Annotated in this window: 112 protein-coding genes, 1 tRNA gene and 1 pseudogene (2 of these 114 only partly in view); 61 read left to right on the forward strand and 53 right to left on the reverse strand. The window is 68.3% G+C overall.

What is annotated here, in order from left to right; translation table 11 throughout:
* Together QE410_RS15790 and QE410_RS15795 are read left to right on the forward strand one after the other, a co-directional pair.
* Positions 1 to 1372, forward strand: the 3' portion of a protein-coding gene (locus QE410_RS15790; RefSeq protein WP_307333751.1) for a glycoside hydrolase family 2 TIM barrel-domain containing protein. Its footprint begins 1586 nt before the window's first position; the window shows 1372 of its 2958 coding nt (coding positions 1587-2958); its start codon lies off the left edge, out of view; the stop codon is at positions 1370 to 1372.
* A gap of 318 nt (positions 1373 to 1690) precedes the next feature.
* Positions 1691 to 2728: a Fic family protein gene (locus QE410_RS15795; RefSeq protein ID WP_307333753.1), complete on the forward strand. Its 1038-nt coding sequence runs from the start codon at positions 1691 to 1693 to the stop codon at positions 2726 to 2728.
* A gap of 43 nt (positions 2729 to 2771) precedes the next feature.
* On the opposite strand, the gene QE410_RS15800 is transcribed toward QE410_RS15795, so the two are convergent.
* Positions 2772 to 3869, reverse strand: a complete 1098-nt coding sequence (locus tag QE410_RS15800; RefSeq protein ID WP_307333755.1) for a citrate synthase — start codon at positions 3867 to 3869, stop codon at positions 2772 to 2774.
* Positions 3870 to 3921: 52 nt separating this feature from the next.
* On the opposite strand from QE410_RS15800, the gene QE410_RS15805 reads away from it, so the two are divergent.
* From QE410_RS15805 to QE410_RS15815, 3 genes are read left to right on the forward strand one after another with little or no spacing between them, the layout of a single operon-like run.
* Positions 3922 to 5097 carry a citrate synthase gene (locus QE410_RS15805; protein ID WP_307333757.1) on the forward strand — a complete coding sequence of 392 codons (1176 nt, stop codon included), beginning with the start codon at positions 3922 to 3924 and terminating at the stop codon, positions 5095 to 5097.
* Between the two features lie 36 nt (positions 5098 to 5133).
* Positions 5134 to 5385, forward strand: coding sequence for a type II toxin-antitoxin system Phd/YefM family antitoxin (locus tag QE410_RS15810; protein WP_058230591.1), 252 nt, complete (start codon positions 5134 to 5136; stop codon positions 5383 to 5385).
* Positions 5382 to 5780, forward strand: coding sequence for a type II toxin-antitoxin system VapC family toxin (locus QE410_RS15815; protein ID WP_251538697.1), 399 nt, complete (start codon positions 5382 to 5384; stop codon positions 5778 to 5780). Before QE410_RS15810 ends, QE410_RS15815 begins: the two co-directional genes overlap by 4 nt.
* Before the next feature lie 42 nt (positions 5781 to 5822).
* Here the strand turns inward: QE410_RS15815 and QE410_RS15820 are convergent, their stop codons facing one another.
* From QE410_RS15820 to glp, 3 genes are read right to left on the reverse strand one after another with little or no spacing between them, the layout of a single operon-like run.
* Positions 5823 to 6236, reverse strand: a complete 414-nt coding sequence (locus QE410_RS15820) for a YkvA family protein (protein ID WP_307333760.1) — start codon at positions 6234 to 6236, stop codon at positions 5823 to 5825.
* A 6-nt stretch (positions 6237 to 6242) separates the two neighbouring features.
* Complete coding sequence (locus tag QE410_RS15825; RefSeq protein WP_307333762.1) at positions 6243 to 7073, reverse strand: NTP transferase domain-containing protein; 831 nt, start codon at positions 7071 to 7073, stop codon at positions 6243 to 6245.
* On the reverse strand, positions 7067 to 8254 hold the full coding sequence (gene glp / locus QE410_RS15830) for a gephyrin-like molybdotransferase Glp (protein WP_307333764.1): 1188 nt from the start codon (positions 8252 to 8254) through the stop codon (positions 7067 to 7069). The genes QE410_RS15825 and glp overlap by 7 nt, the downstream gene beginning before the upstream one ends.
* Before the next feature lie 287 nt (positions 8255 to 8541).
* Here glp and QE410_RS15835 point away from each other — a divergent pair, with 287 nt between their 5' ends.
* The 4 genes from QE410_RS15835 (at position 8542) to QE410_RS15850 (ending at position 12609) form a co-directional block, all read left to right on the forward strand.
* A complete protein-coding gene (locus QE410_RS15835; protein WP_307333766.1) occupies positions 8542 to 9027 on the forward strand; it encodes a DUF1990 family protein in 486 nt (161 codons plus the stop codon).
* Between the two features lie 381 nt (positions 9028 to 9408).
* On the forward strand, positions 9409 to 10281 hold the full coding sequence (locus QE410_RS15840; RefSeq protein WP_307334582.1) for a carbohydrate ABC transporter permease: 873 nt from the start codon (positions 9409 to 9411) through the stop codon (positions 10279 to 10281).
* Positions 10281 to 11216: a carbohydrate ABC transporter permease gene (locus QE410_RS15845; protein ID WP_307333768.1), complete on the forward strand. Its 936-nt coding sequence runs from the start codon at positions 10281 to 10283 to the stop codon at positions 11214 to 11216. The genes QE410_RS15840 and QE410_RS15845 overlap by 1 nt, the downstream gene beginning before the upstream one ends.
* Positions 11217 to 11244: 28 nt before the next feature.
* Positions 11245 to 12609, forward strand: coding sequence for an ABC transporter substrate-binding protein (locus tag QE410_RS15850; protein ID WP_307333769.1), 1365 nt, complete (start codon positions 11245 to 11247; stop codon positions 12607 to 12609).
* 356 nt (positions 12610 to 12965) lie between these two features.
* On the opposite strand, the gene QE410_RS15855 is transcribed toward QE410_RS15850, so the two are convergent.
* From QE410_RS15855 to QE410_RS15875, 5 genes are read right to left on the reverse strand one after another with little or no spacing between them, the layout of a single operon-like run.
* Entirely contained in the window at positions 12966 to 14030 is a 1065-nt protein-coding gene (locus QE410_RS15855) for an Asp23/Gls24 family envelope stress response protein (RefSeq protein WP_307333771.1), read from the reverse strand.
* Between the two features lie 20 nt (positions 14031 to 14050).
* Complete coding sequence (locus QE410_RS15860; protein ID WP_307333774.1) at positions 14051 to 14638, reverse strand: hypothetical protein; 588 nt, start codon at positions 14636 to 14638, stop codon at positions 14051 to 14053.
* The gene (locus QE410_RS15865) at positions 14638 to 15606 is read right to left on the reverse strand and encodes a DUF6286 domain-containing protein (RefSeq protein ID WP_307333776.1); all 969 of its coding nucleotides are present in this window, start codon (positions 15604 to 15606) and stop codon (positions 14638 to 14640) included. Before QE410_RS15865 ends, QE410_RS15860 begins: the two co-directional genes overlap by 1 nt.
* On the reverse strand, positions 15603 to 15791 hold the full coding sequence (locus QE410_RS15870; RefSeq protein ID WP_243502156.1) for a DUF2273 domain-containing protein: 189 nt from the start codon (positions 15789 to 15791) through the stop codon (positions 15603 to 15605). Before QE410_RS15870 ends, QE410_RS15865 begins: the two co-directional genes overlap by 4 nt.
* Positions 15788 to 16261: an Asp23/Gls24 family envelope stress response protein gene (locus QE410_RS15875; RefSeq protein WP_058233602.1), complete on the reverse strand. Its 474-nt coding sequence runs from the start codon at positions 16259 to 16261 to the stop codon at positions 15788 to 15790. The genes QE410_RS15870 and QE410_RS15875 overlap by 4 nt, the downstream gene beginning before the upstream one ends.
* A 427-nt stretch (positions 16262 to 16688) precedes the next feature.
* Between QE410_RS15875 and fdhD the strand changes: the two genes are divergently transcribed.
* Both fdhD and QE410_RS15885 read left to right on the forward strand, forming a co-directional pair.
* Positions 16689 to 17558, forward strand: a complete 870-nt coding sequence (gene fdhD, locus QE410_RS15880; RefSeq protein WP_307333780.1) for a formate dehydrogenase accessory sulfurtransferase FdhD — start codon at positions 16689 to 16691, stop codon at positions 17556 to 17558.
* 50 nt (positions 17559 to 17608) lie between these two features.
* A complete protein-coding gene (locus tag QE410_RS15885) occupies positions 17609 to 19930 on the forward strand; it encodes an FdhF/YdeP family oxidoreductase (RefSeq protein ID WP_307333782.1) in 2322 nt (773 codons plus the stop codon).
* A gap of 276 nt (positions 19931 to 20206) precedes the next feature.
* Here QE410_RS15885 and QE410_RS15890 read toward each other — a convergent pair whose 3' ends face one another.
* Positions 20207 to 21034, reverse strand: a complete 828-nt coding sequence (locus QE410_RS15890) for a hypothetical protein (RefSeq protein WP_307333784.1) — start codon at positions 21032 to 21034, stop codon at positions 20207 to 20209.
* Between the two features lie 365 nt (positions 21035 to 21399).
* On the opposite strand from QE410_RS15890, the gene QE410_RS15895 reads away from it, so the two are divergent.
* Positions 21400 to 22113 (forward strand): OBAP family protein, encoded by a 714-nt coding sequence (locus QE410_RS15895; RefSeq protein ID WP_307333785.1) that lies wholly within the window; start codon positions 21400 to 21402, stop codon positions 22111 to 22113.
* Here the strand turns inward: QE410_RS15895 and QE410_RS15900 are convergent.
* Both QE410_RS15900 and QE410_RS15905 read right to left on the reverse strand, forming a co-directional pair.
* Entirely contained in the window at positions 22056 to 23111 is a 1056-nt protein-coding gene (locus tag QE410_RS15900; protein ID WP_307333787.1) for a glycerate kinase, read from the reverse strand. The two genes, QE410_RS15895 and QE410_RS15900, sit on opposite strands and share 58 nt — an antisense overlap.
* A 108-nt stretch (positions 23112 to 23219) precedes the next feature.
* Positions 23220 to 23492 carry a hypothetical protein gene (locus tag QE410_RS15905; protein ID WP_307333789.1) on the reverse strand — a complete coding sequence of 91 codons (273 nt, stop codon included), beginning with the start codon at positions 23490 to 23492 and terminating at the stop codon, positions 23220 to 23222.
* A 347-nt stretch (positions 23493 to 23839) separates the two neighbouring features.
* Here QE410_RS15905 and purL point away from each other — a divergent pair, with 347 nt between their 5' ends.
* From purL to QE410_RS15925, 4 genes are all read left to right on the forward strand, one after another.
* Positions 23840 to 26218, forward strand: coding sequence for a phosphoribosylformylglycinamidine synthase subunit PurL (purL, locus tag QE410_RS15910; protein ID WP_307333790.1), 2379 nt, complete (start codon positions 23840 to 23842; stop codon positions 26216 to 26218).
* A gap of 189 nt (positions 26219 to 26407) precedes the next feature.
* Positions 26408 to 26545: a hypothetical protein gene (locus QE410_RS15915; RefSeq protein ID WP_307333792.1), complete on the forward strand. Its 138-nt coding sequence runs from the start codon at positions 26408 to 26410 to the stop codon at positions 26543 to 26545.
* 348 nt (positions 26546 to 26893) lie between these two features.
* Positions 26894 to 27919: a hypothetical protein gene (locus QE410_RS15920; RefSeq protein ID WP_307333794.1), complete on the forward strand. Its 1026-nt coding sequence runs from the start codon at positions 26894 to 26896 to the stop codon at positions 27917 to 27919.
* A 23-nt stretch (positions 27920 to 27942) separates the two neighbouring features.
* A complete protein-coding gene (locus QE410_RS15925; protein ID WP_307333796.1) occupies positions 27943 to 28692 on the forward strand; it encodes a hypothetical protein in 750 nt (249 codons plus the stop codon).
* A 108-nt stretch (positions 28693 to 28800) separates the two neighbouring features.
* Here the strand turns inward: QE410_RS15925 and QE410_RS15930 are convergent, their stop codons facing one another.
* Positions 28801 to 29061, reverse strand: a complete 261-nt coding sequence (locus tag QE410_RS15930; RefSeq protein WP_307333798.1) for a DUF3253 domain-containing protein — start codon at positions 29059 to 29061, stop codon at positions 28801 to 28803.
* A gap of 47 nt (positions 29062 to 29108) precedes the next feature.
* Here QE410_RS15930 and QE410_RS15935 point away from each other — a divergent pair, with 47 nt between their 5' ends.
* Positions 29109 to 29840, forward strand: coding sequence for a YqjF family protein (locus tag QE410_RS15935; RefSeq protein WP_307333799.1), 732 nt, complete (start codon positions 29109 to 29111; stop codon positions 29838 to 29840).
* A 215-nt stretch (positions 29841 to 30055) separates the two neighbouring features.
* On the opposite strand, the gene QE410_RS15940 is transcribed toward QE410_RS15935, so the two are convergent.
* The 4 genes from QE410_RS15940 to QE410_RS15955 all read right to left on the reverse strand — a co-directional run bounded on the left by QE410_RS15940 (position 30056) and on the right by QE410_RS15955 (position 34273).
* Entirely contained in the window at positions 30056 to 30958 is a 903-nt protein-coding gene (locus tag QE410_RS15940) for a glycine betaine ABC transporter substrate-binding protein (protein ID WP_307333802.1), read from the reverse strand.
* A 125-nt stretch (positions 30959 to 31083) separates the two neighbouring features.
* Entirely contained in the window at positions 31084 to 32079 is a 996-nt protein-coding gene (locus QE410_RS15945) for a proline/glycine betaine ABC transporter permease (RefSeq protein ID WP_307333804.1), read from the reverse strand.
* On the reverse strand, positions 32079 to 33398 hold the full coding sequence (locus QE410_RS15950) for a glycine betaine/L-proline ABC transporter ATP-binding protein (RefSeq protein ID WP_307333806.1): 1320 nt from the start codon (positions 33396 to 33398) through the stop codon (positions 32079 to 32081). Before QE410_RS15950 ends, QE410_RS15945 begins: the two co-directional genes overlap by 1 nt.
* Before the next feature lie 569 nt (positions 33399 to 33967).
* The gene (locus QE410_RS15955; protein ID WP_307333808.1) at positions 33968 to 34273 is read right to left on the reverse strand and encodes a chorismate mutase; all 306 of its coding nucleotides are present in this window, start codon (positions 34271 to 34273) and stop codon (positions 33968 to 33970) included.
* 80 nt (positions 34274 to 34353) lie between these two features.
* Here QE410_RS15955 and QE410_RS15960 point away from each other — a divergent pair, with 80 nt between their 5' ends.
* Entirely contained in the window at positions 34354 to 35478 is a 1125-nt protein-coding gene (locus QE410_RS15960; RefSeq protein WP_307333811.1) for an AI-2E family transporter, read from the forward strand.
* Positions 35479 to 36128: 650 nt separating this feature from the next.
* Here the strand turns inward: QE410_RS15960 and QE410_RS15965 are convergent.
* Together QE410_RS15965 and QE410_RS15970 are read right to left on the reverse strand one after the other, a co-directional pair.
* A complete protein-coding gene (locus QE410_RS15965; protein WP_307333813.1) occupies positions 36129 to 37328 on the reverse strand; it encodes a beta-propeller fold lactonase family protein in 1200 nt (399 codons plus the stop codon).
* On the reverse strand, positions 37328 to 38614 hold the full coding sequence (locus tag QE410_RS15970) for an adenylosuccinate synthase (protein WP_307333814.1): 1287 nt from the start codon (positions 38612 to 38614) through the stop codon (positions 37328 to 37330). The genes QE410_RS15965 and QE410_RS15970 overlap by 1 nt, the downstream gene beginning before the upstream one ends.
* Before the next feature lie 513 nt (positions 38615 to 39127).
* Here QE410_RS15970 and QE410_RS15975 point away from each other — a divergent pair.
* The 7 genes from QE410_RS15975 to QE410_RS16005 all read left to right on the forward strand — a co-directional run bounded on the left by QE410_RS15975 (position 39128) and on the right by QE410_RS16005 (position 46667).
* On the forward strand, positions 39128 to 39841 hold the full coding sequence (locus QE410_RS15975) for a Pr6Pr family membrane protein (protein ID WP_307333815.1): 714 nt from the start codon (positions 39128 to 39130) through the stop codon (positions 39839 to 39841).
* Positions 39842 to 39914: 73 nt separating this feature from the next.
* Positions 39915 to 40913 (forward strand): glycoside hydrolase family 6 protein, encoded by a 999-nt coding sequence (locus QE410_RS15980; protein WP_307333817.1) that lies wholly within the window; start codon positions 39915 to 39917, stop codon positions 40911 to 40913.
* Positions 40914 to 40932: 19 nt separating this feature from the next.
* On the forward strand, positions 40933 to 41616 hold the full coding sequence (locus QE410_RS15985; protein ID WP_307333819.1) for a peptidylprolyl isomerase: 684 nt from the start codon (positions 40933 to 40935) through the stop codon (positions 41614 to 41616).
* 80 nt (positions 41617 to 41696) lie between these two features.
* Positions 41697 to 43139 (forward strand): argininosuccinate synthase, encoded by a 1443-nt coding sequence (gene argG / locus QE410_RS15990; RefSeq protein ID WP_307333821.1) that lies wholly within the window; start codon positions 41697 to 41699, stop codon positions 43137 to 43139.
* A 395-nt stretch (positions 43140 to 43534) separates the two neighbouring features.
* Positions 43535 to 44140: a TetR/AcrR family transcriptional regulator gene (locus tag QE410_RS15995; protein ID WP_307333823.1), complete on the forward strand. Its 606-nt coding sequence runs from the start codon at positions 43535 to 43537 to the stop codon at positions 44138 to 44140.
* Complete coding sequence (locus tag QE410_RS16000) at positions 44137 to 44733, forward strand: hypothetical protein (RefSeq protein ID WP_307333825.1); 597 nt, start codon at positions 44137 to 44139, stop codon at positions 44731 to 44733. The genes QE410_RS15995 and QE410_RS16000 overlap by 4 nt, the downstream gene beginning before the upstream one ends.
* Positions 44730 to 46667: a YhgE/Pip domain-containing protein gene (locus QE410_RS16005; RefSeq protein ID WP_307333827.1), complete on the forward strand. Its 1938-nt coding sequence runs from the start codon at positions 44730 to 44732 to the stop codon at positions 46665 to 46667. Before QE410_RS16000 ends, QE410_RS16005 begins: the two co-directional genes overlap by 4 nt.
* A gap of 107 nt (positions 46668 to 46774) precedes the next feature.
* Here QE410_RS16005 and QE410_RS16010 read toward each other — a convergent pair whose 3' ends face one another.
* From QE410_RS16010 to QE410_RS16025, 4 genes are all read right to left on the reverse strand, one after another.
* Positions 46775 to 48166, reverse strand: a complete 1392-nt coding sequence (locus QE410_RS16010) for a glycosyltransferase (RefSeq protein WP_307333828.1) — start codon at positions 48164 to 48166, stop codon at positions 46775 to 46777.
* 226 nt (positions 48167 to 48392) lie between these two features.
* Positions 48393 to 49658 carry a DUF3500 domain-containing protein gene (locus QE410_RS16015; RefSeq protein ID WP_307333830.1) on the reverse strand — a complete coding sequence of 422 codons (1266 nt, stop codon included), beginning with the start codon at positions 49656 to 49658 and terminating at the stop codon, positions 48393 to 48395.
* A 336-nt stretch (positions 49659 to 49994) separates the two neighbouring features.
* On the reverse strand, positions 49995 to 51434 hold the full coding sequence (locus QE410_RS16020) for a cell wall metabolism sensor histidine kinase WalK (protein WP_307333832.1): 1440 nt from the start codon (positions 51432 to 51434) through the stop codon (positions 49995 to 49997).
* A complete protein-coding gene (locus QE410_RS16025; protein WP_307333833.1) occupies positions 51431 to 52165 on the reverse strand; it encodes a response regulator transcription factor in 735 nt (244 codons plus the stop codon). The genes QE410_RS16020 and QE410_RS16025 overlap by 4 nt, the downstream gene beginning before the upstream one ends.
* Before the next feature lie 122 nt (positions 52166 to 52287).
* Here QE410_RS16025 and QE410_RS16030 point away from each other — a divergent pair, with 122 nt between their 5' ends.
* The 3 genes from QE410_RS16030 to QE410_RS16040 all read left to right on the forward strand — a co-directional run bounded on the left by QE410_RS16030 (position 52288) and on the right by QE410_RS16040 (position 55631).
* Positions 52288 to 53751 (forward strand): ABC transporter permease, encoded by a 1464-nt coding sequence (locus QE410_RS16030; RefSeq protein ID WP_307333835.1) that lies wholly within the window; start codon positions 52288 to 52290, stop codon positions 53749 to 53751.
* A 25-nt stretch (positions 53752 to 53776) separates the two neighbouring features.
* Entirely contained in the window at positions 53777 to 54484 is a 708-nt protein-coding gene (locus QE410_RS16035) for an ABC transporter ATP-binding protein (RefSeq protein ID WP_307333837.1), read from the forward strand.
* A gap of 604 nt (positions 54485 to 55088) precedes the next feature.
* Entirely contained in the window at positions 55089 to 55631 is a 543-nt protein-coding gene (locus tag QE410_RS16040; RefSeq protein WP_307333839.1) for an SRPBCC family protein, read from the forward strand.
* Between the two features lie 33 nt (positions 55632 to 55664).
* On the opposite strand, the gene mnhG is transcribed toward QE410_RS16040, so the two are convergent.
* The 7 genes from mnhG to QE410_RS16075 all read right to left on the reverse strand — a co-directional run bounded on the left by mnhG (position 55665) and on the right by QE410_RS16075 (position 63099).
* A complete protein-coding gene (gene mnhG / locus QE410_RS16045) occupies positions 55665 to 56045 on the reverse strand; it encodes a monovalent cation/H(+) antiporter subunit G (protein WP_307333841.1) in 381 nt (126 codons plus the stop codon).
* Complete coding sequence (locus tag QE410_RS16050) at positions 56042 to 56311, reverse strand: monovalent cation/H+ antiporter complex subunit F (RefSeq protein WP_154924201.1); 270 nt, start codon at positions 56309 to 56311, stop codon at positions 56042 to 56044. Before QE410_RS16050 ends, mnhG begins: the two co-directional genes overlap by 4 nt.
* On the reverse strand, positions 56308 to 56916 hold the full coding sequence (locus tag QE410_RS16055) for a Na+/H+ antiporter subunit E (RefSeq protein ID WP_307333844.1): 609 nt from the start codon (positions 56914 to 56916) through the stop codon (positions 56308 to 56310). Before QE410_RS16055 ends, QE410_RS16050 begins: the two co-directional genes overlap by 4 nt.
* A complete protein-coding gene (locus QE410_RS16060; protein ID WP_307333846.1) occupies positions 56913 to 58469 on the reverse strand; it encodes a Na+/H+ antiporter subunit D in 1557 nt (518 codons plus the stop codon). The genes QE410_RS16055 and QE410_RS16060 overlap by 4 nt, the downstream gene beginning before the upstream one ends.
* Positions 58466 to 59035 (reverse strand): Na(+)/H(+) antiporter subunit C, encoded by a 570-nt coding sequence (locus QE410_RS16065; RefSeq protein WP_307333848.1) that lies wholly within the window; start codon positions 59033 to 59035, stop codon positions 58466 to 58468. Before QE410_RS16065 ends, QE410_RS16060 begins: the two co-directional genes overlap by 4 nt.
* The gene (locus QE410_RS16070) at positions 59032 to 61959 is read right to left on the reverse strand and encodes a Na+/H+ antiporter subunit A (protein WP_307333850.1); all 2928 of its coding nucleotides are present in this window, start codon (positions 61957 to 61959) and stop codon (positions 59032 to 59034) included. The genes QE410_RS16065 and QE410_RS16070 overlap by 4 nt, the downstream gene beginning before the upstream one ends.
* A 96-nt stretch (positions 61960 to 62055) precedes the next feature.
* Positions 62056 to 63099, reverse strand: a complete 1044-nt coding sequence (locus QE410_RS16075; protein ID WP_307333852.1) for a LacI family DNA-binding transcriptional regulator — start codon at positions 63097 to 63099, stop codon at positions 62056 to 62058.
* 77 nt (positions 63100 to 63176) lie between these two features.
* On the opposite strand from QE410_RS16075, the gene QE410_RS16080 reads away from it, so the two are divergent.
* From QE410_RS16080 to QE410_RS16110, 7 genes are all read left to right on the forward strand, one after another.
* A complete protein-coding gene (locus QE410_RS16080; RefSeq protein WP_307333854.1) occupies positions 63177 to 64415 on the forward strand; it encodes a sugar MFS transporter in 1239 nt (412 codons plus the stop codon).
* Positions 64416 to 64556: 141 nt separating this feature from the next.
* Positions 64557 to 64919 carry a hypothetical protein gene (locus QE410_RS16085; protein ID WP_307333856.1) on the forward strand — a complete coding sequence of 121 codons (363 nt, stop codon included), beginning with the start codon at positions 64557 to 64559 and terminating at the stop codon, positions 64917 to 64919.
* Between the two features lie 5 nt (positions 64920 to 64924).
* Positions 64925 to 66715, forward strand: coding sequence for a hypothetical protein (locus QE410_RS16090; protein WP_307333858.1), 1791 nt, complete (start codon positions 64925 to 64927; stop codon positions 66713 to 66715).
* A 26-nt stretch (positions 66716 to 66741) separates the two neighbouring features.
* Complete coding sequence (locus tag QE410_RS16095) at positions 66742 to 67227, forward strand: hypothetical protein (protein ID WP_307333860.1); 486 nt, start codon at positions 66742 to 66744, stop codon at positions 67225 to 67227.
* Between the two features lie 104 nt (positions 67228 to 67331).
* Positions 67332 to 68030 carry an endonuclease NucS gene (nucS, locus tag QE410_RS16100; RefSeq protein WP_307333861.1) on the forward strand — a complete coding sequence of 233 codons (699 nt, stop codon included), beginning with the start codon at positions 67332 to 67334 and terminating at the stop codon, positions 68028 to 68030.
* Positions 68031 to 68266: 236 nt separating this feature from the next.
* On the forward strand, positions 68267 to 68968 hold the full coding sequence (locus QE410_RS16105; protein WP_307333863.1) for an HAD hydrolase-like protein: 702 nt from the start codon (positions 68267 to 68269) through the stop codon (positions 68966 to 68968).
* On the forward strand, positions 68961 to 70181 hold the full coding sequence (locus tag QE410_RS16110) for a hypothetical protein (RefSeq protein ID WP_307333865.1): 1221 nt from the start codon (positions 68961 to 68963) through the stop codon (positions 70179 to 70181). Before QE410_RS16105 ends, QE410_RS16110 begins: the two co-directional genes overlap by 8 nt.
* A gap of 212 nt (positions 70182 to 70393) precedes the next feature.
* Here the strand turns inward: QE410_RS16110 and QE410_RS16115 are convergent, their stop codons facing one another.
* Positions 70394 to 70600 carry a cold-shock protein gene (locus QE410_RS16115; RefSeq protein WP_144830844.1) on the reverse strand — a complete coding sequence of 69 codons (207 nt, stop codon included), beginning with the start codon at positions 70598 to 70600 and terminating at the stop codon, positions 70394 to 70396.
* A 318-nt stretch (positions 70601 to 70918) separates the two neighbouring features.
* On the opposite strand from QE410_RS16115, the gene QE410_RS16120 reads away from it, so the two are divergent.
* Both QE410_RS16120 and QE410_RS16125 read left to right on the forward strand, forming a co-directional pair.
* On the forward strand, positions 70919 to 71527 hold the full coding sequence (locus QE410_RS16120) for a GntR family transcriptional regulator (RefSeq protein WP_307333867.1): 609 nt from the start codon (positions 70919 to 70921) through the stop codon (positions 71525 to 71527).
* Positions 71528 to 71575: 48 nt separating this feature from the next.
* Entirely contained in the window at positions 71576 to 72004 is a 429-nt protein-coding gene (locus QE410_RS16125) for a GNAT family N-acetyltransferase (RefSeq protein ID WP_307333869.1), read from the forward strand.
* Between the two features lie 13 nt (positions 72005 to 72017).
* Here QE410_RS16125 and QE410_RS16130 read toward each other — a convergent pair whose 3' ends face one another.
* On the reverse strand, positions 72018 to 72893 hold the full coding sequence (locus tag QE410_RS16130; RefSeq protein ID WP_307333871.1) for a CHAD domain-containing protein: 876 nt from the start codon (positions 72891 to 72893) through the stop codon (positions 72018 to 72020).
* Positions 72894 to 73003: 110 nt separating this feature from the next.
* Entirely contained in the window at positions 73004 to 73273 is a 270-nt protein-coding gene (locus tag QE410_RS16135) for a GlsB/YeaQ/YmgE family stress response membrane protein (RefSeq protein WP_307333873.1), read from the reverse strand.
* Between the two features lie 303 nt (positions 73274 to 73576).
* Between QE410_RS16135 and QE410_RS16140 the strand changes: the two genes are divergently transcribed.
* The 3 genes from QE410_RS16140 to QE410_RS16145 all read left to right on the forward strand — a co-directional run bounded on the left by QE410_RS16140 (position 73577) and on the right by QE410_RS16145 (position 75782).
* The gene (locus QE410_RS16140) at positions 73577 to 73924 is read left to right on the forward strand and encodes an Lsr2 family protein (protein WP_307333875.1); all 348 of its coding nucleotides are present in this window, start codon (positions 73577 to 73579) and stop codon (positions 73922 to 73924) included.
* A gap of 327 nt (positions 73925 to 74251) precedes the next feature.
* Positions 74252 to 74659 (forward strand): helix-turn-helix domain-containing protein, encoded by a 408-nt coding sequence (locus tag QE410_RS17185; protein ID WP_373459354.1) that lies wholly within the window; start codon positions 74252 to 74254, stop codon positions 74657 to 74659.
* A gap of 73 nt (positions 74660 to 74732) precedes the next feature.
* Positions 74733 to 75782, forward strand: a complete 1050-nt coding sequence (locus QE410_RS16145; protein WP_307333877.1) for a DUF3800 domain-containing protein — start codon at positions 74733 to 74735, stop codon at positions 75780 to 75782.
* 98 nt (positions 75783 to 75880) lie between these two features.
* On the opposite strand, the gene QE410_RS16150 is transcribed toward QE410_RS16145, so the two are convergent.
* Positions 75881 to 76087 carry a hypothetical protein gene (locus tag QE410_RS16150; protein WP_307333879.1) on the reverse strand — a complete coding sequence of 69 codons (207 nt, stop codon included), beginning with the start codon at positions 76085 to 76087 and terminating at the stop codon, positions 75881 to 75883.
* A 322-nt stretch (positions 76088 to 76409) separates the two neighbouring features.
* Positions 76410 to 76658, reverse strand: a complete 249-nt coding sequence (locus QE410_RS16155) for a hypothetical protein (RefSeq protein WP_307333881.1) — start codon at positions 76656 to 76658, stop codon at positions 76410 to 76412.
* A gap of 156 nt (positions 76659 to 76814) precedes the next feature.
* Between QE410_RS16155 and QE410_RS16160 the strand changes: the two genes are divergently transcribed.
* Positions 76815 to 77798, forward strand: coding sequence for a hypothetical protein (locus QE410_RS16160; protein ID WP_307333883.1), 984 nt, complete (start codon positions 76815 to 76817; stop codon positions 77796 to 77798).
* On the opposite strand, the gene QE410_RS16165 is transcribed toward QE410_RS16160, so the two are convergent.
* The 4 genes from QE410_RS16165 to QE410_RS16180 are packed head-to-tail and all read right to left on the reverse strand — an operon-like array spanning position 77777 to position 82357.
* On the reverse strand, positions 77777 to 79525 hold the full coding sequence (locus tag QE410_RS16165; RefSeq protein ID WP_307333885.1) for a DUF2357 domain-containing protein: 1749 nt from the start codon (positions 79523 to 79525) through the stop codon (positions 77777 to 77779). The genes QE410_RS16160 and QE410_RS16165 overlap by 22 nt on opposite strands.
* Before the next feature lie 5 nt (positions 79526 to 79530).
* Positions 79531 to 80688 carry an McrB family protein gene (locus QE410_RS16170; RefSeq protein ID WP_307333887.1) on the reverse strand — a complete coding sequence of 386 codons (1158 nt, stop codon included), beginning with the start codon at positions 80686 to 80688 and terminating at the stop codon, positions 79531 to 79533.
* Between the two features lie 50 nt (positions 80689 to 80738).
* Positions 80739 to 81359 carry a hypothetical protein gene (locus QE410_RS16175; protein WP_307333889.1) on the reverse strand — a complete coding sequence of 207 codons (621 nt, stop codon included), beginning with the start codon at positions 81357 to 81359 and terminating at the stop codon, positions 80739 to 80741.
* On the reverse strand, positions 81359 to 82357 hold the full coding sequence (locus QE410_RS16180) for a site-specific DNA-methyltransferase (RefSeq protein ID WP_307333891.1): 999 nt from the start codon (positions 82355 to 82357) through the stop codon (positions 81359 to 81361). The genes QE410_RS16175 and QE410_RS16180 overlap by 1 nt, the downstream gene beginning before the upstream one ends.
* Positions 82358 to 82517: 160 nt before the next feature.
* On the opposite strand from QE410_RS16180, the gene QE410_RS16185 reads away from it, so the two are divergent.
* Positions 82518 to 83120, forward strand: a complete 603-nt coding sequence (locus tag QE410_RS16185) for a hypothetical protein (protein WP_307333893.1) — start codon at positions 82518 to 82520, stop codon at positions 83118 to 83120.
* Between the two features lie 852 nt (positions 83121 to 83972).
* Here QE410_RS16185 and QE410_RS16190 read toward each other — a convergent pair.
* The 5 genes from QE410_RS16190 to QE410_RS16205 all read right to left on the reverse strand — a co-directional run bounded on the left by QE410_RS16190 (position 83973) and on the right by QE410_RS16205 (position 87196).
* The gene (locus QE410_RS16190) at positions 83973 to 84188 is read right to left on the reverse strand and encodes a helix-turn-helix domain-containing protein (protein ID WP_307333895.1); all 216 of its coding nucleotides are present in this window, start codon (positions 84186 to 84188) and stop codon (positions 83973 to 83975) included.
* Positions 84189 to 84304: 116 nt separating this feature from the next.
* The gene (locus QE410_RS16195) at positions 84305 to 85471 is read right to left on the reverse strand and encodes a hypothetical protein (RefSeq protein ID WP_307333897.1); all 1167 of its coding nucleotides are present in this window, start codon (positions 85469 to 85471) and stop codon (positions 84305 to 84307) included.
* Positions 85472 to 85552: 81 nt separating this feature from the next.
* A complete protein-coding gene (locus QE410_RS17190; RefSeq protein ID WP_373459355.1) occupies positions 85553 to 85870 on the reverse strand; it encodes a hypothetical protein in 318 nt (105 codons plus the stop codon).
* A 168-nt stretch (positions 85871 to 86038) separates the two neighbouring features.
* On the reverse strand, positions 86039 to 86476 hold the full coding sequence (locus QE410_RS16200) for a hypothetical protein (RefSeq protein WP_307333898.1): 438 nt from the start codon (positions 86474 to 86476) through the stop codon (positions 86039 to 86041).
* A gap of 411 nt (positions 86477 to 86887) precedes the next feature.
* Positions 86888 to 87196 carry a hypothetical protein gene (locus QE410_RS16205; RefSeq protein ID WP_307333900.1) on the reverse strand — a complete coding sequence of 103 codons (309 nt, stop codon included), beginning with the start codon at positions 87194 to 87196 and terminating at the stop codon, positions 86888 to 86890.
* 329 nt (positions 87197 to 87525) lie between these two features.
* On the opposite strand from QE410_RS16205, the gene QE410_RS16210 reads away from it, so the two are divergent.
* Positions 87526 to 88236 carry a hypothetical protein gene (locus QE410_RS16210; RefSeq protein WP_307333902.1) on the forward strand — a complete coding sequence of 237 codons (711 nt, stop codon included), beginning with the start codon at positions 87526 to 87528 and terminating at the stop codon, positions 88234 to 88236.
* Positions 88237 to 88668: 432 nt separating this feature from the next.
* Here QE410_RS16210 and QE410_RS16215 read toward each other — a convergent pair whose 3' ends face one another.
* Genes QE410_RS16215 through QE410_RS16230 form a run of 4 tightly spaced genes read right to left on the reverse strand, consistent with a single transcriptional unit; the run spans position 88669 to position 91672 of the window.
* On the reverse strand, positions 88669 to 89790 hold the full coding sequence (locus QE410_RS16215; RefSeq protein WP_307333904.1) for a hypothetical protein: 1122 nt from the start codon (positions 89788 to 89790) through the stop codon (positions 88669 to 88671).
* A 20-nt stretch (positions 89791 to 89810) separates the two neighbouring features.
* Positions 89811 to 90302, reverse strand: a complete 492-nt coding sequence (locus QE410_RS16220; protein WP_307333907.1) for a hypothetical protein — start codon at positions 90300 to 90302, stop codon at positions 89811 to 89813.
* 11 nt (positions 90303 to 90313) lie between these two features.
* Complete coding sequence (locus tag QE410_RS16225; protein WP_307333909.1) at positions 90314 to 91108, reverse strand: hypothetical protein; 795 nt, start codon at positions 91106 to 91108, stop codon at positions 90314 to 90316.
* A gap of 15 nt (positions 91109 to 91123) precedes the next feature.
* The gene (locus QE410_RS16230) at positions 91124 to 91672 is read right to left on the reverse strand and encodes an OmpA family protein (RefSeq protein WP_307333911.1); all 549 of its coding nucleotides are present in this window, start codon (positions 91670 to 91672) and stop codon (positions 91124 to 91126) included.
* A 118-nt stretch (positions 91673 to 91790) separates the two neighbouring features.
* Here QE410_RS16230 and QE410_RS16235 point away from each other — a divergent pair, with 118 nt between their 5' ends.
* Entirely contained in the window at positions 91791 to 92594 is an 804-nt protein-coding gene (locus QE410_RS16235; RefSeq protein WP_307333913.1) for a hypothetical protein, read from the forward strand.
* Between the two features lie 31 nt (positions 92595 to 92625).
* Here QE410_RS16235 and QE410_RS16240 read toward each other — a convergent pair whose 3' ends face one another.
* From QE410_RS16240 to QE410_RS16255, 4 genes are all read right to left on the reverse strand, one after another.
* The gene (locus QE410_RS16240; protein WP_307333914.1) at positions 92626 to 93567 is read right to left on the reverse strand and encodes a ThiF family adenylyltransferase; all 942 of its coding nucleotides are present in this window, start codon (positions 93565 to 93567) and stop codon (positions 92626 to 92628) included.
* Positions 93564 to 94286, reverse strand: coding sequence for a hypothetical protein (locus QE410_RS16245; protein WP_307333916.1), 723 nt, complete (start codon positions 94284 to 94286; stop codon positions 93564 to 93566). The genes QE410_RS16240 and QE410_RS16245 overlap by 4 nt, the downstream gene beginning before the upstream one ends.
* A gap of 129 nt (positions 94287 to 94415) precedes the next feature.
* Positions 94416 to 95387, reverse strand: a complete 972-nt coding sequence (locus QE410_RS16250) for a hypothetical protein (RefSeq protein WP_307333918.1) — start codon at positions 95385 to 95387, stop codon at positions 94416 to 94418.
* Positions 95388 to 95776: 389 nt separating this feature from the next.
* Positions 95777 to 96559 (reverse strand): hypothetical protein, encoded by a 783-nt coding sequence (locus tag QE410_RS16255; protein ID WP_307333920.1) that lies wholly within the window; start codon positions 96557 to 96559, stop codon positions 95777 to 95779.
* A gap of 142 nt (positions 96560 to 96701) precedes the next feature.
* Here QE410_RS16255 and QE410_RS16260 point away from each other — a divergent pair, with 142 nt between their 5' ends.
* The 11 genes from QE410_RS16260 (at position 96702) to QE410_RS16310 (ending at position 105130) form a co-directional block, all read left to right on the forward strand.
* Positions 96702 to 97007, forward strand: coding sequence for a hypothetical protein (locus tag QE410_RS16260; RefSeq protein WP_307333922.1), 306 nt, complete (start codon positions 96702 to 96704; stop codon positions 97005 to 97007).
* Between the two features lies 1 nt (position 97008).
* Entirely contained in the window at positions 97009 to 97287 is a 279-nt protein-coding gene (locus tag QE410_RS16265; protein WP_307333924.1) for a hypothetical protein, read from the forward strand.
* Positions 97288 to 97450: 163 nt separating this feature from the next.
* Complete coding sequence (locus QE410_RS16270) at positions 97451 to 98071, forward strand: MT-A70 family methyltransferase (protein ID WP_307333926.1); 621 nt, start codon at positions 97451 to 97453, stop codon at positions 98069 to 98071.
* A complete protein-coding gene (locus QE410_RS16275; RefSeq protein WP_307333928.1) occupies positions 98071 to 98268 on the forward strand; it encodes a hypothetical protein in 198 nt (65 codons plus the stop codon). Before QE410_RS16270 ends, QE410_RS16275 begins: the two co-directional genes overlap by 1 nt.
* A gap of 112 nt (positions 98269 to 98380) precedes the next feature.
* A complete protein-coding gene (locus tag QE410_RS16280) occupies positions 98381 to 98560 on the forward strand; it encodes a hypothetical protein (RefSeq protein WP_307333930.1) in 180 nt (59 codons plus the stop codon).
* A complete protein-coding gene (locus QE410_RS16285; RefSeq protein ID WP_307333932.1) occupies positions 98553 to 100700 on the forward strand; it encodes a type IV secretory system conjugative DNA transfer family protein in 2148 nt (715 codons plus the stop codon). Before QE410_RS16280 ends, QE410_RS16285 begins: the two co-directional genes overlap by 8 nt.
* 184 nt (positions 100701 to 100884) lie before the next feature.
* Complete coding sequence (locus QE410_RS16290) at positions 100885 to 101706, forward strand: replication-relaxation family protein (protein ID WP_307333934.1); 822 nt, start codon at positions 100885 to 100887, stop codon at positions 101704 to 101706.
* 17 nt (positions 101707 to 101723) lie between these two features.
* A complete protein-coding gene (locus tag QE410_RS16295; protein ID WP_307333936.1) occupies positions 101724 to 102026 on the forward strand; it encodes a hypothetical protein in 303 nt (100 codons plus the stop codon).
* Between the two features lie 241 nt (positions 102027 to 102267).
* A complete protein-coding gene (locus QE410_RS16300) occupies positions 102268 to 103947 on the forward strand; it encodes a recombinase family protein (protein WP_307333938.1) in 1680 nt (559 codons plus the stop codon).
* A gap of 72 nt (positions 103948 to 104019) precedes the next feature.
* Complete coding sequence (locus QE410_RS16305) at positions 104020 to 104838, forward strand: transposase (RefSeq protein WP_307333940.1); 819 nt, start codon at positions 104020 to 104022, stop codon at positions 104836 to 104838.
* On the forward strand, positions 104816 to 105130 hold the full coding sequence (locus QE410_RS16310) for a hypothetical protein (RefSeq protein ID WP_307333942.1): 315 nt from the start codon (positions 104816 to 104818) through the stop codon (positions 105128 to 105130). Before QE410_RS16305 ends, QE410_RS16310 begins: the two co-directional genes overlap by 23 nt.
* A gap of 153 nt (positions 105131 to 105283) precedes the next feature.
* Here QE410_RS16310 and QE410_RS16315 read toward each other — a convergent pair.
* Positions 105284 to 105370, reverse strand: a tRNA-Leu gene (locus tag QE410_RS16315).
* 153 nt (positions 105371 to 105523) lie between these two features.
* Here QE410_RS16315 and QE410_RS16320 point away from each other — a divergent pair.
* From QE410_RS16320 to QE410_RS16345, 6 genes and pseudogenes are all read left to right on the forward strand, one after another.
* Positions 105524 to 106261 (forward strand): DUF3662 and FHA domain-containing protein, encoded by a 738-nt coding sequence (locus QE410_RS16320; protein WP_307333943.1) that lies wholly within the window; start codon positions 105524 to 105526, stop codon positions 106259 to 106261.
* Positions 106258 to 106797, forward strand: coding sequence for an FHA domain-containing protein (locus QE410_RS16325; protein ID WP_307333945.1), 540 nt, complete (start codon positions 106258 to 106260; stop codon positions 106795 to 106797). Before QE410_RS16320 ends, QE410_RS16325 begins: the two co-directional genes overlap by 4 nt.
* Positions 106798 to 106806: 9 nt before the next feature.
* The gene (locus tag QE410_RS16330) at positions 106807 to 108045 is read left to right on the forward strand and encodes a PP2C family serine/threonine-protein phosphatase (RefSeq protein ID WP_307333947.1); all 1239 of its coding nucleotides are present in this window, start codon (positions 106807 to 106809) and stop codon (positions 108043 to 108045) included.
* Positions 108042 to 109446: pseudogene (locus tag QE410_RS16335) on the forward strand (FtsW/RodA/SpoVE family cell cycle protein). Before QE410_RS16330 ends, QE410_RS16335 begins: the two are co-directional and overlap by 4 nt.
* A gap of 49 nt (positions 109447 to 109495) precedes the next feature.
* Complete coding sequence (locus QE410_RS16340; protein ID WP_307333949.1) at positions 109496 to 110950, forward strand: penicillin-binding protein 2; 1455 nt, start codon at positions 109496 to 109498, stop codon at positions 110948 to 110950.
* A protein-coding gene (locus QE410_RS16345) for a serine/threonine-protein kinase (RefSeq protein ID WP_307333951.1) crosses the window boundary here: on the forward strand, positions 110947 to 112633 show its 5' portion. The gene runs 86 nt beyond the window's last position; the window shows 1687 of its 1773 coding nt (coding positions 1-1687); it begins with the start codon at positions 110947 to 110949; its stop codon lies beyond the right edge, outside the window. Before QE410_RS16340 ends, QE410_RS16345 begins: the two co-directional genes overlap by 4 nt.

A 112633-nucleotide genomic window follows, 5' to 3' on the forward strand; every position in this document is an offset into this window, starting at 1 on the left:
GTGGCGCGACCACGGCATCCGCACCCGCACCGCCGACGGCACCGAGTTCTTCGCCTACGGCGGCGACTTCGGCGAGCCGGTGCACGACGGCGTCTACCTGATGGACGGCCTCGTGCTCTCGGACGGCACCCCCTCGCCCGGCCTCGGCGAACTCGCCGCGGTGTGGGCCCCGGTGACGCTCGAACGCGTCGGCGGGCGCGGCTGGCGCGTACGCAACCGGCAGCATTCCCTCTGCACCGATCACCTCGACCTGCGCTGGCGAGTCGAAGACGACGGCATCCGGGTCGCCGACGGCGTGCTCCCTGCGCCGATCCTGTCGCCCGGTGCCGAGACGGTGATCGAGCTGCCCGCGGCGGGGATCCCGGATGCCACCGGCGAGCGCTGGATCACGCTCGAGGCCGTGTGGCGCGACGCTCCGGCGTGGGGTGCAGCGGGGCACGTCGTCTCGCGCGCGCAAGCGCAGGTGAACGCCGTTCCCCCGCGCGCCGCGCGAGCGGCCGTGGGCGGTTGGCGCGGCGACGCGCTGGGCGATGCGGTGTTCGACCGCCGCGGCGGCCTCGTGCGCTGGCGCGACCTCGAGGTGTCGGGGCCGCTGCCGGAGCTGTGGCGCGCACCCACCGAGAACGACCAGCTCGACGGCCAGGGCTCGTACGAGACGGCCGACCCGGCACTGACGAACGGACGCGGCGACGAGAGCACCCCGGCGTCGTCGGTGCGGTGGCTCGAGCGCGGCCTCGACCGCCTGCAGCACCGCGTGCTGTCGGTGGAGCGCACCGAGCAGGGGCTCGTGAAGCGCGTGCGGTCGATGGCCGCGCACAGCGCCCAGGGCATCGAGACGACGTTCGCGTGGCGCCTCGACGGCGACGGCCTGCGGTTGCACACCGACATCCGCCCGTTCGGCCCGTGGGATTGCACGTGGCCGCGCGTCGGCGCACGGATCGGTCTGCCCGGTGCCCTCGCCGACGAGCGGGCGCGGTGGTTCGGCACGGGGCCGGCGGAGTCGTACAGCGACAGCGCCGAGGCCGCGTACGTCGGCCGCTTCGAGGCCGCCGTCGACGAGCTCGGCGTCGCCTACGGTCGCCCACAAGAGACCGGGCACCGCCCCGGTCTTCGCGCCCTCGACCTCGGCCCGCTGCACCTGCGCGCCGTCGCCTCGGGCTCGACCGGGCTCCCCGGCTTCCAGCTCGACCGTCACACCGCGCAAGAGCGCACCGGCGTCGCGCACGCGCATGAGCTGCCGCCGTCGCAGGGACTGTGGCTGTACCTCGACTCCTCCCAGCACGGCCTGGGCTCGCGCGCATGCGGCCCCGACGTGCTGCCCCGCCACGCCCTGTGGCCGCGCGCGGTGTCGTGGACGGTGGTGTTCGAGTAAGCGGGGCGCGGAGCGCATAATCGATGGCCCCGTTTTTATGAGATAGTGCCCTAAGTCAGAAAAACGGGGCGGCCTCTTATGAGTTCTGAACAGCAGCCGACACCTGTGGACGCCGCCGCTGAAAACGAGCGGACGGCGTCCCCCAACGTTGGCCCAGCAGGCCAGCAGCGGGACACTCCCTGGCCGCCCGTCGCCCATGAAACGCGAGGATGGGTGCCGGCCGCGGCCGTCGGCATCCGCGCTGCGCGCGCGGGTTATGCCCGTGTCGATTACGAAGCATCCGTGCCCCCGTCGATCGCCTCCCTGCATCCTGTACTCATGCCCCACATCGCCGCAGAGGCGGAGGAAGCCGCGGCTGAACTGACGCGGTTCGACGCCGAACTCGGCAGCCGGGTCGCCGGTTTCGCACCCGTTCTCTTGCGGTCGGAGGCCGCGTCCTCGTCGCAGATCGAGAATCTCACCGCATCCGCCCGTGCGATCTTCTCCGCCGAGCTCGGTGCGAAGGGATCACGGAACGCTGAGCTGGTCACCGCGAACACCCGCTCGCTGCAGGCGGCTCTCGAGCTCGCCGAGCAGATCACGCCCGACAGCATCGCGTCGATGCACCGCGTGTTGATGGAGTCGCAGCCACGGCACACCCCCGGCGAATATCGGACGGAACAGGTGTGGATCGGCGCCCGGAGCGACTCACCCGTCGACGCCGAGTTCGTCCCTCCACACCACGAACGCGTCGCGGATCTCGTCGAAGACGTCACTCGTTTCGCCGCCCGTTGGGATGTGCCGTCGCTCACCTCCGTCGCGATCGCCCACGCACAGTTCGAGACGATCCACCCGTACACCGATGGCAACGGCCGAACGGGGCGAGCCCTGGCGCAGTCGATGCTCCGATACCGGGGCGTCACGACGAACGTCGCGATCCCCGTGTCCGCGGGCCTCCTGGCCGACGTCGACGGGTACCACGCCGCGCTGACCGCCTACCGCCGGGGAGACCCGAACCCGATTGTGCGGGCCTTCGCATCCGCAGCCTTTCGCGCCGTCGCCAACAGTCGTGAACTCGTCTCCGCCATCGACGAGATCCGCGCCACGTGGGCCGATCGACTGACCGTCCGTCGCGACTCCAGTGCCTGGCGACTGCTCGACGTTTTCACGCACCAACCTGTGCTCGACTCCGCGACCGCCGCTGCGGAACTCGGAGTCTCGCAGCCGAACGTGTACCCGCCGCTGAGGGCGCTCGTCGACGCGGGAATCGTCCGCTCCAAGGCGGAGCACAAGCTCGGACCGTTCTGGCGCAGCGAGGAGATCCTGGACGCCATCGACGCGTTCGCGGCAAGGGCGGGGCGCCGTCAGCGCAACTGACTCGCCGTGACGACGCCCGCGTCGTGGGCTCGTTGCCCAGCGCTCAGACCTCGACGCCTTCCCCCGCGAACGCCGGCCCCACGTACCGCGCCGAGGGGCGGATGATTTTCGCGTCGCGCGCCTGTTCGAGCACGTGCGCCGTCCAGCCGATCGTGCGCGCCAGCGCGAAGGTCGGCGTGAACATCTCACGCGGGACGCCGCACTGCTCCATCACGACGGCGGCGTAAAACTCGACGTTCGCGTGCAGCGGCCGCTCCGGTCGACGCTCCGCGAGCTGGCGTTCGGCGTCGGCCTGGAACGCCAGCGCCTGCGTCACACGTGACCCGCCGAGACCGCGGGCGACCTCGCGCAGGAGCTCCGACCGCGGATCGGCCGTGCGATACACCGCGTGCCCGAACCCCATGAGTCGTCTCCCCGCCGCCAGTTGGCCGGCGATCCACGCCTCGGGGTCGTCGCCCGCCCGGTCGAGGCTGTCGAGGGCGCGCGCCGGGGCTCCGCCGTGCAACGGCCCTGACAGCGCTCCGAGCGCGCCGGTCAGGCAGGATGCCATGTCGGCCCCCGTCGACGCGATGACCCGCGCCGTGAACGTCGAGGCGTTGAAGCCGTGGTCCATCGCCGCGATGAGGTAGGCCGACAGCGCGTGCACGTGGGCGGCATCCGGGGTGCGGCCCGTCACCGCCTCGAGGTAGTCCGCGACGACGCCGCCGCCGGTCGCCGCCGCGCCGGCGAGGGCAATCGGTGTGACCGCCGCGAAACGGATCGCCTCCTCGAGCCTCTGCGCCTCATCGAGGTCGTAGAGCGCCGACGAGCCGCGCATGGATGCCGCGAGGGTCCACACCGCGCGCAGGGCCACGAGCGGTTGGTCGGTGCGCGCCCCGACCGCGGCGATGAGTTCCGGCATCCGCGGGTCGGACTGTGCGGCGGCGATGCGCTCCGCGAAGGCCGCGCTGCGCGCGGCATCGGGCAGGCCGCCGACCACGAGCAGGTGCCAGACGTCTTCGAACGAACGGGTGCGAGCCAGCTCGACCGCCGACCAGCCGCGGTACTGGTACCAGCCGGCCTCGCCGTTCACGTCGCTGATGGTCGTCTCGGCCGCGACGACGCCGTTGAGGCCGCGGGGCACATCGATGAGATCGTTCATGCGCTCAGTGTGGAAACATGACGACGACGGCGTCAACGTTGATCGGATCAAGATGACCGCGCCTCTTCCCCGCCTTTCGGCCGCACAGGTCGCCGCCCGCCTCGGCGTCAAACCCGAGACCGTGTACGCCTACGTCTCGCGCGGGTTGCTCACCCGCGAACGCCACGCGAACGGCTCGACGTTCGACGCGCTCGAAGTCGAGGCGTTCGCGGCGAGCCGCCGGCGCACGGCGACACGCGCTCCCGCCCACCCCACCACCGGGATGCCGCTGGCCGTCGTGCAGACCGACATCGCCGACATCGAAGACGACGAGCTGCTGTACCGCGGCCGCCGGGCGCGCGACATGATCGACCGTCCGTTCGCCGAGGTCGTCGCGTGGCTGTGGGATGCCGAGCGCACCGATGCGCCCGACCCGGCCATCGGCAGCGCGCGCGAGATGGTGGCCGCCCTGCCTCCGCACGCGGGGGCCATGGACCGCCTGCGTGCGGCCCTCACCGGGTTGGCCGCCGACGACCCCCTGCGGCAGGACCCGTCACCCGCCACTCTGCACCGCATCGGGTGGACGCTGCTCACGGGCCTTCCCGTCGCCCTGGGCGGCGACCCGCACCCCGACATCGCGCGGTCGCTGACCAGCGCCTGGGGCACGTCGGCATCGGCGGACGCCGCCGTCAACGCCGCCCTCGTCCTGCTCATCGATCACGATCTCGCCGTGTCGACGTTCGCCGCTCGTGTCGCCGCCTCCGCCCGCGCCGACGGCTACGCCGCTGTCAGCGCCGCCCTGGGCGCTGCCGACTCCCCCCTGCACATCTCCGCCGCGACGCGCACCGCCCGCCTGCTCATCCGCGTGCGCCGGGGTCTCGAACCCGAGCGGGCTCTGGCCGAAGCGCTGCAGGACGGAAACGGCATCCCGGGCTTCGGGCACCCGCTCTACGCGGGCGTCGACGATCGGGCCGACGCGCTCTTCCCGCTTCTCGCGGATCTCCCCGATGGGAAGGGGACGATGGATGCCGTGCACCGCCTCGCCGACGTGGTGGCGGGCCGCACCCGGCTACGGCCCAACGTCGACCTCGCGCTGGCGGCGTTGGCATCCGGAGCTCGTCTGCCGGATGACGCGGCGAGCACGATCTTCGGCGTGGGCCGCATCGCCGGGTGGATCGCGCACATCGCCGCGGAGTACGAGGAGCCGGCGATGCGACTTCGACCCCGGGGTGAATACGTGGGACGGTAGTCACCTCCTAGCCAGGTCGATGGCTAGGATGCCGCCATGATGTACAACGTCCTCGAGGCGAGGAACAACCTGTCGAAGCTGATCGCCGACGTCGAGTCGGGGATCGAGGTCACCATCGCCCGGCGCGGTGTGCCGGTGGCACGTATCGTTCCGATGGATTACGCACCGGAGCGACCGCGAAACGCGTTCGCAGCCTGGCTGCGTGAGCACCCGCTCACGCCCGAACGCGCGCGACCCGTCGAGGACATCGACGCGATCGTCGCCGAGAATCGAGCCGCCGGGGCGTGATCTATGTCGACAGTTGCCTCATCATCTACGCGGTCGAGCGTGACGACGCCCTCGGCGAGAGGGCGCGCGCGGTGCTCTCGTCGGCGGAGCTCCCGCTCGCTCTGAGCCCGCTCGTCATGCTCGAGTCGCTGGTGAGACCGATGAGAGACGGCGACGCGCAGGCGCAGCTGACCATGTGGAGTGCGTTCGATGCTTTCGAACTGCTGCCGGTCGAGCCCGACACGTTCCTCGACGCGGCGATGCTGCGTGCACGCTATCGAGGCCTGCAGACCGCGGACGCCCTGCATCTGGCCGTCGCCCGACGGACCGGGTGCACGGCGTTCTGGACGAACGACTCTCGCCTGGAGGCCGCGGCGCCCGGGCTCGCGATCGACGTGATCGGGGCACCGAGCTGACCGGCGCACGGGTGGGCAACCGCACACGGTGAGCGGACCGGGTCAAGAGACCCCGACCAGCGTCAGCACGCTCCGCAGTCCTTCCGGCGTCCCCGGCCAGTGTCGCTCGATCGCTGGCATCCCGGCATGCCGGATGGCGAAGCGCAGCGCGACGGCGACGACGATGGCGTCATCGGCGTATCCGATGACGGGCAGGAAGTCGGGGACGATGTCGATCGGCGAGAGCAGGTAGACGAGGAGGCCCGCGAGCCACCACCGGGTCCCCCTCGGCACTGTCGGGTCGACCACCAACCGCCGGATCAGGCGCACCACATCGGGTGCGAGCCGCAGCAGGTCCCGCCAGTTCACCGAGGCACCCGCTCGTCGCTGCTGCCACCACAGCACCGCGATCAGCGCGACCCACAGCGCGGCGACACCGGCCAATACGCAGGCGACGACGACGAGCCACTCAGGCACGGGTGATCAGCGGTTCTGCCACCCGCGGGCCATCTCGACCACCGCGGCGACCGCGGCCTCGGTGTCGGCGGGTGAACCGCCCGCCCGACCGGCGACGAGTCCCGCAACGAACGCGCTGAGCGGGGCCGCGGGGCGCGCCACACCGTTCGCGACGTCGCGTGCGAGGTCGAGCACCAGCGAGATGGGGATGTCGCCATCGGCCAAGCCGAAACGCTCGGCGAGCGCGGCGCTCCACTCGTTGAGCGCTTCGGGCGGCAGGGTGCGGGATTCGGTCATGGCTCCTCCTCGGGCTCTCCGCAGATCGTCCCACGTGTCGATGTCGTGCGTCAGCCCGGGGTCGACCGCCACGGGCAGCACGGTCAGCCGACCGAGCAGGGCCCGCATCGACGCGTCGCGCCCGCGGTCGGGAAGGGTGGATGCCGCTGCCCGCAGCGCCGCGGTGCGGTAGCGGCCGATGAGCCACTGCGGCCGGCCGTCGGCGAGGCACGCGCCGTCGGCATCGGCCGGGAGCGGGTCGGACAGCAGCGCCACCGCCGCGTCGACGGTCGGCAGGTCGCAGGCGACGAGGTAGACCTCGTCGGCATCCACGTCGTCGAGAGCGGCGACGATGGCGGCGACCGGCCCGCCGAAGGGCGGGTCTTCGCGAACCCACCGCACGTCGAGTCCCTCGGCGAGCACGGGCGCCGCGACGACGACGCGCTCCGCGCCGCCCGCCCGCACCGCGCCGACCGCGGACGCCAGCAGCGTCGACCCGTTCACCTCGAACAGCGGCTTGATCGCGCCGCCGACGCGCGTCCCGCGGCCCCCGGCCAGCAGGATCGCGTCGACGCTCACCACCGGGTCACCGTGACTTCATCGCCCTCGACGAGGTCGTGCTCGCCCGGCGGGATGACGGCGAGCCCGTCGGCCTCGCCCAACCCGCGCGTGCCGTGCGCGGTCGGCGTGGCGGTCCAGCGGGCGGGATCGCTGCGGTCGAGGTGCACCGGCACGTACTGCACCCTGTCGGGCCGCGCGCGACGACCGGCGGCGAGCGCGACGCGCATCGTCTCGCGGCCCAGGTCGGCGTCGCCCTCGAGGGCGCGCAGTGCCGGCCGCACGAAGAGCTCGAAAGACACGGCGGCGCTCACGGGGTTGCCGGGGAGGCCGAAGAGCAGGATGCCACCGGCCGTGCGGCCGAAACCCTGCGGCTTGCCCGGCTGCATGCACACGCGGTCGAAGCGCATGACGTCGCCGAGCGTGTTCTTGACGACCTCGTACGCCCCCGCGCTGACGCCGCCCGAGAACACGACGACGTCGGCGCCCGCCGCTTCGGCGGCGGCGATCGCCTGGCGCGGGCCGTCACCGTCGTCGCCGACGCTCGTGCGCAGCACGACCTCGGCCCCGGCCTCTTCGGCGAGTCCCGCCAGCAGCACGCTGTTCGACTCGGGGATCTGGCCGCGCCGCAGCCCGGAGCCCGGAGCGACGAGTTCGGAGCCGGTCGAGACGACGGTGATCCGGGGGGCGCGCGAGACCGAGACGGTGCCGATGCCGGATGCCGCGATCGCGCCGATCCTCATCGCGGTCAGCCGGCCGCCGGCGTCGACGACGAGCTTGCCCGCGCGCACGTCGGAGCCGCGACGGCGGATGTGCGCGCCGGGCCCGCGCGGCGCGGCGAGGACCGAGACCGGATCGAGACCGCCGGCGAGACCCCGTTCGGTGTCTTCGAAGGGCACGACCGCGGTGGCATCGGTCGGCACGGGCGCCCCGGTCATGATGCGTGCGGCATCACCGGCATCCATGCGCGGGTCGAGATCGGTGCCGGCGGGCAGGTCGGCGATCACGCGCAGGGTGGCGGGCGCGGTGAGGTCGCGCACCGCGAAGCCGTCCATGGCGGAACAGTCGAAGGCCGGCACATCGACTCCCGCGAACACCGGATGCCGCAGCACCCGCCCGCGTGCCGCGGCGACGTCGCGCTGCTCGGCGGCGAACGGCACGACGGCGTCGAGAACCGCGGCGAGGTGGTCGGCGACGCCGATCACGCGGTGCTCCGGGCGGGGGTGGCGTGCATGGCTCCAGCGTAGGCCGGGGCACCGACATCGCCCGCGGATGTTCCGAGTGGGTCAGGGGGGAGTGGCGGGGGCGCGGCAAGAGCGAGGGGCAGGGACCGGCATGAGCGCGGCTTCAGGCGTGATGGCGGGAGGATGTGGGACGAGCGGAGGATTCGTGAGCGCTCCCACGCCCTCCCTTCGCCACATCTCCTCCCCTCATCCCGCCCGACGCCGCCCCTCCGCACCCGCCCCCGCCGGGTCCCGGCTACCGTGGCCCCATGGACGAGCTGACCTACGACGAGGTCGGCGCGACCGCCGGCGAGATGCCGGCCGGTTACCACCACGTGCGGGCGCGCCGGGTGGTCGGACGCGGCCGCGACGACTTTGAGCGCGCCGCCGATCGGCTGCTCGCGGGCGAGGCGCAGCGCCGGGCGGGCGCGCGGGTCGAAGCATCCGAGACGCCGTTCCGCGTCGGCACCCGGGTGACGATGCGCCTGGGGCTCGGCGTCCTGAGCTTCCGCATCCCGTGCCTCGTGGTGTGGACGCAGCGCACGGCGACCTCGGCGGGTTTCGCCTACGGCACACTGCCGGGTCATCCCGAGCGCGGAGAGGAGCGGTTCACGCTGACCCTGCGCCCGTCGGGTGAGGTCGTGTTCGAGATCGCCGCGTTCTCGAGGCCCGGACGCTGGTTCACGCGTGTCGGCGCCCCGCTCGGCCGCCTCGTGCAGGCGTGGATGACGCGACGGTACCTGCGCGCGCTCTGACCCCGCCGCGCGCGCGGGCGTGCCGCGGCGACCCGTCGCAGCCCCGCGGGCTGCCGCCTCCCGGGCCACGGCACAGCGCGACATCTCGCCCACGCGGCGACCCGTTGCCCCCGACCCGGCGCGACCCGCTTATCCCACTCCCCGACCGCTTTGGCAATGCCCTGGACCTTCTCGGAGCACTTCTCGACCCTGGCGAAGCGCTTCTCGGTGTCGAGGGCGCTCGCGAGAGGAGACCGCCATGAACCACGACGACGCCGCCCCCGACCGGCCCCACCGGTGACCCTCTCGCCCCCCTCTGACGTCGACGCCGACACCGCCGCCTCTCCCCGGAAGCACCGCCGCCCTCCCCGCCAGAAGGTCAAGTACAACCGCCGCGAAGCGATCGCGGGCTACCTGTTCATCTCGCCGTGGATCCTCGGGTTCCTGATCTTCACGGCCGGGGCGATGATCTACAGCCTCGTCATCTCGTTCTCGAGCTACAACCTCGCCACCGGCGCCGCGCGCCCGGTCGGTGCGAGCAACTACGCGCAGCTGTTCGAAGACCCGCGCGTGGCGGTGTCGCTCGGCAACACCCTGTTCTACGCCGTGATGGCGGTGCCGCTCGAGATCGCCTTCGCGCTGTTCCTCGCGCTGCTGCTCAGCCGCGTCGGCCGGGGCGCGGGCGTCTTCCGGACGCTGTATTACCTGCCGAAGATGACCCCGGCCGTGGCGACAGCGGCGGTGTTCTTCCTGCTGCTCAACGGCAACTCGGGTGCGATCAATCAGGCGCTCGGGGCCATCGGCATCCAGGGTCCGCAATGGCTCGTCGACCCGGCCTGGGTCAAGCCGAGCATCGTGATCATGGCGCTGTGGACCGTCAGCGGCACGATGGTGATCTTCCTCGCGGCGATCAAGAACGTGCCGGTCGACCTGTACGAGGTCGCGCAGATCGACGGCGCGGGTCCCATCCGCCGGTTCTTCTCGATCACGCTGCCGATGATCTCGGGCGCCATGTTCTTCAACGTCATCGTGCTGACGATCGCGGCCTTCCAGGTGTTCGACCAGGCCTACCTGCTGTTCTGGCGCGACCAGAGCAACGCCTCGCCCGAGGCCTCTCTCTTCTACGCCATCTATCTGTTCCAGCAGGCGTTCCGGCAGTTCAACTTCGGCTTCGCCGCGGCGATGGCGTGGCTGCTGTTCGTGATCATCCTGCTCATCACGCTCGTGCAGGTGCGGCTCGGCAACCGCTTCGTCTACTACGAGGGGGACCGCTGATGGCCACCACCCTCCAGACCCCCGGGGTGGCGCAGGCGCGCCCCGAGCTGGTCGTCCCGCCGCGCAGACGCTGGCGCCGCGCGCTCAGCCAGCCGAAGACGCTCGCCGGCCGCGTCATCCTCGCTGCGGTGCTGGTGCTGTTCGCGCTGCTGTTCCTCTACCCCTTCGCGTGGCTGCTCGCGGCGAGCCTCAAGCCGCGCGGCGAGGTGTTCGACAACGCCCTCATCCCGAAGACGTTCACCCCCGGCAACTACGCCGAGGTGTGGAACCAGCTGCCGCTGCTGAACTGGATGTTCAACAGCGTCGCGATCGCCCTGCTCGCCGCGACCACCGTCGCCGTGATGAGCTCGATCGTCGCGTTCGGGTTCGCGTACTTCCGTTTCCCCGGCCGCGGATTCCTCTTCGGCCTGGTACTGGCGACGATGATGCTGCCGGGCGCGGTGACGATGATCCCGATCTACCTGATCTGGAAAGAGACGGGGCTCCTCGGCACGTGGGTGCCGCTGTGGGGCATGAACCTCTTCGGCAGCGCCTTCTACGTCTTCTTGCAGCGACAGTTCTTCCTCGGCGTCCCGCGCGAACTGTTCGAGGCGGCGCGTCTCGACGGCTGCAGCGCGTGGGGCCTGTTCTGGCGCATCGCGATGCCGTTGTCGATCCCGTCGTTCATCATCGTGTTCCTGTTCGAGTTCCAGGCCAGCTGGAACAACCTGCAGGCGGCGCTCATCTACCTGAACGCGGGCAGCGTCGACGAATTCACCGCCCCGCTCGGCATCGCCTACGCGATGACGAAGTACAGCCCCAGCGCGGGCGGGCAGGGCGACTACCAGTACGTCATGGTCGCCTCGCTGCTGGTCACCCTCCCGATGCTCATCATCTTCGCGTTCGGCCAGCGGTACTTCGTCGAAGGCGTCGCCACCCAAGGCCGCAAGGGCTGAAATCCCCCCGTTTCGAAAGGACCCCATCATGCGCAAACGCTCCCTCGCCGGTGTCGCCGCGGTCGCGGCATCCGCTCTCCTCCTCACCGCGTGCGGCGGCGGCGGCGCAGAAGAGCAGGCCGCCGACGTCGACTTCTCCGCCGCGCCGACCGGCACCCTCGCCGCGTGGGGCTTCGAGAACGCCGACGACGTCGGCCAGTCCCGTCTCGATCACGCGGCCGAGCAGCTCGCCGACGTCGAGGTGACCCTGGATGCCACGGCCTTCGACGCCCAGAAGTTCACCACCCGCATTGCGAGCGGCGACGTTCCCGACGTCGTGCAGATGGACCGCCGCTACGTCACGACGTATGCCGCACAGGGACTGCTCATGCCGCTCGACGCATGCTTCAAGGCGAAGAGCGTGAATCCGACCGAACGCTGGTACCAGAACGTCGTCGACGACGTCACCTACGAGGATGCCGTGTACGCGGTGTCGCAGTTCTACCAGCCGCCGGCGATCCTGCTGAACATGAACGTGCTGAACGAGGCGGGCGTCACGCCCGAGGAGTTCGACACGTCGGACATGGACGGCCTGCTCGCCGCGATCGGGAAGATCTACCAGGCCTCGGGGAGCAACCCCACCCGGCTCGGTTTCGACCCCGTCGCCACCGGACAGGGCGGACTCTGGGTGCTCGGCATGGGCGGACAGCTCACCGACGACACCGGTAAGCCGACGCTCGACGACCCGGCGAACGCCGCGGGCATCGAGGCGCTCAAGCAGATCACCGACGCGCAGGGCGGCTACGCCGCGGTGAAGAGCTTCACGGATTCGTTCGACACCTTCGGCGACGCCAACCAGTTCGTGCAGAACCAGGTCGGCGCGCAGGTCGCGAACCAGTGGTACCCCAACGTGCTCGGCGCCTACCGCGACCGGATCTCGCTGCAGGCGGTTCCGTTCCGGGATGCCGAGGGGCAGCCGTTCTCGCTCGCCTCGGGCACCGCGTTCGTGATCCCCGCGGGGGCGAAGAACCCCGCCGCGGCCTGCGCCTGGATGACGGAGCTGACCTCGACGGATGCCTGGATGGCCGCGGGCGCGGCACGCGCGTCGACCATCGAGAGCAAGGGCGGGCTCAACACGGGCCTGTTCACCGGCTCACCCGAGGCCGACGAGATGATCCGCGAACAGTTCGTCGTGCCGACCGGCGACGCGGGCTTCGACCAGGTGATCTCGACGTACTACGAGGTCGTCGAGAACGGGAAGTCGTTCGGCTCGTCGCCCGCCGGGCAGGACATCCAGAACGAACTGAACAACGCCATCACCGCGGCGCTGCTCGGCGACAAGACGACCGAGCAGGCGCTCGCTGACGCACAGGCCGCCGCGCAGCGCGCCTACGACAACGCGACGGCGGGCTGAGCGGGCGGGCGTCCCGGTCTCGGGCCGGGGCGCCGGCCGGGCCCGGGGCGCCGGCCCGCCGGGCGTCGGTGTAGCTGGGCTGCGCCGTGCATGACTCAGGAGGAACTCGGCGATCGACGCGCGATCCACGGCAGTTCGATCGTTCTGCAGGAGTTGGGCACGCGCAGCGGGCGCCGCTGCGACGGGGACCGGGGCCGAACGGCTGTGACGCCGGACACGGTCCCGCCGGACGGCAGACGCAGCAGCGACCTGCGACATGGCGACGCAAAACCGAAGGCCCCGCCGAAGCGGGGCCTTCTCACCGGTAGCCGGGACATCCAAGGTGTGGGGAGTCGAAGCCTCAGGTCAGTGCCGTATCAGGAGGGAGGACGCTCGTCCTCCACCACCGACTGCACGCTGTCGGTGGCCGGGGTCTTGTCGCCGGGGCGCACCTCGTCGGCGGCGATCGCGATGTCGATCGCGGCGTCCTCCAGCGCTTCGGCCACGACGTCGCTCACGTCGCCGCGATCGTCGGCGTCGGTCGTCGCGTCAGCGGCGATGGCGTCAGGGGTGGTCGCGCCGGCGGCCGTGTCACGGACGGTCACTTCATCGGCGGGACGCGAGGGTTCGAGGCCTTCGGTCACGCGGTCTGCGGCGGCGATGTCCGCCTCGGCGTCGGCGGCGGCCACGCGCTCCCGGGCGGCCTGCACGGTCTGTTCGACGGCGGCTGCAGCTCCCACGGCGACATCCTTCGTCTTCGACACGGCGACGTCCACGGTCTCCGACGCGCTGGCGGCGAGGTCCTTCGACCGGGCCACCGCGTCATCCACGGCGACCGACGCGCGGGCCTTCAGGTCGTCGACCGTCTCGGAGGCCCGAGCCACGGCGGCATCCGTCCGATCCTTCACGTCACCAGCCGCTTCGCGAGCGCGGAGCGCGGCGGCATCCGCCCGGTCCTTGACGTCGGCGGCAACCACCGAGGCGCGGTCGGCGGCGTCCTTCGCCCGGTCCTTGACGTCGTCGGCGACCTCCGCCGCGCGCGCCGCCACGGCATCCGCCCTCTGCTCGGCCTCGGCGACGACGTCGCGGTCGAACGGTCCGAAGACCCCGGTCACGACGACGTTGACGTCGATCGTCCCGCGCCCGAGCGGCTCGAGAGCCGACCGCACCGCGGCCCGTACGGCGTCGGACACCTCGTGCAGCTTGTGCGGGTAGTCCACGACGAGCGAGACGGTCGCGGTGACCGAGTCGGCGCGGTCGGTGTCGATCTTCACGCCGGGTGCGGTGCTCGCGAGTCCCACGCGCTCCCGGACGGCGTCCGAGGCGCGACCGAGCAGGCTGCCGAGCGCGTGCACGCCCGGAACCGACCCCGCCGCGGTCGCGGCGAGGGTCGCCGCGGCGTCGAGATCGGGCGGCTCGATGGTGGCATCGATGGTGGTCATGACGTCTCCTCGTGGGGGTGTCAGTGCACGCGGGTGTTCTCGCGCGCGAGTTTGGCACGCAAGCCGCTGTGGATGGAGATGTAGGCGCGCAGGTTCTGGCCGGTGATGGCGGCGAGGTTGGTGACGAGGGTGTCGACGTGCGCGGCGACCTCGCGGGGGGAGGTGTTCTGCCGTGGAGTGACGGCGACATGCAGCACCGACTCGCGGCCCACCTCGCCGGCGGTGATGCGGGAGGAGAGGATCTCGTCGCGCTCGGCGAGGGCGTTCTTCAACGCCTCGGAGGCGAAGCCATCGGTGACGGTGATGCGGCCTTCGGCGTTCGCGCTGCCGGTGGACTGCAGCGCCGCCTGGCGGCGACCGCGCACGGCGGAGGCGGCGATGACGATGAGGATGACCGCGATCACCACGATTGCGGCGACCGCACCCCAGCCGGCCGACTCCCGGCCCAGCGAGACGAGCCAACCCTGGAAGCCACCCATGACGGTGGTCCAGGTGTCGGTGCCGCCGGGGACGAGCCCGACCAGCAGTGCCAGCGCCGCAAGGCCCAGCAGCACGACGGCGACGAGGAAGAGGACGAAGCGGTTCAGACCGCGACGCGTCGCATTCATCAGGACTCCTTGGTGTCAGGGCGCTCGACGCGCACGTGCGTGCGGACGGCGGGCGTCAGCTTGTACTCGGCGATCTCCTCGTCGACGATGCGACGCAGCTGCGCCTCGTCGACGGGGATGCCGACCGGGGGACGCACGGTCACATCGACCGAGCGGTGGGCGACACCCACCACGATGTCGTCGCGGGCGATGCCGGATTCGTTGCTGAGGTGGGTGGCGAGAGCGGATGCCACCACACCGTTGTCGACGACGACGGCACGCTCGCCCCAGGCCATCTCGTGCTTCGACAGGCGCCCCGGCTTGAGGGCCAGGACCAGCACGATGAGGCCGAGGATCGCGAGGACCACACCGCCGACGATGAACGCCGCCGGCTGAAGGGCCGTGGGCGCGGCCACGACGGCCTGCAAGGCCTCGCCGGGGGCGACCAGCAGCGGCTGCGCACCGGTGAGGTTCAGGATGATCTCCACCGCGGCGTACGCCAGGGCGAGAAGCAGCAGCACGACCACGACGAGCATCGCCACGGTGCGCGGCGAATGGGTCTCGCGACGCACCACGGTGCGCAGCACGGCGTCAGTCATCACAGCACTCGCTTTCGCTGAGGGGCGCTCGCGCCCGAAATGGTCAGATCCACCCGCGAGATCTCTCGACCGAACAAGCGGGTCAACCGCGACTTCAGTTCCCCCCTGAGCCACCCGGGCGGCCTCCAGCACGGGCGTCGCGGCGCGCACGGCCTCGGTGTCGTCGAGGCGCGGTACGGGGAACGGCGTGGTCACGCGCACGGCGGCGGTGTCACGGGCCGAGACGATCTCGACGTGCACGCTCGTGGCATCCACCCCGATCACCTCGGCCGCAGCCCGCTCCGCCGTCTTCTGCAGCACACGGTCCGCGATGTTCACCCGACCGGCGGGGAGGCCGGGGCCGGCAACCGTACGGCTGCCGACCCCGGGCGAAGCGGTGACGGTGGTCACGATGTGCTCCGACCCTTGAAGGCGTTGACGATGTTGCCGAAGTCGAGCTCACCCGCCGTGATGCGGGCGACGACCACGCCGATCGCCATGAACAGGGCCACGAGCACGAAGCCCCAGAATCCGAAGATCAGGGCGCTGAGGGCCAGAACGAGACCGACCAGGGCGCCCTTCGTCGTGGCGCTCACTGGACGCGCTTTTCGTTGCTGTCGTCGTTGTTGTCGTCACCCGGGATGTGGACGTCGTTCACATCGACGTTGACCTCGACGACCTCGAGACCGACGAGACGGTTGATGGCACCGGCGACGCGGGCGCGCACCTGGTCGGCGACCTCCTGGATGGGGGCGCCGTACTCGACGACGACGGTGATGTCGGCCGCTGCCTGAGTCTCGCCGACCTCGACCTTGACACCCTGCGTCAGGTCGGTGGCGTTGATGGCGTCACGGATCGCACCGAGCGCGCGGGCTCCGCCGCCGCCGAGCGCGTACACACCGGCGACCTCGCGAGCCGCGATACCGGCGACCTTGGCGACGACGCCCTCGGCGATCGTGGTCTTGCCCTCGGTCTGGGCCTCCGCACCGCGGGCGCCCAGGGGACGGTTCACGCGCGATGCCGCCTGGGGGACGTTCTGGGCGGCGGGGGTGGTGTTCTCAGCCATGTCGATGCCTTTCAGAGTTCGTGACCCGGATGCTCCGGGGTAGGTGTTGCGACCTACATGACTAAGACGTACCGAACGAGGTGAACGTCACGCCGGACTTGAAAAAGTTCGCGAGATCTGTATTCGCACGAATGGGTCGTGCCGATTCCCGAGGAAGCCGACGCGTAGTCGCGCTCCCGCGCCGGAACGATTCGCCGCCGCGGGAGGAGACCCGGGAACGGAGGATGCCACGCGGCCGGGCCATCCTCCCGTCGCCGAATCCCCTCCCTCCGCCACGACCCCATCCCGCCGACCCCATGTCGGCGCACTGATGCCGCCGACCCGATCCCCCGACCCGATCCCCCGACCCGAGGTCGCCGACCCGATGTCGGCGGCCCGGCGTACGCTTCCCCCATGTCCCCCTTCCCCGCCGGAGCCGACGCCTGACATGGGCCGCCTCACCACGTCCCGCCGCGTCACGCGCATCACGCTCGAGGGCGCGAACCGTCAGCGACCGGATGCCATCGCGGTCGAAGAACCGCTGGAGATCCGCGTCGGCGGCTCCCCGCTGTCCGTCACCATGCGCACGCCCGGGCACGACGTCGAGCTGGCCGCCGGCTTCCTCGTCTCGGAGGGTGTGATCAGTCGCGGCGACCAGTTCGCCCGCGCGATCCACTGCGGCGGCCCGGGCACCGGTGGTGCCGACGGCAACACCTACAACGTGCTCGACCTGACCCTCGCACCGGGGGTGGCCCCACCCACCCCGCGATCCTTCTTCACGACGAGCTCGTGCGGGGTGTGCGGCACGGCATCCATCGACGCTGTCGAGAAGGTGTCGAGCTACGACGTGTCCTCCGACGACATCGAGGTCTCGGCGCACGACGTCGCCGCCTTCCCCGACCGCCTGCGCGAGCGGCAGAAGACGTTCGACAAGACCGGCGGCCTGCACGGCGCGGCGCTCTTCGACGTCGTGACGGGCGAGCTGCTGGTCGCCCGCGAAGACGTCGGCCGACACAACGCGGTCGACAAGGTCGTCGGTTGGGCCTTGCTGAACGACCGGCTCCCGCTGCGCGGAACCGTGCTGCAGGTGTCGGGCCGCGTGAGCTTCGAGCTGGTGCAGAAGGCCGTGATGGCCGGCATCCCGATCCTCTCCGCCGTGTCGGCGCCCTCGTCGCTCGCCATCGAGCTCGCCGAGCGCGCGGGGCTCACCCTCGCCGCGTTCGTGCGTGGCTCGAGCATGAACCTCTACACCCGCGCCGATCGCATTCGCGTTCCGTCCACAACCCCCGCAGCGACAGAGGTCGCGAGCGTACGCTGACCACGGCCGGATGCCACGAGCCCGGCGCCACGACCATCGGAGGGTCAAAGATGGGTGAGTCCTTCGGACTGATGACCGAGAAGCCGCGCCAGGGGGGCCTCGGCCCGCGGGTCGACGGCGACTGGTCGAGCACGGGCGCTTACGAGCACCCGGCGGCCGGCTGGGGCGCCGCGCTGACCGTCGGCAAGGTGCTGCTCGAGCAGCGTCAGCCGGTCGCGGGCACCAAGGCGATGTTCACGATGAACCACCCCAAGAGCGGCTTCGACTGCCCCGGCTGCGCGTGGCCCGACGACAAGGGCGTCGCCCTCGACATCTGCGAGAACGGCATCAAGCACGTCACGTGGGAGATGACGCACAAGCGCGTGGGCAAGGAATTCTTCGCCGAGCACTCGGTGAGTGAGCTGTCGCAGTGGAGCGACTTCGAGCTCGAAGACGCCGGGCGCCTCGTCGGCCCGATGGTCTACGACGCCGCGACCGACCATTACGTCCCCATCTCGTGGAACGACGCGTTCCGCCTCATCGCGCAGCACATCACGGCCCTCGATTCCCCCGATCAGGCGGCTTTCTACACGTCCGGTCGGTTGAGCAACGAAGCGTCGTTCCTCTACCAGCTGTTCGCGCGCGAGCTCGGGACGAACAACCTCCCCGACTGCTCGAACATGTGCCACGAGGGCTCCGGCCGCGGGCTCACGGCATCGCTCGCCACCGGCAAGGGCACCGCCGACCTCGAGGACTGGGAGAGCTGCGACGCCCTCTTCGTCCTCGGCGTGAATGCCGCTTCGAACGCCCCGCGCATGCTCACCAGCCTTGCCGAGGCAATTGACCGGGGCGCGCAGGTCGTGCACGTGAATCCGCTCCGCGAGGTCGCCGGCACCCGCACGATCGTCCCGCACGAGATCGTCGACATGGCGACCTTCCACTCCACCCCGACCAGCACGATGAACCTGCAGGTGCGGCCGGGCGGCGACCTCGCGCTCGTCCGCGGCATGGCGAAGGTCGTCTTCGAGGCGTCCGAGGCCGACCCGACCGCCCTCGACCAGGCGTTCCTCGACGAGTACACGACGGGGCTCGACGACTATCGCTCCCTCGTCGAGGCGACGACCTGGGACGAGCTGGTCGAGCAGGCCGGTCTGACCGCGGCCGAGATCCGCGCCGCCGCCGAGGTGTACCTCGCCTCGAAAGCCTGCGTCATCAGCTGGTGCCTCGGCGTCAGCCAGCACCAGCACGGCGTCGACACCGTGCGCGAGATCGTCAACCTGCTCCTGCTGCGCGGCAACGTCGGACGCAAGGGCACGGGCCCTTCACCCGTGCGCGGCCACAGCAATGTGCAGGGCAACCGCACCTGCGGCATCAACCACAAGCCCACCGAAGAGTGGCTGGCGAAGCTCGACGAGGTGTGCGGCATCACCTCGCCCCGCGAGCCCGGCCTCGACACCGTGCACACGGTGGCGGCACTGCACCGGGGCGACCTCAAGGTCTTCCTCGGCATGGGGGGCAACTTCGTGCGGGCCGCTCCCGACACCGCGCTCACCGCCGAGGGCATGAGTCGGTGCGAGCTGACCGCCCACGTGAGCACCAAGCTCAACCGCAGCCACCTCACCCATGGCAAGCAGGCGCTGATCCTCCCCTGCCTCGGCCGCACCGAGCGCGACGAGCAAGAGAGCGGGCCGCAGTCGATCTCGACCGAGGATGCCATGAGCTCGGTCATGCTCTCGCTCGGCTCCCGCAAGCCCGCGTCGCCGCACCTGCTCAGCGAGCCCGAGATCATCGCGAGGATCGCCCGGGCGACCATGCCCGATTCGGCGACGCCGTGGGAGTGGTACGTCGGCGACTACGACCGCATCCGCGACACGATGGCGAAGGTGCTGCCGGGTTTCGAGGGCTTCAATGAGCTCGTGCGACAGCACTACGGCTTCCGCATCCCGCAGCCCGCGCGCGAGCGCGACTTCCGCACGCCCTCGGGCAAGGCGGAGTTCTCGCAGGCTGCGTTGCCCAACGTCATTCCCGAAGAGGCCGATGTGCTGGTGCTGCAGACCATGCGGTCGCACGATCAGTGGAACACAACGATCTACTCGGCCGACGACCGCTACCGGGGCGTGCGCAACATCCGCGAACTGGTGTTCATGAACCGGCGGGACATGAAGGAGCGCGGTATCGCAGAGGGCGACCTCGTCGATATCGTGGCGACCTCGCGCGACGGCTCGGTACGCAGTGTCACCGCGTTCCGCGCGCTGGAGTACGACACCCCTCGCGGGAGCGCGGCCGGCTACTTCCCGGAGATGAACGTGCTGCTCGGGCCCGACGACTACAGCCGCCAGAGCGATCAGCCGCTGATGAAAGACATCCGGGTGCGCATCGCGAAGACCGCCTGACGCTGACGCCGGGGGGCGGCGGGGGCACCGGATCCGGACGGGTGCAACAGATTCGGAGCGTTCGCACCGCGGCATCCGAATCTGTTTCCTTACTCCGAATCCGTTCCACGGCCGCCATGGGCCCCGGGTCCCGCGCCGTGCACGGCGCCGCGGGCCGCCACGAACCCGGGCCGCCACAGGCCCCGCGCCGTAAACCCGGCCCGCCACGAGCCCCGGGCCGCCACAGGCCCCGGGCCCTGCACCGCGCCGCGCGGCGGGCGCGGCCACGAACACCGGTCAGCCGGCGATCCCGCCGAAGGTGCCCGTGATCGACTCCGTTCCCTGTTCGGTCAACGACGTCAGCACGAATTCCAGGGGCGCCCCCGCAATGCTCGCCGAAGCCATCTGCGGGGCGCTCAACCGCGCCTCGAGCTGCACCGCCTCGTCGGGTGTCAGGTGGGCGACGTAGAACGTCGGCTGATTGGGCCCCGCCGTGGGTGCTTCGAGGAGCACCTCGGCATCCGGATAATCCCGGGCGACCGAGACGACCTCGCGCACGCCGTCCAGCGTCGTGAACGCGGGCACGTAGACGAGTCGGAAACGCTCGCGCAACGACGGCACCGTGAACGTGCCCCCGTCGGCGAACAGCGTCGTCGAGGAGAGGGCGGTGATGAGCGGCTCGACGTCGTCGAGGGTCGCCGCCTCCGCGGACGGCCAGCCCAGACCCGCGAAGATCCCGCTGGCTCCCGGCACGGCCGCCGCCTCGAGAACGCCGGCGAGCGCGTCAACGGTTCCGCCGGGCTGCAGCGTGAACTGCCACTTGGGGGTCGCCGTGACCTCGGGGTCGAGCTGCACCGCGGACGGGTCGTCGGCACGCAGGGTGAGTTCGCGTTGCGTCTGCGTCGCGGCATCCTGCACCCGACCGGCGAAGTCCTGGACGGCGTCGTCCGCCGCCGCGGCATCGACCGTGATCGAAAGCGGCCCGTCGGCGGGCTCGCACGTCACGACGACCGGGTCTGCGCAGAGTGCGTCGAACGGGTTCTCCGTGGAGCCCGTACAGCCCACCGTGACGAGCACGAGCCCCGTGCAGACGATGCCGGAGACGAAGCGGGAGGAAAGGCGCATACCGGCCATCCCACCACGAGCCCCGACCGGGCCGGAATCAGGCGCCGCGACGCCGCGCCCACGTCGGCGCGCGCTCAGGCCTCGGCCCGACGCCGATCACAGGGCCGGGATCACGTTCAGCACCGGGACCGCGCAGGAGGATGCCGACGGCCCGGGGCAGCATGACGGCGGTGCGCCCCGCGAGCACCGGCGCGACGACGCGCGCGTGCACGATCCCCTACTGAGTCTGGATGACGACGGTCGGGAACATCCGAAGCGTCCGACCGTCGGGGTGGCGACGGGATGCCCCGCCGCCGCCCGTCAACCCGGCTGACGGCCGATGCCGACGGAGCCCACCGTGAGACCTTCCCGACGAAGGAGGACCCGTGACCAAGAACCGCCAGAGCCCCCTGAACGCCGCCGGAGAACGTAAGAGCGTGGGCCTCGCCGCTCTGGAGAAGGGCGCCGATCTCTTGCAGAGCACCGCACCGCTGAAGCACTTCGACGTCTACGTGTGCGGCTTCCACCCCGCGCTCGACGATCCGTCGATGCAGATGGAGGCCCACCACTACTGCCGCGTCGTCAACGACGACTTCATCCAAGCCACCCTGTTCGACGGGAACACCCCGGATGCCAACCTCATCGGCATCGAATACATCGTGTCCGAGCGGGTGTTCGAGACGTTGCCCGAGGAGGAGCAGGAGTACTGGCATCCCCACAACTACGAGATTCTGGGCGGCTCCCTCATCGCACCCGGACTCCCCGCCGCGGCGGAGAAAGCCCTGATGAAGCGGCTGATGAACAGCTACGGCAAGACGTGGCACACCTGGCACACGGGTCGTCACGACCTCGGCGGCGGGCACTCGTTGCCTCTCGGCGAACCGAAGCTGATGTGGTCGTTCAACCGCGACGGCGAGGCCGATCCTCGCTTGGAGGCGCACCGTGCCGAGGCGATGGATCTCGACCCCGCGAAGACCCGGGCTCGCCGCGCCGATCTCGCCGCCGACGCCCACCCGCAGCGCGGCGTGGACCGGCTCCGTCATCACTTCCCGGGATCGTCCCCGGTCGAGGGTGTGCGCGATCTCGCACACGACGACTGACGCCCGACATCTGTCGAGGCCAGAACGTGCGCCGTCGCCACGCGGACCGCGTCCGCCGCGTGCTGAAGAGAACGATCGATGCCGACGACGTCGGCGACGGCCGTGATGCCCGGACCGCGTGCATCGCGCGCGACGACGCCCGCGACGACCAGGGCCGGCACGCCATGGGCCGCGGCGAGCGCGAGCACGTGACCCGGCCCCTTCCCCGCCTGCGTCGTCGCGTCGAAGGCCCCCTCACCCGTCAGCACGAGGTCGGCTGCGGAGACCGCGGCGACGAGGCCGAGGGCGTCGGCGATGTACGCCGCCCCATCGACGAGGTCGGCGCCCGCGGCGAACAGTGCGCCCGAGAGCCCCCCTGCGGCGCCCGTGCGCGGTGTTGTCCGCACGTCGCGACCGAAACGGTGGGCCCAGTCCGTGGCATCCGTCTCCAAGCGGGCCGTGAGGCGCGCCACCATGGGACCGTCGGCCCCCTTCTGCGGTGCGAACACCCGCGCGGCCTCCGCGAACGTGACCGTCGTGTCGGTGAGCACCACGACCCGGCCCGCGGGGAACGGCACGCGGTCTCCCAGCGCCTTGATGGCTCCGCGCCCGCCGTCCGTCATCGCCGAGCCGCCCATGCCGACCAGCACCCGGGCCGCGCCGGCGTCGAGGGCGAGCGCGATGAGCTCGCCGACGCCGCGGCTCGTGGCGCTCCACGGATCGTTGCCCTCGGCACCCCCGGCGAGCACGAGCCCGGATGCCGCTGCCGACTCGATCACGGCCAGGTCGCCGTCGAAGCGCCAGCCGGCGTCGACCGGGCGCCCGAGCGGACCGATCACCGTGTCGCGGCGGTTCGACCCGCCGAGGGCGTCGAGCGTGCCGTCGCCGCCGTCCGCCATCGGAATCACGGTGATGACGGCGTCAGCCCACCGCTTGCGGACGGCCGCGGCCATGGCATCCGCCGCTGCTCGCGCGGTCAGGGTGCCCTTGAACTTGTCGGGGGCGATGACGATCTGCAAGGGCCGTCCTTCCCGTTCGGGATGAGCGCTGACCAGCCTACGTCGGCACCGGAGATACGGGAGGGCGCTCCGGCCGCCACCGCAGGGCGACGACCGGAGCGGTTCTTGCTACGACGCGGTCGTCTCGCGACGACGACGTGTCCGTACCCACTTGAGACAGCCGTACACGCTGATCAGCAGCCAGAACCCCTCGATCACGACGGACGCGAGGTTCCAGTGCGCGGCCAGCGAGACCAGCACCAGCACGGAGGCGACGGCGTTCAGCAGGGAGTAGCGCAACTGGTCGACGCGCACGCGGCCGATCTGCAGCAGCAGATAGGTGACGACGACGAGCGCGACGCCGACGAGGCCGATAATGTTCGCGAGCTCGGTTGAAGACATGGAGACGATCCTTTTCGGTCATCCCACCGCGCCGGAGTCGGCCGGCGGGAACGCTGAAGATGCGAGTGCCCGGGTGGCAGTCGCGCGAGGCCGTGCGGGCATCTCAGCGTCCGAAGTCGTCGTACACGCACGGAAGACTACCGCCGCCGATGCGCCTCGGCGGAGGGGCGCGATGATTCGAGAGAGCCGCAGCCCGTGCGGATGCTGCTCGTGTGCAGCCGCGACCGTCTGCACAGCCTTACCGCCGGGGCCGTGCTCTGCAGGTGGCCGGGGATCGAGGTCGCGTCGGTCGCCCTGCGGCTGTTCCGCCGACCACCCCGGCAATGTCGGCGGTCCCAACTAGACTGATGCCCGTCCGGCCCCTGCGATTCTTGGAGCTCAGCCGCGTGACCACCCCGAACCCCGCCGCCCGTACCGCCCTCGCCGATACGGTCGAGAACGCGATCGCCACGCCCGAGAAAGAGCAGCCGTACGGCGCGCTCGGTCTCAAGAGCGACGAGTACGCCAAGATCCGCGAGATCCTGGGCCGCCGCCCCACCAGTGGTGAGCTGGCCATGTACTCGGTCATGTGGAGCGAGCACTGCTCGTACAAGTCGAGCAAGATCTACCTGCGCCAGTTCGGCCAGAAGGTCAGCGACGAGATGAAGACCCGCCTCATGGTCGGCATGGGCCAGAACGCCGGCGTCGTCGACGTGGGCGACGGCTGGGCGGTCACCTTCAAGGTCGAGTCGCACAACCACCCCAGCTACATCGAGCCGTTCCAGGGGGCCGCGACCGGCGTCGGCGGCATCGTGCGCGACATCATCTCGATGGGCGCGCGTCCCGTCGCCGTCATGGACCAGCTGCGCTTCGGCGCCATCGACCACCCCGACACCCCCCGCGTCGTGCACGGTGTCACCAGCGGCATCTCGTTCTACGGCAACTGCCTCGGCCTGCCCAACATCGGCGGCGAGACGGTCTTCGACGCCGTCTACCAGGGCAACCCGCTCGTCAACGCGCTCGCGGTCGGCGTCATGCGCCACGAAGACATCAAGCTGGCCAACGCCACCGGCGTGGGCAACAAGGTCGTGCTGTTCGGCGCCCGCACGGGCGGCGACGGCATCGGCGGCGCCAGCATCCTGGCATCCGACACCTTCGCCGACGGCGGCCCCACCAAGCGTCCCGCGGTGCAGGTCGGCGACCCGTTCGCCGAGAAGGTGCTCATCGAGTGCTGCCTCGAGCTGTACCGCGACGACCTCGTCGAGGCTATCCAAGACCTCGGCGCGGCCGGAATCTCGTGCGCCACGAGCGAGCTCGCCGCCAACGGCGACAGCGGCATGAAGGTCGAGCTGTCGAAGGTGCTGCTGCGCGACCCCTCGCTCACGCCCGAAGAGATCCTCATGTCGGAGTCGCAGGAGCGCATGATGGCGATCGTCGCGCCCGAGAAGCTCGACGCCTTCCTCGCCGTCGTCGGCAAGTGGGACGTCGAGACGAGCGTCCTCGGCGAGGTCACCGGCGACGGCCGCCTCGTCATCGACTGGTACGGCGAGCGCATCGTCGACGTCGACCCCTCCACCGTGGCCGTCGACGGCCCCGTCTACGAGCGCCCCGTCGCCTACCCGACGTGGATCGACGCGCTGCAGGCCGACTCGGCCGCAACGCTGCCCCGGGCGACGGATGCCGAGACCCTCCGCGAGCAGTTCACCACCCTCGTCGCGAGCCCCAACCTCGCCGACACCTCGTGGATCACCAACCAGTACGACTACTACGTGCTGGGCAACACGGCGCTGAGCTTCCCCGACGACGCCGGCATGATCCGCGTCGACGAAGAGACCGGCCTCGGCTTCGCGATCGCCACCGACTGCAACGGCCGCTACAACCAGCTCGACCCGTACAACGGTGCCAAGTTGGCGCTGGCCGAGGCGTACCGCAACGTCGCCGTCACCGGCGCCGTGCCGACCGCGGTCACCGACTGCCTGAACTTCGGCAGCCCCGAGAACCCCGAGGTCATGTGGCAGTTCAGCCAGGCCGTCGAGGGCCTGAGCGATGGATGCCTCGAGCTCGGCATCCCGGTCACGGGCGGCAACGTGTCGTTCTACAACCAGACCGGTGACCAGCCCATCCACCCGACCCCCGTGGTGGGCGTCATGGGCATCATCGACGACGTCGCCGCGCGCATCCCGAGCGGCTGGCAGGATGCCGGCGAGAACCTCTACCTGCTCGGCGTCACCGCCGACGAGCTCGACGGCTCGCAGTGGGCCGGCACGATCCACGACCACCTCGGCGGACGCCCGCCGAAGGTCGACCTGGCGCAGGAGCGCAAGCTCGCGGAGCTGCTGCAGGCCGCGGGTTCGCAGTCGCTCGTCTCGAGCGCGCACGACCTGTCGTCGGGCGGTCTCGCGCAGGCCCTCGCCGAGGGCGTGATGCGCTTCGGCGTCGGCGCGCGCGTCTGGCTCACCGAGCTCATGGAGCGCGACGGCGTGGATGCCACGGCCGCCCTCTTCAGCGAGTCGACCGGTCGCGTGCTGGTCAGCGTCCCCCGCGAGGAAGACGTGAAGTTCCGCGGGCTGTGCGACGGCCGAGGCTACCCGGTGCTGCGCATCGGCGTGACCGACATCGAGCCGGGCACCGAGGCGGCGCTCGAGATCCAAGACGTGTTCACGGTCCCCGTCGCCGAGCTGCGGCGCCTGTCGACCGAGACGCTTCCCGCGGTCTTCGGTCCGACCATCGCCGAGCCCGTCGTCTGACGCCGCGCGGCGTCGGGCCCGCCCCGACGCCGCCGGCCCCGCCCGGGGTCACGGCCCGCCCGGGGTCACGGACCCGCCCAGGGTCACGGCCCCGCACAGGTCACGGCCCGGCCCAGGTCACGGTCCGGCCCAGGTCACGGCCCCCTCCGCCCGAGCATCAGCCCCGACACCCCCGAGAGGAGACGTGCGATGACCGATGACGATGACGACATGACCGTCTTCAGCGACAAGCGCCAGAAGCGCGTCAAGATCACCGCGTGGATCGTGATCGCCGCGCTGATCCTCACCGGCGGTGGCGCCACGGTCATCTCGCTGATCCTGCGCTGAGCAGCACCGCCTCCGCGCGAAGGGTCGGGCACCACCGCCACGCGAACGACTCGACGCCGTGGTCGATGTCGTGCGGGAAGAGCCTCAACGCCGTCGGCACCGTCACGCGTTCCCCCGCCGGGGGAAGCGTCGCCGGTCGACGTGCACCCGCGCAGCACGTCGCCCCACGCCGGGGCCTTCCCCGACGGCGCCAGAGCCCGCCCGAGGCGACGACACCGGCACGCCCGCCCTGCTGCGGATTCCGGCCTGACGCCCCCGCCCGAGGCGACGACACCGGCACGCCCGCCCTGCTGCGGATTTCGGCCTGACGCCCAGCACCGTGACGGAGCCCCGACGTAGCATGGGGGCGTGGAACCCCTCCTGGCCCTGTTCGCCGAGTGGTGGTGGATCGGCCCGGCCGCGGCCGGTGCGGGCACCGTCGGCTGGGTCGGCGTGCGCCGTACCCGTCGCCGCGCCCTCCCCGCCGGTTCGAGCACGCCCGGCGTGACGACCACCGGCGACCGCGCCACTCGCGCGTGGGCATCGCGGCCACTGAGCAAGTCCGCAGCGCGTCGCCTCGAACTCGATGCCGCTCAGCTCGACCTGCAGACGGCGCGACTCGCCGTCGCCCGCGGTCGCGCCGACGTCAAGGTCGCCGACGCCGAGGTCGTCCGCGCGCAGGCGGAGCGCGCGGCATCCCGGGTCTCGCCCGACGTCGTCTCCGCCGCGCGCGCGCGACTCGTCGACCGGCAGCGCGACCTTCGTGCCGCGGCGGCCGAGGTGCGCGCGCGGCGAGCGGGGGTCAAAGCCGCGAAGGCGATGCTCCCGGCCATCCGCTCCGGTAACGCGCCGTTGCCGATCGTGCGTCTCCTCGCCGAGCACGACGCGATCCTCGCCCGATGGATGGCGTACGAGACAGACCTCGCCCTCGCCATCGACTACCCGATGATGACCGACCCGCGCTCCCCGCTGCTCGCCGAATTCCTGCGCGCGCACGAGCGTGCCCAGTGGCTGCGCCCGGCCACGCCCCAGACACGCCTCGCACCGGCCGAGTTCCTCGCCTACCGCGACGCCGTGCGCCGCGCCGCGCACGCCTTCGACCACGCCGAGCAGACGGCCCGCCGCGGCGAGCAGCAGCCCCGCATCGAAGAAGGCGACGCGTGGGGCCGGGTGGCATCCGATCTCGCCGAGACCGCCCAACGCGCGCTGTCGCGCTCGATGGAGTCGATGGGCCGGGCGGCAGCCCGCAGCTGGAGCGAACGCAGCGCAAAGCGCACCGCCAAGAGCGAACCGGATGCCGCGCCCTCGACGCCCCGAACCAGCGGCGACGCGCCGAAGAACGGCCCGGTGTGGCCGCCGCCCGCGCGCGATCGGCCGCGACCGCCGGCTTCCTGAGGCATCCGGGCTTACGGCGTAGCATGGCGCCCGTGCACGACTTCTTCGCGTTCGCGGGCGACTACTGGTGGATGGTCTTCCCCCTCTTCGGCATGACCATGGGCGCCATCGGTGCGGCGAGCAAGCGCCGCGAGCTCGCGGAGCGTCGACGTCACCGAGAGCGCATCGAGCTCATTCGTGCGCAAGGCGGTGCCGCGCCCACGGTGCCCGTCACGGCTCCGCCACCCATCGCCGACGACCAGCGACGTGTCATCGCGGCACAGGATGCCGTCACGCACCGCTGGCTCGACTACGAACTCGACGCGTCGAAGCTCATCAGCTTCCCCGCCATGAGCGATGGCCGTCAGCCGCTGACGGCCGCGTTCCTGCGCGCGAAGAAGGTCGCCGACAACCTCCGCCCGCGAGACGGTGAGACCCTCCCACCCGAACGACTGCGGGAGTATCGCGAGGCCGTCACCGACTACGAGGTCGCCTTCGACGTCGCCGAGCGCGACGCGCGTCGCGTGAAAGACGCCGCCTTCTCCCCCGACGAACGCAAGCGCCTCGACACCGCGAAGCAACTGCTGGGCGTCGCCACCGACCAGGCGGCAACGCCGCACGAACGCCAACTCGCGTACCGACGCGTGCGCGAGGAGCTCGACGGGCTCATCTGGCTGAGCGACGAGGCCGTCGACGTGCTCGAGAAGAAGGTCGCGCTCGAGCTCCCACGCGGCACGGCGACGCGCCCGGCATCGACAACGCCCTCCGACGAGGCGACCGGCTCCGTCGCCTGACGCGTCGCCCGCCGACCCAGCCGGGTGCTCGATCCGGAAGGATGCAGGAGATCCGGATGGAATGGCCCGCGGCATCCGGATCCGACGCACGACTCCGGATCTGCTGGTCTAACGCTTCCGACGGATCCGCACCGGCCCCCGGGCGGTGGTCACGTCGACCACCTCGCCCTTCTGTGTGACCTCGACCTCGCCGAGCTCGACCAACGAGTGCGCGGCGTCGCGCGCCGGCTGCATGAGGTCGCGCCAGTCGTCGCCGCCGACCACGCGAGCGGCCTCCGACGGGCAGATCGTCTTGTCGGCGTCGCGCGCCGCGAGCAGGTCGCGAATGGATGCCACGAGCCGGGGGTCCGCACCAGACGACGGGGTCATCTGTCCAGTGTCCCTCCGCACCGAGGCGCCGGGGCCAGAATGACCCGGTGATCACTGAGCGCCACGCCCCCGACCTGCCCGGACGCGCCGTCATCGCGCAGCGGTGGAACCGCGCCGTCTTCGTGCACTGGCGCGTCGACCCGGCCGAGGTCGCCCCGCTGCTGCCCCCGGGAACCCGCCCCGACGTGCACGACGGGTCGGCGTGGGTCGGGCTCGTGCCCTTCGTGCTGAGCGAGTTCCGCTTCCTCCCGTTGCCCCCCGTGCCGCTGCTCGGCACCTTCACCGAGATCAACGTGCGCACCTACGCCGTCGACGACGAAGGACGCCGCGGGGTGGTGTTCCGCACCCTCGAGGCGGAGCATCTCGCTCCCGTGCTGGCCGCCCGCGCCCTGTTCGGCCTCCCCTACCGCTGGGCCCGCGCGGGCGTTCGCACCGAGGGCGCGCGCATCGAGTACCGGTCGCGGCGGCACGGGCGGCGGCATCCGGAAACCCGTGTGCGAGCCACGCTCGGCGCCGACACGGTCGACACGCCCCTCTCGCGCTTCCTCACCGCCCGCTGGGGCTTTCACGAGCGGCACCTCGGTCGCACCATCTGGGCGGCGAACACGCACGAGCCCTGGCCGCTCGTCTCGGCCGAGCTCGACGTGCTCGACGACGACCTCGTCGCCGACTCCGGCTTCCCGCAGCTCGTCGGTCGCACACCCGATTCGGTGCTCGCGATGCCCGCCGGCCACCCCGGCTTCATCACGCGTTTCACGGGTGCGCACGCGATCGCCTGAACCCACGGCGGCCGGCGGCGGCGCACACGACCGGCTGAACCCACGGTGGCCGGCGCACTTGAACCCGAGACGGGGCGGGCGCTCGGAGGACCGCGGAATGACGGTGTGCCCGCACAGTCGCGGTCGGAAGCTACGAGAAGCCGCCCTTCCCGAGCAACGCCCCGCCCGCACGACGACGGCCCCCTCCGGTGCAGAGGAGGCCGTCGCGAAGACACTCAGCGCTGCGTCGAGAACGCGCCGGGGTTCTGCTCCAGCCAGGCGTCGACGGCCTCGGCCTCGCGACCCTCGCCGTATTCGTTGACCACGAGGTCTTCGAGCGAGCCGTACTGCTCGTCGTCGAGCTGGATGCCGGCGATGAGGTCAGCGGCATCCGGATACCGCTCGGCGAAGCCCGACGTCCCGAGGAAGTGAAGCGCCTCGGGGGCGCCCATCAGCCCCTGGGGGTCTTCGAGGTCCTTCACGTCGTAGGCGTCGTTGGCCCAGAACGGACGCCACAGCGTCACCGCGATGTCCTTCTGCGCCGCGATGGCGTTGTCGAGCTCGGTGAGCATCGCCGCGGTCGACGAGGTCACGAGCTCGAACTCGCCGTCGAGACCGTACCCGGGGAGCATCGTCTCCTGCGTCTGCGTGGTGAGACCGGCCCCCGGCTCGATGCCGTAGATGCGGCCGTCGAACCGCGCGGCCTCGCCCTTCAGCTGCTCGATGGAGTCGATGTCGACGTAGCTCGGCACCGCGATGGTCAGCTTGGCGTTGTCGTAGTACGCGCCGAGGTCGTCGATCTGGTCGCCGTAGCGGTCCATGTACGACTTGTGCGTGAGCTCGGGCCAGGCCGAGGGGTAGATGTCGACGTCGCCCTGGGCGAGGCCGGTGTAGAGGGGGCCCGCCTCGGTGAGCGTCTGCATCTCGACGCGGTAGCCGAGCTTGCCGAGCTGGTCCTCGAGCAGGTACGCGGTGCTGAGGCCGTCGGTCCACGAGGGCAGGAATCCGAGCGTGATCGTGCCCTTCTCGCCGCCGTCGCCCGAGCCGCCCTCGGCCATGTTGCCGCTCGCGCAGCCGGCGAGCAGCAGGGCTCCCGCGGCGCCGAGGGCGAGGCCGGAGGTGAGGTGTCGCGTGTTCATCACTGATTTCTCTTCCTTTTCGTATGCGAGTGCCTCCCCCGCGTGAGGGGTCATTTTCTGTCGCCTGGCGCGCGCCTAAGCGACGAAAACTGACCCCTCGCGCGAAGGAGGGGGGATGCCGCGACTCAGCGTCCGGACGACACCGGCGCGCGACGAGGCGAGGCGGGCGTGCGCTGCGGCGTCGCCGCGGCCTCCGTCGGGGCGGGGTCGATGTGCGGCTCCGCGGCGGGTCCAGCCGTGACGGCGGTCGCGACGCGGCGCCGGGCGATCGCGCCCAGCAGCGACCCGCGATTGTCGGCGCGGTTGCCGAGGGCCGCGGTGAGGCGGTCGAGGTAGACGGCGAGCACGACCACGCTGAGGCCGGCCTCGACGCCCTTGGGCAGGTTGACGGTCGAGATCGACTGCACGACCTCCTTGCCCAGGCCGTCGGCGCCGACGATGCCGGCGACGACCGCCATCGACAGCGCGAGCATGATGACCTGGTTCACTCCCGCCATGATCGTGGGCATCGCGAGCGGCAGTTGGATGCCGCGAAGGATCTGCCCGGGCGTCGCCCCGAACGCGTGTCCCGCCTCGACGGTCTCGGAGTCGACCCCGCGGATGCCGAGCTCTGTCAGACGCACGCCCGGGGGCAACGCGAAGATGACCGTCGAGACGACTCCGGGCACCACGCCGATGCTGAAGAACGTGATCGCCGGGATCAGGTAGACGAAGGCGGGCATCGTCTGCATGAAATCGAGCACCGGCTTCAGGATCGCGCGGACGGTGGCGTTGCGCGCCGACCATATGCCGAGCGGCACCGAGATCGCCACGGCCACGACGGTCGCCACGAGCACCAGCGCGAGTGTCTGCATCGCGGTGACCCACTGGCCCATCGCGAGGATGAGCGCGAAGCCGATCACCGTTCCCAGCGCGAGCTTCCACGAGCGCAGCAGCCACGCGAGGGCCGCCGCGACGACGATGACCACGATGATCGGAGCGGCGAGCAGCACGTCGCTGAGCCCGCCGACGAGGAAGCGCACGATCAGGGCGATGACATCGAACACGCCCGAGAGGTTGTCGCGGACCCAGTCCACACCGGCATCCACCCAGGAGCCGACCGGAATGCGGAAGCCCTCCATCAGCGCACCCCCTCGGTCTCGGATGCCACGACCCCCGCGGCAGCGGGCACCCCGTCGAGCACGGCGTCGATCTCAGCGGAGGGCAGGGGCTGCGGCAGCACGGTGAGTTCCTCGGTGGCGGTGGGGCCGGGGCCGAGGGCGGCGAGCAGGGTCACCCGAGGGATGACGCCGCTCAGGCGGCCCTCCGCGTCGAGCACGGCGAGCGGCAGGGGCGACTCGACCGAGGGCACGAAGAGGTTCATGAGCACCTCGTCCTCGCGCACGCTCTGCGGCAGCGGCCGCAGCTTCGACACGAGCGCGTTCTCGCCCGCGCGTACGAGCTTCATGGCATCCCGATCGGTGATGATGCCGAGCGGCTTGCGGTCGCGGTCGGTGACGTAGACGGCCGACATGTAGGCGTCGCGCATCTGTCGCAGGGCCGTGCGGGGGCCCGCCGAGGCGTCGACGCGCGGACGCGGCCGTTCCATGACGTTGCCGGCGGTCAGCACGCGGGCGCGGTCGACGTCCTGCACGAACTGCTCGACGTAATCGTTCGCGGGGTCGGTGAGGATGTCTTCGGGCGTGCCGATCTGCACGATGCGCCCGTCGCGCATGACGGCGATGCGGTCGCCGAGGAACATGGCCTCGTTGAGGTCGTGCGTGATGAAGACGATGGTCTTCTTCAGTGTCCGCTGCAGTTCGACGAGCTGCTCCTGCATCTCACGGCGGATGAGCGGGTCGAGGGCGCTGAACGCCTCGTCCATCAGCAGGATGTCGGTGTCGGCGGCGAGCGCACGGGCGATGCCGACGCGCTGCTGCATCCCGCCCGACAGCGCCGACGGGAGCTTGTCGCCCCAGCCGTCGAGACCGACGAGGGCGAGGATCTCGTGCGCTTTCGCGAGGCGCTCGGCCTTGCCGACCCCGCGCAGTTCGAGCGGGTAGGCGACGTTGGCGGCGACCGTGCGGTGGGGCAGCAGGGCGAAGTGCTGGAACACCATGGCGAGACGCTCGCGTCGGAGCGACCGCAAGCGCGCTGAGCCGACGCCCGTGAGCGCATCGCCCTGCACCTCGACGGTGCCGGCGGTGGCCTCGTGCAGGCCGTTCAGCATGCGGATGATCGTGGACTTGCCGGAGCCCGACAGGCCCATGATGACGAAGATCTCGCCGGGTCGGACGTCGAAACTCGCGTCGATGACGGCGGCGGTCCCGTGCTCGGCGATCTCGTCGCGACGGGCGCCGGAGCGGAGCTTGTCGACGGCGTCGTGCGGGGCACGGCCGAAGACCTTGAAGAGGTTCCGGGCCGAGAGGGCGGGCGCCTCGAGAGCAGGCGGATGGGTCACTGTGTACCTCGGCGGCCTTCGGGTGGCCGCGGCGGTCACGCCCGGGTGGCAGCCGTCGGTGCTCTCCGGGGGTGGAGCACGCGCGCCGGATGTCGGATCCGTCGCCTCGGCCGCCGACCGTACGCTCGCGGCGCCTCCTCCCCCGAGGCGGCACCGGCGACCGCGGACTGGTCGGGTGGGCGGCCCGGAAACGGGCCTCGACCAAGGTTTCACGCAATGGATACGCTGGCAAATCGCCGATCGCCTTGCGATTCAGGATGCCGTGTGTCACGCGCGGGCGCGTGCCCTGGGTTGTCGGCGGGTTCCCGACGGGGCCCGGCGCCGGTCGGTCCGGGCGTGTCGAGACGGCGCGAACGGGTCCCAGCGCGCGGCGATGGACGGGTGCGTCCCGGCCCGCGGCGGCGGCGCGGGCGCCTCCCCGGCCCGCGGCGACGGCGCGGACGCGCCGTGGCCCGCGACGGCCGTGCGAACGCGTCCCCGGCCCACGGCGGCGGCGCGGAAGCGCCGTGGCCCACGGCGGCCGTGCGGACGCGCCCCGGCCCGCGGCGACGGACGGGGGCGTCGCGGTCTCAGTCGCTGACCGACTCCGCGGCCGCCGAGCGGTGGTGGCGGATCACCTCGGCCACGACGAAGTTGAACCACTTCTCGGCGAAGGCGGGATCGAGGTCGGCGTCTTCAGCCAACCGCATGAGCCGGGCGATCTGCTGCTCCTCACGAGCGGGGTCGGATGCCGGCATCCCGTGCTTCGCCTTGAGCACGCCCACCTGCTTGGTGCAGCGGAAGCGCTCGGCCAGAAGGAAGATGAGCGCGGCGTCGATGTTGTCGATGCTGCCGCGAAGCCCCTGCAGGATCGTCGAGGGGTCGGCGTCGGTCATGTGTCCTCCCAGATCGCTCCGACCCTACCGCGTGGGGCGGCGGTCCGAATGCCGCGACCCGGGAGTCCTACAGTGTCAACATGAGCCGATCGACGCGTCCCGACCCCACCGCCGCGGGAGCCGAGGCCGGCGCCCCGACCTCGCGCGACAGGCCCGTGTGGACGGGGATCTCTCGTCCGTACGCGGCGGGGTTCTTCCTCACGCTCGGCGGCCTCACGGCCGTGCTCCTGGCCTTCGCCCTGTCGAACCTGTCGACGGTGCTCATCTACATCGCGATCGCGTTGTTCGTCGCCCTCGCCCTCGACCCGCTCGTGCGGTTCCTGGTGCGCCGCGGCCTGTCGCGCGCGTGGTCGATCGTCATCGTCTTCGGCGGTCTCGCGCTGATCCTCGCCGGGTCGCTCTGGTTGCTCATACCGCCCGTCGTGCGGCAGGTGGAGCAGTTCGTCGGCGACATCCCCGCGTTCGTGAACGACCTCATCGACAGCGACGCCGTGCGGTGGGTCGAGGCGAACTTCGGCGACAGTCTCGGCGACGTGCTCAAAGAGGTGCAGAACTTCGCCACGAACCCGTCCAACATCGCGGCCATCGGCGGTGGCCTCCTGCAGGTGGGCATCAGCATCGGGACTTTCGTCTCGGGCGCCATCATCGTGCTCGTGTTGAGCCTGTACTTCCTGGCATCCCTCCCGCGGATGAAGAACAGTCTCGTACGCCTCACCCCGGCTCGCAGTCGCGCGACCGTCGCCGACATGACGGGGCAGATCACCGACTCCGTCGGCGGCTACCTCGCCGGAATGGTCGTGCTCGCCCTGTTCAACGCGGTGTTCGCCTTCATCGTTCTCACGATCGTGCAGCAGCCGTTCGCGGCGCTGCTGGCCGCGATGGCCTTCGGTATTACGCTGATCCCTCTCGTCGGGTCGGTGCTGTTCTGGGCGACCGCGACCGTCTTCACGCTCATCGTCAGCCCCACCGCGGGATTGATCTTCGCCATCGCCTACCTCGTTTACATGCAGCTGGAGGCATATCTGCTGACACCGCGTGTGATGAACCGCACGATCTCCATTCCCGGCGCGCTCGTCGTGATCGGCGCGCTCGTCGGCGGCACCCTGCTCGGTCTTCTCGGCGCGCTCGTCGCGATTCCCGTCACGGCATCCGTTCTGCTGATCATCAAGCAGATCGTGATCCCGCGACAGGATGCCAAGAAGTAGGCGACCGCCTTCCGCGGCGCTGAGGCGCGGGGGCGCGGGGCGCTGGGGCTTGGGGGCGCGGTGCGCCGGGGCCGGCCGCCGGGGCGCTGTGGCACGGCACCGCCCCCGATGGCATCTCGGCACCGTGCCGCCGTTCGGAACTCCAACCGTGCACGGGCACCACCGCCCCGGGCACCACCGCACGGCCGCACCCCACCCGTGCACAACGGCAGAGACCCCACACGACACACCGCCACGACGGCATCCGCACCGGCGTGTCCCCCACAACCCCCGCAGCCGTGCACGGGCACCACCGCCGCAGGCAACCACCGCACGGCCGCACCCCACCCGTGCACAACGGCAGAGACCCCGCACGACACACCGCCACGACGGCATCCGCACCGGCGTGTCCCCCACAACCCCCGCAGCCGTGCACGGGCACCGGCGTGTCCCCCACAACCCCCGCAGCCGTGCACGGGCACCACCGCCCCGGGCACCACCGCACGGCCGCACCCCACCCGTGCACAACGGCAGAGACCCCGCACGACACACCGCCACGACGGCGACCGCACCGGCGTGTCCCCCACAACCCCCGCAGCCGTGCACAGGCACCACCGCAGCAGGCACCACCGCACGGCCGCAGCGCCGGATTCGCCTCGAATCCGAACGGTTCAGCGCATCGGCAGCAGCCGCGTCGGCGACGGCGACGCGGTGCGGTGACGCACTCGCCCCGGCACCCCGGTGCGCGCGTCGAGGGGCAGCGACACGATCTCGTGCGCCAGCTGCCCGGCGACGAGCAGCGTGTCGTCGACGACGACGTGGTGGCGCGGCCAGTGCGTGCCCGTTTCGGCCAACGCGAGCAGCTGCAGCGTCTCGCCCGCCCCGCGCACCGACAGCACGCCGACGGTGTCGCTACCGCGCACGCCGGCGTACAGCGTGGAGCCGTCGCGGCTCGCGCAGAGTTCGGCGGCGGTGTCGGTGTCGAGGGTGCCCAGGAGCGGTTGCCCGGAGCGCACGTGCCAGCGTCCCTCGCGATCGGGGGCGAGCACGAAGACCTCGCGGCTCAGCTCGGTCACGACGTAGAGGTGGCCAGACGGATGCCAGATTCCGTGTCGTGGGCCGCTGCCCTTCGGCAGCACGACATCCTGGACCGCCCGCAGGCCGTCGCCCGTCGCGCGCCAGATGCGGACGAGGTCGAGACCCATGTCGGTGGTGGCGACGAGCCCGCCCGGGAGGAAGATGCCCTGGTGCGCGCGCGAGACGCGGTCACCGGCCGCGGCCTCCTCCGACTCGGCATCGGTCTCGGGCAGCTCGTCGTAAACGGGGATGAGGTGCGCGTACTCCTCACCCGCCGCCTCGCGCAGCGCGCGGGCCGCGGCGGCGAGGTCGGGGACGACCGCGCCCGACACCCGCGCCCCGGTCGACACGGTCCCCTCGGTGGGTGCGGCGCCGTAGGGGTCGACGGCGTCGGCGGCGACCACCGGACGAGACGGGCGGCCCGTGGCATCCAGGTCCATCCGCACGACGCGGCCGTCGCCCCAGCAGCTGGCGATGAGGAACGACGCGTCAGGCGAGACGGCGATGTGGCACACGGCCGCGCCCGCCTCGACGGGACGACCCATCGGGGTCAGGCGTGTCTCGGACGCGCGACGGTAGGCCTGCACGGTGCCGTCGAACTCGAGCGCGGCATAGAGCACGTCGAGTGTCGGGTGCGCGGCGATCCACGACGGCGAGCCGGGCGCGGCGACGGCCGTGGCGACCATCCCGAGGGGGCCACCGCCGCTCGGCGCATCGGCTTCACTGGCCTGCAGGATGCCGATCCCCTCCGCCGACCCGTTGTCGGGGGCGTAGGCGCCGACCCAGAACCGCATCAGTCGATGAGGTCGTGCCGCACGATCACCTGGTCGCGCGCGGGTCCGACGCCGATGACCGAGATGCGTGTGCCGCTCATCTTCTCGAGCGCGAGCACGTAATCTTGCGCGGTCTGCGGCAAGTCTTCGAAGGTGCGCGCCGTCGAGATGTCTTCGCTCCAGCCCGGGTAGTTCTCGTAGATCGGCTTCGCGTGGTGGAAGTCGGTCTGATTGACCGGGAGGTCGTCGAACCGCTCGCCGTCGACGTCGTACGCGACGCACACGGGGATCTGCTCGAGGCCGCCGAGGATGTCGAGCTTGGTGAGCACGAGGTCGGTGATGCCGTTGATGCGCGTCGCGTATCGCGTGATGGGGGCGTCGTACCAGCCGACCCGGCGGGGGCGACCGGTCGTTGTGCCGAACTCGAACCCACGTGAGCGCAGCCAGTCGCCGCTCTCGTCGAACAGCTCGGTCGGGAAGGGGCCGGAGCCGACGCGCGTCGTGTAGGCCTTGACGATGCCGACGATGCGGTCGAGCCGGTTCGGGCCCACGCCCGAGCCCGTCGACGCGCCACCGGCCGTCGCCGACGACGAGGTCACGAAGGGGTACGTGCCGTGGTCGACGTCGAGCATGGTGGCCTGACCGCCCTCGAACACCACGACGTCGCCCGCCTCGAGCGCGTCGTTCAGCAGTAGCGAGGTGTCGGCCACCATGGGGCGAACGCGCTCCGCGTAGGCGAGCAGGTCGTCGACGATCTCGTCTGCGGTGATCGAACGACGATTGAAGATCTTGACCAGCAGGTGGTTCTTCTGGTCGAGGGCGCCCTCGACCTTCTGCCGCAGGATGTTCTCGTCGAAGAGGTCTTGCACGCGGATGCCGACGCGGTTGATCTTGTCGGCGTAGGCGGGACCGATGCCCCGGCCCGTCGTGCCGATCATGCGCTTGCCGAGGAAACGCTCGGTGACCTTGTCGAGCGTGCGGTGATATTGCGTGATGATGTGCGCGTTGGCGCTGATCTTGAGGCGGCTCGTGTCGAGACCACGCGCGTTGAGGGCCTCGAGCTCGTTGAAGAGCACTTCGAGGTCGACGACGACGCCGTTGCCGATCACGGGCGTCACGCCCGGAGACAGGATGCCGCTGGGCAGCAGGTGAAGTGCATACTTCTCGTTGCCGATGACGACGGTGTGGCCGGCGTTGTTGCCGCCGTTGAACTTCACCACCCAGTCGGTGCGCTCACCGAGCAGGTCGGTGGCCTTGCCCTTGCCCTCGTCGCCCCACTGGACGCCGACGATCACGATTCCGGGCATGTGCGCTCCTCGCGTCTGATTCCGGCGGTACACCCCATCCTATCGAGGACGTCCGACACCGCCCCGAACCGCGAACGGCCGCGGGCCGGCAGCGCTGGCGCGGGGGCGCGGGACGGGGCCGCCCCGCTCCGCAACACCGGCGCGCGATCGGGTGGGGGGGCGCCGGAGGGCTGGCCGCGGGGATGCCGCACTCGCAGCAGCCCTCGCGGTGACCGGCGGAGGAGACGTGTCGAGCGGAGTAGATGTGTCGAGCGGAGGAGACGTGAGCGCTCCCACGCCCTCCCGGCCCCGCATCCCCTCCCCTCACCACCGCCCCGCGTCGGCGTGGCCGCCCTCCCGCGCGCCCCACCACCCCACCCCGGCGCGAACACCACCCCGCGCGCCCCACGGCCCCGCGCCAGCGCGGACACCACCATGCGGGTGCGAACGCCGCCGGGCCGACACGGCGCCGCCCCAGCCGCCGGGCCGACACGGCGCAGACCCCCGACACCGGGCCACCGCTAGCCTGGACCGATGCTGCGATCACGCGAGTGGGCCACCGGGTGGAGCCTCGCCCAAGTCGCCGTCGCCGCGCTGATCGCCGCCGCTGTGCTCGCACAACTCGTCTCGACGGTGTCGGGGGCGGTCGACCGAGAGCGCGACCTGACGACGGTGATCGCCAATTTCTTCAGCTACTTCACCATCCTTTCGAACGCGTCCGCCGCCGTCGTGCTCGTCATGGCGGGCGCGCGTTTCTTCGCGCGACGACGTGCCCTCGAAACCGACCCGCTCGCGCTCGCCACCGCACTGGCGTGGATCTCGACGTACATGATCGTCACGGGGGTGGTCTACAACCTGCTCTTGCGCGCCGTGGCGCTGCAGCCCGAGACGGTCGGCTGGTCGAACGAGGTCATGCACGTGTGGGGGCCGCTGTTCCTGCTGCTCGACGTGCTCGTCGGGCCGAATCGTCGGCGTCTGCCGTGGGTCGCCGCGTTCGGGGCGGCGATCTTCCCCATCGTGTGGATCGTCTACACGCTGCTGCGCGCCCCGCTGATCACCAACCCGACCACGGGCGCCCCGTTCTGGTACCCCTACCCGTTCCTCGATCCGGCGTCGCACGGGTGGGGCTCGGTCATCGGCTACATCGTGGTGATCGCGTCGGGCATCGTCGCGCTCGCTTTCGGCGTCGTCGCTCTCGGCCGGGCGCGCGGCACGCGGCACGCGGCGCGCGGCACGCGGCGACGCTGAGGTCCGCTCTGGCCTCGAGGCACCGCGCCGGGCATACTGAGTCGCCCCGCCCGTGCAGAGAAAGCGGTTCCGGATGCCACTGTGCTCGACGCGCTGGAAGAACCGCCTGTTCGCGGGTGCTCTCATCGCCGCCCTGCTCTCTTTCCTCGCGGGCACGCCCGCCGTCGCACGCGAGGTCGGCACCGCGGTGACGGCCCCGAGCCCGAACCCCCTGGCATCCGGACCCGCCCTGCCCACCTACTCCGCCGCGGCGGAGGCGCAGAAAGCCGCCGCGGCAGCCGGGCGCACGAGCGTGGCGAAGCAGATCGGGGTCATCGCGAGCCAGCCGACCGCCGTCTGGCTCGGCGAGTGGTACGACGACGCGACCCTCGTCCGGGTGCTGCAGGCGGAGTCGGGAGCCGCGATCCAGCAGAAGAAGACCGCGGTCTTCGTCCTCTACGCGATTCCGGCCCGCGACTGCGACTTCTACTCCTCCGGGGGCTTCGACGCTGCCGGGTACCAGCGGTGGACCCGCCTGGTCGCGCAGACGCTGCGGGGAACGCCCTCCGTCGCCATCGTCGAACCCGACGCGCTGTCCATGCTCGGACAGTGCGACGGGCAGGGAGACCGCCTCGGTCTCATCGCCGACGCGGTGCGCGTCCTGGCCGACGCGGGAGTCCCCTCGTACATCGATGCCGGCAACTCCAACTGGATCCCCGCCGAGACGATGGCGGAGCGACTGCGTGCCGCGGGAGTGGCGAGCGCCCGCGGCTTCTCCACCAACGTCTCGAACTTCAAGCTCACCGCCGACGAGCAGCGTTACGCCGAGAGCCTGCGGACGCTGCTCGGAGGCACCGCCCGCTACGTGATCGACACCTCGCGCAACGGACGCGGCTGGACGGGCGACTGGTGCAACCCTTCCGGCGTGGGTCTCGGCAGCACGCCGCGGGCCGTCTCGGGCAGCGGGGGGCTGGACGCCCTGCTGTGGATCAAGCGCCCGGGCGAGAGCGATGGGGAGTGCAACGGCGGTCCCGCGGCGGGCGTCTGGTTCGAGAAGGCGGCGCTGGAGCTCGTCGCGCTCCGCACCAGGTAGACGCCGTACCCTGGAGCGCGTGCGCACTCGACTGATGTCCGCGGCCCTCGCCGCATCCGCCCTGCTCCTGCTCGCCGGATGCGCGTCGACCGAGCCGGCTCCGGCGACGAGCCCTTCGAGCGAGAGCACGCCGAGCGCCGGCGCGGTGTCGGGCGAGTGCGCCTACCCCGCCTCGGGGCAGCCCGCGGTCGACGTCACGCCGCCGGCGGCGGGGACCGAGCAGCCCACCGGTGAGGTGCAAGCGGTGCTGCAGACCTCGGCCGGCGACATCCCGCTGACCCTCGACGGCGAGCGCACCCCGTGCACGGTGGAGAGCTTCGTCTCGCTCGCCCAGCAGCAGTACTTCTCGAACACCGAATGCCACCGCCTGACCACCTCGGGCATCTTCGTGCTGCAGTGCGGCGACCCGACGGGCACCGGCCGTGGTGGACCGGGCTACCGGTTCGCCGACGAGCTCGACGGGAGCGAGACGTATCCCGCGGGCACGGTGGCGATGGCCAACGCCGGACCGGGCACCAACGGCTCGCAGTTCTTCCTGGTGTACGAAGACACGCAGCTCGACCCGGACTACACCGTCTTCGGCACGATGTCGCCCGAGGGACTCGCCGTCGTGCAGTCGATCGCCGCGGGAGGCGTCGCCGGCGGCGCGCGCGACGGCGCCCCGGCGAACCCCGTGACGATCACCGGCGTCACCGTCGGCTGACCCTCCTCCCCAGGGGGCGAAAGGGAACGGACTGCCCCGCCGAGTCGGGGTGCGTGGTCGTGCCGCCATAGAATCGAGGCATGTCCAAGGTCCTTCAGTCCCTTCCCGTCGGCGAGCGCGTCGGCATCGCCTTCTCGGGTGGTCTCGACACCTCGGTGGCTGTCGCGTGGATGCGCGACAAGGGCGCCATCCCCTGCACGTACACCGGCGACCTGGGGCAGTACGACGAAGACGACATCGCGTCGATCCCGGGCCGTGCCACGCAGTACGGCGCCGAGGTCTCGCGCCTGGTCGACTGCAAGACCGCCCTCGTCGAAGAGGGCTTCGTCGCCCTCGCCTGCGGCGCGTTCCACATCCGCTCGGGCGGACGCACGTACTTCAACACCACGCCGCTGGGCCGCGCCGTCACCGGCACGCTGCTCGTGCGCGCGATGAAAGAAGACGGCGTCGACATCTGGGGCGACGGCTCGACCTACAAGGGCAACGACATCGAGCGGTTCTACCGCTACGGCCTGCTCGCGAACCCCGCCCTGCGCATCTACAAGCCGTGGCTCGACGCCGACTTCGTCACCGAGCTCGGTGGCCGCAAAGAGATGAGCGAGTGGCTCGTCGCCCACGACTTCCCCTACCGTGACAGCGCCGAGAAGGCGTACTCGACGGATGCCAACATCTGGGGCGCCACGCACGAGGCCAAGACGCTCGAGCACCTCGACGTCTCGCTCGAGATCGTGGAGCCCATCATGGGCGTGCGCTTCTGGGACCCGGCGGTCGAGATCGAGACCGAAGACGTCACGGTCGAGTTCGAGGCCGGTCGCCCGGTCGCGATCAACGGCACGCGCTTCGACGACCCGGTCGCGCTCGTCCGCGAGGCCAACACCATCGGCGGTCGTCACGGCCTCGGCATGAGCGATCAGATCGAGAACCGCATCATCGAGGCCAAGTCGCGCGGCATCTACGAGGCGCCCGGTATGGCGCTGCTGTTCCTCACGTACGAGCGTCTGGTCAACAGCATCCTCAACGAAGACACCCTCGCGACGTACCACGAGCAGGGTCGCCGCCTCGGGCGCCTCATGTACGAGGGCCGTTGGCTCGAGCCGCAGTCGCTCATGCTGCGCGAGTCGATCCAGAAGTGGGTCGGGTCGACGATCACCGGCTCGGTCACCGTGCGCCTGCGCCGCGGTGAGGACTACACGATCCTCGACACCGTGGCATCCGGAATGTCGTACTCGCCCGAGAAGCTCTCGATGGAGCGCGTCGGCGACGCCGCCTTCGGCCCGGTCGACCGCATCGGCCAGCTCACCATGCGAAACCTCGACATCGCCGACTCGCGCGCCCGTCTCGAGCAGTACGCAAGCCTCGGCCTCATCGGCGGCCCGACCGGCGAGCTGGTCGGAGACGTCGCCGCGGGCGGTGCGCATGAGATCACCGAGCCGGCCGCCCCGCTCGACGCCGCCGGCGAGCGTCTCGCCGAGGCGACGGATGCCGCGGGTGAGGCCGCCGCGTTCGACACCGGCACCGACTGACGCACACGTTCGACGAGAGCCCGCGGCGCGCAGCGTCGCGGGCTCTCGTGCGCTCGGTGTCGAAACTCCCCGCTGACTTCGGCCATATGTGCGCGAGGAGTCCGCCCCGACGTACTTTTCGCGCACGTCAGCGAGGAGAGGGTCGCGAGCGACCCGCCGCGACTCGCTCGGGGCCCGGACCCGCCGCGACGTCCTCGGCGCCCGGACCCGCCGCGACGTCCTCGGGGCCCGGGATCGGTGACTTCGGCCATATGCACGCCCCGAGCGCATCTTGGCGTTCATCTCGCCGAAGTCAGCGAGGGGGCGGCGGCCGAAGGTGAGGCGCGGCGACGGCGCGCGCGGGTCGTGCACCAAGTTGCACACACATGTGCAAGTTCGGCGTACACTGGTCCCCCGTGAGCACCTCCACCCGCCGCGACGCCGTCGAGAACCGCGCCGGCATCCTGACCGCGGCCACCGCCGCCATCGGCCACGACCCGCGGGCGTCGATCGACACGATCGCCCGCCGCGCCGGCCTCTCGCGCCGTGCCCTGTACGGCCACTTCGACGACCGCAACGCCATCGTCCGCGAGGTCATCGCCGCCGGCGCCGAGCGTTTCAACGCCATCGCCGCGGGCATCGACGACGCCGATTCGCGCGTCGCGCTGGCCCGCCTGGCATCCGAACTCTGGCGTGAAGCCGCGCACGTGCAGGCCGCCGCGGCCCTCGCGCTCGACGACGCCCATCTCGCCGAGACCTCGGCCGCCCTCGCGCCGCTGCGCCGCCGCATCGACCAGATCGTACGCCGCGGGCAGGAAGCGGGAGAGCTGCGCACCGACCTCCCCGCCCCCACGCTGTCGCGTCTGCTCGAAGAGACCGGCCGCACGGTCGTCGCGCGCGTCGACGCCGAGAGCGCGACCGCACGCGCGATCGCCGTCTGCGCGGTGCTCGGCATCGCGGGGCTCTCGTGGACCGAGGCGCGCGCGCTGCTCGCCGAACACCCTGATCTGGAGGCGTCGTGAAGATCGTCGTCAACGCCGTCGCCAAGGGCCGCAGCGCCCTGCCCGAAACGTCGACGGCGTTCGAGACCGGACGCGCGAGCCTCGTCGTCGCGGAGACCGAGCAGCGTCCCACGGTGCTGGGCCTCGTGGCATCCGGCCGCATGAAGACCGATCGCGGCACCGTCACCGTCGACGGACGGGTGGATGCCAGGACCCTGCGCCGCCGCATCGCCCTCGTCGACGCGCCCGTCGTGTCGGAACCCGAACCGAACGTCTCGGTCACCGGCGTCGTCGCCGAGGAGCTGATGTTCGCCGGTCACGCGCCCACCCCGTTCGCCGCCGCCCGGTGGCTGGAGGGCGTCGGACTCGACGCGATCGCCGGCCTGCCCATCGGCAACATCGAGCCGTCGGCGCGCATCCGGCTGCTGCTCGAGCTCGCGGCTCTGCGCGCCGACGTCGAGGGGCTCGTACTCGTCGCCCCCGACCGCCACGGCGGCGAACCGCTCGACTGGTGGCGGATCGCCGAGGAGTTCGCCGAGCGCGGTTACGCCGTGCTGGTGATCGCCGGACACGCCTCACGCACCGCCATCGACGCCCGGGAGGTCGCGCGGTGAAGATCCCGCAGATGATCACGGCGGAGCTGCGCCGCCTCACGTCCACGCGCATGTCGGTGATCGCCCTGATCGCCCTGCTCGCCGTGCCGATCCTGTACGGCGGCCTCTACCTCTGGGCCAACCAAGACCCCTACGGCAACCTCTCCAGCGTCCCCGTGGCGCTCGTCGTCGACGATCGGGGCGCCGAAGTCAACGGGCAGCAGCGCAACCTCGGCGACGAGGCGGCCGAGCAATTGCTCGACAGCGACACGTTCGAATGGCACCGCGTCTCGTCCGACCAGGCCGACGCGGGCCTGCAGGCGGGCGACTTCGACTTCATCGTGACCCTGCCCGCCGACTTCACGGATGCCGTGGCCTCGCTGTCGAGCGACAGCCCGCGCCAGGCCGACATCGAGCTGCGCACGAACGACGCGAACAACTACCTCGCCTCGACGATCGGCACGCAAGCGGTGGCGCGGATCCAGGCATCCGTCGCACAGAAGGTCATCGACGAAGCGGGGCTCACCCTGCTCGACGCCCTGCACACGATCCGCCTGAAACTCGTGGATGCCGCTTCCGGGGCGACCCAGCTGGTCGACGGATTGGCGACGGCGAAGGACGGCTCCGCACAGCTCGCCGGCGGCTCGGCGACCCTCGCCGACGGCGCGTCGCAGCTGGCCGACGGCACCGCGCAGCTCTCGGCCGGTGCGGACCAGCTGCGCGACGGCACCGCGCAGCTGCGCGACGGCTCCGCGCAGGTCGCCGCGGGTGCCCAACAGGTCGCCGGCGGCGTGGACCGCATCGACGCCGCGGCCGAGCGCGTCGGATCCGCGGCCGGCGATGCCGCCTCCCTGCTGCCCCAGGCGCGCGCCGACATCGCGCAGGCCCTGACCGACGCCGGCCTCGACCAGGCGCGCGTCGACGAGGTCCTCGCCCGGCTCGACCCGGTGGGCGACCGCCTCGCCTCCGCGAACCAGCGCGTGCAGGAAACCGTCACCCAGATCGATCAGCTCGACGCGGGTGCCCGGCAGGTCGCCGCGGGCAGCGCGAGCGTCGCGACCGGCGCGGCGAGCGCGGCCGACGGAGCCTCGGCCCTCGCCGACGGCGCGGGCACCGCGGCATCCGGCGCCGCGCAGCTGCGCGACGGCTCCGCGCAGCTGCGCGACGGCGCCGCACAGCTCGACGGCGGCATCGGCCAGCTCTCGACGGGGGCGACGCAGCTGCGCGACGGGCTCGCCGCGGGTGTCGAGCAGATCCCCGACTCCGACGATGCGACCCGGCAGGCCCAGGCCCAGGCGATCTCCGACCCGGTCACGGTCGGCACGAGCGCGGTGACGAAGGCGCAGAACTACGGCGCCGGTCTCGCCCCGTTCTTCGCCGCCCTGGCGGGCTGGATCGGCATCTACGCGCTGTTCCTCATCGTCAAGCCCGTCTCGAAGCGCGCGATCACGGCGCTGCGGTCTCCCGTGCGCGTGACGCTCGCGGGCTGGCTGACCCCGGCGGGACTCGGCGCCCTGCAGATGGTGGGCCTGTTCACGGTGCTCGCGATCGCTCTGCAGTTCTCTTTCGCGAATCCGGCGGCGGCTCTCGGCATCCTGGTCTTCGCCTCGGCGACGTACGCGGCGATCGTGCTCGCGCTGAACGTCTGGCTCGGCTCCGTGGGGCAGTTCCTGGGGCTCGTCCTGATGGTGCTGCAGCTCGTCACCGCGGGCGGCACCTTCCCGTGGCAGACGCTTCCCGCGCCGCTGGCGGCGCTTCATCACGTGCTCCCGATGGGATACGTGGTGGACGCCATGCGACAGGTCATGTACGGCGGCGACGTCTCGCGCGTCGGGCCGGACCTGCTGGTGCTGGGCGCGTGGATGGTCGGCGGCGTGCTGGTGGCGGCGATCGGCGTGACGCGGATGACGCATCACCGCACGCTGAAGGACCTGCAGCCGAGCCTGATCGGCTGACGCGGTCCCGGCGGCTCCGGCACGTTGCGGCGTGTCCGGCAGTCTCACCCGGGTCCCGAGCCTGTCGAAGGGACCGCGCCCCGCAACCGCGCTCCCGGCCCCTCGGCTCAGGCCGCGGCCCGCGGCCGCGCCGGGCGGGCGACCACTTGGCCGAGAACACGCGCGAACTCCGAACCCACCTTTTCGGGGCTGAGCCGCCGGGCTTCCTCGCGGGCACGTCCGGCCACCTCGCTCCGCAGGGCGTCGTCGGTGAGAAGCTCCGTCAGGGCGGCCGCGACCCCCTCGACGTCGTCCCGCGGGATGAGGACTCCCCCCGTACCCACGTACTCCCGGGGGCCGTACCGCACGTCGAACGCGACGACGGGCAGGCCGCTCGTCAACGCCTCGCCGATGGCGAGGTTCTGCCCTTCGAACGCGCTCGTGGAGAGGAAGACCGCGGAGGTGCGCATGGCATCCCGGACGTGGTCGGAGAATCCGTGAAGGTGGACGCTCTCGGTCAGACCGCGCTCCTCGACGAGGGTATGCAGCACGTCGCGCAGCGGGCCGTCGCCGTAGACGTGCAGCTGCGCGTCGGGTACGCCCTCGAGCACCCGCGGCCACGCCGAGATCGCGGCGTCCACGCGCTTCTGCGCGACGAGCCGGTTCACCATCAGCACCTCCCGCGCTCCTCGCCTCAGACGACCGAGGTCGGGATCGGCAGTCGGCGTCGGCGGGACCGGCGCGGGCAGGATCGGCGTGGGCAGGGCGGTGAAACCCTCGTGCCCGCCGAAGCGCGCGGCCACGTCGCTCATCTGCGATGCGGTGGGCCAGATCACGGCATCGAAGCGGTCGAGCAGCGCGAGCCATCTGCGCCACCCGTCATCGCGCACGGCCGACCCGGGCTCGTACGGCGGCGCGAGATGCGAGTTGTGGACGGTGTGGACGATGCGCAGGTTCGGATCCGCCCAGTCGGCGATCACCTCGCCGAGCTGCTTCGACTCGCAGATGAAAACGACGCATCGCTGCTCGTCGCCGGCGCGCGAACGCAATTGCGCCACCACACGGGTCAGCCACGCCCGCCACAGCTCGCTGAATCCGGCAACCGTTCGAGGACCCTGCTCTCCCGGCACGACGACGGGCGCTGTCGTCAGATACCAACCGGGGTCGCCGCTGATCACGGGAAGCGAGACGACCTCGCGTCCCTCGGCGTCTCGGATCACTCGGTACGCGGCGTCAGGGTCGGGCCGGCCCTCCCGCGCCTGCTCGTAGAGCCACGACGAGTCGTCGCGGAGCTCCGCGAAGAGGTTGCGCGTGTCGTACCCCGCGCGCGCATCGTCCCGTGACACCTCGGCGTGGCCGTCGTCAGCGGCGACGTCGAACGTCAGCAGCAGGGGACGCGCGACTCCGATCGAACGGAGAAGGCGGAGACGGGCGGCGACCGCCACGGCGTACCCGCCGTCACGGTCGGGGGCCAGACGGCTGGTGAGCACGACGAAGTCAGCGTCGGGGGGCACAGACATGGGGGGTCCTCTGGGGGGCACAGGTGGCCGCACACTAGGCGCGTCTCGGCGCGCTGCCCAGGGCATTGCTCACGGGCGGCTTTCGTGCTGGGGGCGCCTCGACTAGACGGCGTTCGGGGCGGGGGGAGAACTGGCCGCCCCGCCGTTCCCACCGGCAGGGCGTTCCTGTCGAACGGGGAACGGCCGTCTCCTCGGGTGAGAGCCGGCCGTCCGTTCGGTGAGGCGGTCAGGCGCCGGGGGCTGCGCCGCCGGGGCCGCCGCCCATGCCGTAGGCGGCTTGCTGGGTGACGCTGTTGGCGTAGTCGCTGGTGGGGTCGCGGTAGATGGTGTGCACGTGTCCCCAGCCGGAGGTGGTGACGCCGTCGACGTCGGCGCCGGCGGAGCCCTGCTGGGCTTGGAAGGCGATGTAGACGTTGGGTCCGGAGATGGAGAAGTTGATGCCGTTGCCGGTGGTCATGTCGTAGACCGTTTCGCCCGACCAGGCGATGACGGTCGTGTCGAGGGTGGCTTCGATCTTCGCGAGGGCGTCGGCGGTGGTCTGCGCGTCTGCCATGCCGGCCCAGTTGGCGATGAGGTTCAGCAGCAGCTGCTTCTGCTCGTCGGTGAGGTCGGCGCCGGTCAGACCCGACCCTGTGGGGTAGTCGCAGGTGTCGCCGGGGGCGCACATGGTGACATCGCCCGAGGTGAGGGTGGCCTGCTGCTCGGCGGTGAGGCTGTCGAAGAACGCGAAGGCGTCACTGTAGATGTACTGGAACGACTGGATCTCGGTGCCGGAGTCGTCGGTGAAGTCGGCCGGCTGCATACCGAGGTGGGTGGGGGCGAAGGTGATGGCATCCGTGGAGCCGTCGAGGGTGGCGTTGATGCCGAGGTGGTGCCCGCCGAACTGCACCTCGAACGCGGTGGTGTCGGAGGGGTCGCCGAAGAAGGCGATGTAGTACTGCCCCAGCACGTCGGCGTCGGTGGAGCTGGAGTACTCCGACAGATACGAGTCGCCGGCCATGATGTTGCTGACGGTCTCGTACGCCTCGTCGCTGAGCAGCGACTCGAGCACCTTCAGCGCGGCGGTCTTCTGCTCCTCGGTGAGGTCGGCGAGGTTCAGGCCCGCACGCTCGACGAACGTGATCGGGAAGTTCGACCACGAGGTGGTCTTCGTCTCGTCGTCATAGGCGTACAGCACCGCGTCGCGCTGCTCATCGCTGAGGGTCGCGAGAAACGCCTCGGCCGCGGCGGTGGTGTCGGCGATCGTCTCCGCCGTCGTGGTGGCCGACGTGCCGTCGCTATCGGTGGTCGTCGTCGTGGTGGCGGCGGACGCCGAGGCGGAGACCGAGGTCGTCGGGGTCGCGGTGCTCGTGGCCTCGACCGTCGTCGCGCATCCCGTGAGAACGATCGACATCAGGGCCACGCCTGCGGCCAGCGTGGTGAGGGGGCGAGCGCGACGGACGGAGGAATCAGCGGCGGGGCGGCGAAAGCGTGAGAGGTAGTTCGTGTGCATGTCCATGATGGTGGCGGCGTCGCCCAAACGCGCCCCTCATCGAACCTTGGGCGTTCCTATGAGCGCAGGAGACGCTTTCATCCATCGAGTGTCGGCGGCCGTGCGGCCCGGTGGCTTCGACAGTCTCAGCCACCTCCGCACGAGACCGTCTGAGGTTTGCAGGCCCCTGAGCTTGTCGAAGGGACGGGGAGCCGCACGACGCGTGGAGCCGCTCGAAGGTCCCCCAGCCTCTTGAAAGTCCCCCAGCCCACCAGAGGTCCCTGAGCCCGTCGAAGGGACCGGGAGCATCCGGGTCCGACGACTTCAGCCGCTCACCCGAGGCCGCGGCCTCCCCCGTCACGCCGGCAGTCGCACCTCGAACACCGTCCGCCCCGGCTCGCTCTCGACCGCGATCGTGCCGTGGTGCGCCTCGGTGATCGCCTGCGCGATCGAGAGTCCGAGGCCGGTGCTCCCGGCATCCCGGTTGCGCGCGTCGTCGGCGCGGACGAAGCGGTCGAAGAGCCGGTCGGCGACACCCGGGTCGATGCCGGGGCCGGTGTCGGCCACGCGCAGCACCGCCTCGCTCCCCTCGCGCGCGAGCGACAGCGTCACCGTCGTCCCTGCCGGGGTGTGCGTCTGCGCGTTTCGCAGCAGGTTCGCCACGACCTGCCGCAGCCGGTTCTCGTCACCGGTCACCGAGATGAGGTCGTCGGTGACATCGAGGCGCCACTCGTGCGTCGCATCCGCCGCCTGCGCGTCGCTCACGGCGTCGACGGCGAGCAGCGTCAGCTCGACCTCGTCGCGGCGCAGCGGCTGACCGGCATCCAACCGTGCCAGCAGCAGCAGGTCGTCGACGAGGGATGCCATGCGCTGCGCCTCCGACTCGATCCGGTCGAACGAGCGGGCCTGGGTGGGCGTCATCGGCGCATCTTCGCCGAGGGAGAGCTGCGCGTAGCCGCGGATGCTCGCCAGCGGCGTCCGCAGCTCGTGACTGGCATCCGCGATGAAGCGCCGCAGTTGCTCCTCGCTCTGGTGCCGCGCGGCGAGGGAGGACTGCACGTGTCCGAGCAGGTCGTTCAGCGACGAGCCCACCCGGCCCACCTCGGTCGCGGGGTCGGTGTCGGCGGGTCCGACCCGGTCGGGGATGTCCACGCTGCCCGCGCTGAGCGAGAGGGTCGCCACGCGCTGCGCGACCCCCGCCACCCGGTCGAGCGGGCGCAGGCTGCGTCGCACGAAGAGCGACAGGCCCAGCACCGCGATCAGCAACGTCACGGCCGACACGGCGACGAGGATGACCGTCAACGCCGAGGTGGTGGCGGTGACGTCGGACTGCGAGCCGCCGACGACGACGGTGGTCCCGTCGTCGACGGCCGCAGCCACGCGGAAGGCGCCGAGATCGCCGCCGAGATCGACCGTGGTGGGCGTACGGTCGGTGGATACCGCGCGCAGAGTCGCGATCTGCTCGTCGCTGAGCGCGACCGGGGTTCCGTCGGCCCGCGTGTAGCCCGCGCGCTCGACGGTGCCGTCGCCGCCGATCACCGCTTGCAGGGTCCCGATGCGTTGCGCCGGTCGGTCGTCATCCGCCCCCGCCGGGCGCGAGCCCCCGGCGGGTGGCGCGAAGCCGTCGCGATCGACCGCGAACGACAATCCCTCGCTCACCTGCTGGTCGAGACGGTCGAGGGTGAAGGACCGCAGCGCCACGATCGTCGCCAGACTCATCGCGACGAAGGCCAGGGCGACCAGCACACTCGTGCCGACGACCAGCGTGCGCCGCAGCGTCCAGCGGGCGCGCGTCATGACGCCTTGATCGTGTAGCCGACCCCGCGCACCGTGTGGATCAGGGGCTCGCCGAGCGTGTCGATCTTCTTGCGAAGGTACGAGATGTAGATCTCGACGACGCTGCCGTTGCCACCGAAGTCGTAGCTCCACACCTGATCGAGGATCTGCGCCTTGCTCAGCACGCGGCGGGGGTTCTGCATCAGGTAGCGCAGCAGCTCGAACTCCTTGGCGGTCAGTTTGATCGGGATGCCGCCGCGCTCGACCTCGTACGACTCCTCGTCGAGCGACAAGTCGCCGACACGCAGCCGCGGATCGGCGTCAGCGACCGCTGCGACGTGTCGGCGGGCCATGCCGCGCAATCGCACGATGACCTCCTCGAGATTGAAAGGCTTGGTGACGTAGTCGTCGGCCCCCGCGGAGATGCCCGCGATGCGATCCTCCACGGCATCCTTCGCCGTCAGGAACAGCACCGGCGCGTCGTTGCCGGCCGCACGGATGCGGGTCAACAGCTCCATCCCGTCGAGCCCGGGCATCATGATGTCGAGCACGAGCAGGTCGGGTGCGAACTCGCGGATGACGTTCAGCGCCTCCTGACCGTTCGCGGCGGTCCGGGCCTCCCATCCTTCGTTCTGCAGTGCCATGCGCAGCAGGTCGCTGAGGTTCGCCTCGTCGTCGACGACGACCGCGCGGATCGGTGAGCCGTCGGGGCGGGTGAGCGGGGCGGGGCGGGAGGTCACGAGAGCCAGCATGCACGCTCCCCGCCGCCCGCGTCACGCGACATACGTGCTTCATAGGAACCGTGAGGGAGCGGTGAGGGTGCCGTTCCTACCGTCTCCTCAGACGGCCGCACCCCGCGTCCGGAAGGAGAAGTATGTACGGCACCTACCTGCGGCGCGAACTCGCCGGCCGCACGAAACAGACCGTGATCGTTGCGGTCGGCCTCGCGATCGCCATCGCCCTCGTCATCGTCGTCAACGCCCTCTCGGCGGGTGTGCGCGACGCGCAGTCGCAGGCGCTGTCGTCGGTCTACGGCGTCGGCACCGACCTCACCGTGACCGGCGCGCAGACCGAGCCCGGTCAGGGCGGCGGGCCGCGCTTCGATTTCGGCGCCGATGACGGAGCGACCAGCGACGGCACCACGACCCTCAGCCAGTCGCGGCTGATGACCGACATGCGACGCGGCACGCTCGACGCCTCGACGGTGTCGACCGTGAGCGGACTCGACGGCGTCTCGGCCGCCACCGGCGCACTGTCGCTGACCAACACCACGTTCTCCGGGCAGTTGCCCGACCGCAGTGCCGGTCAGGGCCAGGTCCCGCAGATGGGTGAGCCCCCCGCGGGCGGCGGTCCCGACGGCGACGGCGGCAGCGCCTTCGGCATCGACTCGTTCAGCGTGCTGGGCATCGACCCCGCGGCATCCGTCGGTCCCCTCTCCTCCGTCACGGTGACCGAGGGCCGCGCCCTCGACGCGTCCGACACCGGCGCGAACGTCGCCGTCGTCGACGCCACGTACGCCGCGAGCGCGCAACTCGCCGTCGGCGGAACGCTCGACGTGGCCGGCACGGCCCTGCAGATCGTCGGCATCGTCGCCTCCGCCTCGGCCGAGGCCGACACCGCCGCGAATGTGTACCTGCCGCTCGACGTCGCGCAGACGCTCGCCGGTGTCGGCGATGTCGTCTCGACCGTGTACGTGCAGGCGACGTCGGCGGATGCCATCGACGCGGTGCAGAGCGAGATCACCGCCGCGCTGCCCGACGCCACCGTCAGCTCGCAGTCGGAGCTCGCCGCGACCGTCTCGGGGTCGCTGTCGAGCGCGTCGTCGATGATCTCCAACCTGGGCACCTGGCTGTCGATCGTGGTCCTGCTGGTCGCTCTGGCCCTCGCCGTCCTCTTCACGATCTCCGGCGTCGCCCGCCGCACGCGGGAATTCGGCACCCTCAAGGCCATCGGCTGGTCGAACGGCCGCATCGTGCGTCAGGTGGCGGGCGAGTCGCTCGCGCAGGGTCTGCTCGGCGGTGTCGCGGGGTTGATCCTGGGGCTCGGCGGCATCCTGCTGGTCAACGTGATCTCGCCCACCATCTCGGTGTCGTCGGCGACCTCGGCCGGCCCCGGTGGTCAGGGTGGAGGACCCGGCGGTTTCGGGCAGGGCGGCCCCGGCGGCTTCGGCCAAGCGGCGTCTCAGGCCACCGAGATCGTGCTCAGCGCGCCCGTCACCCCCGTGGTCGTGGTGGCCGCGGTCGGCATCGCCGTCCTCGGCGGTGTGCTCTCCGGCGCCTTCGGAGGATGGCGCGCCGCCCGCCTCAGCCCCGCCGCCGCCCTCCGCTCCGTCGCCTGACCGGCACCCCTTCGAAGGAGACATCATGACTCTCACCGCCCCCACCCTCACCACCACCGCCTACCGTCTGCAGGGCGTGACCCGCACCTACCGCCAGCGCGAGCGCATGGTGCAGGCCCTGGCCGGCATCGACCTCGACATCGCCGCGGGCGACTTCGTCACCGTCCAGGGACCGACCGGCGGCGGCAAGTCGACGCTGCTGCAGATGCTCGGCGCCCTCGACCGCCCCACGAGCGGGTCGGTCATGCTCGGCGACGTCGACATCGCCGCGGCCTCGAACGCCGATCTGTCACGCGTGCGGGCCGAGCAGATCGGCTTCGTCTTCCAGGGCTTCAACCTCATCCCCACTCTGACCGCCGCCGAGAACGTCGACATGGGCCTCGAGCCGCTCGGTCTCGACCGGGCCGAGCGTCGTCGGCGGGTGACCGAGTCGCTCGCGCGGGTCGGCCTCGACGACCGCGCCGACCACCGGCCCGGCGAGCTGTCGGGCGGCCAGCAGCAGCGCGTCGCAATCGCGCGCGCCGTCGCGAAGCAACCGCGGGTGTTGCTCGCCGACGAGCCGACCGGAAACCTCGACGAGCGCATGCGCGACGAGATCCTCGACGTGCTCGGGCAGCTGAACGCCGAGGGACTCACGCTGGTCGTGGTCACGCACGATTCGGCGGTGGCCCGCCGTGCCCGTCGGCGCCTGCGCCTGGCGAAGGGCGTGGTCGCCGACATCACCCGCGGCTGACGCTCCGGCGCTCTCGTGACGAGCGGAGGGCTTGGGGCCAAGGGAGGATGAACCCCCGGCATCCGGTCCTCCCATCCCCCCATCCCCTCCGCTCATCACGCCGCCCGCCCGCCGAACCCACCTCGTGACGAGCGGAGGGCTAGGGGCCAAGGGAGGACAAACCCCCGGCATCCCGCCCTCCCTTCCCCCCATCCCCTCCGCTCATCACGCCCGCCGCCCCAAACCGGCCGAACCCACCCCGCGACCAGCGGAGGACCAAGGACCAAGGGAGGACAAACCCCCGGCATCCCGCCCTCCCTTCCCCCCATCCCCTCCGCTCATCACGCCCGCCGCCCCAAACCGGCCGAACCCACCCCGCGACCAGCGGAGGACCAAGGGCCAAGGGAGGACAGACCCCCGGCATCCCGCCCTCCCTTCCGCCCATCCCCTCCGCTCGTCACGTCCCCCGCCCGCCGAACCCACCTCGCGCCGAGCCAAGCGAGGGGCCGAGCAGCGCCCAGCCCCACCGCCCCACGCGTCAAGCCCCTCCGCCCCTCGCGTCAAGACCCGACGGGCCCACGGCATCCGCGCTCTACAGTCGAATTACGCCGACCGAGGGGATGCCATGGCCGCCCGCAACACGCGACTGATGCGCTGCATGCCCGACGACCTCTTCGCGGTGCTGTCCGACGGCTGGCTGTACCCGGTGTGGGTGGTCGGGGCGGCGCGCATGCGCGACGTCGACCCGGAGTGGCCGCGCGAAGGCACGCGGATCCATCACTCCCTCGGCGTCTGGCCCGTCATGATCCACGACGAGACCGAGATCGTCGAGTGGGATCCCCCGCGTCGTCTGCGCCTACGGCCGCAGGCCGGCATCCTCGGTCGGGGGGTCATCCGCATCGACGCATACCCGCACCCGTTGGGTACGGCGGTGACGATCGTCGAGGAGCCGGTGTCGGGCGCCGCCGCGCTTCTGCCCGGGCTGCTGTGGAGGCCCCTGCTCGTCCTGCGCAACCACGAGTGCTTGAATCGCCTGGCGTTCCTCGCCGAGGGCCGCCGCGAAGAGCGAGAGGCTCGCGAGCTCGATCACCGCACCGAGACGCCCGATCCGCGCGAAGGCACGGCGTCACCGCAGGCTCGCGCCGATGTGCGCGAGTCCGACGTCTGACGCTCGAAACCGCCCGGTCGGGCCGGTGAGAGGTCACCGCTCGGGACGCGTCTCGCTCCCCGTCGACCCGGGCTGCTCCGTGCTGTGGCGCAGCTCGTCGACGTAGAGGTTCGCCTCATCCGTCGTGCGGTTGCGGTAGGCGGCACGCCCGACCATGTGGGCGGCGAGCGGCGCGGTCGCGAACTGGATGAGCACGATCGGGATGCCGAAGGCCAGCGCCTCCCATGACCGCAGCGACAGCTCGACGGCGATGACGATCAGCAGCACGCCCAGCACCTGCGGCTTGGTCGCCGCGTGCAGCCGCGTGGGTACATCGCGCCAGCGCAGCAGCCCGATGGTCGCGGTCAGACACAGCACCGCGCCGATGAGCACGAGCACGAGCGCCACGGCGTCGAGAACGGCCTCGATCGTCATCGCGGGTTCTCCTTCCGGGCGACGAAGCGGGCGACGGCTATCGAGCCGAACACGCCGATGGCGGCGATCACCAGCATCGCGGGCAGGGAGCGCGTGTGCTGGTTGATCACCATGTCGGCCCCGAGGATGCAGACGACCTCGGTCAGCAGCACGTCGGCGGCGACGGCGCGGTCGAGGATCGACGGTCCGATGACCAGGCGGATCAGCGCGAGCACCGCGGCGGCGGCGAAGACGACGAGGATCACGGCGACGAGAACGGTGGTCATGGCGAGGCCCTCCGCCCTCGAGCGGTCGGGTCGGCGTGATGCGCCGAGCTGTCGGCGATGCGGGCGCGCAGCTCTTGCAGCTCTTCCTTCGACCCGACGGCGCGCGTGATGCGCGCCTCCCATCGCAGCACGACGCGGCGCTGGTGCTCGGCGTCTTCGTCACTGCGCACCCCGATGGTGTGCAGGAACAGCGTGCGGTTCTCGCGGTCGACGTCGACGATGAGCGAACCGGGGATGAGGGATGCCGTGACGGCGGTGTGCGCCATGATCACGTCGTCATCGACGCGCAGCGGCACCGCGATGATCGCCGCGCCCGGTTGGCGACGCAGGTCGAGCACCTGCCAGGCCACGATCAGCGAGCCCTTGACGACCGCGCCGAGGAAGGTGACGACGAAGACGAGGCCGTACCAGAGGTTGATGCGCCCCGACAGCTCCACGGGCGGCAGGCGGAACACGCGCGTGACGAAGATCGCCATGACGAGGCCCGTCACGACGGCGAGCCAGGTGAACTGACCCCACAGCAGCATCCACAGGGCGACGAGCCACACCAGCAGAGGGAGCTGGTGAAGGAACAGGGTGATCTGCGACCGACGGGAGGGACTCATCGCTGGCCCGCCTGTTCCTGCAGTTGCACGAGCGAGACGCCCTCGGCCACCCGCTCGCCGGCGCGCAGGCAGACGTCGAGCAACGGCCCGGCGAAGACGGTGAGCGACAGGGTCACCACGACCATGCCCGCCGTGGCGACGGTCATGATCTTCGGAATCGTGCGCCGCTCGGTCGAGATCGCCGCGGCGGGGGCGTTGCCGAGGTACGCGATGCGTTCGGAGGTCTCGGCGGAGTCCTCGTCTTCGCGCCAGAACGAGAGGTTCCAGGCGCGCATGAGGGCGTACAGCGTGAGGATCGAGGTCACGATGCCGCCGACGATGAGCACCATCATCACGGGCGTGCCCACCTGCGCACCGGCGTCGAAGAGGGCGTACTTGCCGATGAAACCCGAGAACGGCGGGAGCCCTCCGAGGTTGATGGCCGGAAGGAAGTACAGCACCGCCAGCACGGGCGCCCCGCGCATGAGCCCCTTCACCTTGAGGATCGAGGTGCTGCCCGCGCGGCGCTCGATGAGGCCGACCGCGAGGAACAGGGTCGTCTGCACGATGATGTGGTGGACGATGTAGTAGATCGTCGCGCCGATGGCGAGCGGGGTGTTGATCGCCAAGCCGAAGATCATGTAGCCGATGTGGCTCACGAGGGTGAACGACAGGATGCGCTTGAGCTCGGCCTGCGCGACCGCGCCCAGGATGCCGACGATCATCGTCGCCAGCGCGATCATCATCAGCAGGAAGTTGAGGTCGTTGTTGTCGAACAACTGCGTCTCGGTGCGGATGATCGCGTAGACGCCGACCTTGGTGAGCAGACCCGCGAACACGGCCGTCACGGGAGCGGGGGCGGTCGGATAGGAGTCGGGCAGCCAGAACGACAGCGGGAACACCGCCGCTTTGATCGCGAAGGCGAGCAGCAGCATGATGTGCAGGATCGTCTGCGTGTCCTGCGGCAGCAGGGCCATGCGCTCGTTGATCTGCACCATGTTCACCGTGCCGAGGGCGCCGTAGACCATCGCGATCGCCGCGAGGAAGAGGATCGACGACACCAGCGACACGACGATGTAGACGACGCCGGTGCGGATGCGTGACTCGGTGCCGCCCAGGGTGATCAGCACGTAGGAGGCGACCAGCAGGATCTCGAAGCCGACGTAGAGGTTGAACAGGTCGCCGGCGATGAAGGCGTTGAAGATGCCCGCGCCGAGGATCAGGTAGGCCGGATAGAAGATCGAGACCGGGGTATCTTCGTCGTTGTCGGCGGCACCCTGGCCGATCGAGAAGAGCAGGACCGCGAGCAGCACGATGCTGGTCACGACCACCAGCAGCGCCGCGAGCACGTCGACGTAGAGCACGATGCCGTAGGGGATGTCCCACGCGGCGATCGCCACCGCGATCGGACCACTCGTGTCGACCGTGACGAGCAGGATCGCGCCGAGCACGAGCACGGCCGCCAGGGAGGCGACCGACACGAAGACCTGCACCTTCTTGCGGCGACCGAACACGAGGTTGATCGCGGCGCCGATGAGGGGGATGCCGACGAGCAGGGGAACCAGGGCGCTCACGGGCGATCACCGTCCTCGGGGTCGCGGGGGCGGTCACCGTCGCGGCGCACGGCCACGCGGTCGACCGGAGCGTCGTCGACCAGCGACGACAGGTCGCCCTGGTGGAGCACGCGGATCGGGTTCGCGACGTCGCCGACGAAGTCGGTGGTGACGTCGTCGTCGTCGGAGCGCGACTCCTCGTCCATCGCGTCTTCGACCTCAACGGCCGTCCGCGTGCGCAGCGCCACGTCGTCGGCGTCGTCGACGACGGTGTCGGCCTGGCCCAACTGCCAGGAGCGGTAGATCAGGGCCAGCAGGAACGCCGAGATGCCGAAGGTGATGACGATCGCGGTGAGGGTCAGGGCCTGCGGCAGTGCGTCCGACATGTCGGCGGCATCCGTCTCGCCCCCGTCGTAGAACGGCGCGCGCCCGGGCGCACCCATCACGACGAGCAGCAGGAGGTTGGCCGCATTGCCGAGCAGCAGGAAGCCGATCAGCACACGGGTGAGGCTGCGCTCCAGCATGGCGTAGACACCGCACGCGAACAGCACGGCCATCACGATGATCAGTACGAGGGAGATGCTCATGAGGGCACCACCTCCGCGTCTTCGGGCAGGTGCGACTGGCGGTCGACCTCGGCACCCAGGCTGCGCAGAACGTCGAGCACGAGGCCGATCACCACCAGGTAGACGCCGATGTCGAAGATGGTGCTGGTCACGAACTCCCAGTGCCCTATGAGCGGCAGCTCACCCTCGAAGGTGAAGCTCTGCAGGGGCGCGAAGCCGAAGAGCATCGGTGCGAGGGCGCAGAGCACCGCGATCGCCATACCCGCGCCGAGCAGCCGGCCGGCATCGGTGGGGGCGGCGGCGCCGAGCTCCCAGCGCCCGCCGGCGATGTAGCGCATCACCAGGCCCATGCCGGCGACGAGGCCGCCCGCGAAGCCCCCGCCGGGCAGGTTGTGGCCGGCGAACAGCAGGTAGAGCGACACGATCATGATCGTGTGGAAAAGCACGCGGATGACGATCTCGAGCAGGATCGACCGGTTCTCGGGCTGCACCTTCGCACCCGACACGAGCCACGCACGCGGGGCGCCGGTCTCGCCGACGCGCTGGGCGCGGACGCCCTCGTCGGTCTCGACCAGCGGACGGCGGCGACCGAGGCCGACGACGCTGCGGGCGGTGCCCGAACGGCGCGAGAGGTTGTCGCTGCGGTCGGTGATGAACACGAGCGATGCCACGCCCGTCGCGGCGAGCACGAGCACCGACAGCTCACCCATGGTGTCCCACCCGCGCAGGTCGACGAGCGCGACGTTGACGACGTTCTTGCCGTGGCCGATCTCGTACGCCAGCGGGGGCCACTCGAGCGAGATGGGGGCGTCTTGGCGCGCACCGGTGGCGACGATGGCGACGAGGGCCATGGTCAGGCCGACTCCGGCGCCCAGGACGGCGCGCGCGAGAGGCGCGACCGACTCGTTCTGCTCGCCCATACGGGCGGGCAGGCGCCGTAGCACCAGGGCGAACACCACGAGGGTCACGGTCTCGATGAGCACCTGGGTCAGTGCCAGGTCGGGGGCGCCGCTCGTGGCGAACAGCACGACCATGCCGAGGCCGGTCACCGACACGAGCGCGACGCCGGTGTAACGCTTGCGCGCCCGCACGGCGAGAATGCCGGCCGCGATCATGATCGGTGCCGAGATCAGCTGCGCCGGCGACTGCCACGCGTCGAGCTGCGCGCGCCACTCCGACGACGCCAGCAGCGCCGTGCCTTCGGCGACGACGAGCACCACGAAGATCGTGCCGACGTAGAACGGCAGCGAGCCTCGCTGGAAGCGCGCGGTGATCCACTCCGACGAATGGTCGATCGACCGCAGCGAGAGGTTGTACGCGTCGTTCGCGGTGAACGGCAGCAGACGACGGCGCTTGTGCAGTTGCGTCTTGCGCACCACCCAGAACACCCCGGCGCCGAGGGCGAGAGTGCCCAGCGAGATGAACAGCGCGGGCTCGAGGCCGTGCCAGAGCGCCAGGTGGTACGGGTAGTCGGGCGCGGGCACACCGGGGGTCGCCTCGGGCAGACCGTCGGCGTAGGGGGCGAGCCAGTGGTCGACGATCGGCGAGAGGAATCCGAGCGCGAGCGAGGCGGCCGCGAGCAGCACTGGAGCCGAGAGGAAGCCGATCGGCGGGTCGGGCCAGTCGGTGGTCTCGACGCCGCGCTTCGTCGCGTACGCACCCCACAGGAACCGGATGCCGTACGCCGCCGTGAGAGCGGAGCCGAGCACGACACCCACCAGCGCGACGATCCCCCACCCGACGCCGGCCTCGGCTTCGTGCAGGAGCGCGGTGAGTGCGGTCTCTTTCGCGACGAAGCCCAGGGTCGGGATGACGCCGGCCATCGAGGCGATCGCGATGACGGATGCCGTGGCCATCACGGGAGCCTGACGCCCGAGGCCCGAGAGCTGGCCGATGTCGCGCGTGTTGAGCTGGCGGTCGATGACGCCGACGACGAGGAACAGGCACGACTTGAACAGCGCGTGACTGAGCAGCAGGGCGACGCCGGCGAGAGCGGCATCCCGCGTTCCGTAGCCGAGCATGACCGTCAGGAAGCCGAGCTGGCTGACGGTGCCGAAGGCGAGGATGCGCTTGAGGTCGCGTTCGCGCAGCGCCTGGAACCCGCCGAGCAGCATCGTGAACACACCGAGGGCGATGAGGGTCGGACGCCAGAACGGCGTCTCGGCGAAGCCCGGGGCGAGTCGCGCGATGAGGTAGATGCCGGCCTTGACCATGGCCGCGGCGTGCAGATAGGCGCTGACGGGGGTCGGCGCCGCCATGGCGCCGGGGAGCCAGAAGTGGAACGGGAAGATCGCCGACTTGCTGAGCGCGCCGACGAGCAGCAGCAGCACGGCGATGTCGACGACGGTGCCGGTGGGCGGGGCCGCCAGGATCGCCGAGAGGCTCGAGGTGCCGGCCTGCACGACGATGAGCACGACGCCGATCAGCATGACCAGTCCGCCGAGGGTGGTGACGAGCAGCGCCTGGAGCGCCGCGCGACGGCTGGCCGAGCGGGCGTGGTAGTACCCGATCAGCAGGTACGACAGCACGCTCGTGACTTCCCACAGCATGATCAGAACGACGACGTCGTCGGTGAGCACGAGCCCGTACATCGCTCCGGCGAATGCCAGCAGTACGGCCGAGAACTGACCCACGCCTTGGGTCTTGCCCCGGAAGTACCAGCGGCAGTACAGCATGACGAGCGCACCGACACCCGTGACGACGAGCGTCAGCAGCCAGCCGAGCACGTCCATGCGCATCGACAGCGAGACGCCGATCGCCGGGATCCAGCGGTATTCCTCGAAAGGAATGTCATCCGAGAACACGGCAGGGGCGAGCACGACGGCGTGGGCGAAGGCCAGCGCCGGAAGCACCGCGGCGACGTAGAACGCCCTGGCGCCGATGCGGGAGACCAGCCACGGCAGAAGGATGGGAAGGGCCGCGAACGCGCCGAGGAACATCAACATGCGCGGGCCTCCTCGGGGTCGACGGGCGGATGCCCGGGCTCTCGGGGTGTCGGACCTATTCTATGCGGCGCATGAGAGCCTTCGTGACGACGAATCTCATGTGGTACGCGGCGGCGCCGTGGTCGTCCCCTCGCGGAACGAGCACTCGAGGTCGAGGCCGGAGGGCGTGGCATCCTCGAGCATCGCTGCGACCGCCTCGCCCGCCGCCCGACCCTTGGCGGTGGCCGGCTGCACGAGCGTCGTGAGCACGTGAGGGGCCAGGCCGTCGACCACGACTCCGTCGAAACCGGTGACGCTGACGTCGTGCGGCACCCGCAGCCCCGCCTCCTCGGCCGCGCGGATGACGCCGGCGGCCAGCAGGTCGCTCTGGGCGATGACGGCGGTGGGTCGACGCTCGGCGAAGATCGTGCGCCCGGCGATCGCACCCTCGTCGATCGAGCTGGTCGCCGCGGCGAGCGCGGGAGCGTCGGGGAACACCGCTCTGGCTCCCCGCAACCGGTCGGCGGTGACGTCGACGCCGATGACGGCGTCGTCGGCGATCCAGCCGCGCCGCCGCTCGGCGTCGATGGGAAGCGTGACGACGACGACGTCGCGGTGCCCGAGGGCTGCGAGATGGCTCGCGGCGGCGCGCTGGGCGTCGACGTTGTCGAGCAGCACGCGCGGGATGTCCTCGCCCGCGTCGCCCTCGACGACGACGACCGGGATGCCGCGACCACGCACGACCGCGAGCGAGTCCCGCATGCGCGGGCTGCAGCCGATGAGCACGGCGGCGTCGATGGGCGCCGTGTGCAGCGAGGGTTCGCTCACGGTGACGCCGTCGTCGCGCAGCAGCAACAGAGCCGCACCGAGCCGTGAGACGCCGTCGGCGAGACCGTCCATCATGTGCGTCGTGACCGGGTCGAGGAAGGCCGTGCCCAGATGCTGGTCGAAGACGACGCCGACGATGCCGGAGCGCCCCCGGCGCAGTGACGCCGCGCGCGGGTCGGGTCCGGTGTAGCCGAGGGCCTCGGCTGCGGCGAGCACGCGCGCACGGGTCGCCTCGGAAGTGGGCGTCTTGCCACTGAACACCACCGATGCTGTCGACGGCGAGACGCCGGCCTCACGGGCGACGTCGCTGATGGTCGCGCGACGGGAACTCACGGGGTGATGCTACCCGCGGGGAGCGTGGATGCCGAATCGATTCGATCAGGGTCGAATCGATTCGGTACAGTGTGACCATGCACACCACGCTGACCCGGTCCCAGCTCGTCCGCTGGCACGTCGCCATCTGCGCGATCTTCCTCGCGAGCGGCCTCAGCATTTCGACCTGGGCCTCCCGCGTGCCCGCCATCCGCGAGTCCCTCGGCATCGAGAACTCCGGCGTCGGGCTGCTGCTGCTGGGCATGGGAGTGGCATCCATCATCGGTCTGTCCATCGCACCGGCCGTCATGGCCCGCATCGGGGCGCGCGCGGGCATGCTCGCCGCACTCGTCCTCGTGGGGATCGGCTTGGCCATCATCGGCCTCGGCGCCGACTCCCTGCAGCTCTTCGGCGTCGCGCTCGTGGGTCTGGCCCTGTTCGGCTTCGGCAACGGCACCGTCGACGTGATGATGAACGTCGAAGGCGCCGCGCTCGAGAAGGCCACCGGTCGCACGATCATGCCACTGCTGCATGCGTTCTTCAGCTTCGGCACCGTCATCGGGGCCGGTCTCGGCTTCCTCGCCGTCAGCATGGGCATCCCGGTCATCGCGCACTGCGTCGCCATGGGCATCGTGATCGTCGTCGTCGCCTTCGTGTCGGTGGCGAACGTGCCACGCGCCGAGGTGGCGATGGACGCCCCCGCTGCCGAAGAGCGCGCGCACTGGCGCGAACGCCTCGCCGTCTCGCTGCAGGCGTGGCGCGAGCCGCGTACGTACACGCTCGGCGTGATCATGCTGGGCATGGCCTTCGCCGAGGGCAGTGCCAACGACTGGCTGCCCTCGGCCGTCGTCTACGGGCACGGTGCTCCCGAAGAGGCGGGCCCCGCCGTGCTCGCGGTGTTCTCCGTCGCCATGACCGCGGGTCGCATCGTCGGCGGTCCTGTCGTCGACCGGTTCGGGCGCGTGCTCGTGCTGCGCGTGCTCGCCGGCACGGCGGCTGCCGGCCTGCTGCTGTTCATCCTCGCCCCCTTCGGTCCGCTCGTCTTCATCGGCGCGGCGCTATGGGGCCTCGGCGCCTCGCTCGGCTTCCCGATCGGCATGTCGGCGGCTGCCGACGACCCCGCGAAGGCCGCCTCGCGCGTGGCCGCCGCGGCCACCATCGGCTACGTGGCGTTCCTCTGCGGCCCGCCGATCCTCGGCTGGATCGGCGACCACATCGGCCTGCTCGAGACGCTGCTGATCGTGGTCGGGCTGATCGTGGCATCCGGTCTCTTCTCGGGTGCCGCCAAGCCCCTCGCGGTGACCGAAGCCACCAAGGAGCCCGCGCGGCGCGAGTGAATTCGGCCCACGCCGGAACCGGCACGGCGCATCGAGACGCCTTCCCGCATCCCGTGATCGACAGCCTCGAGAGCGGTGGATCATCCACAGATCGCTGCGCAACCCCTCGTTGACCCCGCGTCCGTGCTTATCGTTGCGTGTATGGGCGGGCAGTACTCGATCGACGTGGCGGGGTTCATCTCGACCACAGACGGCGTGGCGACGGAACTCGAGGTTCTCGGTGAAGCGGTGACCGGGGCTGGCTCCGACCTCGACCGTTTGGCAGATCTCGTCGCCGTCGAAAGAGGCCTCGGTTCCGCGCTGCGCAGCGCGACCGCAGACCGTTCGCAGAATGGCCCGGGCGCGGTTCAGCACGGCGGCGCTGTCGTGACGGCGGCCGGTCGTGTCGCTCTCGCGTACGTGCAGGCTGACGATGACATGGCCACGTCCACCTCACAGGCCGATGCCGCGGCGACCGCCCCGGGTGCACCAGGCGCAAGTCGATATGGGGCGGTGGTGCGGTGACGCTCGTGTCTCCCTCCGACGTTCCCGCGGTGGCGATCGACCCCGTTGCGCTCTCGTCGGTCGCGGCCTCCCTCCATCGGTACGCCGACTCCGTCTCCGACTCGTCCGAGCGCCTGACGACGAGATGGAGCACGCTCCATCTGCATTACCAGGCTCCCGAGGTCGGGGAATTGCTCTCCCGCATGTCCGTCGTGCCCCGAGCGGTCGATGATTTCGCCGCAACCATGAAGCGTGTCGCGACGATCATGGCTCAGCTCGCCGACCACCTCGCGCTGGCCCGTGAGCAAGAGAAGTCCCTGCGCGACGAGATCGACACCTTCCGCGACGCCGTCCGCCGGTTCCGGGCGTCCTCAGACGTCCCTGAGTGGGGGAACACCGGCGACACGTGGGGACCCGGGCAGTTCATCCGCAATCAGACGCTTCTCAGCGAATGCCTCGCGGTGCGCACGCTGCGCGACACCGCGATCGAAGAAGCGCGCGGCGACCTGGCCTCCATCGGTCGGCCCGATCTGCTCCTGCCGCCCACAGAGTCCGTGGATACGCCCACGCCATCCATCTCCGCATGGGCGGCGGAGTACGACGCGGTGGCGGACGACGTCGGTTTCGCGATCCTCGAGAAGCTCAGCGCCGGAACCGCTGACGACGCTCGCGCGCTGCTCGCGCTGCACGATGATTGGCGCCGTCTGTTCCTGGAGAACGCACCGGATGCCGCGGCGGTCAGCACGTGGTGGACCCAACGGCTGACCACGAACCCTCGGGCGCTCGACGCTCTGGTGTTCGGCGCATCGCTGGTCATAGGTTCGCTGGGCGGTGTCCCCCCGGCGAGCCGCGTCGCCGCGAACGCGGTGAACGCGAAGATGCGCCTTCCCGTGATCGATGCCGAGATCCGGCGACTCGATGAGGCCGGTCGAGGCGGCGAGATGGCTGCCGCCGCCGCCGAGCGTAAGGCCACGCTCGAACGCCTCCGTAAGCAACGCGACTACCTCCAGCGCGCCGCCGACGGCGATGTCCAGCTCTACCTGTACGAGCCCGACTCGCACAGCATCATCGAGATGATCGGAACCCTCGACGACACGACGACCGACGTGATCACCTACGTACCCGGCACGTTCACGAGCGTGCACAGTTTCTACGGTGACGAGGTGCAGCAGGTGGGGCGCTGGCTGCAGACCAACGATTCTCGAGTGACCACGTTCGTCTGGAAAGAGGGGCCGTTCCCCGGTGAAGATGCGGACGGCGGTCAGGCGAACCTGGGGCGCATTCTCGAAGCGAACGACGAGCCGGCCGCACGGGCATCAGGCCGTCTCATAGCCGATTTTCAGCGCGAGCTTCTCTGCGCGTCACCCCAGGCCGCATCCGCCCAGCAGGACGCCATGGGTCACTCGTGGGGACTCGCGGCGGTCACTTCCTCCGAGGTAGCCGGTGCGAGATACTCGCAGGTGCACTCACTGGCCGGAGCGGGGATGCCGTCAGGGTGGACGCCCAACGCCGACACTCGGTACTTCCACTGGGGTTACACCGACGCGCTCTCAATCGCGCAGGGAACTGGTGTCGTATGGGACGGACACATCCCCACTCGAGATTCGTCTTTCTCCTCGCACCTCTACAGCCGAGAAGGCGACTTCCCGCTCTATCTGCCTTCTGGAATCGGCTCGGATGCCACCGTCTTCTCGGCCCAACCTCCCCCCTCCATCCCCCTGACGACTCGCCCGCTCGAGAATCACAACCTGATCGCAAGCCAAGACGCGGAGAACCAATCCGCGCTCGAAGACATCTATCGCGAGGTTCGCAAATGACCCGCCCGCCTCTCGCCACACTCCTGATGGCAGCCGTCCTCGCCCTGACGCTGACGGGCTGCGGCACCCATGACGAAGGATCCGATGTGAACCAGTCCCTCACGGTTGAAGAAGCGAAGGCAATTGCACAGAGCATCGAGACGGAGCTCGCGGCTTTCATCCCCCCGGATATCGTGGCGTCTGTGGACCAGCGCCCCTCCGGCGTCCTGCTGCGGTGCCATGCCGAGGGGGCATACCAGTGGACGGGCGCGACGACGGTTCGCATCGCGCCGGGCAAGCGCGTCGATGCGGAAGCACTGACGTCCGAGATCGTCGCCGCCTACGACGGGAGGGATTCATTCGTCGCAGCCGTCGAGCAGACTTCGGACGGCGAACCAAGAGCCCACATCGTCGGGCCGGACAGCGCGGGGTATTTGGTTTCCGAAGACCCGGACCGTGCCGGCGTCCGCATTGCATCCTTTTCTCCATGCTTCGAACTGCCGGAGGGGTTGTCGCCGGGCGGCTCGTATTGACAGTCCGACCGCGCATCGTGACTCGACCTGCTCGTTGACCCCGGCCGATTCGAGCACTCCGGGCAACGGCACCGACCCGCCGCGACTCCTGGGACAATGGGTCGGTGCGTCTCGTCATCGCCCGTTGCTCCGTCGACTACACCGGCCGCCTCAACGCGCATCTGCCCCTCGCCACCCGCTTGCTCGTGCACAAAGGTGACGGCAGCCTGTTGGTGCACTCCGACGGCGGCTCGTACAAGCCCCTGAACTGGATGAGCCCGCCGTGCTCGCTCACCCTCGAGCAGCCCGACGAGGTCGACGTCGAAGACGGCGTGATCGAGCGCTGGCGCGTCACGCACGCGAAGACGGGTGACGCGCTGCTGGTGCGCATCCACGAGATCATCCACGACACCGCGCACGACCTGGGCGTCGACCCCGGTCTCATCAAAGACGGCGTCGAGGCCGATCTCCAGCGCCTGCTCGCGGAGCAGGTCTCCGTCGTGGGCGAGAACCTCACGCTCGTACGCCGCGAGTACCCCACCGCCATCGGTCCGGTCGACCTGCTGCTGCGCAACGACGACGGCACGGGCACCGTCGCGATCGAAGTCAAGCGCCGCGGAGACATCGACGGCGTCGAGCAGCTGACGCGCTACCTCGAGCTGCTCAACCGCGACCCCCTGCTCGCCCCGGTCACCGGCGTCTACGCCGCGCAGGAGATCAAGCCGCAGGCGCGCGTGCTGGCCACCGACCGCGGCATCCGCTGCCTCACGCTCGACTACGACGAGATGAAGGGCGTGCAATCCGGCGCTCCCCGCCTGTTCTGATCGATACATGCTCGGCTCTGGGACATCCCGGTCAGCGGGTGACTTCCGGTAAGGATGCTGCGCCTTCGGCGCGGAATCGAACGACCAGTTCGATGACGCCACCGAAGGAGGCGCACATGTCACCCCCGTCGTTCGCTCCCGCATCCCGCATCCCGCAGTTCGTCGCCGCCGCCGGTGCGGCGCTCGCCCTCGTCGTGGGCGGGCTTCTCGCCCCACCGCCCCGGTAGCGTGGACGCATGCCCGAACGCTCTCCCTTCTCGTGCGTCCTGTGGGACGTCGACGGAACCCTCGTCGACGCGTCCGAGGGGATCCTCCGCCGCCTGACGACCACGCTGAACCACTTCGGGCGCACGCCGCCGACGCGCGGCGAGCTGTCGCGCTGGATCGGTCCGCCCATGTTCGAGTCGTTCCAGGTGAATGTCGGGATGACCGCCGAGCAGGCCGTCGAGGCCGTGGCGTTCTATCGCGGACTCAACAAGAGCGAGGGCTACACCGTCAGCGCGAGGCTGTATCCCGGCGTCGGCGAGCTGGTGCACGAACTGCACGCGGCCGGCGTGCCGCAGTCGACCGCGAGCTCGAAGCCGGAGGTGCAGGTCGTCGCCCTCATGGACCACTTCGACCTCGCACCCGCCCTCGAGGCGACGGTCGGCGCGTCCCTCGACGAGCGCACCCTGAGCTCCAAGGCCGACATCGTGCGCGAAGCGCTGCGTCGGCTCGAAGCCGCCGGCGCCGACACCTCGCGTCCCGTGCTGATCGGGGATCGGCACCACGATGTCGAGGGCGGTCAGGATGCCGGGGTCCCGGTGATCTTCGTGCGCTGGGGCTTCAGTTGGCCGCACGAGGCCGAGGGCGCCCAAGCCGCGGTCGACGACATCGACCAGCTGCGCGCCCTGCTGCTCGTCGACGACTCCTCCGCGCACGCCACCGCCGGTGCCTGATCTGGGGTGGGTGGTGCCGGCGGCGATCGCCCTGGCGACCGCCGCCCTCGTGTCGCTGATCGTCGTCGTCGCGGTGCGCGCGCAGCGCCGTTCGCCGCGGGCTCGCGCGGCCGCCGAGCAGGCGGTGTCGGATGCCGCCGACACCCTGCTCGCGCTCGATGATGCGGTTCGCGACCTCGATCTGGCCTTCGAAGCCGCCGACGCGGACGAAGCGACCGACGTCCCGATCGCTCTTCGGAGAGCGCGAGCGACGGCGCACCGGGCACGCGATCGCGGATTTGGGGATGTGCTGGCCCTGGAGGACGACAGCGGAGTGGCCGCCCGCCGTCGAACGGAGGCGGCGCGCGTCCAGCAGGCGCTCGAGCTCCAGCGCGAGAGTGTCGTCTCGACTCAGTCGCAGCTGACCGACTGGGTCGCCGTCCATCGCACGCCTCAGCGGCTTCTCGCCGCCGCCCGCGCGCGACGTGACGACCTGGTAACGGCATCCGGCGACCCCGAACCGCTTATCGCCGCCCTGCGCGCGCGTTTCGACGACGCGGACTGGGCCGATGCCGCCACGGCTGCGAGCGCCGCGACCGACGCCCTCGCCGAGGCCGACACGGCCCTCGACCGAGCGGCTGCGGACCCCACCGCCGACCACCTGCTCCGGGTGACCGCGGCCGTGAACCGGGCGGCGCGTCACCTGCGCGCCGTCGAGGATGATCACCGGGTCGCGCTGCAGGCCGCCGACAACGCCGACGCCGAGCTGGCGGCGGCGCGTAGCGAGGTCGAACAGGCCCTCGACGTGGCGACCTCCCGACCCGCTGCAGGTCGCCCCGACGCGGCGGAGCGCCTACGGGTCGCCGCCGATGCTCTCGACGCCGCCGCCACCTCCGCGTCGCGCCGACCGCGCGCGGCGATCGCCGTCGTCGCGACGGTGCGCGAAGAACGCGACCAGCTGCTCGACGAGGCCGTCAGCGTGCGACAGCGTCTGGAGGCGGCACGCGCAGCCCTTCCGGGCACCCTGGCCTGCGCGCGCGCCGCCCTCGCCGCTGCTGACGCACGCGATGCGCCGCGCGACGAGGTCCGGCTCGCCGCTTCCGATGGTGAGAGTCGCATCGCCCTACTGCTCCGTCTCGAGCGCGCACGTCGTCACCTCGCCGAGGCCCGCGCCGCGACCGACGCTGCGGCGGCCCTGGCGGCGGCTCGGGCGGCGTGGGCCGCCGTGCGCTGAGGTCGCTCGCCGAGACGGTGGCTTCGGACCTGCTTCACCGCGACGAGGCGGATCTCACCCGTACGGGCGCCGCACTCACGCGAGCGTTCCTCCCGCACGCGACGATCCGGCGATTCGCCGCGGCGGACGTGGTTCTCGTGCGGCAGGAGATAGGAAACACCCCGGTCGACTTGCTACGTCAGCCGGGGTGGATCCGAAGAAATCGGAAGGCCTCAGAGCGGGCGTATGTTCTCCGCCTGCAGGCCCTTCGGGCCCTGGGCGACCTCGAACTCGACGCGCTGGTTCTCTTCGAGCGAGCGGTAGCCGCCCGACTGGATGGCGCTGTAGTGGGCGAAGACGTCCTGCCCGCCGTCATCCGGGGCGATGAAGCCGAAGCCCTTCTCCGAGTTGAACCACTTGACCGTGCCCTGCGTGCTCATCGTTCTGCCGTTTCACGCTCGAGCCGACACCGAGCGCGCCGGACTGTGCCCCCACGGTAATAGCCGGATTCATCGCGCGCACGGCACCGTGACACAAACGTTGCGCGAGACGAATCGCGATCGAGGCCCCTGAAGCCCATACGACGCCCGGGCTGAGCGAGGCTCGAAGCCCGGGCGTCGACGGATCCCCCCGGATATGTCACGCGAGGCGTGACGAGATGACAATACCGGCGTCGGGGCGCGCGCGCGACACGAAAACGAAGAATCTCGGAGGTGCATCGATGTTCTGTGCTATCCGCACGTCGTAAAATCCGGCTGATGGATGGTCGCCGCCGCGCCTCGGCTCTTGTCGACGAGGCTTATCGCTCCCTCGGCGAGGCCATCGTCGACGGCCGCTTGCGGGCCGGCGATCGCCTGCGCGACGTCGAACTCGCCGATCTCATGGGCATCTCCCGAACGCCGGTGCGCGAAGCACTCCAGAAGCTGGAGCGAATCGGGCTCGTCGAGGTCGCGGCGAACAGGTACACGCGGGTCTCGGCGCTCTCGGACCGAGCCCGCACCGACATGCGCGAATACGCCGCCCACACGATCGCGGGTGCCCTGCGCGTGGCGGTCCCCCGCTGTACCGACGACGAGATCGCCACCCTGCTCGACCTCGTCGACCGCATGCGTGACGCGGACTCCTCGCGCGCCTACGTCAGCGCCGTCCTCGCGTTCTACGCTCACGCGGCGGCCAGTTCGCGCAATGTCGTCTTCGGTCGGGCACTGGAGCAGACCGACCTGGTGCTCAGACGCAACCTCGACGGGTGGGAGAGCATCGCCGACGAGACCCGCGAAACGCTCTTCCGGCATCTCCGTGCCCAGATCGCGGCGCGTGATACCAATGGCGCCACGTGGACCTTCCTCGCCCTGCATGGTTTCGCGTGACCGCACAAGTCCGGCGAGCGCCCGGCCGCGCGCCGCTAGCGTGACGGCATGCCCCACATCGAGCTGCGCGACCTGCACGACGACGACCGGGATACGGCCTTCTCGGCCGCCCGCGCGAGTGGATCGGCCTGGCCCCGCGCCGCGTTCGACGATCGCCCCTCATTCGACGCCTGGGCAGCGCGTGCCGACGTGGTCGCGCAAGCGATCGTCGAGGATGCCGCCGTGGTCGGCGTCGCCGCCGCGATGGACGTGGAGGGCGACCGCGAGATCCTGCTCGCCGTCTCGCCGAACGCCGACGCGGATGCGCCGACCGAGGCCCTGCGCCTGCTGACCGCACGCGAGGCGGAGCGACCGCTGTACGCCTGCGTGGCCGCGAGCGATCACCCAGCGCACGACGTGCTCGCCCGCATCGGGTTCGTCGAGCACGCACGCGACGGCGCCGACGTGGTCTACGTGCTGCCTCCGACGCTGGAGTGACCGTCACCACACGTCAGGCCAGCCGCTTCGCCGCCTTCCTCACCTTCTTCAGCGCCTTCGGCACACGTCGGATGTGCTCCTCCGCGCGCTCGTCAGCACGTGCCGCGACGGCATCGTACGGACCGGTGTCCTCCTGAGCGGTGAAAGCTCGACGGTGCATCTCTCGGGCGCGCTCTGCGAGCAGTACGTCGTCGCGGTGCTCGCCGAGGAGCTTGTGAACCCTTTTAGCGGCTCGACCGAGGCGCCGGGCGTCGGTACCGAACACGTCCGCGTCGGCACGGTCGACGGCCTCGGCGAAATACCGCAGACGGCGGGCGGCCTTTCGCACGTCGTGCAGGCGTTCCAACGAGCCGTCGTTGCGCCGCGCGGCGCGTGCGACACGGTCAGCCTCTCGAAGCAGCAGGCGACGGAACACCTTCTTCGCCTTGGCGTCGTCGTGATCGACTTCGAGGCGCAGTCCTGCTTCACGCAGGGCCTGCGTCCGGGCACGCGCTGCCTCCGAGTCGTGCGCCTCCACGATACGTTCGTGCAGGTGGCGGTATGCCGCCCGTTCGTCGCCCACGAGACGCCGACGGGCATCGGCATCGTCGGCGCCGCATTCCGCGAGAGTGCTCTCGGCACGATCCGCCCGCACCTCGGCGTCGCGCGCGTCACCGAGAAGGTGACCCCAGTCCTTCATCGCCGCGCGCAGGGCACGGGTCTCGGACGACGGGGCGATACGGCGCAGCACGGCGAGCGCGCTTCCAAGTCGCCGGACGGCCATGCGGTGCTGGTGCAGGCCGTCGGGCTCGTCGGCAAGGGCGGCTGCCTCGCTGGACTCGACGTCGGCCGAGGCGGTCTGGACGATCCGACGGGCGAGCGTCTGTGCGGAGAGGGTGTCACGTGACATCCGCCCACGGTAGGAGATCGGATGCCATCAGGGGCCCGGGTTGACGGTCGCAGAAACGCCGAAAGGCCCGGGGCGCGGTCCCACCGCCCCGGGCCTTTCACAGATGGTCGTCAGCGTGCGGCGCCGCGGCGGCCGACGATGAAGCCGTAGATCAGAAGGACGATGATCGAACCGCCGATGGCGAGGAGCCACGTCTGAATGGAGAAGAAGTCCTCGAGAGGCGCGTTGAAGAGAACCGAGCCGAGGAACCCGCCCAGCAGCGCACCCACGACACCGAGCAGGAGCGTGATGAGCCAACCGCCGCCCTGCTTACCGGGGAGGATCAGCTTGGCGATGGCGCCGGCGATGAGGCCGAGGAGAAGAAATCCGAAGAATCCCATTGTTGTTCCTTTCGCGAGTGTGAACCGATGCCCGCTCGAGGCGAGGCGCTCGTTGCATCCAGCTTCCTCCCAGAAAGCACATCTCGGAGGTGGGTTGCGTACGGCCTCGATTTCTGTCTGAGGCACGCGTGACTCGCTCCACTACGCGTTGAGTCGCCGGTTCGCCGACCGGCGAGCGGACCGTCCCGGGCCCGAGAGGTCGATTCCTGCGTATGTTCTGGAATTCGTCAAGGTCCCGGTGAGATATCGAAAATGCTCGCTATAATCGTCCGCGTGTGGGGGCACAAATGGGAGGGGAGTGCGATGGCACTCGAGCAAGTTTTTCGGCGTCTCGATGACTTGGACGGATCGGAACTCGATCTGGATTCCACCCCGGTGTCGTTCGCCCTCGAGGGAGTCCAATACTCCATCGATCTGACGCGGACGAACGCCGACAAACTCCGTGAGGCTTTGGCTCCGTTCATCGCCGCGGCGCGCACGGAGGGCTTGGAACAGGCCCGTCATCTGACGCGGTCGCAACGCACGATGAAGCGGCGTGCGATCCGCGAATGGGCACGCGAGAACAACCTCGAGGTGTCCGATCGTGGTCGCATCAGCGACGCCGTCCTCGACGCGTACGCGTCGCAGGGTGCGCATCGCACGCGCTCCTGAGCAACCCGAACGTCGATTCCCCCGGATCGTCTGGACACGTGGTCCACTCGGAGCCTCCTCGGAGGAGATCGCGGACGGAGCCGCCCACGCGCTGAGCGTGGGCGGCCGTCCCGAACCGGCCGGCTTGCACGTCGTCTTCGTCCCGTCGCGCGCCTCGCCGCGGGATGCGAAGGCCCGGCTCCCGGCGTGCTCACCAGGACGTTCGCGCTGTCCGCGGCACGCGAAGCTTCCGGCGGCGTGGGCCCCACCCCGCACGGGTTCGAAGCCCTCCCGCTCCCGCAGACAACGAAGAAGGCCCCGGGATGAACCCGGGGCCTTCTTCGTTCTGTGCGCCTCCTGCGCTCCTACTGCAATCGAGAGCGCCAGACCGCCCATCTGGCAAAACTACGCGCGCAGGCAGTCACAGGGCGCGTCTCGAGAGATCGATCGTCCATTCCGGCATGCACCCCAGCACCGAAGCGGCTCAGCGCAGAGGCGAACGCTGCCATCATCGCTGACTACGCGGCAAAGATGCCAGTTCGGGCTATCGCTCGGAAGCACGGCGTCAACGAGGGCACGGTGCACCACCGCCTCAAGCGAGCAGGCGTCACGAAACGTCCGTATGCGATTCAACCGAACACGATTGAAGAAATACTGCGGCTTCATGCCAAGGGACGTACGAACGTCGCAATCGCCCACTCGGTCGGCGTTTCGGAGTCGTCGGTCCACAACGTGCTGAAGAAGCACGCTTCGTAGCTGCAGGGGCTTGCGGAGCTCACAGCGCAAGCCCGGGCGGCGTTCGGCGCGTCGCCAGACGATGATAAGGGGCATGGACCAGGCACCACATACCACCGTCATCGCCTGTGACGAGTCTGGTTCCGAGGGCGACAATCTGCTCGACGCTCTCGATCCAGTCTTCGTGCTGGCGAGCACCAATCTAAGCCTCGGCGACGCGGAGGCATTCATGGATCGACTCCGACGCGACATGCCGACCCAAGCGCCAGAGTTCAAGTCGAAGATCGCACTACGCGAGAGACACAGACCAGCGCTCCTCAGTGCCCTCGAGACCCTGAGTGACGCCGGGAATATCCACCTGGTGGACAAGACCTACTTTGTGACCGCGAAGCTCGTTGACGTTCTGCTCGGAGGCGACTTGGTCGATGTCGGCCTGCATGGCCGCGCACGCGCCGACCACCTTGCAAACAACGCTGCAGCGGCGATCGGCCCTCAGACATGGGTCAACCTGCTCAGATCGTTTGCGACGCTTCTACGGGGCCACCGACGCACGGGGAGGGAACGGCCCGCGCCTGACACGTTCTTCGCTGCCCTACGAGATGCACGCACGAGTTGCCAGGACGGAACGACCGGCAGGATGCTTCATCGCATGTGGGCTCGACGTGACATCGTCAGCGAACTGGCCGCCGCACCCACCTCAGCAATGAGAGAGATCGACCCGATGTGGCCCTCATTGGTGGCGGTCGCCCAGGCGTGGACGATCCGCCTCGACGATGTGCCGCTTGAGTTCGTGGCCGACGATTACGGCAGTATCGGCCCGGACTCCGTTGGCGAACTTATATCGGCTGCCGCACGCCCGTTCCCGGTACATGGGTTTTGGCATCCCGGAGCAGAGTTACGTGGCGTCAATTTCGTCGACTCGCGAAGTGACGCACGCGTACAGGTCGCCGACATAATCGCCGGCGTCGGCGGAGCGATCTCAAGACTGGCGTTCGCCGGAGTGCTTGACGACCCGCTGCAAGTACACGCCCATCCGCTCCTAGACGCGAATGTGATGTGCGCTACCGGCTCGCCCATCGACGCGCTATCCGAACGCCGAGAATCCCCGTACTTGGAACAGTACCTACGCCGGAGGAGACGCTAGTGAAAGTCACGACTCACGGCGGAAATCCCAGAGGCACAACGAAAATTCCGCTGTCACGCGAGCATCGCCGCGGATGCTCGGGCGGTCTCCAAGCTGACCTATTCGTCGACTTCAACGATCGCGTACTCGGGATCTTCCTCGCCGTCTTGCGGGTAGTCACCGGGGTTAGAAAGGTGGAGCACTTCAGCGCCGGTGCGGAAGTTGTTGAGCTGGTCGGCAGCGTAGGCCTCAGCTTGGGCCTCCGTTTCAAAGATGGCGTCCTCGTCATCGAAGCCGTCGTCAGCCCATTGAACCTTAAAGCCCACGATGCCCTCCAGTCCTCACGCGCTGCCCTCTCCAGGTGAATGTAAGGCCGCAGGACGGGCCACCGCAACTGGCTGCCTTCCACACACGCTAAGCGGATCATGCTGCGAATGCACCTTGTTCACTCCGGATCCGACACGCCGGTGAGCCCAACCTGACAGGCACCATGATCTGCGCTGTGGACGGCTCGACATCGGAGCCGACCAAAGAGCGCAGGTGCGTCCGCGTGGCCTTTCGCACGAGCCTAGTCTCGTAGCTTGGACAGCACGATGGTCCCTGCTACTGCAGCGACGGCTCGCCAATCGCCAGAAAACCAGCGCTCGGCTACAGCCGGTCGATCCAGGTGTCCTCGTCGCGGTCCGCCCAGGAGTTGCCCGTGTTTGCATGGTGCGCGCGAGACGCGTGCCCCCTCAGCATGTGGATGAGTACGTTCGCCTTGTCTGCCCCAAGCTGCGTGACTGAGGAGATCTGCACGCCGGTGAGCTCAGCCACCATGTCGAACTGTGCACGAGCGGTCCCCACGCCGATCTTCGCGAAGAGGTCGCGGATCGTCTCGCGCTGAATGGGGGTCATCGGAGCCGGCGTTGCTGTATCGCTCTGGCGCGCCGGGTCATGAAGGTCAAACAGTCCGTCTCCCATACATCCATCCTGCCCCGCATCCCGCGAGGTGACTGACGCCGCCCTTCCGTCACTGGACGTTCGGCCAGGACCGCGATGTAGCGTGGAAGGATGCGTGAGACCACCCCGCGCGCCCCGGTCTCGTTGAGCGCTCTCGGGGATCAGCCTCGGTTGTCGGAACCGAAGCACGCCCGCCGCGCCCGCTTCCATCAGTCCTGGTACCGAGTAGTCCAGCTTGGTGTTCGTGGCTGGGGAACGACCCCTAAGGGACGACCCCTTGGCAGCATCCTGCCGCCTGCAGCTGCTGCAGCCGGCAGGAACTTCACCTCACCCGAGGCCGAGGCGATGTTCGTGAAGCGTCGGAACCTGGGCTGGGGTGTTGATCCCGTCCGGATGACCAGCCACATGACCTCAAGCCAAACGCTGCTCATGAACCTCCTCGGACCGCTGGCCGACGATCCAGACTGGCTGCTCGAAGTCCTCCGCGTCGTGCTTGCACGGCCCAACCTGACTGAGGTGCTCGACGTCGCGGTTGAGTTCGCCCCGCCAAAGCGCAGTCATTACCTCGGCGACATGACACGGGTTGATGCCTTCGTAAAGCTTGCAGTGGAGGGTGGCATCGAGGGCCTCGTCCTGGAACTCAAGTACGCGGACAGGTTCAGCAGTCGAAGGCTGCCAGTGTCGGAGAGTCCTCGGTATCGCGACCTTGCCGAATCCACGAGCCTATGGAGATCTCCCGGCCACACCTTCTCCGACGGATCGGCAAATCAACTTGTGCGCTGCCACGCGCTCGGCGCGCGCACCCTGCAGGTTGATCTTGGAGCAACCGTACCGGTCACGCTCATGCTCGTGCACCATCCGCTCGACTTGAGCGCTGGCCCTGTCTTTGATGCGTACCGTCGCCAGCTCGCCGATCCGAAGCTCGCGACGCGGATTGACCTTGAGCTCTTCCTCCAGACTGCGCTCGTCTCAGCTCCCAGCATCGGGCAGGCTCGAGGTATCCAGACGCTTCAACTCCGCTACGTCAGACACGAAGAGAGCGAACCTCTCTGGCACGAGCTCCTCGCGGCAACTCAACCAGCCAGGCGGAGGTGACGGCCTCGGTCGTCTAGGACGGTCAACCCAAGCGACTTGAAGAGACTCGTCAGCCAGGCGCGGAGGTCCCCGTCATTGCCAGGCAGAAGGGGAAGCGCCCCGATGCCAACCTCGTCGGCGGAATCGCGCAGCTTGTAGTCCGTCGCTGGTGTCGGCCATGGAAACAGCGCCACGCCGGCCACGACTGGACGGATGGGCTCGTTCCGATCGTCGAGCACCTGGATGGCATCACGGTAACGGTGGAGCTGATTGACCGCGTCGACTGGTGCGCCCGCCGCGCCGAACTGCTTGATGTACTCGGTCGACCCATCGATGCGGTACTTGGCGTCGAGCACGATCATGACGTCCACACCACCCGACGCCACGATGCGAAGCACGATGTCCGGCTTTTGGATGCCAGTCGGGACGTCGAACGCAGGGTTGTAGGCAAGCGCCGCCTGTACGAACTTGCCGGGGAGCTTCACCGAGCGCGAGAGCCCCTTGCGGAGTGTGAAGCGCAGGCCCGCACTGTCCGTCGGGATCAGCTCAGAGAAGTCCACCTCGGTGCCAAGTAGTTCGGCCGTCACTTGGGCCACCTTGAGGAAGCACCACGTTTCATACAGATCGTTGAGGTCTGACGTTGAGTACTGGTCAGTGCCGTCGTCACCGGCCAGCGCAGCGCTGAGTACGGAGAGGACGCGGTACGACTGGCTGTACCCGATCGCGCTCTGAAGCTGCAGCGACGTCGCTGACGCAGGAACGTCGATAGTGGCGGATGAGATGACCGGCGAGAGCAAGAACTGCCCAACGAGTTCCTTGAGCTCGCCGATCTCCGAAAGTTCCGCGTCGAGACGTGGTGGCCGCTTACCACTCCGCTCTACCGAGCGTTGCACCCGCGCCGCCTGCTCGGATTCGAGCTCAAGCAGTCGAGCATGGACGAACCTGAGTCGAGACCGGATCCAGCGATGCTCAAACGTATCGAGCGACTCAAAGGTGCGGGACACCTGAATCTGGGAGCGCACCGGACCAATACCCGGAACCTCTTGGAAGTTACCGAAGCCGAGTCCGCGCACTACCGCGCGCGTGGCGCCCGCACTGGGGGCACGAACTCGGTGCACGGGCGTGGCCGCGTCTTCGCGCACCAGCGTCCGCCGTGCCGATGAGTTGATGTGCTGGATCGCCGCGTTTAGCGCGCCGAGGTGAATGCGCAGTAGGGTCAGCCATTCGATACCCGAGCCGGTCACATCGCGATTCGCCTTCGCCTGCCGATAGGTACCGCGCAGGTACTCGAGGATGAGTGTGCGGCGCACCGCTGCAACGCCCTCGAGCAGCTCCTCATAGTCCTCGACGTAGTCGATCTTCGAGGGAAACACCTCAGCCTCGATGACGAGTGTCTCTTCACCGGCGCGGAATGAAAAGTCGGTGCGCCCGACCTGCCCCCGGAAGCGCACTGTGAGTGCCAGCAGGTTTGCCTCTGCGACGGTGATGCGCTGAACGATGAGCGTTGGGTCACGAAACATGCTCACCGGCTGCACGCCGGGAAGCTTGCTACGGATGATGAGCTCGTAGTTGCGCTCCTCGAAGAGCACCGGCGTGGCCGCCGTCTCGACCGGAGAGCCGTTCAGAGTCGCCGCGAAGTGCGGCTCAACGTTCTGGTCTTCACGAGACTTGAGCGCAGCCGGAAACTCCGCCGACCCGTTGATCTCGACGGCCAGCGCGTCGGTTTCGAAGCGGGCAAGCTGGGCCATGACGACTATGTCCAGTAGTTGGTGAAGCCCGTTTCGACGAGCCTGCGTTGCATGAGGTCGATGCGCTGGGCGGACACAGGGAAGGCCGAGGCGGCGCCACCGCTGGGCTGCGCCCACTCGCCGAGCTGCTTCAGCAGATTCGAGATAGTCGGTCCGGATCCCTGGATTCGTGGCAGTACTTTCATCGAGATCGCCAGGTCCAGCGGGTCGATCTGGCCGCCCTCCATCGACTCGAACTGGTCGGGCTGCTGCTCGGCCGCCAGGACAAACATCGCAATCTCGTCGCGCACTCGGTAGCCAAAATGCAGCTGCGCGGGCTGGAGCAGATCGTTGAGCTCCGTGAGCGTCTCGATGACCCGGACGACACTCGGATCACCGCTGCGCGGATGGCCAGCAAGCGTCGCGCCCTCTCGACGCCACGCGTCCGCATGCCACTGCTGGGGTGCCGCCACCGCGCCGCCACCCCCAATCAGGCTCAGGTCAACATCCGAGAACTCGATGACGAAGGCTCGGTCGAGAACCTTCCGAGAGAACCCAAAGGTGGTCTCGTCCATGTTGACCGAGCCCACGATGGCAAGGTTGCTCGGGATGACGACCTTCCCCCACTCGTCACCAGCGTCCTGCTTGAGAGGCGTTGCGGGTTCGTCGTCGAGCAGCACGCCGGCTTCCTCGATGCGGGACAACACCTCAGCGAAGTAGTACTCGGGACGAGCGATGTTCATCTCGTCGAGCAGGAAGAAATACTGCTTGTCCAGGTTCTCGGCTGCCTCGCGCGCGAACTGCAGGAGATGGCCCGGCTCGAAATCGCTCTTCAGGTTCTTGTACCCAAGGAGCTCACTGCTGTCGTTCCAGTCGGGACGCACCGGGACGGTCGTCGCGACGGCGCCCGTTGCATCGGCGACCAGACGCGGGAGTGCGCTCTTGCCGGTGCCCGAGACGCCGGCGAGGATGACGAACGGCTTAGTGCGAATTGCCGTGATGTACGACGCGACCTGCCACGGTGTGAAGTGGAAGCCACGCGCTTCGATATAGTCGAGCACCGCCTGGATGTCGACGGTGTCCATCACAGAGGCGACCGCGCCGGCCGGCTGGTTTACCGGCGCAGCCGCCGCCAGTGCTGCAGGCGTAGGGGCCGCAGGAAGGTAGTCGTTGACGTCGGCCACGTCGGACACAAGCGAGAGAGGCATCCTGAGCAGTTCCGATTCGTTTATGTCTAGATGAGCGATGAGTCGAAGAGGGCCGACTGCTCGACGTCAGTGAGTCCGTTTTCAGTTCGCAGCGTACCGACTAGGTCCGACAGTTCCACCTGCTCGGTGAACCCGAGTGTTTCGAGATCCCGCTCCCTCAACCACCAGACGGCGGTATCCGCAAGACGCGGCTTGCTGTTTCGATCAGGGTCGGTCGACGTGGCCTGCAGGAATGAACGCTCGAGATCTGGCGCCGAGCTTGGCGAGTAAACGAACGTCATCGGACGCACGTCAGGCAGACGCTTGAACGGTGGCGAACTCATGGAGCCGCCCCAACGCCCGACGGTGTCGGACGCCCCGTTCGACGGGAAGTCGCCGCTGCGGAACCCGCCATCTTGAGCGCGCACAGTCCCGAACGGGTTGAAGAAGGCTTGCGGCTGGTCGGCGGGGCGAACCTGTGCCCATTCCCGGATCGCCTGCTGGAAGAGGGGCTGCGTCTTCCCCGTCGCAACCTGAGCAGATGCACCACCCGACAGCTCGAGCGCTCGGCGAAAGATCAAATACTCCAAGAGGCGCGTCTGCGCGCGCGATGCACGCAAGCGATCAACAGCGTGCCTTATGAGGTCGGGTGCCAAGTACAGCGCCACTAAGCCTCCTCGTCGTCACGGTCCTTAATGGCCTTCAGCCTATCGGCCGCGATATCGCAGTACTCCTCGCTGATGTCGATACCGATCGACCGGAAGCCATGCCGCCGCGCGAAGGCCATTGTCGTTCCCGACCCATTGAACGGGTCGAGAACGACGCCGCCTGGCGGAGTCGTCGCCAAGATCGGCGTGCGCACCAAGTCTTCGGAGAACGTTGCTTTGTGGAAGGACTTCCCGCGTGCGGTGTTCGTGATCCAAGTATCGAGCGGCGGAAGGATGCTGCCCGACGGCATCTTTCGTCCCACTGGGTGCCGGTCGTAGTAGTACCAACGGTTCTTCGTCAGGTGGAAGACATACTCGTGGGACATCGACGATCGATCGCGCACCTGATCAGGGATCGGATTGGGCTTCACCCAGACGTTGTCGTTGCGAACCAGCCAGCCGTCATCCTGCAGGGCGATTGCGAGGCGGTGCGGAATGAGCAGAAGCTGTTTCGGTCGCGCCCACAGACCGTCCCCTGGACGATCCTGTGGGCGAAGCCCAAATCGCCGCGCGCCCTGCTTGATCTCGCCGCTCTTGTGGGCGCCCTTGCCGCTCCAGTAGGTGTCGCCGATGTTGACCCACAGGGAGCCTGTGTCCTTGAGCACCCGCCGACAGAGGTCGAATACTTCGACCAGCCCGTCAATGAACTGGCGCGGGTGGGCCTCAAGACCCATCTGCCCCTCTTCGCCGTAGTCGCGCTGCCCGTAGTACGGCGGCGACGTCACGATCGAGTCAACCTGGATACCCGAGTCGATGAGACGTTGAAGCTCGCCAATGACATCGCCCTTAAAGATCATCGAGCGGTCGTCAGCGTAGTAGGCCGTCTCGGGGAGCTCCCCCTCCGTGAAGAAGGTCTGAGGGGTCGCAACCGGATTGAGCGCCTGGTTCGCAGGGGTTTGCTTGAGCCGTCCACCCTCGACGGATGACCTGCTCGGCGGGAGCGGGATGATCTTCGCCATGTGCTGCATCAACCACAGTCTCCATCTTCGCTTGGGTGGATGGCGCCAGGCGCGCCCTTGAACGGCTCGCCAGCCGCAAGCGAGCACATTACGGCCAACCTCCGACGTTCACCTAACCGAGCCCTCACGGGGGCGCGGGCGGCCATGCCATGCTGGGCATATGGCCGGATCCAACCCCGGAACAGCCTCCTGGGACGATGTCTTTGGTGACCTCGACGTGCGAACGCTCGATCATGACCAGCGCCTCGATCTGATTAACGACCGAATCGTTGCCGCCCTCGAGGGCAAGACCTGGGCGGCGAAATCAGCCGGCGAAGAGGGTGAGCTGGCGTGGGACGCCGCCATACGAACATTCCTTGACGGCATCTGGGTCGCATGCATCTTCTCGTGCCATGTCGTATGTGAGCGCGAGGTTGCCGGCGTCATCTCAAACTCTGTCAGTCGCATAGGCGGGGAGGTCCCGAAGAACTGGGAGACGTTCGGGCTCGGGAAGTTGCTCGACGAGACGACGAAGCACGATCTTCTACCAAGGTGGCTGATCGACGACATACGTCAGGTGGCGAACGCGCGGAAGCCATACGGGCATTGGCGCTCAGCGATTCACGAGGAGTCGATGATGCAGCGCGTGCGCGCCGAGTCTGAGCGAACCGGCAATCTCAGTCGTTCAAACCTCGCCGAACGATTGATCGTCCGCGATGCGACCCATGCCATGCTCACCACGATCAGGCTCTACTTCGGCAGCTACGGCCTCGGCGGCCCCTGACCGACTGATGAGTTCGTGCTGATTGACCGAGCCGCGCGTGTCAAGGCTTCATTCTCGGGCCCACGCTGCATCCGTCCCGGTCTTCGGCCCTTCGTAGGGAGAGCCCGTCGCCGTGCTTCTTTCGTCGCAGCCCACAAGCCGCCGCGGCTCTTCCAGAAGAGTTCACGTGAGAGCTGATGCACGAACGAGTGGCAGTCTGGGCAGACGGAAACGAGATCCATTAGGCGTTCGGCACCGAGGTTCTTGTATGTCCGATGGTGCAGGTGCATACCGGGGACGCGCGGTCGGTCGCAGACGTAGCAGTCGCTGGGTAACCCAGATGACCAGTAGCGGTCGCGAGTGGCGCGCCACTCGGCAGACTGGATGTACTGCCGGTACTGGCTTGGCCCGTACTTCGCACGGCCGGCTGCAGACATGCTCACGAGCATGACATGGGTATTCGACATCGCGACCGCTCTAGGATCTGAGCATGGCGTGCAGCAAGTGCGGATTCAACGATCACAACAGTAGGACCTGCGACGGCCCTCACTGGGCGTGCCCAACCTGCGGCAAGCCGACCGCAAACATGAATGACTACGCCGAACGCCACGACGGCTCTTACTGTTCACCGTTCACCTCGGCAGGATGCTACGCCTTGGGCTGAGAACCAGTCCCGGTTCAGTCCGCGTCGGCATGCGTGTGCAACTTCGCTGGATGTCATTGCATCACCTCCCGCACAAGCGTCCTGCAGCCAGGCAAACCAGCTGCGGTTCGACACACCCCGCGCGACGTGGGCGTGCACGATAAGACGACAGCCGGTTGGCCCGTCGCCTTAGCCGGGACGAGCTTCGGTCCAACCCACACCGATCTCGATCAGTGCTTACGCAACAATTCCAGAGCATCGATCTCGATGCTCACGGCGATCCGCTCGACCGACTTCAGGGTTAGGTTCCGCTCGCCGCGCTCGACCCCACCCATGTAAGTGCGGTGGACACCAAGGACATCAGCGAAAGCCTCCTGGCTGAGGCCACGTTCTTCACGGTAGCGGCGGAGGTTGCGACCCAGCGTCTTCTGTAGGTCGCCTTCCATGCCTCCTAGCATGAAATTCTGCTACTTGAAGGTCTACATACTTATGAGTAGCATGCGAGCAGCGGCCCGCCCGGGGCCGCCAAACGAGGAGGACTTCATGAGCGGTGGCGACGGGTTCATTCTGGGGACGACGAAGCGGCGCTCGCGTCTGCGGGCCGTGCTGACGTCGCTGAAGGCGCGGCTGGCAGCTCGCTGAGCAACGTCCAGACGAACGTCACCTCTGCCTGTGGCAGAACCCAGCCCGGGACATCCATCGAGATCTCCCGGGCTTCTGCTTCGTTCGGGAGGCGCGCCAGCCGCGGACGACGAGAGCTTGAAATCAGATCAGTGACACGCATCGACGCGATGTCCGTGTCGGTGTAGTCGAGCGAGAGCGTCAGGCCTTTGGCGGGCTGAGCGAGCGTGATGTGGAGCATGTGGCCGCTGCGGGGCGTGATGGTGCGATAGACGTGGCGAACTCGGACAGGTCGCGCATCTCTCACAAGTTCGTCGCCGAGGCGGACGCTGTACGTCTGGCTGCTCTTCCTGGCCGTGCGGCGAATTGGGAGCTCCTCGCCATCGACGCTGTACTGCAGCAACTCGAACGCTCCACGGTCGGCAGCCTCGAAACCGGGGCGCGGGGTCATGAACCAGGTCGACGTCGACGGAACATCGGACAGAAGCTCGTGGAACTCGTCTCTATCCGACGTGCAGGCAAAGCGGGCGATCGGGCTACTCGGAACGACGGTGTACTCCCACGTGACGGTTACGACGAACCGAGGGGCACCTAGGGTGCTCCTCTCATCTATAGATGAGAGCCGAATCCGGACGTCGACGTCGTGCCAGCGCTCTGGTGCGCGTATGACGTTGTCGACGAGATCGGTGTAGATCTCTCGAGCGAACCGGTGATCACCAAGACGCAGGCCGAGGGCGTTGGCGGCGAGGTCATCGAGAAGTTCCGGTGTCGCAACCCGGGCCAGGTCTTCGTTCTCGACGGCGAATCCCCTCACGACCGCATCGCGGAAGTCTGGGGCAGACTCCTTCAGAAGACGGCGGATGCGGGCGTCCTCGCGTCGTTCACGGTCTCGCCCGTCGAAGTAGTCCCATGCGATGCCCAGAAGACCAGCGCCGACGAGGATGCCGCCGAGTTCCCCGAGCGGCCAGAAGGAGAGCCACTCCCAACCCGGAGCACCCGAGATTGCGCGTGCGAGCGTGAGGAGCGCAACTCCGATCCCGAAGGAAACGAGACCTACGATGGTGGCCTTCAGACGAAGAACTTGATTGTCATTTTCGTCGCGCTGCATTTATGTGTCGAATTATGAAGCATCACGCCTAGTTTGTGAAGTGCAGAATGGATCGTTCTCAGCCGCCCTGCGCTTTAGGATCTATCCAATTCGATCAAGCAGCGCAGTGAGAGATCGTTGCAGTCGTCGCGCACTCTCGAGTGAGATCTCAATCCGTTGGCGCTGTAGTTCCTCCTCCACGACGGCGATCCAGGTCTCGTCGTCACCGACGTACTGGTAGGCGAAAACTACTACCTCCGTTGCTTCGACCGAACGGAGAAGTGCACCGCCCCGCGGGAACGTTCGGCTCATCGCGACAACAGGCACGGATTCCAGTGGGGCTTCATGAATCTGGTCGGCGCCAATGTCGGTGAGGTGCTCGCGGTCGCACCAGGAGGGACACTCGCTCAAGGTGTTCATCTGGGTCGTCTCCTGCCTACGGGCCACACGGTGTGGCGCGTAGCACCACGACTACTCGCCAGGTGGTTGCTGCATCCATTCACCCGCCCGAACGCACGGCGAACTCAGCGGAAGCTAGCTTCGCGCGCATTGAACTCGTGACCTCCACCCCATCGGGTGACTCAGGCGTCAGAGCCCGAGGCCCGGGTGCCGATCGGGCAGTGACAGGTCTTCGATCTCGACCCGCTCAAGCTGGTCCGTGACCGCGGTCCGCCGAACGACCCACTCGTGCTCGCCGGTCGAGTAGTTGAAGTACCCGAGCAGATCCCTCGGGTCGAAGCGCGCGGTGTAGACCGCGGAGTCCAGACCGGCGCTGAGATTGCGGCGATGGAACCAGAGCGCGATCCGTAGGTCGTCGGTCCACGACATACCTTGGGCGAAGCCATCAGCAGCAGCGCGATACGCAGTCACTGCATGGTCGGGCCTCGTTGCCTGCTGACCGTCGACGACGAAGCCGACGCGGTCGAAGATTTGCTCCCACTTGTCCGGCGAGAGATAGGCCGTCGGCCACTCGCAGCCCGTCCAGGCATCGTTCAGCCCGACTGCAATTTCGACGGGATCGGTCATGACGCCAGCGGCGACAGCTTCCCACAGCGCGGCAGGGAGACTGTTCCTGCCGATGGGCATGTCAAGGTCGCGGTGGAGCGCAACCTTGGCCCACATCGAAGCGACGCGCCCTGGCTCGATCGGCTGATTCCGCTGCAAATCAAAGAAGAACCATGAAGCTGTGGGCGCGGCATTGTCGTGAGGTGAAGGTATTGACGGATGTTTCACACTGCCCTGAGTATGCGCCAGTGCTCCCAGGCGGTGAAGACGTAGAAGTTACAACAGATTGGTCAGAAGGTCGGGTCGCGGGTCGAAACCGGACGTCGGCGAGGCAGTCACAGATGAAGGATGGGCAACCGCCCAGGGAGAACGCAGAATGGCGCTCGATCCCCGGGGCGGCTGCCACTTTGTCGAACGAACTGTGCAGTCCGTTCAGGGGCGACTCCGTCTGGGGGTCGGAGTGGCCGAACCGAAGATTGCCTCGATTGCGCTCTGCTTGGTCTGTGCTTCGCGTTCGATCTCAGCCCTAACCGTCTCGGCGCGTTGGAGTACCTTGGGGTCGGACTTGCTGGTCTCCACCCAGGCTTCGAGGCCCAGGCGGATTTCTTCGGTGACTGTGCGGTCGTTGAGCTGCGCGATAACTTCCAGCTGCGCTCGCAGACCATCGGTGATCCGCACGCTGAGCGGACGGATCGAGCCGAGCGCCGTCGCCGGCGTCTCAGCGGGGTTGTTCTCACTCATCGTGAGCCTCCTCATCGGGAGCGGCCGACGAACCTGGATGGTTCATCTTGGAGACCGCATGCCGAGGAGGAGCAAGGCTGATTATGGAGCAACAAAGCGAACTTTCAATATTCTGTTCACCAGTGTTGTGATAGCTACGATAAAGAGGGGATCCAGCCGCTCTTTGTAAGATACAACAAAGTTCCTCGCTCATCTTGATATCATCCGAAACTCTCAATTCACGGAAGAACAGGAAGATTCAGCTGTGGCAAGGTCAGAAGGGATGCTGATTCGAGGGCGTCTATAATCGATACTTCGAGCGAAAGTTATCCAAAATATAGATTGCAAAGATGCAGACGATTGTCTATCCTAAATGCAGGATGATTGAAGAATATTCGAAACGCTTTGTCGATGCATTGGCGCAAGAGGTTGACTCGATCAATCGTCGCAGCTCCAATGTCCTCGCCGAGCTCCAGACAGATCCGAAACCGCCCTCCAAAGGAGGAGAACTCGCCGTGCAATGGTGGCGGGTGTCTCTGACGAGTACTGATCCGGTATGCCCTTTCAGCGCTTCCATCGGCGAGTGGTTTAAGTCGCTCGATTACGTACTGCTCGACCTTTTTCTCCCCGATGATGTGATGTGGTCACAGTTCGCTGTGGCAATCCCAACCGCGACACCGAACGAGTCGGGCATTCTCAACACCGTAATCGAAACAATTGAAGCCGTTTTGAAGGGCGTACTCGGTATAGCTACCTGCGACGACAATGTCACGGCAGCATTGTGCTTACGGCAACAGGGCGTGTATTCTTTCTACCCACTCGGCGATTATAGCCAAGATGGAATCGTAAAGACTTCGTATTTCATCAATTCATTGGATTCGAACGCCTCTATCGCTCCGCCGCTAGGAGTGCTCGACGACTCGAGTCGAAACCTGCGTAGCGTCCCATCTGCTGAGCTTCGTTTGAGCAGCAGTGCGCGAGAAGTCGAGCTTGGTCAGCCAGTGCGTCTGCCTGGGGAGTCAGGAATCCTTCTGTGTGATATTTCGTCACAGGTTGGGTGAGCTTAGTACTTTGAGTATTTTGTGGGCCAGCCACCGCGTCGGACGGCCCGTCCCACTACAGCTCTGTCCATCCGTACGTTCTCGACCGAGTGGTAAATCTTCTTTTCACCGCTCGGGCCACCCTCAGCGCTATGCTCATACGGGCGATTTCCACTGGCCAAGCGCCATTTCTTCTCGTCTACGCCTTTTGTGAAGAGTTTATCGAACTTCCGCGGAAGTCCTGGCTTGAGCGTGTAGACGTCTTTCGTGAATTTTTTATCCATCGCAGGAGACACTTCCCGCCTGACTAGCCGGCCGTTCTTGAACACATCGGAAATCTTTGCACCCTGTTTACTGATACTGAGGCGCGGGGCAGATTTTGCGCTTCGACGAGCCGTCTCACGGTTTGCCTGATCAATCTTTGCAAGTACAGACTTGAGTTGCTTTACGCTTCTATCGCGGCGACTCATGGTCATCCTCCGATAGTTGGGCCGGAGCGACCGCATAGATCGATACGTCATCGTGGAAAACGCCAAGCGGCACCTTCGTCTTCAATAGATCGTCGATCTTGATCTCCCATTCGCCATCCTCCGAACCCTCCCCCTGTGGTGTGTCGCTGTCGGTATCTATCCCGAGGTCAGCGGCCGTAACCTTTGCTATCTGGCGTTGGTGCGCGAACCCTGCCCGCGTTTTCCGGATGAAACTGTCATAACTGGCGATGATGTTCTCAAGCTCGACTCCTCGCTTCCGGGCACGCCGCTCAGCGCTCCGCTCTCGTCGCCCAGGCTTCTGAACGAGGCGAAAAAGTGGATCGTGGATATAGATCTCTACCGCGACGATCACTATCGGAATGATTCCCGTCATCATTACGGCGGGGAGGTCCCCTGTGGTGGCGTCGAGTCGTACCCAAATCGCAAGTCCCACCAGTGCGATGAAGATCGATCCGGAGAGGGTGAGGGCGAGTCCACTGGCCCGCGTGTAGGGAAGAGTCCGCGATTCGCCACGAACGGTGTACTGTGGCCGCTTGGTCGGAATGTCGTCTTGCAGGTCCTTAACGAGAGAATGCTGCGACGTCGCGACAATGATGGCCTTGATCTGGCGGGCGAGAATAATTCCCGCGACGAACACCACGAGTCCGAGCAGTCCCCCTAGCCACCATTGGATGGAGAACTCGGCCAGGTCGTCGACCACCGCATACGCTTGAGCGAAGACGTAGAAGTCGAGACCCGCCAGCAGCCCGAAGATCACCACCTGTGCGAGCCAATGGAGGTGGGCGTGGGGATAACGCTCCTGGGCGTTGAGGGCTCTCCATGCTTCCGCGAAGGCGATTCGGGGTTCGTGGGCCTTGTTCTTCTCCTCTCGACGGTCACGCCGCCGCTTGTATCGGAGGAGCGCGTCCTGATAACGCGTGTAGGCGTTTCGGATCGCACCTTCGCCGTTGCTCTTTGCTTGGAAGAGCGCAGCGCGCTCTTCCGCGTCGAGGATGGCGAGGCGGTCGCCTCCGGTTGCACCTCTTGTATCGATGTCCCCATATGTGAAGACTCGAGAAGAGACATCTTTGCGTCGTGATGCCATGTAGATCAACTCCCGGGAATTTAATCGATGGGGCGACTGTAGGTTCCTGCGAGAACCACAAGGCCCGCGAGAACGGCGACGAGGAAGGTTGCGACGATCCCTGTGATGGTCTCGTCGAGCTGGATAAAAATGACGATAATGGCGACTTGCGCGAGCGTGCCAAGAATCGCGCCGACGATTGCGAATCGGAATCGGAAGCTGATGGTGGTGGGCGGCACCAAGGCGTCCCACCCCTCTTCACGGGCTGTTGTGTCGGTTCGCGCCAATCGGCTCAGCTTGTATGCCTGGCGTTTCCTCACGTCTCGCAGTCGATATGTGTTGCCTGCGATGAATGAGGCGACCGCGATGATCAGCGCTGCGATGGCTTGGAGCAAGAATACGTTGAAGTCCGGTACGGAGGCGTAGATCCAGATCAGAAGGAGCGCGTAGGCGGCGAGACTTCCCGAGATGACGATGGATGAGCGAGGGAGAACTCGCGAGAAGTGATCGGTGTCGCTATTTTGAAGTTTCATCCGTTTGCCCCTTATTTGACGCCGAAGACGCTGAGAAGTAGTTGCTTCTTCAGGTAGTCGGCAAATCGTTGTTGTTCTCGGTCGTGCGACCCCGTAGCTGCCCCGTCGATCTCGACGCCAGCGTTCGGAACGGGGCGGATGAAACCTTGGTCGAGGCAGCGTTGGACGACCGCAGCGGCATTGCTTTCGGAAGGGTCTACCGTTGATACGTCGAGACAATCTGTTCCGTCCGATGATGTCCCGAGCAGTGGCGACCACACGATAAAGAAGCTTGAGTCACCGGGGGCGGTATCGCTGGCGAGTGTGAATGCGTAGTTGAGAAGACGCTGTACGCTCCCGTATCGACCAATCTGTGCAGAGGATATAGCTTCCCGAAGACTTTGGACCAGCTCCGAGATCTTCTCGTCCTTGTCCTTCCTTTCACGCGTGGGATTGACGCGCTTGATCGTTAGGAGGTCGGTTCCATCGAGCCCATCTGGCGTCACCAGCGGCGTGCCTTCTCCACCGTCGAGCGTGACCTCAAGGTACGCCCCACTGTCGACCGCGCACTCAATGAACGGCTGTACGCGCGCCAAGATCTGGTCTTGGTTCTCGGGCGCGTTGCTCGTGAGTTCGATCAAGACGTTGTAGTGAGCGTCTTCATGCTGAGGCGCGGGGCTCTCGTCGGTACTAGTCGTGTGCAACTCGGGACACGCAACGGCTGCTGCTTCTTCATCTGGTGCCCCCGCAGTGGAAGCGGTCGCCGAGCAGCTTGACATCACCAGAGCGGATGCCAATGCCACCGAGGAGAGAAGAGCTCGTTTCATGTGGACTCCTTCGATTCAACCCACGGTGATACGGACGACACGGCGGAGCGGGTCGGCGACGCCGTCCCTCGCGGCGACTCCGCCTACCTCGTCTCTCGTTCCATGCCCTTCAGGGGCAGCGAAGCGCTCTGCCGACACGTGACCCTCATCTATGAGCCATGCCTGAACCGTCGCTGCCCGGGCCTTTGACAGCTCGTCATTCTCGGGGCTATCACCTCCGACCCCGTCTGCGAATCCGTCGACCTTGATGGTCCCGGTTGACGTCTGCAGATGGTCTGTGAGGCCGAGGAGGATTGTGGTGCCCTCCTCCGTGAGTGCGGCTTCGCCGGTTTTGAAGGACACGTCGCCGTCAATGACTGCGCTGTTGCCTACCCACTTGTTCAGATCATCCAGCTGGTCGGGCGCGGGGCTACCGAGATCTCGACTCGATACAGGAAGAGTCACGGGGTCCGCCGTGCAGGAACACAGGAGGCTCGCAGTCACGACAACTACAGCGACGATCCACACGCGAGCCCGCAGCGAACGGATCGACTTAGCGCCGGTACCGCAATCCTGAGCTGTCACATGCTGAGACTAGCGACTTGCAACTTGCAGTCGCAAATGTCATCTGTCTCGGTGAGGTGTCGCGCAAGACGCGTGTCCCATGACGGCCCAAAGCTCCTGGGGCGAGAGGATGGTGTTCATGCCGGACGACGCCGACGAGGACATTTGGGGCGCTGCCGCTCGGGCACCGAGGCTCTCAAGTGATGAGTCTCGGCGCCGCGTGATGATCACGGCTGTGAAGATGCTCGAGCGCACCGGACTCACCGTCAGCTTGGAGCACCTCAACCTTGAGAAGTTGATACGTGCTGCGGAGGTCCCACGAAGCGCCTTCTACAGACTTTGGCCAGCGAAGGATCGGTTCTTCGCGGATCTACTGGTCGAACTTGCCACTGCGTCGGAAGCGAACGACGCGATGTTCTACCCCGGGACTCAGGACGTGGCATACGGAGTTATCGACAAGTATCAGCACCTTCTCGGAACTACCGAGGGTCGTGTTGCCGTGCTGCGTGAGGTGGCACGCGTGGCAACGCGCGTCAACTTCGAGCACTTCAGCGAGTCGGTGTCCTGGCGAAGCCACGTCACGCTTGTCGCAACGGCGAGCAGCCTCGCGGACACCGAACACCGAGACCGAGTCGCTGCCGCACTGCAGGAGACGGAGCGTCGTTTCATCGAGCGGACCGCCGAGTTTTACGGCACCGCACTGGCCGGTCTCGGGTTCTCGTTCTATCCGGGTGCGTCGGCGGAGCTGCTGGCAGGCCTGGGGGCTGCTGTCGTTGAAGGTCTGGCCCAGCGGCGTCTCGTAAACCCCGACTTGGTGGACACGATGATCATGAAGCCCGGCATCGACGGCGAGCTTGTCGAATGGCACCCCGCGGCGCTGGGGTTCTGGGGCATCCTGGAGGGTCTCGTGGACGTGGAAACGCGTCGGGACTCAGATAGTTGAGCCCCGACGCGTTCGTCCCGGTACCTCCCGTTCAGTGTGCGGCGGTCGGAACTTCCTCGGCGTACGAGGCACGCGGGTTCCAGCCCAGAAGTGACCGACTCGCTAGGACGGCCGCACGCACCCAATGGTGCGCCCTCGCATAGCGCATTCGCCCCGATGCCAAGGTCATCGGGTCGCTGTAAGCCCAGTGCGGCGCGAACACCGGCGACCGACGTCGATTTCCATCACGCCGAGTCAAGTGCAACAGCGCTTCCGTCGCACCGAGACTGACCGCCGCCTTGACGCCCTGCACGACCGACGGGAGCGGCGCACCGGCCACCGTAGCCCGGAATGTGGCGAGGTCTCCATATGAGGGGACGTAGGGCACGCAGCGACTCAGATCCGCGGTCCGGGTCGCCGCCTCTTCCAAGGTGATATCGGGCGGCAGGCCCATCACCCGCTCGAAGGTGTAGCGGCTGCTGGGCGCGAACGACGTGGCGATCGCACCGAAGCCGATGTTCATCACGAGAAGGTTGGGAACGCGATGACGGCGTGCGGCGCGAGCGAGCGCCGTCCCCACGTGCAGGTAGTGCAGCTCGGACTCATCCAACACGAGGTCGGCACCGGCAACGAACTCGTCGGCGTTGTCGACGGTGACACCGTCAGGGTAAGTGACGACCCGCGTTTCCGGGCGGATCTTGTTGATGGTCTCGCGTAGCGCTTCAACCTTGAGTCGTCCGTACGTGTCGCTGTTGGCCCAGGCGACACGATTGGAGTTCTCGGGCACGAAGGTCTCCGGGTCCGCGATCCGGATCTCCTTCGGGCCCGCCATCATGACCAGAGCCACGGCGAGATCGAAGCCGTCCCCGCCGGCGCCCGCGATGGCGATGGTGGAATCCTGGAGAAGCTGCTGCTCGCTCCGCCGCCAGAAGCCGAGGTTTCGTCGGAACTCCGGCGGTACGGGAATCTGCTGCGCGGCCTGTTCGCGGGTCACTGCTCGACCTCGCCCCAGAACCGCACGGCACCTTCCGAGACATCCAACGCGTCGATTTCAGCGAGCCCGCCAAGGTTGGCCGCCGACGCGATCGGGTCCAGCTTGATGGCGAGGTTGACGCCCTGGTACTCCTCGAGCCAGATCGGTTCCGCCACGCGGGAGACGCCGATGCCGGCCATGCCGAGCAGACGCTCAAGCGGGCGTTCGACAATGGCGTAGACGTGATCTTCCACACCGATCCGGCGAACGTGTGCGATGGACGAACGCCACAGCTCCTGAAGGGCCCGCATCTGGTGCTGCGGGTCGTCGAGGCGTCCGATGTAACGCGAGATCTCCGCACACCCAGCGGGCAGGTTCAGCCCGTACAGAGCGTCGGCGGGGAGCGGACGGTTGTCGGAGTGGAGGCGTTCGATCACGCGCACGCATGCCACCGCTACCGGCAGCGGGTACCGGTTCTCCAGCACCACCGTGCCGTCCGCGCGCTCATCATCGTCGTCAATGTCGACCTTGTACGTCAGCGCTTCCAGGTCCAGCATCTCGGTCTGCACAGCGTAGACGCCGGTTCGGAGGTCGAGATATGACGAGAAGATCGGGTTCGCGTGCAAGCCATATCCGAGCTCGACCGCCGCGAATCGGCTACCGGGACTGGCGTCGAACACGTTGGTTCGCACGGAAGGGGTAATGTCCGCGTTGCGGACCCTTGTCTTTCGGGTGGCCATGGCCAGGTTCCTTTCATCGAGGTAGCTCGACGCTAGGAACTGGTCAGGTCGGTGCCTGAAAGTGGGAACGAACTTGGAAGTCGCAGCGACTCGGCGCCCGTGGCAGGCCGCTACGTTGGGCGAATCGTGTCAGAGAGCCCAACGCCAGGCGAAGCCGTTGAAGAGGCCGCCATGCACATCGCGCAGGGTGAGACGAGCGATTCCGTGCTCGTCCAACTGCACCTCATTGTACTCATTGGCAGCGTGAGGACGGGCATACGGACTTGCGCCCACGAACTTCCAGATGCTCGCCGGGCGTTCACCTCTGAATCCAACGCTGATTGTCAGCAGGAGTGATCTCGCGTGCAGCGCGCGGCTGCCGAGCGTGATGGGATCTGGCTCTTCACCTTGTCCGGGTGGCACAAGCCGAAACATCACGTCGTATCGCTCTCGATCCTGCATTGGGACGAGCTCTGTGCGGGACGCGTTGAGGTGCCAGAAGTGGTCATTCCACCCGGCGCCCTCAACTCGTCGAGTGTTCACCTTGAATTCTCCAGTCTTGCTAGGCTGCACCACTCCGGGATAAGAACGACCAATCGTGACAAAATCAAGTTCACCCGCCATATTGGCAAAGCGGTGATGCTCGAAGGTCTCTTTCCATCGTCGATTCTCCACGACGATGAGTATGCTCACCTCTTCGTAGATGATGCCCCCGTGCATCTCCGGCACATCCACCACGATTGGCGCTTGAGCGTATCGACCTGCGACGAGGCGCGAGTGAAGCTGCTTCAGCGCCGCGGCCTCTCGAGTGCGGACCGTGTCGCCCTTTCTCTGAATCTTGTCGCCGTGTATGAGTCGGCGTTGCATTAGTTCCGGAACATTTCGTGTTTCAGGAGAGAGGGCGAAAGAATCGAGCAGAACCTCCGACTGATCATCAGCAAGACTGTAGATCGCGGAGATGAAGCGATGCTGGAGGCGCTCGAAGCTGTCCTCCAAAGATCTGCGTAGCAATTCATCGACGATACCGGCTAGAGCGAGTCGACTTTGCGTGAATCCCTCTCTCTTTGTAAGCCAAACAAGTTGCTTGTGGAGAGTCGCAACATCATCTTCATCAAGCCGCACTATCCGCCTCCAGTCATGTAAAAAGGCCCTAATACCGCACAGTAGCAGCCGTGCAGAAGTGCATGTTCGCTGACCTGGGTTACATATAGGCGGCTGTCCGTCGCTATTCAGGCTCTTACGTAAGCGCATCCACGCAGATCGACCCTCCCGCAGCGGAAGACAGACTCAGGTTGCAACAGGAACCATCAGTTTCCCTACTCATCTGGTTGGCGAGTGGCGCGACCCTCGACTCACGAGGCGGTTGGAGGTCGAGTAGCCACCTGGTCGGCGAGCGGAGGGCACGCGCTGTCGCATTCATTCTCAGGCAGGTCTGACCGCCGACACGGGCGTGCCCGCCGCAACGCTCGGACAGGTCCGGGCTCCTGTCGGGCTGTGGTGGGCCGAGTCAGTCAGGCCTCACTTTCCCACCCTGCCAGCCGCAGCAACACCTCCGCGTTAAACTCCGCATCGCCGTGCTTGATTCGCTGGCCGTAGCGGTCGACGTACGCGCGCGCGAGCACCTTCACGTTCTCGACTTCCTTGGCTCGCCTGTCCGTCGCCCGAGCGAGCTTCTGCTCGCTCAGAGCGGGGTCGGTTGGGTCATACGGCCAGTGCCGGAGCCGTTCGACGCGAAGAACCTCAGCGCGGAGCACATAGACGTGCGCCCACAGTCGAGACAGAAGCTCTTCGTGTTCGGCGGCCTCCTTACTCGATACATCGCCGACGCGAATGATCGGGGTATCACCGCTCGCTTCGAGCGGTGGCGGCGTGGCCCGGTCTCTCGGGATGTAGTTCTGCGAGTCCCTGTGTAGTTGCCAGGCCACCGCGGTGACGATCTCGGGTTCGATGCGTTTGCGAAAATGCTCTGCCTCGCGGTCGATGACGGTCGCCGCCGCGAGTCTGCGGTTCGTCAGATTCTGGCCTCGCATGCCGGGGGCGAGACCGAACAGGATCCTGGCAGCGGGTCCGAGCTGATCGTCCGGATAGTGAACGAGGAGACGGGCGAGAAGGTCGTCGAGTGCCTTTACTCGGTTGAGCCTGTCAGAGGGATCGATGCTTCGCGCGACCACGCCGCGAAGTCCAAGCAACGCATCGTCTGCGAATGAGGGCTGAACGGGAAGCCCGGTGCTGACGATGGGCCGGAGCGCCTTCGCGAGGTCGTCGACGGGCGGCGGCGAGTCGTGGGTGATCACCTGGCCTCCAATCGATCCCAGCGTGATCTGAGGGTAGCCAGAAAGCGCCCAAGTTCTGTCCTCTCCCATGCCCATCTCTCGTCAGGAGACTCCTACCCGTGACGCGACAGCGGGTCGCGAAACCTGAGTAGAGAGGCTGAATATGACGAACACTGAACTGCTCCCGACGGGGAGTTCCTTGGGTTCGCGGGGGCTCAGCGGGCTGTCGCTGGGCATCCAGCGGCAGACGCGTCGTGAGGTCGAGCGGGTGCAGTCCCGCGCGATCATCGCGAAGCTGACCGAGGACGGACGGGCGTTCATCACGCACACCGCGCTGGAGCACGTCGGCGCGCTGGCCGCGCTCGAGCAGCACCTGATCACCGTTGCGCCGCTCGGCGAGGCGCGCTACCGGGAGATCGTCGACAGCTACACCCTCGGCGCGTCGGCGGCGATCCGTCGGTGGTCATGAGATGGCGGTCCTCGGGCTGCTGGCGCTGCCGTTCATACTCGCCGGATGGGTCATTTACGGAGTGTGCACCGCGGGTGAGTGGGCGATGAAGTATTTCCTGGACCGCCGCGAGCGCAGGCGCGCTGCTATCGAAGCGGAACTCGACCGGAAGCAAGCCGAGCTTCGCGGCGCCATTCTCCAACTGGCCGATGCCCTCGGCGTGGAAGCACACGAAGCGCGCAAGGCGCTCATCCGCGAGTCGTATCGCGCATCGGGCGCGGTGCCGACGCGTCCCGAATAGCTCGCCTGGTGGCGGGGAGGCTCCGGTAGCCGCCCCGCCACCACCCTGTCGTTGTGGTTTTCGCAACGGCCCCGATCGGACGATTGATCGCTCCGCGCGCATAGCGCATAACCAGTTGTGGTCACGCGCGACTAACGCGTGCGGCAGAGAGGAGTTACTTCACATGATCACCAATTCACGCGACGTGCCGGCCACCTTCCAGCCCGTCAAGAAGCACAAGGTCTGCTACGCCGACCCGCCGTGGCCGCACGCCCAGCAGGGGGCACGCGGCGCCGGTCGCCACTACGACCTCATGACCACCGAGGACATCGTCCGGATGCCGATCGCCGACTTCATGGCGGAGGACTCGACGCTGCTCCTGTGGACAACCAACGCGGCGCTCCCGGACGCGCTCCGCGTTATGAGCGCATGGGGGTTCACCTACAAGACGAACGCCGTCTGGGACAAGTACTACATGGGCCTCGGCAACTACTTCCGCGGCAGCCACGAGATTCTCCTACACGGTGTCCGAGGCAAAGCCCCGTTCAAGTTCCACGGGCAGCGCTCGACGCTGCTGTTCCCCCGCCAAGATCACTCGCGGAAGCCCGAGGAGATGATCCCGCTCATCGAGCGCGTCCTCGACGGCCCCTACCTCGAACTGTTCGCGCGGCAGAGACCCAACAGCCTCAAAGACTGGTCGGTATGGGGGAATGAGATCGACTCCGACATCATCATCCCGGGCTACCCCGTCCCGTCCGACTTCACGTCGAGCACCTCGACTTCCACAGGAGCGGGTGATGACTGATGGGCGATGCTCCTCCCCCGATTGCCTCGCGGTTCTTCCGCGCCTGTCTACTCATCCTCGGTGGCGTCGTCGCCCTCTGGCTAGCGCTCGAACTCTTCGCACGGCTCTGGGGCTGGGTGCTGCTCGCAGCGGGGATCGTTCTGACGGCGTGGTGTCTGGTTACCGCTTACCGGTACTGGTGGGGACGGCGATTCTAGCCATGCCGATGATCCTTCTCGTGCCCTTCTCCGCCGGTCAGATCGGAGGCGCATCGTGACCAGTCAACGAAATCCACGCCGCTACCGGAAGACACAGGGGCGACGGGTGTGGGTGTTCTCCGAACTCAACCACGACCTGCGTCCCGAACAACTCGCGAAGATCCTGACCGCTGCGGGCCTCGAACAAGCCCGTCTCGAAGTTGAAGCCCGGGCACAGAGGGAGGGATCTCCCACGGGCGTTGACAACGCAGCGGTGCACAACGAGAACGAGAACGGAGACTCGGATGTCTGACCTCGTCTTCACGCGACTCCACCTGCCACGCCCGATAGTCTCCGCGACGGTCGAGGAACTGCTCGCACGTCTCCTGAGCGCCGACGTACCTCGTCCCGTGACCTTCGAGGTGCATGCCGCTCCGGAAGGGATCGTCCACATACTGGGGTGTGCCACCACGACCGTCCCGCAGTTGAAGCGACTTCTCCGTGACCGTGTCGCTGGAATCGGCTTCGAAGCCGTCATCCGGCCAGACGTCGTTGCGGTCAGCCGTGTCGTCGCTCATCCGAACTCGGTTCCGCTCGAAAACGTGGATCCCGAGAACCTCGTGGCGAGCCTGTATCACGCGTTGGCTGCCCGCCGCGGCGACGAGCACCTGGCGGTCCAGGTCGTCCTCAACCAAACACACGGTGCAGTTCCCGTTCCCTTCAGTGTGGCCGATCCCTTCCAGCGGTTCGGATCGATGCTGCTAGCAGGAGTTCGCCCTGCTGCGGGCGACACCCGAAAGCGCATCGAGGAACACGTCTCAACACCAACGGTGATGACGACGCTGCGCATCGGCGCTACCGCCGAGTCGGCAAAACGCATCCGCGCGTTGGTCTGGGAAGTCTTCGGTGCGCTGCAAGTGCTGGAAAGCAGAGGTGTGCGGTTGACCTTGAACTACGACACCACCAGTCGCTGGCGTACTGGCACACCGCGTGCGGGACTTCGCCTGTCGACCCGGGAGCTTCTCCCGCTATTGGGCTGGCCGCTCGGCGACCGAGACTACGCGGGTGTTCCCGGCGTCCATCCTCGACGTCTGGCCGTGGCTGAGATCGTCAGCCGTACCGCCTCCGTCTTCGCGGTCGGGACTGCACCTGGGCCGGAACGCGTGATCGGGATCGACACGAAGAGTCGCCTTCAGCACATGGTGACCATCGGGCCAACCGGCTCAGGAAAATCCACGTTGCTGGAGCATCTCATCCTCTCGGATATCCGTGCGGGCCGGCCCTGCGTCGTCATCGAGCCGAAGAAGCAGCTGGTGGACTCCGTCCTCGACGCCCTGCGTCCGAAGGATGCCGAGAAGGTCGTCGTGCTCGACGCCTCTGACATGAGTACGCCAGTCGGATTCAACCCACTCGATGTCGGCGATCGAGATCCCGACATCGTCGTCGACGGCATCGTCGCCGCGCTGGCGGCAACCTTCGGAGATGGGTGGGGACCGCGCACGGAGTACCTCATTCACGGCGCGCTTCTCTCCCTCGCGCGGGCGGGCGTGAAGCGAACCGAGCCGTACACCCTCATCGATCTCCCGAGGCTGTTGACCGACACCGCGTTCCGCAGACCAGTAATCGCCGCCGTCCAAGACGACCTGACGTTGGCCGCCTTCTGGGCAGAGTTCGAGGATCTTCGACCCGGTGCCCGGGCTGCGCAGATCGCCGCCCCACTCAACAAGCTCCGAAAGATCCTGATGCGCAAGCCGCTCGTCGCCGTTCTGGGGCAAGCGCGCCCGCGATTTCGGTTGCGTGACATCTTCCGGGAACGGATGAACGTCCTCGTGCCGCTCAACGAAGCGCTGGTCGGCAGTGGTGCATCCAGGCTGCTCGGCAGCCTCATCGTGGCCGAGATCTTCATGGCCACGATCGAACGCGCCACCGAGAAGAACCCGGAGAGACGCCCGGGATTCGTGTTCATTGACGAAGTCCAGAACTACCTCCACTTGCCGACGTCGGTGGGTGAAGCGATGAGTGTCTTCCGCTCGTACGGCGTCGGTCTGACCGTTGCGCACCAGCACCGAGGGCAACTCCCTCCGAGCATGCGGCAAGACTTCGACGTCAACGCTCGCAGCAAGGTCGTGTTCAGCCTCGAGGCCGACGACGCCAGAGACCTCGCCCGTCAGGCACCCCACCTCACGGCTGAGGACTTCCAAGCGTTGCCGCAATACGAGATCTATGCGCGCCTCATCGCGGGCGGCATCCCGACCCCCTGGTGCTCTGCCCGCACTCTCGAACCGGCCGAACGCGTCGGAAGACGCCGCGAGATTCGAGACCTCAGCCGCGCTCGCTACGGCTCACTGCATTCCGACGTCGTTCACACGCCCACCGTTGCCACGCCGCCGGCTGAAGGCTCAGAGCACGCGGCTTCAAGCCGTTCGTCACATCAGAAGGCGAGACGCTCATGAGCATTAGCGACACCGTGAAGGACACGGTCAAGTGTTCGGATCAGTGTTCCGGTCGACCTTCGTATCACGACGAACACCCACCTCCCCACCGGGCGTGGTTTCGGCGATTCCCGCCCATTTCAGGAGGGGACTCCCGCTGCGTTGCAGCGGACATGCCTCAGGGGTCGCGGCCAGGAGGCCAGCCATGAAGCCGACCACCGCCAGCACTCTCGATGGTCGCCTCACCGACCGCGACGTCAAGCTGCTGGAAGACGTCGAACGCTTCCGGCTGCTCACCACTCGGCAGCTGCAGCGACTCCACTTTCCGGCGAGTCCACTCGGACCGCATGTCACCGTCAGTAGCGCGACCCGAGGTACGACACGCGTACTCGGACGACTCGAGCACCTCGGAGCAATCTCTCGATTGGCCCGGCGTATCGGTGGCATCAAGCACGGCTCCGCGCTCACGATCTGGCAACTGGGTCCCGCTGGCGACCGCTACCTGCGGGCGAGGCGAGGCGACCCCACTCGTCGCCGTTTCGAGGAACCCGGGCTCGTCTTCGTCGACCACCAATTGGCTGTCGCCGATATGGCAGTGGCAGTGCTTGAGCAGGCTGAGGCCGGGCGATTCGACGTGCTGGAGCTCGAACCGGAACCCGCCTGTTGGCGCGCCTTTCCAGGTACTACCAACACGGCTCTCACGCTGAAGCCCGACCTGTTCGTCGTCACTGCCGACAAGAACACCGAGACACATTCGTTCGTCGAAGTCGACCGCGGCACCGAGCATCTGCCGGCAGTTCTTCGCAAGTGCCGTATCTATCAGCGCTATGCCGATACGGGGATCGAACAAGCGGAGCGGGGACTCTTCCCCGCGGTGGTCTGGATCGTGCCGGACGCGATCCGAGCGAGCAAGCTCCGCGCCGCCGTCACCGCCGACAAGGAACTGGAACCCGACCTGTTCTGGATACTCACCCCCGAGCAGGCACTTCGTCACCTCGCTCCGTACGGAGCGCCCATTATCACTTGACCGAAAGGAGGAATCTCATGCACTCACTCACCAAGACACCAGTCATTACTGCGACGAACAGCTCACACCGAGCAGAGCAGCTCATCGAACTTGGACTCAGCCTGGATCCCGAGGCCCGTAGCGAAGCCGTCGCCAGACTCATCGCCGCGACCATCCACGACGGCAGCGACACTGCTCTCCACAGGTTCGCCGGAACGGGAGAACTACAGCATCAAAAAGCTCTCGAGGAACTCACCGACGTGATCGTTCCGTTCGAGCAGGAGGGGTGGGTCGATGCTCTCGGTCGCCACATTCTGTATGCGAAAGCTGGCGGCTCGTGACCGGCGATGGGCAACGCCTCGCGCCGGCTATACGAGGTGAAAACTACATCGACCCGGCGACGGGGGCAGGATTCCCTGAACTGCCCGTCGAAGCGGCCGACGGACTGGACTTCCGCGGCCGAACGAGCGTTAATCCGGAGGATCTAACCGATGGAGGGCACTTATGAACACGCAACCCGCGACCAACCAACGAGTATTCGAGGGCGCACCGCCACCGTTGCAGTCACCTGCTCCGATCGCCATGGACGACGAGATCGACTCACTCATCGAGGCGAACACGTTCGCCGCAGTCGACGCACCCCCGGGGACACGCGCCGTCGTCTATGTGCGCGTTTCCAGCAAAGGTCAGCTGAACACTGACTACGACCCGGAAGGCATCTCCATCCCGGCGCAGCGCGCCGCCTGCACCCGTAAAGCAGACCAGCTGGGGCTGACCGTGATCGGCGAGTACGTCGAGCCTGGACGCTCGGCGACCGAGATGACCAAGCGGGTCGCGTTCCAGCAGATGCTCGAGCGGATCCGTCGTGAGCGGGACGTGGACTACGTCATCGTTCACAAACTGTCGCGCTTTGCCCGCAACCGTCTCGACGACGCGATCGTCATGGCCGACCTCAAGAAGCGTGGCGTTACGTTGATCTCCGCGACCGAGCAGATCGACAACACGCCCGAAGGCCAGCTGATGCACGGCATCCTGGCGACCTTCAATCAATACCGGTCGGCGGCCGATGGGGCCGACATCGCCTACAAGATGGGGCAGAAAGCCAAGACAGGCGGCACGCTGGGGCGCGCGCCCATCGGCTACCTCAACACGCTGGACCGCGTCGACGGACGCGAGATCCGCTCCGTCGCCATCGATCCCGAACGCGCCCCGTTCGTCAAACTCGCATTCGAGCTGTACGCCTCAGGCACCTACACCCTCGACGACATCACGACCGAGCTCGCCGACCGTGGGCTGAGGTCACGTCCCACCGCCACGCGCCCCGCCGCACCCATCGTCGTCTCGAAGGTGCAGCGCCTCCTGCGCGACCGTTACTACCTGGGCGAGATCGAGTACAAGGGTGAGACGTACGACGGACGACACGAACCGCTGATCGACCCCGAACTCTTCGAGAAAGTGCAGACGCTCCTCGACGCCCGGAACAAGTCCGGCGAACGGCGCATCAAGAACGACCACTACCTGAAGGGCACGATCTGGTGCGGACGCTGCCGACTCGAAGACCACGTCATCAAGCGCATGATCCTTATGCGCGCCACCGGGCGAAACGGCGGCGAGTACGCCTACTTCTTCTGCCGCGGGGTCCAGGATCACACCTGCGATGCACCCTACTCAAACGTCGAGCGAGTCGAGCGTGCTATCGAGGCGCACTACAAGACCATTCGACTCTCGGGCGAATTCATCGCCGCCGTGAAAGAGCGTCTGGAAGCGGCGATCGCGGACAAGGCCCGCGCCGAACAATTGCTCCGACAGCAGCTGGAGACCCAGCTCCGTCAACTCGCCGTGAAGGAAGAGAACCTCATCGACCTGGCCGCCGACGGTGAGCTGCCGACCGCCCGGATCAAGGTCAAGCTGCATGAGATCGGCCGTACCCGCACCAAGCTGACGGCACAGCTCGACACGGTCGAACTCGACCTGTCGGGAGGCCTCGCGTACATCAACGCGCATCTCGAACTGCTCGCCGATCCGCAGGAGCTGTACCGCCGAGCCTCAGACGAGATGCGCCGGCAACTGAACCAGGCGTTCTTCGGCCGGATCTACGTCGTCAACGACGAAGTCATCGGCGATGAGCTGACGTCGCCATTGGTCGAACTCTTGGCCGCTGAACGCGGCTGGACGGCCCTACAAGCCGGACAGAGCCTCGAAACGGCCATGGTTGGGGCGAAGGCCGAGGAGGCCCGTAGAAGGCTTATAGGCCAGAAATAGTGGATGGAACCTCGATCTAGCCGCGTGATTCCGCGGTGAAACGGGGATTGGTATGGTCCGCGACCCTTAGTCGTGGACCTTCCCTCGAATCAGGGCTCGTGCGTGGTATGCGGGTCGAAGCTGGTGAAGAACGGCCGGCATCCCTCGGGGACGCAGCGGTGGCGGTGCCGGTCGTGCGGGTCCTCCAGCGTCCGTCGGCGGCCCGACGTCACCCGCCGCGAACAGTTGCACCGGTTCCTGACCTGGCTGATGGGCAAGGCCTCACAGGCCGAGCTCGCCGGCGCCCGCAGCGCCCGCTCCTTCCGGCGCGATACCGCCTGGTGCTGGGACCTCGAACCACGCCTGCCTGTTACAGGCGAAGTACACGAGGTGATCCTGGTCGATGGGATCTGGATCGAAACGTGGTGCCTGCTGATTGCCCTCACCACCACCAACACCGTCGTGGGATGGCAGTGGGCAGCCCGCGAATCCGCTGCTGCGTGGGGCGCGCTGTTCGAGAGCATCCCGGCGCCGACGGTGGTGGTCACCGACGGGGGTTCCGGAATCCGTTCCGCTCTCGCCCTACACTGGCCCGAAGCGGCCATCCAACGCTGCATCTTCCACCTCCAACTGAACGTCACCCGCGAACTGACAAGGAACCCGCGCCTACGCGCCGGCAAAGACCTGCGCCAAATCGCCCTCACCCTCAGCAGCATCCACACCGTCGACGACGCCATCACCTGGCGCCTCACGCTGGAAGCCTGGTGGAAGACCCACGGGCACCTCCTGCGCGAGCGCACCCTCTACGACAACGGCCACTTCGGTTACACCCACAAACCGCTCCGCAAAGCCTGGGCGATCTTGCACCGCGTCGCCGAGAACGAACACTATGTTCACTTTCGTCCGCCATGACGCCCCGCGCACCACCTCACGCCTCGAAGGACTCAACTCCCAGATCAGGCACCTGCTCCGCCATCACCGCGGCATGCCGATCCCGCATCAACGCCGCGCCGTCGAATGGTTCCTCCTGCTGCACGAAGTCCCCATCGACCACGCCCACACATACGCCCACGCCCCCGCAACACACACGCTGAAAGCCGACTCCACCGTCGAACTCCAGGACCCGACCCCAGTCCTCTACGACAAGGGCCTCGACGCCTCAGAAGGCCTCTGGCTCAGAACAGGATGGGCAGGACGAGGATGACACGCCCGACCCATCCACTATTTCTGGCCTATAAGCCCCGTAGAAGCCCGGAAACAGCCGAAAAGGCCACCCCGAAGGGTGACCTTTTCGTTGGAACCGTAGGAGACCTGCTCACTGCCCTGCAAAGCCAGGGTGATTGCAGTAAGCCTCCTATGGTGCGCGAGGGGGGACTTGAACCCCCACGCCCGTGAAGGCACTGGCACCTGAAGCCAGCGCGTCTACCTATTCCGCCACTCGCGCATGCGCGGCATCGGGATGCCACGCGACCAACTTTTCGAGAATATCACGGCTGCGGGCGCCTGACGAAACGTGGCTGTCGGAGACGGCATCCATCACCTGCCCAGCCGTGCTGACTACGATGTGCCTACTGGTCTGCCTGCCCGAAGGAGTCTCGTGGGACTACTCGACAGTTTCGAGAAAGGTCTCGAACGCGCCGTCAACGGTGCGTTCGCGAAGACCTTCCGCAGCGGCATCCAGCCGGTGGAGATCGCGTCCGCGCTGCGGAGCGAGCTCGACAAGAAGGCCGTGGTGGTCACGCGTGAGCGCATCCTCGCCCCGAACACGTTCGCGGTGCGGCTGTCACCCGCCGACGACGAGAAGATGAGTGCGCTCGGTTCGACCCTCGTCTCCGAGCTCGACGCCCTCGTCAAGAAGCACGCTCGCACCCAGGGCTACTCCTTCGCCGGTCCCGTCGCGATCTCGATCGAGCGCGACACCTCACTGTCGACCGGCACGCTCCGTGTCGACTCGCAGACCACCGAGGGCCGCATCGCCTGGCGTGGTGTCGTCGACATCGACGGCACGCGGCATCCGCTGACCGGCGCCCGCACCGTGATCGGGCGCGGCAGCGATGCCGACATCACCATTCCCGATGCCGGCACGAGCCGCAAGCACGTCGAGATCCTGTGGGACGGTGAGCGCGCCATGGTCCGCGACCTGGGGTCGACCAACGGCACCACCCTCGACGGACGCAAGGTGTCCGAGGCCGCGTTGCCGCCCGATTCGACGATCTCGATCGGTCGCACCAATATCGTGTTCCGTGTGGTCGCGCAGGCGCAGCCGCCGCGGCGCCCGCAGGCGCCCGACGCCACGAGCATCTTCGACGTCCGGGAACGGGGACCCCACTCATGAGTCAGCTGACTCTCCTTCTTCTGCAGGGCGGTTTCCTCGTCCTCCTGTGGTTCTTCGTCTTCGGCGTGGTGTATTCGCTGCGCGCCGACCTGTTCGGCGTGAAGGTGCGCAAGCTCCCCGAGCCGGCGGCATCCCCTGCTCCTGCGGCCCCCGCCCCCGTCGCCTCCCCCGATGCGGTCACGACGCAGGTCAAGCGTCCGGCCCCCGCCGCCCCGGCACCGGTCGGCGGATTGGCCACCACCTCGGCAGTGTCGCGCATCGTGATCACGAGCGGCCCGAAGGCGGGACTCGAGCTGCCACTCGGCACCGAGCCGCTCACGATCGGACGCTCGAGCGAGTCGGGCCTCGTCATCCGCGACGACTACACCTCGAGTAATCACGCCCGCCTCGTGCTGTGGGGCGATCAGTGGATGCTGCAAGACCTCGACTCCACCAACGGCACCTCTCACGACGGCGTGCGCGTCGCCGCCCCCGTGCAGGTGAAGGTCGGCGCTCCGATCAAGGTCGGCGCGACGACGTTCGAACTGAGGAAGTAACGCTCCTCCATGGTCTTCCAGGGCTCGAGCGCCGCCATCTCCCACACGGGCAAGGTGCGTTCCAACAACCAGGATTCCGGCTACGCCGGATCCAATCTCTTCGTGGTCGCCGACGGCATGGGCGGCCACGCGGGTGGCGACGTGGCCTCGAGCCTGGCCATCGGCCGCCTCACCGAGCTCGACCGGCCGTTCCGCACGCCCACCGACGCCGAGCATGCGATCCGCGACGCGCTGGCCGAGACGGCCACCGAACTGATCGACACGGTGGGGCGCCGACCCGAACTCGCGGGCATGGGCACCACCGTGAGCGCCCTGGTCATGGTCGACGACTATGCCGTGATCGGCCACATCGGCGACTCGCGCATCTATCTCTACCGCGACGACACACTCACCCAGATCACCGCCGATCACACCTTCGTGCAGCGGTTGGTCGACTCCGGTCGCATCACCCCTGAGGAGGCGCGGTATCACCCGCGTCGCTCGGTCCTTATGCGGGTGCTCGGCGACATGGACCCCGATCCCGAGATCGACAGCTTCATCATGCCGACGCAGGACGGCGATCGCTGGTTGCTGTGCTCCGACGGTCTGTCGGGAGTCGTCGACGACGCCCACACCGCCAAGACCCTCGCCCTGGGCATGCCGCCGGCACGCACGGCGGACGCTCTCTTGAAGCAGGCCCTCGACGGCGGGGCGCCCGACAACGTCACCGTCGTGCTCGTCGATGTGGGCGGTCAGCATCCCGTCTTCATCGGCACCCCGACGATCGTCGGCTCGGCGTCCAACCCGAGCGGTGTCGTCGTCCCCGCCGCGCGCACGGGGCGCTCGGGCTGGCTGCATCACGCGCGTCAGGTCGCCAACGAACCCACGCACTTCGAACCGGCCGCGGAATTCCTCGAGGAGCTCATCGAAGAAGACCGTCGCCGCGCGCGGCGACGCCGCGTGGGCTGGCTCGCGGCCCTCATCATCGTGCTGGCGGGTCTCGGTTTCGGCCTGTACGCCGGGTACGCCTGGACCCAGACGCGCTATTACGTGGGCACCGATGAGAATTCGGTCGTGATCTACCGCGGCATCCAGCAGTCCATCGGGCCGCTGTCGCTGTCGACCGTCTACGAGGACACCGACGTCGAGATCGCCGGGCTGTCGGCGTTCGACCGGCAGACCGTCGAGGCCACGATCTCGGCGAGTTCCCTCGCCGATGCCCAGCGCATCGTCGATCGCCTGCGCCCCGCAGAGGAGGCACGCGGATGACAGACCAGAGACTCACCCGATCGACGGACGCCGTCTCCACCGACACGGCCGTCATGCGGGCCCTGAAGAAGATCCGTGTGCCCGCCACGCAACGCAACCGTGAACTGGGCCTGCTGGTGTTCGCGATCGCGGTCTACGGCGCGGCCGTGACACTGGTGCAACTCGGCGCGACAGGGGCGGTGGAGACCGGGTTCCTGACCCTCGCCGCCGTGCCGGCCGTCCTCGCCCTCATCACGCACGTGGTGCTGCGCCTGCGCGCCCGCGACGCCGACCCGTTCGTACTGCCCATCGCCACCGTGCTCACGGGCCTGGGCATCGCGATGATCTATCGCATCGACCTGGCCGATCAGGCCAGCGGATGGGATGCCACGGGCCACCGCCAGATCGCCTGGGCGGTGATCGCGATGGTCGCGGCCCTCGCCGTGCTGATCTTCGTGCGCAACTACCGCGTGCTCTTCCGCTACACGTATCTGTCGGGGCTCGTCGGCATCCTGCTGCTCCTGCTGCCGTTCGTCCCGGGCCTGGGCACCGACCAGAACGCCGACGTGTGGGTCTCGCTCGGATTCGTGTCGTTCCAGCCGGGTGAGTTGGCCAAGATTTGCCTGGCGATCTTCTTCGCCGGGTACCTCGTGCGCACCCGCGAGAGCCTCACCTCCACCGGCACGCGCTTCCTCTTCATGACCTGGCCGCGGGCACGCGAACTCGGTCCCGTGTTGATCATCTGGCTCGTCTCGCTCGGAATCATCGTGCTCCAGCGCGACCTCGGCACGGGGCCTGCTCATCTTCGGCATGTTCGTCGCGATGCTCTACGTGGCCACCGGAAAGACGAGCTGGGTCCTCATCGGCCTCGTCCTGGTCGCGAGCGGCGCGTTCCTGGCATCCCGCGTGCTGCCCTACGTCAACGGCCGCTTCGCCAACTGGCTCCACGCCTTCGATCCCGAGGTCATCGAGCGCGACGGCGGCAGCTACCAGCTCGTGCAGGGCATCTTCGGCCTTTCGCACGGCGGCCTGTTCGGCACGGGTCTCGGGCAGGGGCGACCGTACATCACCCCGCTGTCGCAGAGCGATTACATCGTGCCGAGCCTCGGCGAGGAGCTCGGTCTCGTCGGACTCTTCGCGATCCTGGCGCTCTACATGGTGTTCACCAGCCGCGGCATCCGGATCGGGCTCGCCGGGCAGGACGACTTCGGCAAGCTCCTGGCGACCGGCTTCTCGTTCACCATCGCGCTGCAGGTGTTCATCATGGTCGGCGGCGTCACCCGCGTCATCCCCCTGACCGGTCTCACCACCCCCTTCCTGGCCGCCGGCGGCTCCTCCCTCATCGCGAACTGGATCATCGTGGCGTTCCTGCTGCGCATCTCCGACGCGGTGCGCAGCCGCCCCCGGGTGGTGATCGGTTGATGACCCGTTCGTTCCCGCCCGGCGACGCCCCGATGACCGAGGAGGCACCGTGACCAAAGAACTGCGACGCCTCAGCATCGTGATGCTGGCGATGTTCCTCGCGCTGTTCGCCTCGACGAGCGTCATCCAGGTGGTGCAGGCGGGCAACCTGACCAACACCACCGGCAACACCCGCGCCCTCTACGACTCGTACGAGGTGCAGCGCGGGTCGATCATCGCCAGCGGCACGGCCATCGCCTCGTCCGTTCCCTCCGACGACGTCTACAGCTGGCAGCGCCAGTACACGGATGCCGCCATGTGGGCGCCCGTGACCGGCTCTATGAACCCGGTGCTCGACTCCAAGACGCGCATCGAAGCGACCGAGAACGGTGTGCTCAGCGGCTCCGACAACGCCGACTACTTCTCGCGCATCGAGCGCGCGGCCACCGGCCAGTTGCCGCGCGGCGCCAACGTGGAGCTGTCGCTCGACGCGAACGTGCAGAAAGCCGCGTGGGACGCGCTCGGCGACCAGCAGGGCGCGGTCGTGGCGATCGAGCCGTCCACCGGCCGCATCCTGGCGATGGTGTCCACACCCAGCTTCGACACCAACGCCCTCGCCTCCCACGACACGGATGCCGTGAACGCGGCGTACGACCAGCTCGTCGCCGATCCGTCGAAGCCGCTCGACAACCGCGCGATCGAGGGGAACCTCAACCCTCCGGGCTCCACTTTCAAGCTCGTCGTGGCCTCCGCGGCGCTCGCGTCCGGCCGCTACACGCCCGACTCCTCATTCCCCAACGTGGCCGCGTACACGCTCCCCGAATCCACGAACGTCGTGAGCAACGCCGGCGGCGGCACGTGCGGCGGCGGTGACACCGTCACCATCGCCACCGCGCTGCGGCTGAGCTGCAACATCCCGTTCGCGGAGCTCGCCGTCGAACTCGGCGACGACGCCATCCGCGCGGAGGCCGAGAAGTACGGCTTCAACGCCCAGTTCTCGATTCCGCTGCAGTCCGCGGCATCCACCTACCCGGCCGCGCCCAACGCGCCGCAGACGGCGCTGAGCGGCTTCGGTCAGGGCGATGTGCGCGCGACGCCGCTGCAGATGGCGATGGTCTCGGCGGGCATCGCGAACGACGGCGTGGTGATGAATCCGCGGATGGTCGACCGGGTGATTCGGCCCGACCTCTCGGTCGCGAGCGAGGGCGCCAGCACCGAGTTCGGTCGGGCTCTCGAGCCCACGATCGCGGCACAGATGGTCACCATGATGACGGCGAACGTCCAGGACGGCGCGGCATCGAATGCAAGAATAGACGGGGTCCAGGTGGCGGGTAAGACCGGCACCGCGGAGAACGATTCCCGTCCCTACACTCTCTGGTTCACCGGCTTCGCGCCGGCGGAAGACCCCCGGGTCGCCGTCGCCGTGGTCGTCGAGAACGGCGGTGGCCAGGGGCAGAGCGGGAGCGGCAACGAGATCGCCGCCCCGATAGCGAAGAAGGTCATGGAGGCGGTGCTGGGTAAATGAGACCGACACAGGGTGTGACCTTCGGCGGACGGTACGAGCTCGATTCGCGAATCGCGATCGGCGGCATGGGCGAGGTCTGGGAAGCGACCGACCACGTCATCGGACGAACCGTCGCGATCAAGATCCTCAAAGACGAGTACATGGGCGACCCCGGCTTCCTCGAGCGCTTCCGCGCCGAAGCCCGGCACGCGGCCCTCGTCAACCACGAGGGGATCGCGAGCGTCTTCGACTACGGCGAAGAAGACGGCAGTGCCTTCCTCGTCATGGAGCTCGTGCCCGGTGAGGCGCTCTCCACGATCCTCGAGCGCGACGGCTCCCTGTCGACCGACAAGACCCTCGACATCGTCGCCCAGACGGCCGCGGCTCTCCAGGCCGCACACGCGGCCGGTCTCGTGCACCGCGACATCAAGCCGGGCAACCTGCTCATCACCCCTGACGGTCGCGTCAAGATCACCGATTTCGGTATCGCGCGCATCGCCGACCAGGTGCCGCTGACGGCCACCGGTCAGGTCATGGGGACCGTGCAGTACCTTTCGCCCGAGCAGGCATCGGGTCACCCGGCGTCGCCCGCGACCGACACGTACTCGCTCGGAATCGTCGCCTACGAGAGCCTCGCCGGCAAGCGCCCTTTCACGGGCGAGTCGCAGGTCGCCATCGCCATGGCCCAGATCAACGAGCAGCCCGCGCCGCTGCCTGCCACCGTGCCCGTGCCGGTGCAGAACCTCGTCATGGCCATGATCGCCAAGAAGCCGGAGGACCGCCCGGCGTCATCGGCCGCCGTCTCCCGCGCCGCCACGGCGTTGCGTCGCGGCGATCTGACGGCTGCCGCCGCAGCCGTCCCCGCGGTCGCCGCCGGAGCAGCAGTGACAGATGACGCCACCCAGCTGCTCACCGCCGGTCAGACGGCCGCCGCGACGCGTCTTATGCCCGCGCCCGCCGCGGCCGCCTCGTTGCTGACCGAGGAGCACGTCGAAGAAGATCCCGCGCCGCAGCAGAAGAAGCGGTCGCGCTGGACCTGGCCCCTCATCGCGCTCATCGCGCTGCTGGCCCTCGTCCTCGGTGTCACCCTCTTCAACCTGATCTCCAACCAGAACGAGCCCGACCCCGCCCCGACGACCCCCACGCCCACGGCGACGCCCACGCCGTCGCAGACCTCGGCCACGCCCACGCCCACGCCGACGTCACAGCGCGTCGAGGTGGCGTCGCTCGGGCTGCAGGGAAAGACCTGCGACGACGCCCGCGCCATCCTCGACGACAACAGGCTCGTCGCAGATTGCCAGCCGGGTAACGCCGCCACCAAGGCGTCCGATGTCGGGCTCATCTACGACGTGAACCCCACGGGTGACGTCGAAGTCGGAACCACGATCACCGTGAAGTACTACGGCGAACAGACGCCGCTCGAAACGCCCCGTACTCCCACCCTTCCGGGCTCGTCGGTCTCGGCCGGCAGCGAGGTCCAGGTGACGTGGCAGCAGTACACCTGCCCCTCCGGCACCGGATCGGTGACCTCGTACAACTTCACCGCGACGAACGGCACCTTCAACACCAACGGCCAGTCGACCGCGGCGTTCCCCCCCGAAGCCCGCAACGGGGCCCTCAAGGTCAGCAACTCGAGCGGTCAGACGCTGCGGGTGATCTACACGGTCAGCTGCTCCGGCATCCCCGACCGCCAGGCCGGGCCGT

Source organism: Microbacterium sp. SORGH_AS_1204 (genome assembly GCF_030818935.1).
GTDB lineage: Bacteria > Actinomycetota > Actinomycetes > Actinomycetales > Microbacteriaceae > Microbacterium.

What these genes read in the sequence shown, in the direction of transcription:
- QE410_RS15855 (WP_307333771.1), bottom strand. Translation starts at nt 14,030, where the DNA reads ATGACCACCATCGATGCCACCATCGAGCCGCCCGATCTCGACGCCGCG.
- QE410_RS15860 (WP_307333774.1), bottom strand. Translation starts at nt 14,638, where the DNA reads ATGAATGCGACGCGTCGCGGTCTGAACCGCTTCGTCCTCTTCCTCGTC.
- QE410_RS16160 (WP_307333883.1), top strand. Translation starts at nt 76,815, where the DNA reads ATGCGTGAGACCACCCCGCGCGCCCCGGTCTCGTTGAGCGCTCTCGGG.
- QE410_RS16140 (WP_307333875.1), top strand. Translation starts at nt 73,577, where the DNA reads ATGGCACTCGAGCAAGTTTTTCGGCGTCTCGATGACTTGGACGGATCG.
- QE410_RS15915 (WP_307333792.1), top strand. Translation starts at nt 26,408, where the DNA reads ATGACCGATGACGATGACGACATGACCGTCTTCAGCGACAAGCGCCAG.
- QE410_RS15955 (WP_307333808.1), bottom strand. Translation starts at nt 34,273, where the DNA reads ATGACCGACGCCGACCCCTCGACGATCCTGCAGGGGCTTCGCGGCAGC.
- mnhG (WP_307333841.1), bottom strand. Translation starts at nt 56,045, where the DNA reads ATGACGATCGAGGCCGTTCTCGACGCCGTGGCGCTCGTGCTCGTGCTC.
- QE410_RS16120 (WP_307333867.1), top strand. Translation starts at nt 70,919, where the DNA reads ATGGATGGTCGCCGCCGCGCCTCGGCTCTTGTCGACGAGGCTTATCGC.
- QE410_RS16290 (WP_307333934.1), top strand. Translation starts at nt 100,885, where the DNA reads ATGAAGCCGACCACCGCCAGCACTCTCGATGGTCGCCTCACCGACCGC.
- QE410_RS16265 (WP_307333924.1), top strand. Translation starts at nt 97,009, where the DNA reads ATGGCGGTCCTCGGGCTGCTGGCGCTGCCGTTCATACTCGCCGGATGG.
- QE410_RS16260 (WP_307333922.1), top strand. Translation starts at nt 96,702, where the DNA reads ATGACGAACACTGAACTGCTCCCGACGGGGAGTTCCTTGGGTTCGCGG.
- QE410_RS16135 (WP_307333873.1), bottom strand. Translation starts at nt 73,273, where the DNA reads ATGGGATTCTTCGGATTTCTTCTCCTCGGCCTCATCGCCGGCGCCATC.
- QE410_RS16235 (WP_307333913.1), top strand. Translation starts at nt 91,791, where the DNA reads ATGCCGGACGACGCCGACGAGGACATTTGGGGCGCTGCCGCTCGGGCA.
- QE410_RS16115 (WP_144830844.1), bottom strand. Translation starts at nt 70,600, where the DNA reads ATGAGCACGCAGGGCACGGTCAAGTGGTTCAACTCGGAGAAGGGCTTC.
- QE410_RS17190 (WP_373459355.1), bottom strand. Translation starts at nt 85,870, where the DNA reads ATGAACACCTTGAGCGAGTGTCCCTCCTGGTGCGACCGCGAGCACCTC.
- QE410_RS16020 (WP_307333832.1), bottom strand. Translation starts at nt 51,434, where the DNA reads ATGACGCGCGCCCGCTGGACGCTGCGGCGCACGCTGGTCGTCGGCACG.
- QE410_RS16030 (WP_307333835.1), top strand. Translation starts at nt 52,288, where the DNA reads ATGTACGGCACCTACCTGCGGCGCGAACTCGCCGGCCGCACGAAACAG.
- QE410_RS16055 (WP_307333844.1), bottom strand. Translation starts at nt 56,916, where the DNA reads ATGAGTCCCTCCCGTCGGTCGCAGATCACCCTGTTCCTTCACCAGCTC.
- QE410_RS16330 (WP_307333947.1), top strand. Translation starts at nt 106,807, where the DNA reads ATGGTCTTCCAGGGCTCGAGCGCCGCCATCTCCCACACGGGCAAGGTG.
- QE410_RS15965 (WP_307333813.1), bottom strand. Translation starts at nt 37,328, where the DNA reads ATGCGGTTCTGGGTCGGCGCCTACGCCCCCGACAACGGGTCGGCGGAG.
- QE410_RS16300 (WP_307333938.1), top strand. Translation starts at nt 102,268, where the DNA reads ATGGACGACGAGATCGACTCACTCATCGAGGCGAACACGTTCGCCGCA.
- QE410_RS16215 (WP_307333904.1), bottom strand. Translation starts at nt 89,790, where the DNA reads ATGGCATCACGACGCAAAGATGTCTCTTCTCGAGTCTTCACATATGGG.
- QE410_RS16185 (WP_307333893.1), top strand. Translation starts at nt 82,518, where the DNA reads ATGGCCGGATCCAACCCCGGAACAGCCTCCTGGGACGATGTCTTTGGT.
- QE410_RS16155 (WP_307333881.1), bottom strand. Translation starts at nt 76,658, where the DNA reads ATGACCCCCATTCAGCGCGAGACGATCCGCGACCTCTTCGCGAAGATC.
- QE410_RS15960 (WP_307333811.1), top strand. Translation starts at nt 34,354, where the DNA reads ATGAGCCGATCGACGCGTCCCGACCCCACCGCCGCGGGAGCCGAGGCC.
- QE410_RS15890 (WP_307333784.1), bottom strand. Translation starts at nt 21,034, where the DNA reads ATGCGCCTTTCCTCCCGCTTCGTCTCCGGCATCGTCTGCACGGGGCTC.
- QE410_RS16125 (WP_307333869.1), top strand. Translation starts at nt 71,576, where the DNA reads ATGCCCCACATCGAGCTGCGCGACCTGCACGACGACGACCGGGATACG.
- QE410_RS16095 (WP_307333860.1), top strand. Translation starts at nt 66,742, where the DNA reads ATGGCAGCCGTCCTCGCCCTGACGCTGACGGGCTGCGGCACCCATGAC.
- QE410_RS16270 (WP_307333926.1), top strand. Translation starts at nt 97,451, where the DNA reads ATGATCACCAATTCACGCGACGTGCCGGCCACCTTCCAGCCCGTCAAG.
- QE410_RS16200 (WP_307333898.1), bottom strand. Translation starts at nt 86,476, where the DNA reads ATGACCGATCCCGTCGAAATTGCAGTCGGGCTGAACGATGCCTGGACG.
- QE410_RS16275 (WP_307333928.1), top strand. Translation starts at nt 98,071, where the DNA reads ATGGGCGATGCTCCTCCCCCGATTGCCTCGCGGTTCTTCCGCGCCTGT.
- QE410_RS16070 (WP_307333850.1), bottom strand. Translation starts at nt 61,959, where the DNA reads ATGTTGATGTTCCTCGGCGCGTTCGCGGCCCTTCCCATCCTTCTGCCG.
- QE410_RS16225 (WP_307333909.1), bottom strand. Translation starts at nt 91,108, where the DNA reads ATGAAACGAGCTCTTCTCTCCTCGGTGGCATTGGCATCCGCTCTGGTG.
- purL (WP_307333790.1), top strand. Translation starts at nt 23,840, where the DNA reads ATGCCCGTCCGGCCCCTGCGATTCTTGGAGCTCAGCCGCGTGACCACC.
- QE410_RS15850 (WP_307333769.1), top strand. Translation starts at nt 11,245, where the DNA reads ATGCGCAAACGCTCCCTCGCCGGTGTCGCCGCGGTCGCGGCATCCGCT.
- QE410_RS16010 (WP_307333828.1), bottom strand. Translation starts at nt 48,166, where the DNA reads ATGTCTGTGCCCCCCGACGCTGACTTCGTCGTGCTCACCAGCCGTCTG.
- QE410_RS16145 (WP_307333877.1), top strand. Translation starts at nt 74,733, where the DNA reads ATGGACCAGGCACCACATACCACCGTCATCGCCTGTGACGAGTCTGGT.
- QE410_RS15885 (WP_307333782.1), top strand. Translation starts at nt 17,609, where the DNA reads ATGGGTGAGTCCTTCGGACTGATGACCGAGAAGCCGCGCCAGGGGGGC.
- QE410_RS16220 (WP_307333907.1), bottom strand. Translation starts at nt 90,302, where the DNA reads ATGAAACTTCAAAATAGCGACACCGATCACTTCTCGCGAGTTCTCCCT.
- QE410_RS16285 (WP_307333932.1), top strand. Translation starts at nt 98,553, where the DNA reads ATGTCTGACCTCGTCTTCACGCGACTCCACCTGCCACGCCCGATAGTC.
- QE410_RS15795 (WP_307333753.1), top strand. Translation starts at nt 1,691, where the DNA reads ATGCCCCACATCGCCGCAGAGGCGGAGGAAGCCGCGGCTGAACTGACG.
- QE410_RS15905 (WP_307333789.1), bottom strand. Translation starts at nt 23,492, where the DNA reads ATGTCTTCAACCGAGCTCGCGAACATTATCGGCCTCGTCGGCGTCGCG.
- argG (WP_307333821.1), top strand. Translation starts at nt 41,697, where the DNA reads ATGTCCAAGGTCCTTCAGTCCCTTCCCGTCGGCGAGCGCGTCGGCATC.
- QE410_RS16085 (WP_307333856.1), top strand. Translation starts at nt 64,557, where the DNA reads ATGGGCGGGCAGTACTCGATCGACGTGGCGGGGTTCATCTCGACCACA.
- QE410_RS16210 (WP_307333902.1), top strand. Translation starts at nt 87,526, where the DNA reads ATGCAGACGATTGTCTATCCTAAATGCAGGATGATTGAAGAATATTCG.
- QE410_RS15875 (WP_058233602.1), bottom strand. Translation starts at nt 16,261, where the DNA reads ATGGCTGAGAACACCACCCCCGCCGCCCAGAACGTCCCCCAGGCGGCA.
- QE410_RS15810 (WP_058230591.1), top strand. Translation starts at nt 5,134, where the DNA reads ATGATGTACAACGTCCTCGAGGCGAGGAACAACCTGTCGAAGCTGATC.
- QE410_RS16310 (WP_307333942.1), top strand. Translation starts at nt 104,816, where the DNA reads ATGTTCACTTTCGTCCGCCATGACGCCCCGCGCACCACCTCACGCCTC.
- QE410_RS16245 (WP_307333916.1), bottom strand. Translation starts at nt 94,286, where the DNA reads ATGGCCACCCGAAAGACAAGGGTCCGCAACGCGGACATTACCCCTTCC.
- QE410_RS16180 (WP_307333891.1), bottom strand. Translation starts at nt 82,357, where the DNA reads ATGGCGAAGATCATCCCGCTCCCGCCGAGCAGGTCATCCGTCGAGGGT.
- QE410_RS16015 (WP_307333830.1), bottom strand. Translation starts at nt 49,658, where the DNA reads ATGCACACGAACTACCTCTCACGCTTTCGCCGCCCCGCCGCTGATTCC.
- QE410_RS16195 (WP_307333897.1), bottom strand. Translation starts at nt 85,471, where the DNA reads ATGCAGCGCGACGAAAATGACAATCAAGTTCTTCGTCTGAAGGCCACC.
- QE410_RS16050 (WP_154924201.1), bottom strand. Translation starts at nt 56,311, where the DNA reads ATGACCACCGTTCTCGTCGCCGTGATCCTCGTCGTCTTCGCCGCCGCC.
- QE410_RS16025 (WP_307333833.1), bottom strand. Translation starts at nt 52,165, where the DNA reads ATGCTGGCTCTCGTGACCTCCCGCCCCGCCCCGCTCACCCGCCCCGAC.
- QE410_RS15925 (WP_307333796.1), top strand. Translation starts at nt 27,943, where the DNA reads ATGGCGCCCGTGCACGACTTCTTCGCGTTCGCGGGCGACTACTGGTGG.
- QE410_RS15835 (WP_307333766.1), top strand. Translation starts at nt 8,542, where the DNA reads ATGGACGAGCTGACCTACGACGAGGTCGGCGCGACCGCCGGCGAGATG.
- QE410_RS15845 (WP_307333768.1), top strand. Translation starts at nt 10,281, where the DNA reads ATGGCCACCACCCTCCAGACCCCCGGGGTGGCGCAGGCGCGCCCCGAG.
- QE410_RS16080 (WP_307333854.1), top strand. Translation starts at nt 63,177, where the DNA reads ATGCACACCACGCTGACCCGGTCCCAGCTCGTCCGCTGGCACGTCGCC.
- QE410_RS16190 (WP_307333895.1), bottom strand. Translation starts at nt 84,188, where the DNA reads ATGGAAGGCGACCTACAGAAGACGCTGGGTCGCAACCTCCGCCGCTAC.
- QE410_RS16165 (WP_307333885.1), bottom strand. Translation starts at nt 79,525, where the DNA reads ATGGCCCAGCTTGCCCGCTTCGAAACCGACGCGCTGGCCGTCGAGATC.
- QE410_RS16105 (WP_307333863.1), top strand. Translation starts at nt 68,267, where the DNA reads ATGCCCGAACGCTCTCCCTTCTCGTGCGTCCTGTGGGACGTCGACGGA.
- QE410_RS16065 (WP_307333848.1), bottom strand. Translation starts at nt 59,035, where the DNA reads ATGAGCATCTCCCTCGTACTGATCATCGTGATGGCCGTGCTGTTCGCG.
- QE410_RS15940 (WP_307333802.1), bottom strand. Translation starts at nt 30,958, where the DNA reads ATGAACACGCGACACCTCACCTCCGGCCTCGCCCTCGGCGCCGCGGGA.
- QE410_RS15980 (WP_307333817.1), top strand. Translation starts at nt 39,915, where the DNA reads ATGCCACTGTGCTCGACGCGCTGGAAGAACCGCCTGTTCGCGGGTGCT.
- QE410_RS15800 (WP_307333755.1), bottom strand. Translation starts at nt 3,869, where the DNA reads ATGAACGATCTCATCGATGTGCCCCGCGGCCTCAACGGCGTCGTCGCG.
- QE410_RS16040 (WP_307333839.1), top strand. Translation starts at nt 55,089, where the DNA reads ATGGCCGCCCGCAACACGCGACTGATGCGCTGCATGCCCGACGACCTC.
- QE410_RS16325 (WP_307333945.1), top strand. Translation starts at nt 106,258, where the DNA reads ATGAGTCAGCTGACTCTCCTTCTTCTGCAGGGCGGTTTCCTCGTCCTC.
- QE410_RS15805 (WP_307333757.1), top strand. Translation starts at nt 3,922, where the DNA reads ATGACCGCGCCTCTTCCCCGCCTTTCGGCCGCACAGGTCGCCGCCCGC.
- QE410_RS16130 (WP_307333871.1), bottom strand. Translation starts at nt 72,893, where the DNA reads ATGTCACGTGACACCCTCTCCGCACAGACGCTCGCCCGTCGGATCGTC.
- QE410_RS16035 (WP_307333837.1), top strand. Translation starts at nt 53,777, where the DNA reads ATGACTCTCACCGCCCCCACCCTCACCACCACCGCCTACCGTCTGCAG.
- QE410_RS16295 (WP_307333936.1), top strand. Translation starts at nt 101,724, where the DNA reads ATGCACTCACTCACCAAGACACCAGTCATTACTGCGACGAACAGCTCA.
- QE410_RS15970 (WP_307333814.1), bottom strand. Translation starts at nt 38,614, where the DNA reads ATGCCCGGAATCGTGATCGTCGGCGTCCAGTGGGGCGACGAGGGCAAG.
- QE410_RS15975 (WP_307333815.1), top strand. Translation starts at nt 39,128, where the DNA reads ATGCTGCGATCACGCGAGTGGGCCACCGGGTGGAGCCTCGCCCAAGTC.
- QE410_RS15930 (WP_307333798.1), bottom strand. Translation starts at nt 29,061, where the DNA reads ATGACCCCGTCGTCTGGTGCGGACCCCCGGCTCGTGGCATCCATTCGC.
- QE410_RS16205 (WP_307333900.1), bottom strand. Translation starts at nt 87,196, where the DNA reads ATGAGTGAGAACAACCCCGCTGAGACGCCGGCGACGGCGCTCGGCTCG.
- fdhD (WP_307333780.1), top strand. Translation starts at nt 16,689, where the DNA reads ATGGGCCGCCTCACCACGTCCCGCCGCGTCACGCGCATCACGCTCGAG.
- QE410_RS15945 (WP_307333804.1), bottom strand. Translation starts at nt 32,079, where the DNA reads ATGGAGGGCTTCCGCATTCCGGTCGGCTCCTGGGTGGATGCCGGTGTG.